Source organism: Streptomyces sp. CB01881 (assembly GCF_002953255.1).
Lineage (GTDB): Bacteria > Actinomycetota > Actinomycetes > Streptomycetales > Streptomycetaceae > Kitasatospora.
On sequence record NZ_CP026498.1, the window covers coordinates 9,901,025 to 10,016,367 of the forward strand.

The 115,343-nt window shown below is 73.7% G+C and carries 94 protein-coding genes, 2 pseudogenes and 1 riboswitch; of the genes and pseudogenes, 42 read left to right on the plus strand and 54 right to left on the minus strand.

Translation table 11 applies throughout. From position 1 onward, the window contains the following. On the plus strand, positions 1-1,091 hold a 1,091-nt coding region (gene fxsT, locus C2142_RS32635; RefSeq protein WP_194235827.1), incomplete at its 5' end, for an FxSxx-COOH system tetratricopeptide repeat protein. A gap of 67 nt (positions 1,092-1,158) precedes the next feature. Here fxsT and C2142_RS32640 read toward each other — a convergent pair. Then, complete coding sequence (locus C2142_RS32640) at positions 1,159-1,992, minus strand: SAM-dependent methyltransferase (protein WP_148646686.1); 834 nt, start codon at positions 1,990-1,992, stop codon at positions 1,159-1,161. Positions 1,993-2,206: 214 nt separating this feature from the next. Between C2142_RS32640 and C2142_RS32645 the strand changes: the two genes are divergently transcribed. Next, positions 2,207-2,620, plus strand: a complete 414-nt coding sequence (locus tag C2142_RS32645) for a PaaI family thioesterase (RefSeq protein ID WP_148646412.1) — start codon at positions 2,207-2,209, stop codon at positions 2,618-2,620. A gap of 119 nt (positions 2,621-2,739) precedes the next feature. Here the strand turns inward: C2142_RS32645 and C2142_RS32650 are convergent, their stop codons facing one another. Both C2142_RS32650 and C2142_RS32655 read right to left on the minus strand, forming a co-directional pair. After that, complete coding sequence (locus C2142_RS32650; protein ID WP_148646413.1) at positions 2,740-3,204, minus strand: CBS domain-containing protein; 465 nt, start codon at positions 3,202-3,204, stop codon at positions 2,740-2,742. A gap of 138 nt (positions 3,205-3,342) precedes the next feature. Further along, complete coding sequence (locus C2142_RS32655; protein ID WP_148646414.1) at positions 3,343-4,293, minus strand: slipin family protein; 951 nt, start codon at positions 4,291-4,293, stop codon at positions 3,343-3,345. 174 nt (positions 4,294-4,467) lie between these two features. Between C2142_RS32655 and C2142_RS32660 the strand changes: the two are divergent. After that, positions 4,468-5,247, plus strand: a pseudogene (locus tag C2142_RS32660) (uracil-DNA glycosylase); the annotation flags it as partial. Positions 5,248-5,466: 219 nt separating this feature from the next. On the opposite strand, the gene C2142_RS32665 reads toward C2142_RS32660, so the two are convergent. After that, positions 5,467-6,396 carry a CHAD domain-containing protein gene (locus tag C2142_RS32665; protein ID WP_162002608.1) on the minus strand — a complete coding sequence of 310 codons (930 nt, stop codon included), beginning with the start codon at positions 6,394-6,396 and terminating at the stop codon, positions 5,467-5,469. A gap of 316 nt (positions 6,397-6,712) precedes the next feature. Here C2142_RS32665 and C2142_RS32670 point away from each other — a divergent pair, with 316 nt between their 5' ends. Beyond that, a complete protein-coding gene (locus C2142_RS32670; protein WP_148646416.1) occupies positions 6,713-7,465 on the plus strand; it encodes a hypothetical protein in 753 nt (250 codons plus the stop codon). On the opposite strand, the gene C2142_RS32675 is transcribed toward C2142_RS32670, so the two are convergent. Both C2142_RS32675 and C2142_RS32680 read right to left on the minus strand, forming a co-directional pair. Then, a complete protein-coding gene (locus C2142_RS32675) occupies positions 7,429-7,815 on the minus strand; it encodes a hypothetical protein (protein ID WP_148646417.1) in 387 nt (128 codons plus the stop codon). The genes C2142_RS32670 and C2142_RS32675 overlap by 37 nt on opposite strands. After that, positions 7,812-8,144 (minus strand): hypothetical protein, encoded by a 333-nt coding sequence (locus tag C2142_RS32680; protein WP_148646418.1) that lies wholly within the window; start codon positions 8,142-8,144, stop codon positions 7,812-7,814. The genes C2142_RS32675 and C2142_RS32680 overlap by 4 nt, the downstream gene beginning before the upstream one ends. 539 nt (positions 8,145-8,683) lie before the next feature. Here C2142_RS32680 and C2142_RS32685 point away from each other — a divergent pair. The 3 genes from C2142_RS32685 (at position 8,684) to C2142_RS32695 (ending at position 11,118) form a co-directional block, all read left to right on the plus strand. Next, positions 8,684-9,361, plus strand: coding sequence for a hypothetical protein (locus C2142_RS32685; protein ID WP_148646419.1), 678 nt, complete (start codon positions 8,684-8,686; stop codon positions 9,359-9,361). A 190-nt stretch (positions 9,362-9,551) separates the two neighbouring features. Further along, on the plus strand, positions 9,552-10,385 hold the full coding sequence (locus C2142_RS32690; protein ID WP_148646420.1) for a thioredoxin domain-containing protein: 834 nt from the start codon (positions 9,552-9,554) through the stop codon (positions 10,383-10,385). A 64-nt stretch (positions 10,386-10,449) separates the two neighbouring features. Then, positions 10,450-11,118 (plus strand): vitamin K epoxide reductase family protein, encoded by a 669-nt coding sequence (locus C2142_RS32695; RefSeq protein ID WP_241002911.1) that lies wholly within the window; start codon positions 10,450-10,452, stop codon positions 11,116-11,118. A gap of 60 nt (positions 11,119-11,178) precedes the next feature. Here the strand turns inward: C2142_RS32695 and C2142_RS32700 are convergent, their stop codons facing one another. The 4 genes from C2142_RS32700 to C2142_RS32715 all read right to left on the minus strand — a co-directional run bounded on the left by C2142_RS32700 (position 11,179) and on the right by C2142_RS32715 (position 14,334). Beyond that, complete coding sequence (locus tag C2142_RS32700; RefSeq protein WP_148646421.1) at positions 11,179-12,051, minus strand: YncE family protein; 873 nt, start codon at positions 12,049-12,051, stop codon at positions 11,179-11,181. Positions 12,052-12,185: 134 nt separating this feature from the next. Continuing rightward, entirely contained in the window at positions 12,186-13,286 is a 1,101-nt protein-coding gene (locus C2142_RS32705) for a serine hydrolase domain-containing protein (RefSeq protein ID WP_148646422.1), read from the minus strand. A 67-nt stretch (positions 13,287-13,353) separates the two neighbouring features. Next, the gene (locus C2142_RS32710; RefSeq protein WP_148646423.1) at positions 13,354-13,893 is read right to left on the minus strand and encodes a GNAT family N-acetyltransferase; all 540 of its coding nucleotides are present in this window, start codon (positions 13,891-13,893) and stop codon (positions 13,354-13,356) included. 24 nt (positions 13,894-13,917) lie between these two features. Continuing rightward, positions 13,918-14,334 (minus strand): ankyrin repeat domain-containing protein, encoded by a 417-nt coding sequence (locus tag C2142_RS32715; protein WP_148646424.1) that lies wholly within the window; start codon positions 14,332-14,334, stop codon positions 13,918-13,920. A gap of 490 nt (positions 14,335-14,824) precedes the next feature. Here C2142_RS32715 and C2142_RS32720 point away from each other — a divergent pair, with 490 nt between their 5' ends. From C2142_RS32720 to C2142_RS32730, 3 genes are all read left to right on the plus strand, one after another. After that, the gene (locus tag C2142_RS32720) at positions 14,825-15,019 is read left to right on the plus strand and encodes a hypothetical protein (protein ID WP_148646425.1); all 195 of its coding nucleotides are present in this window, start codon (positions 14,825-14,827) and stop codon (positions 15,017-15,019) included. A gap of 132 nt (positions 15,020-15,151) precedes the next feature. After that, positions 15,152-16,771, plus strand: a complete 1,620-nt coding sequence (locus C2142_RS32725; protein ID WP_148646426.1) for a hypothetical protein — start codon at positions 15,152-15,154, stop codon at positions 16,769-16,771. 368 nt (positions 16,772-17,139) lie between these two features. Continuing rightward, positions 17,140-17,514, plus strand: a complete 375-nt coding sequence (locus C2142_RS32730; protein ID WP_030396357.1) for an RNA polymerase-binding protein RbpA — start codon at positions 17,140-17,142, stop codon at positions 17,512-17,514. Positions 17,515-17,757: 243 nt separating this feature from the next. On the opposite strand, the gene fxsA is transcribed toward C2142_RS32730, so the two are convergent. The 5 genes from fxsA to C2142_RS32755 form a co-directional block, all read right to left on the minus strand. Further along, a complete protein-coding gene (gene fxsA / locus C2142_RS32735; RefSeq protein ID WP_241002912.1) occupies positions 17,758-18,327 on the minus strand; it encodes an FxsA family membrane protein in 570 nt (189 codons plus the stop codon). Positions 18,328-18,496: 169 nt separating this feature from the next. Continuing rightward, positions 18,497-20,116: an apolipoprotein N-acyltransferase gene (gene lnt, locus C2142_RS32740; protein ID WP_148646427.1), complete on the minus strand. Its 1,620-nt coding sequence runs from the start codon at positions 20,114-20,116 to the stop codon at positions 18,497-18,499. 236 nt (positions 20,117-20,352) lie between these two features. After that, on the minus strand, positions 20,353-20,802 hold the full coding sequence (locus tag C2142_RS32745; RefSeq protein ID WP_148646428.1) for an N-acetyltransferase: 450 nt from the start codon (positions 20,800-20,802) through the stop codon (positions 20,353-20,355). A gap of 107 nt (positions 20,803-20,909) precedes the next feature. Next, positions 20,910-22,550 (minus strand): amidohydrolase family protein, encoded by a 1,641-nt coding sequence (locus tag C2142_RS32750; RefSeq protein ID WP_148646429.1) that lies wholly within the window; start codon positions 22,548-22,550, stop codon positions 20,910-20,912. Positions 22,551-22,580: 30 nt separating this feature from the next. Beyond that, positions 22,581-23,021, minus strand: a complete 441-nt coding sequence (locus C2142_RS32755) for an Lrp/AsnC family transcriptional regulator (protein ID WP_030243361.1) — start codon at positions 23,019-23,021, stop codon at positions 22,581-22,583. 230 nt (positions 23,022-23,251) lie between these two features. Between C2142_RS32755 and C2142_RS32760 the strand changes: the two genes are divergently transcribed. Then, the gene (locus C2142_RS32760; protein ID WP_194235829.1) at positions 23,252-23,707 is read left to right on the plus strand and encodes a hypothetical protein; all 456 of its coding nucleotides are present in this window, start codon (positions 23,252-23,254) and stop codon (positions 23,705-23,707) included. 183 nt (positions 23,708-23,890) lie between these two features. On the opposite strand, the gene C2142_RS32765 is transcribed toward C2142_RS32760, so the two are convergent. Next, entirely contained in the window at positions 23,891-25,054 is a 1,164-nt protein-coding gene (locus tag C2142_RS32765) for an acyl-CoA dehydrogenase family protein (RefSeq protein WP_148646430.1), read from the minus strand. A 314-nt stretch (positions 25,055-25,368) separates the two neighbouring features. Here C2142_RS32765 and C2142_RS32770 point away from each other — a divergent pair, with 314 nt between their 5' ends. After that, a complete protein-coding gene (locus tag C2142_RS32770) occupies positions 25,369-25,926 on the plus strand; it encodes a hypothetical protein (RefSeq protein ID WP_148646689.1) in 558 nt (185 codons plus the stop codon). Positions 25,927-26,359: 433 nt separating this feature from the next. Further along, a complete protein-coding gene (locus C2142_RS32775; protein WP_241002913.1) occupies positions 26,360-28,507 on the plus strand; it encodes an AAA family ATPase in 2,148 nt (715 codons plus the stop codon). 116 nt (positions 28,508-28,623) lie between these two features. On the opposite strand, the gene C2142_RS32780 is transcribed toward C2142_RS32775, so the two are convergent. From C2142_RS32780 to C2142_RS41775, 13 genes are all read right to left on the minus strand, one after another. Continuing rightward, a complete protein-coding gene (locus C2142_RS32780; RefSeq protein ID WP_148646431.1) occupies positions 28,624-29,607 on the minus strand; it encodes an NAD-dependent epimerase/dehydratase family protein in 984 nt (327 codons plus the stop codon). 88 nt (positions 29,608-29,695) lie between these two features. Continuing rightward, positions 29,696-30,742 (minus strand): hemolysin family protein, encoded by a 1,047-nt coding sequence (locus C2142_RS32785; RefSeq protein ID WP_148646432.1) that lies wholly within the window; start codon positions 30,740-30,742, stop codon positions 29,696-29,698. Further along, positions 30,739-32,082, minus strand: coding sequence for a hemolysin family protein (locus C2142_RS32790; RefSeq protein ID WP_148646433.1), 1,344 nt, complete (start codon positions 32,080-32,082; stop codon positions 30,739-30,741). The genes C2142_RS32785 and C2142_RS32790 overlap by 4 nt, the downstream gene beginning before the upstream one ends. A gap of 297 nt (positions 32,083-32,379) precedes the next feature. Continuing rightward, positions 32,380-32,814 (minus strand): PH domain-containing protein, encoded by a 435-nt coding sequence (locus C2142_RS32795; RefSeq protein ID WP_241002914.1) that lies wholly within the window; start codon positions 32,812-32,814, stop codon positions 32,380-32,382. A gap of 133 nt (positions 32,815-32,947) precedes the next feature. After that, entirely contained in the window at positions 32,948-33,796 is an 849-nt protein-coding gene (gene hisG / locus C2142_RS32800; protein ID WP_148646435.1) for an ATP phosphoribosyltransferase, read from the minus strand. A gap of 79 nt (positions 33,797-33,875) precedes the next feature. Continuing rightward, on the minus strand, positions 33,876-34,148 hold the full coding sequence (locus C2142_RS32805; protein ID WP_030306151.1) for a phosphoribosyl-ATP diphosphatase: 273 nt from the start codon (positions 34,146-34,148) through the stop codon (positions 33,876-33,878). Between the two features lie 124 nt (positions 34,149-34,272). Next, a complete protein-coding gene (gene ribH, locus C2142_RS32810; protein WP_148646436.1) occupies positions 34,273-34,743 on the minus strand; it encodes a 6,7-dimethyl-8-ribityllumazine synthase in 471 nt (156 codons plus the stop codon). A 161-nt stretch (positions 34,744-34,904) separates the two neighbouring features. Then, entirely contained in the window at positions 34,905-36,161 is a 1,257-nt protein-coding gene (locus C2142_RS32815) for a bifunctional 3,4-dihydroxy-2-butanone-4-phosphate synthase/GTP cyclohydrolase II (protein ID WP_148646437.1), read from the minus strand. After that, a complete protein-coding gene (locus tag C2142_RS32820) occupies positions 36,158-36,745 on the minus strand; it encodes a nicotinamide mononucleotide transporter family protein (protein ID WP_148646691.1) in 588 nt (195 codons plus the stop codon). The genes C2142_RS32815 and C2142_RS32820 overlap by 4 nt, the downstream gene beginning before the upstream one ends. Positions 36,746-36,801: 56 nt before the next feature. Beyond that, positions 36,802-37,476 carry a riboflavin synthase gene (locus tag C2142_RS32825; protein WP_148646438.1) on the minus strand — a complete coding sequence of 225 codons (675 nt, stop codon included), beginning with the start codon at positions 37,474-37,476 and terminating at the stop codon, positions 36,802-36,804. A gap of 188 nt (positions 37,477-37,664) precedes the next feature. Further along, positions 37,665-37,792: riboswitch (FMN riboswitch) on the minus strand. A 240-nt stretch (positions 37,793-38,032) separates the two neighbouring features. After that, complete coding sequence (locus C2142_RS32830; protein ID WP_148646439.1) at positions 38,033-38,458, minus strand: hypothetical protein; 426 nt, start codon at positions 38,456-38,458, stop codon at positions 38,033-38,035. Positions 38,459-38,474: 16 nt separating this feature from the next. Further along, a complete protein-coding gene (locus tag C2142_RS32835; RefSeq protein WP_148646440.1) occupies positions 38,475-38,879 on the minus strand; it encodes a cupin domain-containing protein in 405 nt (134 codons plus the stop codon). Between the two features lie 119 nt (positions 38,880-38,998). Then, positions 38,999-42,322 carry an AAA family ATPase gene (locus tag C2142_RS41775; protein ID WP_148646441.1) on the minus strand — a complete coding sequence of 1,108 codons (3,324 nt, stop codon included), beginning with the start codon at positions 42,320-42,322 and terminating at the stop codon, positions 38,999-39,001. Between the two features lie 233 nt (positions 42,323-42,555). On the opposite strand from C2142_RS41775, the gene C2142_RS32845 reads away from it, so the two are divergent. Then, complete coding sequence (locus C2142_RS32845; protein WP_148646442.1) at positions 42,556-42,804, plus strand: SCO4226 family nickel-binding protein; 249 nt, start codon at positions 42,556-42,558, stop codon at positions 42,802-42,804. A 110-nt stretch (positions 42,805-42,914) separates the two neighbouring features. Here C2142_RS32845 and C2142_RS32850 read toward each other — a convergent pair whose 3' ends face one another. From C2142_RS32850 to C2142_RS32860, 3 genes are all read right to left on the minus strand, one after another. After that, positions 42,915-43,229: an antibiotic biosynthesis monooxygenase family protein gene (locus C2142_RS32850; protein WP_148646443.1), complete on the minus strand. Its 315-nt coding sequence runs from the start codon at positions 43,227-43,229 to the stop codon at positions 42,915-42,917. A gap of 230 nt (positions 43,230-43,459) precedes the next feature. After that, the gene (locus C2142_RS32855; RefSeq protein ID WP_148646444.1) at positions 43,460-49,165 is read right to left on the minus strand and encodes a DUF4011 domain-containing protein; all 5,706 of its coding nucleotides are present in this window, start codon (positions 49,163-49,165) and stop codon (positions 43,460-43,462) included. 566 nt (positions 49,166-49,731) lie between these two features. Next, a complete protein-coding gene (locus C2142_RS32860; protein ID WP_148646445.1) occupies positions 49,732-50,535 on the minus strand; it encodes a helix-turn-helix transcriptional regulator in 804 nt (267 codons plus the stop codon). 241 nt (positions 50,536-50,776) lie between these two features. Here C2142_RS32860 and C2142_RS32865 point away from each other — a divergent pair, with 241 nt between their 5' ends. Continuing rightward, entirely contained in the window at positions 50,777-51,937 is a 1,161-nt protein-coding gene (locus C2142_RS32865; protein ID WP_148646446.1) for an MFS transporter, read from the plus strand. Here C2142_RS32865 and C2142_RS32870 read toward each other — a convergent pair. Continuing rightward, the gene (locus C2142_RS32870) at positions 51,903-52,688 is read right to left on the minus strand and encodes a class I SAM-dependent methyltransferase (RefSeq protein ID WP_148646447.1); all 786 of its coding nucleotides are present in this window, start codon (positions 52,686-52,688) and stop codon (positions 51,903-51,905) included. The genes C2142_RS32865 and C2142_RS32870 overlap by 35 nt on opposite strands. A 55-nt stretch (positions 52,689-52,743) precedes the next feature. Here C2142_RS32870 and C2142_RS32875 point away from each other — a divergent pair, with 55 nt between their 5' ends. Next, the gene (locus C2142_RS32875; protein ID WP_162002609.1) at positions 52,744-53,715 is read left to right on the plus strand and encodes a winged helix-turn-helix domain-containing protein; all 972 of its coding nucleotides are present in this window, start codon (positions 52,744-52,746) and stop codon (positions 53,713-53,715) included. Between the two features lie 236 nt (positions 53,716-53,951). Then, the gene (locus C2142_RS32880) at positions 53,952-54,368 is read left to right on the plus strand and encodes an HIT family protein (protein WP_148646449.1); all 417 of its coding nucleotides are present in this window, start codon (positions 53,952-53,954) and stop codon (positions 54,366-54,368) included. 100 nt (positions 54,369-54,468) lie between these two features. Here C2142_RS32880 and C2142_RS42060 read toward each other — a convergent pair whose 3' ends face one another. The 3 genes from C2142_RS42060 to C2142_RS32890 all read right to left on the minus strand — a co-directional run bounded on the left by C2142_RS42060 (position 54,469) and on the right by C2142_RS32890 (position 57,117). After that, on the minus strand, positions 54,469-55,326 hold the full coding sequence (locus tag C2142_RS42060; protein ID WP_346766403.1) for a hypothetical protein: 858 nt from the start codon (positions 55,324-55,326) through the stop codon (positions 54,469-54,471). Further along, a complete protein-coding gene (locus C2142_RS42065; protein WP_346766404.1) occupies positions 55,266-56,000 on the minus strand; it encodes an alkaline phosphatase family protein in 735 nt (244 codons plus the stop codon). Before C2142_RS42065 ends, C2142_RS42060 begins: the two co-directional genes overlap by 61 nt. A 340-nt stretch (positions 56,001-56,340) precedes the next feature. Further along, a complete protein-coding gene (locus C2142_RS32890) occupies positions 56,341-57,117 on the minus strand; it encodes a GntR family transcriptional regulator (RefSeq protein ID WP_148646450.1) in 777 nt (258 codons plus the stop codon). Between the two features lie 295 nt (positions 57,118-57,412). On the opposite strand from C2142_RS32890, the gene C2142_RS40730 reads away from it, so the two are divergent. The 4 genes from C2142_RS40730 (at position 57,413) to C2142_RS32910 (ending at position 62,080) form a co-directional block, all read left to right on the plus strand. After that, complete coding sequence (locus C2142_RS40730) at positions 57,413-57,946, plus strand: hypothetical protein (RefSeq protein WP_241002916.1); 534 nt, start codon at positions 57,413-57,415, stop codon at positions 57,944-57,946. A gap of 347 nt (positions 57,947-58,293) precedes the next feature. Next, positions 58,294-59,397, plus strand: coding sequence for a glycoside hydrolase family 19 protein (locus C2142_RS32900; RefSeq protein WP_241002917.1), 1,104 nt, complete (start codon positions 58,294-58,296; stop codon positions 59,395-59,397). 189 nt (positions 59,398-59,586) lie between these two features. Beyond that, positions 59,587-60,711 (plus strand): serine hydrolase domain-containing protein, encoded by a 1,125-nt coding sequence (locus tag C2142_RS32905; protein WP_148646451.1) that lies wholly within the window; start codon positions 59,587-59,589, stop codon positions 60,709-60,711. A gap of 184 nt (positions 60,712-60,895) precedes the next feature. After that, entirely contained in the window at positions 60,896-62,080 is a 1,185-nt protein-coding gene (locus tag C2142_RS32910) for a thiolase family protein (protein ID WP_148646452.1), read from the plus strand. 79 nt (positions 62,081-62,159) lie between these two features. Here C2142_RS32910 and C2142_RS32915 read toward each other — a convergent pair whose 3' ends face one another. Continuing rightward, complete coding sequence (locus C2142_RS32915) at positions 62,160-62,708, minus strand: helix-turn-helix domain-containing protein (RefSeq protein ID WP_148646453.1); 549 nt, start codon at positions 62,706-62,708, stop codon at positions 62,160-62,162. Positions 62,709-62,942: 234 nt separating this feature from the next. On the opposite strand from C2142_RS32915, the gene C2142_RS32920 reads away from it, so the two are divergent. The 3 genes from C2142_RS32920 (at position 62,943) to C2142_RS32930 (ending at position 68,981) form a co-directional block, all read left to right on the plus strand. Continuing rightward, entirely contained in the window at positions 62,943-64,376 is a 1,434-nt protein-coding gene (locus tag C2142_RS32920) for an MFS transporter (protein ID WP_241002918.1), read from the plus strand. A 443-nt stretch (positions 64,377-64,819) separates the two neighbouring features. Beyond that, positions 64,820-68,446 carry a SpoIIE family protein phosphatase gene (locus C2142_RS32925; RefSeq protein WP_162002610.1) on the plus strand — a complete coding sequence of 1,209 codons (3,627 nt, stop codon included), beginning with the start codon at positions 64,820-64,822 and terminating at the stop codon, positions 68,444-68,446. A gap of 118 nt (positions 68,447-68,564) precedes the next feature. Beyond that, positions 68,565-68,981, plus strand: coding sequence for a nuclear transport factor 2 family protein (locus tag C2142_RS32930; protein WP_241002919.1), 417 nt, complete (start codon positions 68,565-68,567; stop codon positions 68,979-68,981). Between the two features lie 223 nt (positions 68,982-69,204). On the opposite strand, the gene C2142_RS32935 is transcribed toward C2142_RS32930, so the two are convergent. The 3 genes from C2142_RS32935 to C2142_RS32945 all read right to left on the minus strand — a co-directional run bounded on the left by C2142_RS32935 (position 69,205) and on the right by C2142_RS32945 (position 72,170). Continuing rightward, on the minus strand, positions 69,205-70,272 hold the full coding sequence (locus C2142_RS32935) for an S-adenosylmethionine:tRNA ribosyltransferase-isomerase (protein ID WP_148646456.1): 1,068 nt from the start codon (positions 70,270-70,272) through the stop codon (positions 69,205-69,207). Beyond that, positions 70,269-71,042, minus strand: coding sequence for an SDR family NAD(P)-dependent oxidoreductase (locus C2142_RS32940; RefSeq protein WP_148646457.1), 774 nt, complete (start codon positions 71,040-71,042; stop codon positions 70,269-70,271). Before C2142_RS32940 ends, C2142_RS32935 begins: the two co-directional genes overlap by 4 nt. A gap of 195 nt (positions 71,043-71,237) precedes the next feature. Then, positions 71,238-72,170, minus strand: coding sequence for a pseudouridine synthase (locus tag C2142_RS32945; RefSeq protein ID WP_148646459.1), 933 nt, complete (start codon positions 72,168-72,170; stop codon positions 71,238-71,240). A 175-nt stretch (positions 72,171-72,345) separates the two neighbouring features. Here C2142_RS32945 and C2142_RS32950 point away from each other — a divergent pair, with 175 nt between their 5' ends. The 3 genes from C2142_RS32950 (at position 72,346) to C2142_RS32960 (ending at position 74,973) form a co-directional block, all read left to right on the plus strand. After that, on the plus strand, positions 72,346-73,437 hold the full coding sequence (locus C2142_RS32950; RefSeq protein ID WP_148646460.1) for a PP2C family protein-serine/threonine phosphatase: 1,092 nt from the start codon (positions 72,346-72,348) through the stop codon (positions 73,435-73,437). 206 nt (positions 73,438-73,643) lie between these two features. Beyond that, positions 73,644-74,036, plus strand: coding sequence for a DUF3224 domain-containing protein (locus C2142_RS32955; RefSeq protein WP_148646461.1), 393 nt, complete (start codon positions 73,644-73,646; stop codon positions 74,034-74,036). Between the two features lie 94 nt (positions 74,037-74,130). After that, complete coding sequence (locus tag C2142_RS32960; RefSeq protein WP_346766405.1) at positions 74,131-74,973, plus strand: DUF5995 family protein; 843 nt, start codon at positions 74,131-74,133, stop codon at positions 74,971-74,973. Positions 74,974-74,979: 6 nt separating this feature from the next. Here C2142_RS32960 and C2142_RS32965 read toward each other — a convergent pair whose 3' ends face one another. Then, positions 74,980-76,419, minus strand: coding sequence for a GuaB1 family IMP dehydrogenase-related protein (locus C2142_RS32965; RefSeq protein WP_148646462.1), 1,440 nt, complete (start codon positions 76,417-76,419; stop codon positions 74,980-74,982). Positions 76,420-76,713: 294 nt separating this feature from the next. Here C2142_RS32965 and C2142_RS32970 point away from each other — a divergent pair, with 294 nt between their 5' ends. Beyond that, a complete protein-coding gene (locus tag C2142_RS32970) occupies positions 76,714-78,210 on the plus strand; it encodes an SDR family NAD(P)-dependent oxidoreductase (protein WP_241002920.1) in 1,497 nt (498 codons plus the stop codon). 21 nt (positions 78,211-78,231) lie between these two features. Next, entirely contained in the window at positions 78,232-78,705 is a 474-nt protein-coding gene (locus C2142_RS32975; protein ID WP_148646464.1) for an NUDIX domain-containing protein, read from the plus strand. 97 nt (positions 78,706-78,802) lie between these two features. Here the strand turns inward: C2142_RS32975 and C2142_RS32980 are convergent, their stop codons facing one another. The 3 genes from C2142_RS32980 to C2142_RS32990 are packed head-to-tail and all read right to left on the minus strand — an operon-like array spanning position 78,803 to position 82,259. After that, a complete protein-coding gene (locus C2142_RS32980; RefSeq protein WP_148646465.1) occupies positions 78,803-81,031 on the minus strand; it encodes an FtsX-like permease family protein in 2,229 nt (742 codons plus the stop codon). Further along, positions 81,028-81,738 (minus strand): ABC transporter ATP-binding protein, encoded by a 711-nt coding sequence (locus tag C2142_RS32985; RefSeq protein ID WP_148646466.1) that lies wholly within the window; start codon positions 81,736-81,738, stop codon positions 81,028-81,030. The genes C2142_RS32980 and C2142_RS32985 overlap by 4 nt, the downstream gene beginning before the upstream one ends. After that, complete coding sequence (locus tag C2142_RS32990) at positions 81,735-82,259, minus strand: PadR family transcriptional regulator (RefSeq protein ID WP_148646467.1); 525 nt, start codon at positions 82,257-82,259, stop codon at positions 81,735-81,737. Before C2142_RS32990 ends, C2142_RS32985 begins: the two co-directional genes overlap by 4 nt. Before the next feature lie 524 nt (positions 82,260-82,783). On the opposite strand from C2142_RS32990, the gene C2142_RS32995 reads away from it, so the two are divergent. Further along, positions 82,784-83,464, plus strand: coding sequence for a hypothetical protein (locus tag C2142_RS32995; protein WP_148646468.1), 681 nt, complete (start codon positions 82,784-82,786; stop codon positions 83,462-83,464). Between the two features lie 11 nt (positions 83,465-83,475). Continuing rightward, positions 83,476-84,180, plus strand: a complete 705-nt coding sequence (locus C2142_RS33000) for a GNAT family N-acetyltransferase (RefSeq protein WP_148646469.1) — start codon at positions 83,476-83,478, stop codon at positions 84,178-84,180. A 56-nt stretch (positions 84,181-84,236) separates the two neighbouring features. Here C2142_RS33000 and C2142_RS33005 read toward each other — a convergent pair whose 3' ends face one another. Both C2142_RS33005 and asnB read right to left on the minus strand, forming a co-directional pair. Further along, positions 84,237-84,902 (minus strand): YoaK family protein, encoded by a 666-nt coding sequence (locus C2142_RS33005; RefSeq protein WP_148646695.1) that lies wholly within the window; start codon positions 84,900-84,902, stop codon positions 84,237-84,239. A 544-nt stretch (positions 84,903-85,446) separates the two neighbouring features. Continuing rightward, positions 85,447-87,279 carry an asparagine synthase (glutamine-hydrolyzing) gene (gene asnB / locus C2142_RS33010; protein WP_148646470.1) on the minus strand — a complete coding sequence of 611 codons (1,833 nt, stop codon included), beginning with the start codon at positions 87,277-87,279 and terminating at the stop codon, positions 85,447-85,449. Positions 87,280-87,648: 369 nt separating this feature from the next. Between asnB and C2142_RS33015 the strand changes: the two genes are divergently transcribed. The 3 genes from C2142_RS33015 (at position 87,649) to C2142_RS33025 (ending at position 91,463) form a co-directional block, all read left to right on the plus strand. Further along, on the plus strand, positions 87,649-89,166 hold the full coding sequence (locus C2142_RS33015; RefSeq protein WP_148646471.1) for an FAD-dependent monooxygenase: 1,518 nt from the start codon (positions 87,649-87,651) through the stop codon (positions 89,164-89,166). A 474-nt stretch (positions 89,167-89,640) separates the two neighbouring features. Then, positions 89,641-90,180, plus strand: coding sequence for a transcriptional regulator (locus C2142_RS33020; protein ID WP_148646472.1), 540 nt, complete (start codon positions 89,641-89,643; stop codon positions 90,178-90,180). Continuing rightward, positions 90,177-91,463, plus strand: a complete 1,287-nt coding sequence (locus tag C2142_RS33025) for an MFS transporter (protein WP_148646473.1) — start codon at positions 90,177-90,179, stop codon at positions 91,461-91,463. The genes C2142_RS33020 and C2142_RS33025 overlap by 4 nt, the downstream gene beginning before the upstream one ends. Positions 91,464-91,777: 314 nt before the next feature. Here the strand turns inward: C2142_RS33025 and C2142_RS33030 are convergent, their stop codons facing one another. After that, entirely contained in the window at positions 91,778-92,596 is an 819-nt protein-coding gene (locus C2142_RS33030; protein WP_148646474.1) for a hypothetical protein, read from the minus strand. A 228-nt stretch (positions 92,597-92,824) separates the two neighbouring features. Between C2142_RS33030 and C2142_RS33035 the strand changes: the two genes are divergently transcribed. Further along, positions 92,825-93,769, plus strand: coding sequence for a TIGR01777 family oxidoreductase (locus tag C2142_RS33035; RefSeq protein ID WP_148646475.1), 945 nt, complete (start codon positions 92,825-92,827; stop codon positions 93,767-93,769). 258 nt (positions 93,770-94,027) lie between these two features. On the opposite strand, the gene C2142_RS33040 is transcribed toward C2142_RS33035, so the two are convergent. Beyond that, on the minus strand, positions 94,028-94,501 hold the full coding sequence (locus tag C2142_RS33040) for a MarR family transcriptional regulator (RefSeq protein ID WP_148646476.1): 474 nt from the start codon (positions 94,499-94,501) through the stop codon (positions 94,028-94,030). A gap of 293 nt (positions 94,502-94,794) precedes the next feature. Here C2142_RS33040 and C2142_RS33045 point away from each other — a divergent pair, with 293 nt between their 5' ends. Both C2142_RS33045 and C2142_RS33050 read left to right on the plus strand, forming a co-directional pair. Continuing rightward, positions 94,795-96,003: an MFS transporter gene (locus C2142_RS33045; protein ID WP_148646477.1), complete on the plus strand. Its 1,209-nt coding sequence runs from the start codon at positions 94,795-94,797 to the stop codon at positions 96,001-96,003. 43 nt (positions 96,004-96,046) lie between these two features. Continuing rightward, the gene (locus C2142_RS33050) at positions 96,047-96,469 is read left to right on the plus strand and encodes a heme-binding protein (protein ID WP_148646478.1); all 423 of its coding nucleotides are present in this window, start codon (positions 96,047-96,049) and stop codon (positions 96,467-96,469) included. Positions 96,470-97,135: 666 nt separating this feature from the next. Here the strand turns inward: C2142_RS33050 and C2142_RS33055 are convergent. Both C2142_RS33055 and C2142_RS33060 read right to left on the minus strand, forming a co-directional pair. Beyond that, positions 97,136-99,298 (minus strand): protein kinase, encoded by a 2,163-nt coding sequence (locus C2142_RS33055; protein WP_148646479.1) that lies wholly within the window; start codon positions 99,296-99,298, stop codon positions 97,136-97,138. A gap of 214 nt (positions 99,299-99,512) precedes the next feature. Next, positions 99,513-99,704: a hypothetical protein gene (locus C2142_RS33060; protein ID WP_148646480.1), complete on the minus strand. Its 192-nt coding sequence runs from the start codon at positions 99,702-99,704 to the stop codon at positions 99,513-99,515. Between the two features lie 95 nt (positions 99,705-99,799). On the opposite strand from C2142_RS33060, the pseudogene C2142_RS33065 reads away from it, so the two are divergent. Next, positions 99,800-100,803, plus strand: a pseudogene (locus C2142_RS33065) (IS5 family transposase). Positions 100,804-101,242: 439 nt separating this feature from the next. On the opposite strand, the gene C2142_RS33070 reads toward C2142_RS33065, so the two are convergent. Together C2142_RS33070 and C2142_RS33075 are read right to left on the minus strand one after the other, a co-directional pair. After that, complete coding sequence (locus C2142_RS33070) at positions 101,243-102,343, minus strand: NADH:flavin oxidoreductase/NADH oxidase (protein WP_148646481.1); 1,101 nt, start codon at positions 102,341-102,343, stop codon at positions 101,243-101,245. Positions 102,344-102,643: 300 nt separating this feature from the next. Continuing rightward, a complete protein-coding gene (locus C2142_RS33075; RefSeq protein WP_148646482.1) occupies positions 102,644-103,714 on the minus strand; it encodes a C40 family peptidase in 1,071 nt (356 codons plus the stop codon). Positions 103,715-104,083: 369 nt separating this feature from the next. Between C2142_RS33075 and C2142_RS33080 the strand changes: the two genes are divergently transcribed. From C2142_RS33080 to meaB, 3 genes are read left to right on the plus strand one after another with little or no spacing between them, the layout of a single operon-like run. Further along, entirely contained in the window at positions 104,084-105,988 is a 1,905-nt protein-coding gene (locus C2142_RS33080; RefSeq protein WP_148646483.1) for a methylmalonyl-CoA mutase family protein, read from the plus strand. Further along, positions 105,988-108,192: a methylmalonyl-CoA mutase gene (gene scpA / locus C2142_RS33085; RefSeq protein ID WP_241002921.1), complete on the plus strand. Its 2,205-nt coding sequence runs from the start codon at positions 105,988-105,990 to the stop codon at positions 108,190-108,192. The genes C2142_RS33080 and scpA overlap by 1 nt, the downstream gene beginning before the upstream one ends. Before the next feature lie 17 nt (positions 108,193-108,209). Further along, the gene (gene meaB, locus C2142_RS33090) at positions 108,210-109,202 is read left to right on the plus strand and encodes a methylmalonyl Co-A mutase-associated GTPase MeaB (RefSeq protein WP_148646485.1); all 993 of its coding nucleotides are present in this window, start codon (positions 108,210-108,212) and stop codon (positions 109,200-109,202) included. Positions 109,203-109,346: 144 nt separating this feature from the next. Here the strand turns inward: meaB and C2142_RS33095 are convergent, their stop codons facing one another. Then, a complete protein-coding gene (locus C2142_RS33095) occupies positions 109,347-109,949 on the minus strand; it encodes a superoxide dismutase (protein WP_148646486.1) in 603 nt (200 codons plus the stop codon). Between the two features lie 584 nt (positions 109,950-110,533). Between C2142_RS33095 and C2142_RS33100 the strand changes: the two genes are divergently transcribed. Continuing rightward, positions 110,534-112,864, plus strand: a complete 2,331-nt coding sequence (locus tag C2142_RS33100) for a M9 family metallopeptidase (RefSeq protein ID WP_148646487.1) — start codon at positions 110,534-110,536, stop codon at positions 112,862-112,864. Between the two features lie 184 nt (positions 112,865-113,048). Here C2142_RS33100 and C2142_RS33105 read toward each other — a convergent pair whose 3' ends face one another. Next, complete coding sequence (locus C2142_RS33105) at positions 113,049-115,118, minus strand: ABC transporter ATP-binding protein (RefSeq protein ID WP_241002922.1); 2,070 nt, start codon at positions 115,116-115,118, stop codon at positions 113,049-113,051. Positions 115,119-115,343: the final 225 nt, after the last annotated feature.

A 115,343-nucleotide genomic window follows, 5' to 3' on the forward strand; every position in this document is an offset into this window, starting at 1 on the left:
GGCCCTGTGAGCACCACCCGTACACCCTGATGACGGCCGGCTCGCTCGGCGCCGACCGGCGGGCCCTCGGCCGGTTCCAGGCCGCGCTCGACCTCGACCGCGAAATCCTCGACCAGTTCCGCGGGTTGTTCGGCGACGACAACCCGCGCACGCTCTCCATGGCCAACAACCTGGCGATCGACCACCGGCTGGCCGGCGACAGTGAGGCCGCCCTCGAACTCGACCGGGAGACGCTGGACCTGCGCACCGCCGTCCTCGGGCCGCGCCACCCGTACACCCTCTCCAGCAAGACCTGCCTCGCCCGCGACCTGCACGAACTCGGCGACTCCGAAAGCGCGATCACACTCCTGCGGGAGGTCATGGCCGACCTCGAAGGCGTCCTGGAGCCCGACCTCCCCGAGCACCTGCGCAACGCCACCCTGCTGGGCGCCGCGCTGCGCCGGACCGGGCGGCTCGTGGAGGCCCGCCGGATCACCGACGCGGCGTTCGACCGCTACCAGGAGCGGTACGGCTTCGACGCACCCGACAGCCTGGTGTGCTCGCTCGGCCGGGCCGCCGACCACAGCGCCGCCGGCGACCACGCGGCCGCCCACGGCCTCACCGCGCGCGTCCACGCCACCTACCGGAGGATGTTCGGCGACGAGCACCCGTTCACCCTGGCCTGTGCCAACAACCTCGCCGTCCACCGGCGCCGCGCCGGGGACAGCGGCGCGGCCGCCCGGGAGGGGCGCGCCACGGTGGACGCCCTCACCCGGGCGGTCGGGCCGGACCACCCGTTCACCCTGTGCGCGACCGCCAACCTCGCCAACGCCCTGGCCGACGAGGGCCGTTACGGCGAAGCCGGCCGGCTCCACCGCCAGGCCGTCGACGGGCTGGCCGGCCGCCTCGGGCCGGACCACCCCGACACCCTCGCCTGCGCGGCCGACCTGGCGCTCACCCACCTCAGGAGCGGCGGCGCCCCGGCCGCCGCCGAGCTGCACCGGCGCGCCACCGCGGGCCTCGCGCGCCGCCTCGGCGGGGACCATCCCGAGGCCCTCACGGCCCGTGCGCCGCGGCCCCTCGACCGCGTCCTGGAGACCCAGCCGATCTGAGGGACGGGGGGTCGGCGCAGCGCTCGGCACGCCCCGGCGGTCGGCACATCCCGGTGGTCGGCACGCCTCAGCGTTTGACCGCCACGCCCCCGTGCATCGCGATGTCCTGGTCGCGGACCGGGTCAGCGTCCGCGTCGGGCCGCCAGCGGTGGACCAGCGTGACCCCCGGGTCGAGGAGCTCGTAGCCGTCGAAGAAGGCGAGCGTCTCCTTCCGGTCGCGGATCTGCAGCGGGATGCCCCGCGCGTTGTACTCGCGGCCGACACCGCCGACGCCCACCGGGTCGGTGTCACCGGTGAAGACGGTCAGGGCCAGGAAGCTGCCCGGGGCCAGCTCGTCCATGAAGCGGCGCACGATGCCCTGCGGGTCGTCCTCGTCGAGGACGAAGTGGACGATCGCGATCAGCGAGAGCGCCACCGGCTGCGAGAGGTCCAGCACCTCGCGCAGCTCCGGCGCGCCGAGGATGGCGTCGGGGTCACGCAGGTCGGCGTCGACGTAGCAGGTCCGGCCCTCCTCCGTGCTCGACATCAGGGCTCGCGCATGGGTCAGCACGATCGGGTCGTTGTCGACGTAGGCGACTCTCGCCTCGGGGGCGATGCCCTGCGCGATCTCGTGCACGTTGGGGGAGGTCGGGATGCCGGTGCCGATGTCCAGGAACTGGCGTACCCCGTGCTCCTCCACCAGGTTGCGGACCACCCGCTGCATGAAGGTCCGGGTGGTGCGCATCGAGACCGGCAGGGCCGGCCACGCCTGCACGGAGGCGTGGGCCGCCGTCCGGTCCGGCTCGAAGTTGGTCTTGCCGCCGATGAGGTAGTCGTAGACCCTGGCCGAGTGCGGCACGTCCATCCGCAGATCCACCGCAGGCCAGCGTTCCTCCCGCGTGTTCCGTGACACCCAGCCCATGTTCGGCATGCGTCGCCCCCCAGGTCGCCCGTCGCGCCGGCACCGGCCGCCCCGGTGGCAGGCCTGGTGCGTCATCGTGCGCATGGTAACGGTGACTGCTGAACAGGGCTTGCCAGTTCCCGCGTTGAGGGAATCGCCGCGCGGCCGGCCGACGGCGACACGCGCGCCGCACGAACCGCTGACACCGGGCTCCCCCGACCGCCAGAATGACGGCATGACGCTGACCACCGCCGAGGCGGACAAGATCCTCGCCGACAACTTCGCCCCCTGGGTCCAGGCGCTCGGCCTCTCGGTGACCGAGACCGGCCCGCGGCACGCCGTGCTGCGGCTTCCGTGGTCCGGAGAACTCGCCCGCGAGGGAGGCGGGTTGTCCGGCCAGGCGATGATGGCCGCCGCCGACACCGCGAGTGTCGTGGCGGTGTCGGCGGCGCTGGGCGGCTTCGGGCCGATGACCACCGTCCAGCAGTCGACCAGCTTCCAGCGTGTCGTCACCGGCCGGGACGTCCTGGTGCACGCCCGGGTCACCAAGCTGGGGCGGCGGATCGCCTTCCTCGACATCACCCTGACCGCCGAGGGCGAGGACGAGCCCGCCGCCCATGCCACCACCGTGTACGCGCTGGCCGGTTGAGCCGGGACGCCGGTCCCGTGCCGTGCCGGTTGAACCCCGGTGCCGGCGCCACGTGCACCCCGGCGCCGGTCGAGCCGCGGTGCCGCTTGAACCCGGCGCCGGCCGAGCCGCGGTGCCGGTCAGACGCCCTGCGGCTGCTGCACCTCCGTCGACCTCGGCTCCTCCTCCGCGCAGACCGCCGAGACGAACTCCGCCAGCCGGGCCTGCGGAAGCCCGCGGGCGATGTCGGCCTCGCTGATCATCCCGACGAGCTCGTGCTCCGGGTGGTTGATCACCGGCAGCCGGCGCACCCGGTACTGCTCCATCACCCGCAGCACCTGCTCGGCGTCCTCGTCCGCCTCCACGGTCATCGGCCGCCCCTCGGCCAGTTCGCCGGCGGTGACCGCCGCCGGGTCGCGGCCCTCGGCGACGCACTTCAGCACGATGTCCCGGTCGGTGACGATGCCCAGCAGCTTCTGCCGCTCACCGCAGATGGGCAGCGCCCCGACGCCTCGTTCCTTCATGATCCGGGCTGCCGTGGCGAGCGTCTCGTGCTCGCGGATGCACTCCGCGCCCGGGTGCATGATGTCGCTGGCTCTGGTCATGATCGGCCTCCTGACGTGCCTGCCCCTGCCACTCCTGCCGGCTTCGGCCACCGCTTGCCGGATCCCGCTTACTCCATCCTGGTCCGACCCCCCTGGCCCCGCCACCGGGCCTCGGGGCCGGTGGCGGGGCCGGTCCTCCTAGGACGGCTCCGGACGGCCCCCGTTCGGCGGCGGGTCCGGCGGCGGGTCCAGCGGCGAGTGCTCCAGCAGTTCCTCCAGCGGCGGCAGTTCGAGCTGCTCGACGGCCGGCAGCTGCGGCTCCTCCGCAGCCGGGCCGACCGCTCCGGCGTCGTCGCCCTCCCCCTTCCGCACCGACTGCCGGTGCACCTCGCCCGCGCTGTCCAGGAACCGCAGCAGCTCGACCGGGAAGGGCAGCACCAGCGTCGAGTTCTTCTCCGCCGCCACCTCCACCACGGTCTGCAGCAGCCGCAGTTGGAGCGCCGCCGGGGTCTCGCTCATGACCGCCGCCGCCTCCGACAGCCGGGCCGACGCCTGGTACTCGCCGTCCGCCGTGATGATCCGCGCCCGGCGCTCCCGCTCGGCCTCCGCCTGCCGGGACATCGACCGCTTCATCGACTCCGGCAGGGCGACGTCCTTGATCTCCACCCGGTCGATCTCGATGCCCCAGCCGAGCGCCGGGCTGTCGATCATCAACTCCAGGCCCTGGTTGATCGGTTCGCGGTTGGCCAGCAGGTCGTCCAGCTCGCTCTTGCCGATGATCGACCGCAGGGAGGTCTGCGCGACCTGCGAGATCGCGAAGTTGTAGTCCTGCACGTTGACGGTGGCCTTCACCGGGTCCTCGACCCGGAAGTACACCACCGCGTCCACCCGCACGGTCACGTTGTCGCGGGTGATGCCCTCCTGCGCGGGGATCGGCATGGTCACGATCTGCACGTTCACCTTGCGCAGCCGGTCGGCCACCGGCATGAGCATCACCAGGCCCGGGTCCCGTACCTCCTCGCGCACCCGGCCGAAGCGGAACACCACCCCGCGTTGGAACTGCTGCACGACCCGGAGGCTCAGCCCGGCCACGACGGCCGCCAGCACCATGACCCCGACAATGATCCCCACAACCACATCGACGACCATCACGGCCTCCTCGCGCGCACCAGCGAGTTCCGGTCGTCGCCGGCCCGGCCGGGCCGGGGGCCGCCGGAGCAGCTGATTCCACGCTACGCCTGCGCGGGCGCCGCCGGAACGCGCGGACTCCGCAACCGCGGCCGGTCCCCCCGGCGGCCCCCGGAGCGGTCCTAGGATCGACCCATGCCGCAGCCCGCCGCCGCCCACGGCCCCGCCACGGACCCCGACGACCCGTGCCACCCCGCCGCGGCCGCCGCCCGGGCCAACGGGCTCGCCGTCCTCGACCGGGTGGTCACCGGCTGCCGGGCCTGCCCGCGGCTGGTCGAGTGGCGTGAGGAGACCGCCCGCACGAAGCGCCGCGCCTACCTCGGCTGGGACTACTGGGCGCGCCCGATCCCCGGCTTCGGCCCGCCCGACGCCCCGCTCGTCCTGGTCGGCCTCGCCCCCGCCGCCCACGGCGCCAACCGCACCGGCCGGATCTTCACCGGCGACCCCTCCGGCGACCTGCTCTACGCCGCGCTGTACCGGCTCGGGCTGGCCAACCGCCCGGAGTCCGTCCGGTACGGCGACGGGCTGGTCCTGGACGGCGTCCGGATCACCGACCCCGTCCGCTGCGCGCCGCCCGACAACAAGCCCACCACCGCCGAACGCGACACCTGCCGCCCGTGGATCGTCCGCGAGCTGGAGCTGATGCGGCCCACCGTCCGGACCGTGGTCGCGCTCGGCGGCTTCGCCTGGCAGGCGCTGCTGCCCGCGGTCGAGGCCGCCGGCTGGCTGCTCCCACGGCCCCGGCCCGCCTTCGGCCACGGCGCCCACGTCACCCTGCCGGCCCGCGACGGGGGCCCGCCGCTGGAGCTGTACGGGTGCTACCACGTGAGCCCGCGCAACACGAACACCGGCCGGCTCACCACTCCGATGCTGCGCGACCTGCTCCGCACCGCCGCCCGTTCGGCGGGGCTCGCACCGAGCGGTGAAGCCGGCGGTGAGCCGGTCGGTGAGCCGAGCAGGGAACCGGACGGGAAACCGGGCGGGGAACCGGGCGGGGAACCGGGCGGGGAACCGGGCGGGGAACCGGCCGGGGAACCGGCCGGGGAACCGGGCGGGGAACCGGCCGGGGAACCGGACGGGAAACCGGCCGGGAAACCGGCCGGGCAGGAGTAGCCCGCCCCGGCCGGAACCTCCTCAGCCGAAGCGCGCCAGCTTCCGCCCCGCCGCGCGCTCCCAGACCGGCCGAAGCCCCCGCCGCGCCGCCGCGCCCGCCGCCAGCTCGCGCTCGTACAGCACGCCGTACCCGAACGCCTCGCCGGACCCGTCCGCGTTCTCCCGCAGCGCGGCTGCCGCGACGACCGCGTCCTGGTGCTCGCCGAGGACGTCCTGCACGGCCTTCATCCGCTCGACGTACCGCTCCGCCGCCGCCCCCGCCACCGGCACCGCCGTCTCCCCGGCGTACCGGGCCCGCTTCGCCGCCTTCCGCGCCTCGTGGAACGCCTCGTCCCGACCGCCGCTGACCCGCCCACCGCCGCCCCGCCCACCGCTGTCCTGGCCGCCGCCGCCCCGCTCAGCGGCCAGCGCGTGCCGCACCCGCTTCGCCGTCCGCCGCTGCTCCCGTGCGGCGATCCTGGCCAGCTCCGGCCCGGCCCGCCGTGCCGCCCGCCCGCGCAGGGGCGGGTCGGCGAGCAACACGGACAGCCCGTCCGCCAGGGCGCGCCGCCGCGGGCTGTCGAGCGCGGCCGCGATCTCCGGCCAGACCCGCAGGTACTCCGCCCGCGCCCAGAGCTCCAGCGCCCCCGCCACCCGCTCCGGGCCGCACGCCGCCGGCAGCTCCCGCGCCCGCCCCACCAGCCGCTCGCCGAGCACCTCCCGGTCCCGCGCCCGCCCGAGTGCGGCCGCCAGCCAGCGCAGTTCGGCCACCAGTTCCTCGGTGACCCCGACCTCGAACAGCCTCCGGTAGGTGCGCAGCGCGCTCCGCAGCCGCCGGCAGGCCACCCGCATCCGGTGCACCGCGTCGGGTTCGTCCGCCCGCACCGCGTCGTCCAGCCCGGCCAGGACGGCGGCCTGCGCGCCGATCCGGTCCAGCACCACAGCGCCGACCGTGCTCTCATCTGCACCCATCCGCGCGCACACCCCCTCATCGGGGTCCGAGGGTCGTGCCATCGGCGTCCCGCCGTCCGGGCGGCGCGTCCGGGCCCGCCCGGGGAACGCCTTCCAGGCTAGCCCGCCTCGCCGTCCCGGGCCCTGAGCACCGGGCGTTCGGCGGGCCCCGCCCGTCGTCGTCGGCGAGCACGACATCGGAACAGCGGCGTACAACCACAGGCGTACGACCCCGGTCGCATCCGCCGACCGGGCCTCGGCCCATGGCCGGACGCGCATCGCGGCGGACGGTGGACAAGGTGGACAAGCAGCTCAATTGTCAAGGCAGGAGGGCTTCATGACGATCAGTCACCACCGTGCACGGCCCGCCGGCGAGGTCGCGTTCCCGGATGGGCGGCTCGAAGTCCGCAACACCCCCGCCGTCCACGCCATGACCGACGCCGACATCATCGCCTACCGCACCGCCGACACCCGCCTCGTCCTCGACCGCCTCACCGACCTCGCGGCCGGCGTCGACCCCGACGCCGACGGGCGCCCGCTGCCGGGCGGCCTGGGCGCGGCCCTGGACCTCACCGCCGTCGGCATGTTCGGCCACTCCATGGGCGGTGCCACCACCGTCCAGACCCTCCACGACGACCCGCGCGTCCGCGCTGGGGCCACCCTCGACGGCCCGGTCTTCGGCACCGCGACCGACGGCATCGACCGCCCTCTGCTGCTCAGGGGCGCCGACGACGTGCACCCGGAGCGCGACGCCATGTGGGACGCCCTCTGGCCCCGGCTCGGCTCGTGGCGCCGACAGGTTGCGCTCGCCCACTTCGGCCATCTCACCTTCAGCGACTTCGCCCTCCTGCTGCCGCAGGCCCAGCCGGTGGTGGCCTGGCCCGCCGACCGCCTGGAACACTTCCTCGGCACCGGCGACGGCGGGCGTACAGCGGGCGTACCTGACCGCCTTTTTCGACCTCCGGCTCCGCCACCGCCCGACCGCCCTCTTCGACGGCCCGGCGGCCCGCTTCCCCGAAGTCCTCTTCCGCCGCTGAGCCGGGCCCGCCCGCGCTACGGCCGCAGCTGGACCGCCAGGGACATCGTGTAACCGACCAGCGCGGCGAAGAAGCAGACCGCCGTCACGTAGCGCGGGGTGAAGGGCAGGCCTGCCAGGGCGGGGTACAGCAGGACGGCCAGGCCGGCGGCGAGGTCGGCCGCGTAGAGGGCCCTGGGCGGGACGAGGCCGGTGGTGTGGGAGGCCCAGCCGGTGGCGATCAGGAAGCTGGTGAGCAGGATGAAGCCGGAGAGCAGGCCGGAGCCGATGCTGGAGAGGGTGGCGTGCGGTTCGGGCGGGATCTCGCCCTCGGGTACCGCGGGGCGCAGGCGGTGGGCGATGGCGAGGCCGGTGACGGCGACCGCGATCGCTCCGACGGCGCTGAGCAGGGGAACGGGGTTCATCGGCGGCTCCGGTGGGTGGGGTGGTGGCCGAGTGCCGCGGTGAGGGCGGCCGGGACGAGGGCGGTGAGGAGCAGGACGGCCGTCCAGGTGGCCGGGTCGAGGGCGGGCACGGACGGACCGGCTGCGGGTGGCGGCGGCGCGGCGACGAGGGTGACGGCCGCGGTGGGTGCCGGGCCGGGAGCCGGGGCCGCCCACGGCACGGCCGGGGGTTCGGACCGGGCCTCGGGCGGGCCTCCGGGTGCTTCGGCGGGCTTCGCCGTCCGGGGCGTCGGCGCGGGTGCGGCCGTGGTCCGCGGCGGCACCGGCCGGGCCGGTGACGGGACGGCCACCGGCGGTGCGTCAACCGTCCGGGGCACGGCCGCCGGCGAGGGCGGGACCGTGGTCGCAGGCGGCACCGGTGCCGGGGCCGGAGCCGGGGACGTGACCGGAGCCGACGGCGTGGCCGTCGGGCAGTGCGGCACGTGCGGCACGTGCGGCGGCACCGGCAGCACCGGCGGCGGGTGCAGCGTCGGCGGCGCGGGCGGCCGGACGGTTGGCGGAGCCGGTGCCCCCGGCAGCAGCAGAGTCGGAGTCGGTGCCGCCGGCAGCAGCGGCGGAATCGGAATCGGTGTCACCAGGCCCGTGGCAAGCACGGTGGCCGTGGCCGTGGCATGGTCCATCGCCCGATTGTCGGACCGCTCCCGCCGCCGACGGCAGCCCCTGACGGCCCCTCGGCCCCCCGCGCCGCCGCAAACCCATCCCGCCGGTGAACTCCGCGCCCCTCCGCCGCGAACGAACGGCCGCCGCCGGGTCATCTGTTCCCCCGCCGCCGGCCCGGCCCCGGACGCACCCTCGTGCCGGATGTAAACGCCGTGACATACTCCGGGACGTGACGACTTCCACCCCTGCGACGAGGGCCCTGCGGGCCGCGGTGTTCACCGCGCTCGCCGTGCCGTTGTCCGCCCTGGGCCAGGTCGTCATCACCGGTCGCCCGCTGCCGCTGAACCTGGTGGCCGCCGCGACCGTCGTCGTCTTCCTGGTGGCGGCCGCGGTGGCCGGCGGGGAGCGGCGGCTGCTGCACATCTCGGCCGTGATGGTTCCGGTCGAGCTGCTGCTCAACACGACCTTCAACCTGGGCCAGGCCGGCTGTGGTCCGGTGCTCGGCGCGGGCCACAGCCCCACCCGCGGCATGAACCTGCTGGTGTGCGGCGGCGGCTCGGTGGACGGGTCGTTGTTCTCCGGGCCGCTGGGACACGCCGGGCCGGTCGCGCCGGCGGCGACCCAGCTGCTGGTGCTGCTGGTCCACCTGCTGATGGCGCTGGCCGCCGCCGCCTGGCTGCGGTTGGGCGACGCCGCCCTGTCGGGTCTGGCCCGGGCACTGCGGGCGCTGCGCCAGTCGGTGGCGGCCCCGCTGCGCGCGCTGGTCCTGCTGCTGGCCCCGGCGCCGGTCCGCCCGGTGCTGCGGGTACCGCTGCCGGCCTCGGACCGTCCGCGGCCGCGCCGCGAGGACGTGGTGCTCAGCCCGGCGCCCCGGCGCGGTCCGCCGGTTCCCGCGCCTGCCTGCTGACGACCGGCTTCCGTCCCCCCGCCGACCGACGGCGTCCGACGGCCCGTCCTCGCAAGCAGTGCGCACAACTCCCGCGTTCACCGACAGAGCCCCCTCGTACCCGCGCACGCGCCGGCGCCCAGCGCCGCCGCCGCGCCGAGGCGGGCACCCCCGCGCGCAGCTGCGCGCCGCGTACAGGAGTTGACCCACCGTGGCCCAGTCCCACAACACCAAGCCCACCCGCAAGCAGTCCGAGCGGATCAGCGCCCGCGAGCGGATCCAGGAGGCACAGCGCCTGGAGCAGCTGGCCGCCAAGCGCCGGCAGCGGATCGTGATCGCCGTCTCGGTCGTCGCCGTGCTCGCCCTGGCGGGCGGAACGACGCTGGCGATCACCTCGGCGGACGACGACAAGTCGACCTCCGCGTCCTCCGAAGCGGCCGAGCCGACCGCGCTGGTCGTGCCGGCCAACGCCGGCGGCCCGAACGGCACGGTGATCACCTACGGCAAGGCGGACGCCGCGCACACCCTCCAGGTCTTCGAGGACTTCCGCTGCCCGGTCTGCAAGAACTTCGAGGCGGCCAACGGCGACGCCGTCAGGAAGCTGGCGGACGACGGCACGGTCAAGGTGGAGTACCACCTGGCCGCGTTCCTGGACAAGAACCTCGGCGGCCGGGGCTCGCGCACCGCGCTGGCCGCCGTCGGGGCCGCGCTCAACGAGGGCGTGGACAAGTTCAAGCAGTACCACGACGTGCTGTACGCCAACCAGCCGGACGAGCGCGAGGACGGCTTCGGCAACGTCAACCACCTGCTGGACCTGGCCGACAAGGTCCCGGGCCTGAAGACGGACGCCTTCGTCAAGGCGGTCAACGAGCGCACCTACGCGCCGTGGGCGGCGAAGGTCGCGGACGCGTTCAACGACAGCGGGGTGACGGGCACGCCGACGGTGAAGCTGGACGGCAAGCCGATCACCCTGTTCAGCGGGAACCGCGCGGTGACGCCGGAGCAGTTCACCGCCCAGGTGAAGCAGGCCGCGGGCCTGCAGTGAGCACCACCGGCCCGGCCGAAGACCCGGCCGGGCCGGCCCTTCCCACCCACCGGAGTGCTCTGCCGTGACCGCCCCGACCGCCGTGAACCCCGTGAACCCCTCCCGTCCCGCCGCCCCCGACGCCGCCCCGCCGGGCGGTGCCCCGATCGGCGCGGGCCGGGTGTTCTCCCTGTTCGTCCTCCTCGCCGCGCTGGTCGGGCTGGCCGCCTCGGCCGTCCTGACCTTCGACAAGCTCCGCATCCTGGAAGACCCGTCGTACATCCCCAGTTGCAACCTCAACCCGGTGATCAGCTGCGGTTCGGTGATGCGCACCGAGCAGGCGGAGGTCCTCGGCTTCCCGAACCCGCTGGTCGGGCTGGCCGCGTTCGGCGCGCTGGCCGCGATCGGCGCCGGGCTGCTGGCCGGCGCCGCGTACCGGCGCTGGTTCTGGCTGGGCGTGCAGGCGGGGACCGTGGTCGGCGTCGTCTTCGTGCACTGGCTGATCGACCAGGCGCTGTACGAGATCGGCGCGCTCTGCCCGTACTGCATCGTGGTCTGGACGACGGTGGTGCTGCTGTTCTGGTACACGACGCTGCACAACCTGCGGACCGGCGTGATCCCGGCCGGGCCGCGGTTGCAGGTGGTCGTGCGTGAGGCCGCCCGTTACCACTGGGCGCTGCCCGTGCTGTGGGCGGCGGTGATCGCGCTGCTGGTCCTCAACCGGTTCTGGTACTACTGGTCCACCCTGCTCTGACCGCTCGCCACTTCCCGTGCCGGGCACCGCCATGCCCGGCAGGGAGTCACCGCAGGAGTCCTAGAGCACGATCACCGACACGGAGGCCGAGAAGAAGTTGGTGACGTAGAGGTTCTTCCCGTCGATGCCCACCGCCACCCCGCGCGGGCCGTCGGGGACGGGAATGGTGCCGACCACCGCCCGGGCCACCGTGTCGATCACCGAGACCGTGTCGAAGGGGAAGTGCGCCGCGTACAGCCGGCCGCCGTCCGGGCTCAGCGCCACACCGTACGGCCCGCGGCCGGTCGGGATCGTGCCGACGATCGCCGCGGTGGCGACGTCGATCACCGACACCTTGTCCGCGAAGTAGTTCGCCGCGTAGAGGACGGACGCGTCGGGCGCGACCGCCACCCCGGTGGGGAAGTCGATGCCGCGGAACTCGGCGAAGACCGGCTTGGCGAACTGGTCGGTCACCAGCACCGAGCCCTCCAGTGCCAGGGTGAGGTGGACGTGGGCGCCGCCGGGGCCGAGCGCGACACCGTAGGGCGCGTGGCCGAAACCGCTGTGCAGGCCGAAGCCGCTGGTGAGGTCGAGCCGCACCAGCGCCTGCGCGTCGGGCAGGGCCACGTGCAGGGCCTCCCCGTCGGGGTTGGCCGCCACGCCGTAGGGTCCCTCGCCCACGGCGAGCGTCCTGATCACGGTCTCGCCGGCGAGGTCGATCACCGAGACGGTGCCGGGCTGGAAGTTGGTCACGTAGAGGCGCGTCCCGTCGGCGCCGGCCGCCACGCTGTGCGGGCTCTGGCCGGCCGGGATCCGCCGGGCGACAGTGGCCACGGTGGCGGTGTCGGGCCCGGGCGTCGCGTGCGTGGGGTCGCGGCCGACCTCCAGGCCCTTCTCCCGCGCCTTTGTGATCAGACGGTCGAGCGGGACGTCGATGATGTCCGAGGTGACCATGGGATGTCCTCCTGCCGTGGTGACGGACCGTGACGAGGTGTCCGGTCCCCCTACCTCGATCGTGGTCCCGCGGCAACCCATGCGCATCTCCGTCGCGGGACCGGGCCGGCGGCCGGCCACCGCCCGGGCGGGGCTCAGCCGAAGACGGCCCGGCGGAAGGCGTTGCGCAGGTCGGTGAGCGGCTGGAAGTCGCGGTCGTAGTGGACCTTGTTGGTGAGCAGCAGCGCCCAGCGGCCGAGCCGGCGGGAGACCCAGATCCCGGTTCCGGTGAAGCCGTAGTGGACGAAGGTGCCCTCGGCCGGGTCGGTGCCGGCGGCGCAGAGCCAGGAGAGGCCGCGGGCGGGCACCAGCCCGCCGGTCTGTTCGCGCAGCGATTCGGCGATCCAGCCGCCGCCCCAGGGCAGTTCGGCCGGCGGGTCGAGCAGCGCGGCGAGGAACCGTTCGAGGTCGCGGGCGGTGGAGAAGGCGCCGGCGTTGCCGGAGACGCCGCCGAGGAGCCGGGCCGAGGGGTCGTGGACGACGCCCCGCAGCGCGGCGCCGGCCGTCTCCTCGTACTCGGTGGGCGCGGTGCGGGCCGTCGCGGCGGGGCCGAGGGGGCCGTACCGGGTGTCGGTCATGCCGAGCGGCCGCCAGACCTGCCGCTCGGCGAGGGCGTCGAGCGGGGCGCCGGCCAGCGACTCGACCAGGTGGCCGAGGAGCACGGCAGCCCGGTCGGTGTACTCGACGGCGGTGCCGGGCGGCCGGTGCAGCGGGGCGGCGAGCACGCCGGCCAGGATCGTCGCACGGTCACTCCCGTAGAGTTCGGCGAACCGGGTGCGCAGCGGCATCCCCGCGGTGTGGGTGAGTAGTTGACGTGCCGTCACCAGGCTGGCTGGGTGTCCGGCGGCCGCCGGCCAGTAGTCGCCGAGAGGCCGGTCGAGCGGGAGGCGGCCGGCCTGCCGGAGCGCGCCGGCGCAGGGCCAGAGCGCGACGATCTTGGTGATGCTGGCCAGGTCGAAGACGGTGTCGGCCCCCATCTCCAGCCGCGCGTACGGGCCTTGGCCCAGGACGCCGGTGGCGCCGCCGCCGATCCGGCCGCCGGCGTCGCCGACCGACCAGACCGCGCCGGAACCGACCGCGCGCAGGCCCTCCGCGACCAGCCGCTCCAACTCCCCGCCCGGGGCGGCCAGCGCGGGGAGCGGGGCGGGCACCGGGAGGGGGTACGGTGGTGTGGTCGCCGGTGCCGTCTCGTCCATGGCCTGCTCCCGCCCCCGCGGCCGCCCCTCGGCCGGTCCGCGGGGAGCCTACCCAGCGGGCGCCCGGTCAGACGGCGGGCGCGCCGCCGAACTCCTTGCCGAGGCAGATGCTCTGCGGGTGGTCGCGGTAGATGCCGAACTTCCGGATCGGCAGGTACCCCTCGGAGCCGTAGAGGGCGACCGCCTCGGGCTGCTCGGTGCCGGTCTCCAGGATGAACCTGGTCCGCCCGGCCTCGGCGGCGGTCTGCTCCAGCCGGCGCAGCACCGCGCGGGCGAGGCCCCGGCCGCGGGCGGCCGGGACGACGAACATCCGCTTCAGTTCGGCGTCGCCGTCCCGCACGTCGTCCGGCCCGGCCTGCTTGGCCCGCCAGCCGCCGCAGGCGACCGGCTCGTCGGCGAGGTAGGCGATCAGGAAGAGGCCGGCCGGCGGCTCGAAGTCGTCCGGGTGCAGCACGGTGAGGTCGCCGTCGCCGTAGCGGCGGACGTATTCCTCCTGCACCTCGGCGGACAGGCGTTGCGCGTCCGGGTGGGCGTAGCCGGTGACGCGGATCTCTATGGTGTCGCCCTTGCCGTCCTGCAGGACGGCCGTCGCGGTGCTGCTCTCCATGGTCGAAGAGCCTACGGCCTGCGGTCAGCGGGCCTCGAACCGGGCGACCAGCTCGTCCTTGCCGAACATCCGGGCGGTGTCGACGGCGGACGGGGTCCCGGCGACGGGGTCGGCGCCGCCGTCCAGCAGCACGGTGAGCACGTCCTCGGCGCCCTTGAAGACGGCGCCGGCCAGCGGGGTCTGGCCCCGGTCGTTGGCCCGGTTCGGGTCGGCGCCGCGCTCCAGCAGGACGGTGACGGTGGCAGCGTGCCCGTGGTAGGCGGCGAGCATCAGCAGGGTGTCGCCGCGGTCGTTGGTGAGGTCGGCGGGCGCGCCGGCGTCGACGTAGGCGGCGAGGGTGTCGGAGTCCCCGGCGCGGGCGGCGTCGAAGAGCTTCGCGGCGAGTGCGATCACCTCAGCGTCGGGGGCGTCGGCGTTCTGCTGGCTGGCGGCGTTGGTCATGGCGGGCCTCTCTGGGTGTTTCCGGGTGCCCTTCGGGGGTGCCCGGAGGTCGGGTGGACCCGCGGTCGGGTGACCCGCGGGGTGGTCGCGCCCGTCGCACCGTAACGGCCGGAACGGGCGTGATCCAGCCGGTGTCCGGATTCCGGATGACCGGCGGGCCCGTTTCGCGCGGGCGCCGGGCCCGTTGCGCGCGACCGGCGGGCCCGGCATTCCGCCGCACGGGACGCGCGCGGGAAGGTTGCGCATCCGTTCGGGCGAACTTCCCGGTACCCCCGGAAGCCCCCCGCCCCCGTACCGGGAATGCCTCGCCGCGCAGGAAGGAAGCGGCGGACCGGCCCGCCCTGGGCTGTTCGCATACCTCCACCCGGCATCCGGGCGGTAATGCCCGGGGAAACCACCCATTTGCACCGTTCCATCATCTATTACTTTTTGTCACGATTGGGGCACTTTCCGTGACACCGTCCCTGTCCCCCTCCCCGAGGAGCAGAACGTGATCCTCTCGATTTCCGGCATCGTCCTGTTCGGCACCATCGCCTTTCTCTTCTTCCGCCGGGACGGACTAAAGGTCTCCCACGCGATCGTCTGCGCCCTCCTCGGCTTCTACATCGCCGGTTCCTCGATCGCCCCCAGCATCACCGCGGGCGGCGCGAGCCTGGCGAGCCTCCTCGGCGGCATCAAGTTCTAGCGCCCGCCGTCCCCCCTGACGGCAGGCCCCGGGCCCGGGCGCGGATCCCACCGCCCCCGGGCCCCGTCGTACCGCCCACCGGTCCCCAACCCTCCGCAACCCGACCGTCCCACTCGCCCGGGGAGTCAAGGAATGCCGCTCAACCGCCACCTCAGCAAGGGCCGCGACCTGGCCCGCACGGCCGGCGACCACGCCTCCGACATGTTCGCGCCCCTCACCGTCATCGGGCGCGGACTGCGCCACCACGCCGGCTGGGCGAAGGACCGCTGGCAGGCCACCCCGAAGGAACGGCGCGGGCCGACGGTCTTCCTGGTCGCCGCGATGCTGCTCGGCATCTACCTGCTGCCGCACGGCCTGCTCTTCGCCCTGGTGGCACTCATGGCCAGCTCCGCCTGGGCCGGCCGGGCCCCCAAGGCGGCGTCGGCCCCTCCCGAGCCGGACGTCGCCGACATCAAGCTCTCCGCCCTCTACGCGGCACTCACCCCGTACCTGGCGGGACCGGACGACCTCAACCCGCTCTACCACCACGAGCGCGGCTACAAGGACGCCTTCCGCGCCTGGGAGTTCGACGGCGAGGGCCGGCTCTCCCGGCTGGAGCTGGCCTACCCGGCGTACTTCACCGACACCGAGCCCGCCGCCCGGGCCCGGATCGAGCAGGTCGTCCAGGGCAAGGCGGGCCGGGCCCGGGAGTACCGCTTCGACTGGGACGAGGAGTCCAACAAGCTGCGGATCGTCACGCTGGCCCCGCTGCCGACGGACATCGCGGCGCAGCGCTTCGTCGCCGCGCCCGGCGAGATCGTGCTCGGCTTCACCGACGAGGACGGCAGCGCCCGCACCATCCCGGTCGGCCAGGGCGGGGCGATCGTCCAGCAGCCGCCCGTGGTCTGGCGCACCGGCCCGCGTTCCGCCGAGCCGCACCTGCTGGCGCTCGGCGTGACCGGCTACGGCACGTCCAGCCTGATCCGCTCGATCGCGCTCCAGGCGCTCCCCTTCGGCGATCTGGTGGTGATCGACGGGGCGGGCACCGGCGAGCACGCCTGCCTGGTCAACCGGCCCGGTGTGCACACGGTGGAGACCAGCCTGCACGGCGCGCTGGCCGCGCTGGAGTGGGCCGCCCAGGAGACCGAGCGCCGGCTGACGGCGCTCAACGCCGCCCGGCACGCCGGATCGGCGCCGCCCGAGGACATCACCCGGCCGCTCTGGCTGCTGCTCGACCACCCGACCGAGCTGAGCGAGCTGGCCCACGCCGAGAGCCGCCCGGACCCGCAGGACCTCCTGGAGCTGCCGCTGCGGCACGGCCGCGCGGCCAGGGTCACCGTGGTGATCGCCGACGACGTGGAGGCCCGCGACCGGATCACCCCGACCGTCCGGGCGACCACCCGGGCCCGGGTGCTGCTCGGCCCGGCCGGCCCCGAGGAGGGCTGCGCCGCCCTCGGCGCGCCGCTGGACATCGTGCCCGCCGCGCACGCCCCCGCCGGGCGCGGCTACGCCCGGATCGGCAACGGCGCCCCCGTCCGGCTCCAGGTGCCGGCCACCGTCGACCCGCTGGACGAGGAGGCGCCCGCCCAGCTGCGGGACGCGGTGATCTCCCTGCTGCCGCACCGGGACACCCGGACGGAGGCGGCCGCGCCGGTGGACCTGCCGCCCCGCCCGGAGGGCCCGCCCCCGGCGCTGCCGGCCGATCCCGGCCCCCGGGCGGCCGTCGACCCGGGCAAGGAGCACGCCCCCCTCCGCTTCCGCCCGCTCGCCTGATCGGGCGGCCCGGCGCGGGGGCGGCGCGGGGGCGGCGCGGGGGCGGCGCGGGGGCGGCGCGGGGGCGGCGCGGGGGCGGCGCGGGGGCGGCGCGGGGGCGGCGCGGGGGCGGCGCCCCGCGAGGAAGGCCGTCCCGGTACGCTCGTCCTGGAAAGGCCGACCGATCACCAGATGTGAAATAGGTGACACCTGGGGTGATATCAGCGGCCAGATGTGACAAATCGGGCGCCGATGGGTACAAACAGGGGCGGCACGACAGACGACGCATGTCCCGGGACGGGAATCTTCGTCGGAAGCCGAGCGTTGACCGAACGACGAAGAACAGCGACCACTAGTCCTGTGGGCCATAAGCCCGGGAGGCACGATTCATGAGCGAGCGAGCTCTCCGCGGCACGCGACTCGGGGCCACTAGCTACGAGACCGACCGTGGTATCGATCTGGCTCCCCGCCAGACCGTCGAGTACGCATGTCAGAACGGACACCGATTCGAGGTTCCTTTCTCGGTCGAGGCGGAGATCCCGTCCGCCTGGGAATGCCGCTTCTGCGGCCAGGAAGCCGTACTTCTCGACGGTGACGAGCCGGAGGAGAAGAAGACCAAGCCCACGCGCACCCATTGGGACATGCTGATGGAGCGCCGGACGCGCGAGGAGCTGGAGGAGGTGCTGGCCGAGCGGCTGGCCGTGCTCCGCTCCGGAGGGATGAACCTCGCGGTACACCCGCGGGACACCCGCAAGAGCGCCTGACCCGGCCCCCGTCACCCGGCGGGAGCACGCGAAAAGGGACCCTGGCCACCAGGGTCCCTTTCGCGTTGTCCAGACCTTTTCGCGTTGTCCGGACCGGTTCGCCCGGACCGGTTCGCGTTGCCCGGACCACCTGCTCAGACCGTCCGGCTGACCGGCTGACCCGGGCCACCGCTCGCTCCCGGTCACTGCACCGGCTCCGGGGCCGGGTCCGAAGCGTGCGAACCCGGCCCCGGAGCCCCGCGGTCAACCGTTGATCGGCGGACGGTAGGTGGTGTCGGGCCCCTGCGGGCCGGCGCCGGGCTCGACCACCTCGCCCTGGATCACCTTGCCGTCCGGGCGGTGGATCCGCAGCTGCTCCTGCAGCCGCATCGCGTCCGCGAACGGGTCGGCACCGACGGCGGAGGTGCTGCGCAGCGCCTTCCGGGCGAAGCCGCGCCCGGCCGCCCGCCAGAGCGCCCGGGTGGGCGGGAGGAGCAGGGTGAGCGCCAGGGCGTCCGAGAGGAAGCCCGGCACGATCAGCAGCAGACCGGCCAGCACGGTGAGGCTGGTGCCGGTCTGCGGCTGCTGCGGCTTGAGGTCCCGGCTCTGGTCGATCGCCGCCGACAAGGCCTTCAGCCCGGCCCGCTTGATCAGCGAGCCGCCGATCAGCACGCCGGCCAGGAGCAGCAGCACCACGGTCAGGCCGCCCAGCCACGAGCCCACCTGGACCAGCAGCCAGATCTCCAGCACCAGCCAGGCGGTGATCAGCAGCGGCACGACCCGCCGGAGCTTTCCGCGCGGGGCCGGACGGGCGGGGGCGTCTTGCTGGGTCACGGTACGAATCCACTCCCTGCGGTGCTCTGCGCGCCGCACGGGAGGTCCGGGCCGGCTACGGCACCACCTGGTCCAACGATCCGCCGGCTGCGCGTGTTCCGGCGGCGGGCCCGGCCTGGCCCGCCCCGGGCCGGGGCGGGGCGGGGCGGGGCGGGCCGGGCCGGAGGGATCAGGAGGACTCGGGGCCGGTCGGGCCTGCCACCCGCCGACGGCGGCCGGCCAGCAGCGCCGCGCCGCAGGCCAGCAGACCGCCGACGGCCAGCGTCCACTCGGGCACGGCGCCCACGCGGTCGGCCACCGTGGTGCCGTCGCGCAGCGGGACCACGGCGGACAGCTGGGCCGCGGTCAGCTCCTCGGTCTGCTGCTGCACCGTGCCGTCGGGGGCGATGACGGCGCTGATGCCGCTGGTGGCGGCGATCAGTACGGCCCGGCCGTGCTCCACGGCGCGCAGCCGGGACATCGCGAGCTGCTGCTCGGGCTGGCCGGTCTTCGCGTAGGTGGCGTTGTTGGTCTGGACGACCAGCACCCGGGCGCCCTGGTCCACGGTGTCGCGGACGATCTCGTCGTACGCCACCTCGAAGCAGATGACGTCGCCGATCCTGGCCGGGCCGAGCTGCATGACGCCGTTGTGGTCGCCGGGGTAGAAGTCGCGGGCCACCCGCTGGAGCCGGGTGATCACCTTCATCAGCTGGTCGCGGAACGGCACGTACTCGCCGAACGGCACCGGGTGCTGCTTGGTGTAGGAGGCGCCCGGGCCGCTCTTCGGGTCCCAGACGATGCCCTCGTTCTGGACGTGCTGCTCGTCCGGACCGTCGACCAGGGTGCCGACCAGGGTGGGCACGCCGACCGAGCGGACGGCCTCGTCGATGCGCTGGTAGGCGAGCGGGTCGCTGAACGGGTCGAGGTCGGAGGAGTTCTCCGGCCAGATCACGATGTCCGGCTTCTCGGCCTTACCGGCCTTGATGTCGGCGGCGAGCTTCTCGGTGGCGGCGGCGTGGTTGTTGAGGACCATCATCGGACGGCCGAGGAAGTCCATGCCGGGGTTGGGCACGTTGCCCTGGATCAGGGCGACCTTGACGGTGCCGGCCGCGGCGGTGGGCACCGGGACCAGGTAGCCGGCCAGCAGGGCGGCGACGGCGCCGAGCGCCGCCAGCGCGGCGGTCTTCGGTGCCCGGCGGGGGCCGCGCAGCCGCAGCGCCGCCCAGCCGAGCAGGGCGCCGGAGAGGGCGACGGCGAAGGTCACCAGCGGAGCGCCGCCGAGCGCGGCGAGCGGGGTGAACGGAGTCGCGGTGTTGGCGAAGGCGAGCCGGCCCCAGGGGAAGCCGCCGAGCGGCAGCCGGTCGCGGGCCCACTCCTGGGTGACCCAGAGGCAGGCCGCCCAGAGCGGCCAGCCGGGCAGCCGGGAGGTGAGCGCGAGGCCGGACCCGAGGAGGGCCAGGAAGAGTGCCTCGACGACCGAGAGGCCGATCGTGGCGTCCCAGCCGACCACCCGCAGCCAGCTCAGCAGCAGCAGGAAGAACGGCAGGCCGAAGGCGAAGCCCGTCCAGGCGGCCTGCCGGGCGGTGCGGCCCCGGGTGAGCAGCGAGAACGCGGCGACGCCCACCAGTGAGAGCGGCCAGAGGTCGAACGGCGGGAAGGCGAGGGCGAGCAGGAGTCCCGCGAGCACGGCCAGCCCGGTGCGGGGCAGCCCGGCCCGGATCCTGGCGAGCACCCGCGCCCGCCGCCCGGGCGAGGACGCCTCGTCGGGTGTCTCGGGTGCGGTCCCGGACCGCTCCTGGGTGACGGGCATGGCCACCGGCGCACCATCTCTCTCGGTGCCGCCTCGCGGAGGTACGGGGACGGCTGTTCGGACGCTGTCCGAAGAAGGTACCCCGGAATGTCACCCGACCGTGAGGTCGGGTTGGCCCGGGCCGCCCCCGGTGCGCGAACGGGCCGAACCCGGCGCGCGGGAGGGCCCGGGCCGGTGCGCGCCAGGACCGAGCCCGGCGCGCGGGAGGACCCGGGCCGGTGAGGCGCCGGGGCGGCTCAGCGCGCGGCGTAGCGGACCTCCCCGAGCGGCCAGTCCTCGGCGAGCCAGGCGGAGACGGTCCGGTGGAGCACGGCGTCCAGCTCGGCCCGGTCGGCGCGGACCCAGGAGCTGACCTTCGCGACGGCGGGGTCCTCCCGGTCCGGGTGGATGTAGACACAGCCGACGACGGCGTCCCCGGGGGTCTCCAGGACGGTGTAGGTGAAACCGGAGCGCCGCTCGAAGTCGGCGGCGTGCCGGCGCAGGTCGGCGAGGTTCTGCTCCGGCGTCATGCCCTCGGCGGGCGGCCAGCTGCCGGTCCAGCCCGGGGTGGCGTGGATGTGGTCGATGCTCGACGACCAGGCCGCGAGATCGGAGGCGTTGTGCTGCCCGCCGAGGGGCTCCAGGCGGAACCCCTCGGCGGTGAGCGTGCGGGGGACGGCGAAGTCGGCGGGTACGAGGTCGGTCATGGGGATCAATCTAGGGTCCGTCTTCAAACGCCCGTCGTCCGCCCGCCAGGCAGGCGGGAGTTTGAAGACGGCCCCTGGGGGGCGTGGCGCCGCCGCCTCACCCGGTTTCAGCCGGCCGGCCGGTCGTCCGCGGCGAGGTACACCGTCCGGCCGCGGACCACCGTGCGCAGGCAGACGGGGAGGGGGCGGCCCGGGGTGAGGTCGGGCAGGCCGGGGGTGCCGGAGCGCGGGTCGGTGGACCATCCGGCCACGCGGGAGTCGGGGGCCTGGACGACCAGGTCGTCGGCGGCCCAGACCGCGTAGCTGGCAATCGCGCCGGGGACGAGGACGCCGTCCTGGTCCCGGCCGAGCGCGCGCCAGCCGCCGCGGGTGTGGGCGGTGAAGGCCGCCCGGACGGAGATCCGGTGGTCCGGCGTCCGGTGGAAGGCGGCGGCCCGGACGGTGCCCCAGGGGTCGAGCGGGGTGACCGGGGCGTCCGAGCCGAAGGCGAGCGGGACGCCGGCCCGCAGCAGCGCGGCGAAGGGGTTGAGGGCGGCGGCCCGCTCGGCGCCCAGGCGCTGGACGTACATGCCGTCCGGGCCGCCCCAGGCGGCGTCGAACGCGGGCTGGACGGAGGCGGTGAGGCCCAGCTCGGTGAAGGCGGCGATCGACTTGTCGTCCAGCGCCTCGGCGTGCTCCACCCGGTGGCGCAGCGCCCGGACCCGGTCGGCGCCGACCCGCTCCCCCGCCGCCCGGACGCCGTCCAGCACCGCGGCGATCGCGGCGTCGCCGATGGCGTGGAAGCCGGCCTGGAGCCCGGCCTCGGTGCAGGCGGACACGTGGTCGGCGACCTGTCCGGCGCTCAGGTAGGAGGTGCCGGTGTGGTCGGCGTCGGCGTAGGAGGCGTGCAGGCAGGCGGTGTGCGAGCCGAGCGCGCCGTCGACGAAGAGGTCTCCGCCGGCGCCCGCCGCGCCCAGCCGCCGGGCGGTCTCGACTCCGCCCAACTCGCCCCAGTAACCGAAGACTTCGGGGCCCTCGCCCTCGGCGGCGAGGGCGAGCAGGGCGGTCAGGTCGGCCTCGGAGGAGATCTCCGGGCCGGCGCACTCGTGCAGCGAGCCGATGCCGAGTTCGGCGGCCCGGGCCAGGGTGGCGCGCTGGGCGCGGCGGCGCTGCCCGGGGGTGAGGTGAGCCAGCGCGGTCTGCCGGACGGCGTGGTGGGCGTCGCGGGTGAGCGGGCCGTCGGCGTCGTGGCCGGGCTGCCCGGCGAGGCCGGGGGTGAGGGCGCGCAGCGCGGTGGTGGCGAGCGCGGAGTGCACGTCGGTGCGGGACAGGTAGACGGCGGCGCCCCCGGCCGCCGCGTCCAGCTCGGCGAGGGTCGGCGGGCGGCCCTCGGGCCAGCCGGTCTCGTCCCAGCCGTGGCCGAGGAGCACGCCGCCGGGCTCGTCCGGGTCCGCCGCGGCGGAGGCGACGAAGGCCGCGACGGCGGCCAGGGCGGCGGCGAGCGAGGGGCTGCCGGTGAGGTCGAGTCCGGTGAGCGCCAGCCCGGTGGAGGTGGCGTGCACGTGCGCGTCGACGAAGGCGGGGGTGACCAGCGCGCCGTCCAGCTCGACGATCTCGTCGGCGATGTCGGCGTACGCCCCGGCGGCGCCGTCGCTGCCCACCCAGGCGACGTGTTCGCCCTCGACGAGCATCGCGGTGGCGAAGGGGTCGGCGGGGCTGTAGACGGCGCCGCCGCGCAGCAGGACGGTCCGGGAGGTGCGTTCGGTCATGGGCCTTAGTCTGCACCCCTCCGGGCCTGCTCAGAGCTTCGGGGGCCGCGCCTCGTACGGGGTGGAGAGCACGACGGTGGTGCGGGTGGAGACGCCGGCCGCGCTGCGGATCCGGGCCAGCAGGTCCTCCAGGTCGCCGGGGGCTCCGACGCGGACCTTGAGGATGTAGTTCTCGTCCCCGGCGACACTGTGGCAGGCCTCGATCTCGGGCAGCCCGGCGAGCCGCTCGGGGGTGTCGTCCGGGGCGCTCGGGTCGAAGGGCTTGACCGAGATGAACGCGGTCAGCGCCAGGTCGACGGAGTCCGGGTCGATGATCGCGGTGTAGCCGCGGATCACCCCGCGCTGCTCCAGGCGCCGCACCCGCTGGTGCACCGCCGAGGTGGACAGGCCGGTCGCCTTGCCCAGGTCCGTGTAGCTCATCCGGCCGTCCTCCAGGAGCAGCTGAACGATGCGTTGGTCGAGATCCTCCACAAGGCGCAAACCTACCCCTTCGGGGGCGCGGGCAGGTGCCACGGCGGGAGTGCGGGGTGGCACGGGCGGTGGTGCGGGGTGCCGGGCGGGCACATGCCGGGCGAATGTGGCGAAGGACACACCCGGTGCATCACAGTGCGCCGAGCCGCAGGGTTATGAGTCCGCGTCGCAGGGAAGTGCTGGTTGTGGCCCCGGGCGACCCCGCCGGGCCCGATCCGAGGGGGATCACCATGCGTGCAACCGACCCGCGTTCGCCGAGCGCCGACGACACCCACGATATGACCGACCGCGACGGTCTCGCGGTCCCGAACGGCCTCGCGCCGGGGGTGGACCCGGGAGAGGCCGACACCTGGGAGATCTTCCGGGTGCACTGCCCCGAGTGCCGCCGCCCGATCGCCCTCGTGGGCGACGAGGAGCGGCTGCCGCAGCACGCGGTGCTGCCGACCGCGTGGCACCCCTTCTCCCCCGCGCTCTGCCCGGGTTCGGGCGCACCGACGGACGACCTGGCCGAGGTGGAGCCCTCCGAGGACGCCGAGGCGGACGGCCTGGAGGCGCTGCTGGCACTGCCGGCCGAACTCGACTGGCGCACCCAGCCGTTCTCGCACGCGGTGGCGCACCACCCGGTCCGGGTGACGGCCGTCGCCCCGCTGATCCCGCAGCAGCGCCGCCGGCTCGCCCGGCACTGACGGCGCGCGGCTCCCTCAGCCCGCAGGGTTCCCACCACTCCCGCAAACCGCAGGGCCCGCCGGGTGCCTGACCGCCCGTCAGGCGGCGGCCGATCCCGGCGGGACATGCCTCCGGGCGTCACTCCGCACCCTGGAGTGACGCCCGGAGGCGGTTCGGGGGGCCGCCGGGGAGCAGCCCGGGGGTCAGCCCTGGGTCAGGTGGCGGCCGATCACCAGGCGCTGGATCTGGTTGGTGCCCTCGACGATCTGCAGCACCTTGGCCTCGCGCATGTAGCGCTCGGCCGGGAAGTCCTGGGTGTAGCCGTAGCCGCCGAGCACCTGGACCGCGTCGGTGGTCACCCGCATCACCGTGTCGGTGCAGAACAGCTTGGCCATCGCCGCCTCCTTGGAGAACGGCAGGCCGGCGTCGCGAAGCCGCGCGGCGGACAGGTAGAGCGCGCGCCCGGCCTCGATCTGGGTGGCCATGTCGGCGAGCATGAAGGACAGGCCCTGGAACTCGGCGATCGGCCGGCCGAACTGGCGGCGGGTGCGCGCGTAGTCGACCGCGAGGTCGAGCGCGGCCTGGGCGACGCCGACGGCGCAGGCGGCGATGCCGAGGCGGCCGGAGTCCAGCGCGGCGAGCGCGATCTGGAAGCCCTGGCCCTCGGTGCCGATCAGCCGCTCACGGGCCACCCGCGCGCCGTCGAAGTGCAGCTGGGCCGTCGGCGAGGACTTCATGCCCATCTTCTGCTCCGGCGGGGCGGCCGAGAGACCGGGCACGGTCCCGGGGACCAGCAGGCAGCTGATGCCGCGCGGGCCCGGCTCGCCGGTGCGCACCAGGGCGCTGTAGAAGTCGGCCTGCCCACCGTGGGTGATCCACGCCTTGGTGCCGCTGACCACGTAGTCCTCGCCGTCCAGGTCGGCGCGGGTGCGCAGCGCGGCGGCGTCGGAGCCGGACTGCGGCTCCGAGAGGCAGTAGGCGCCGAGCTGCTCGCCGGAGAGCATTCCGGGCAGCCAGGCGGCGCGCTGCTCCTCCGTGCCGAAGGTGGCCAGGGCGTGGCAGGAGAGCGTGTGCACGCTGACGCCGAGGCCGACGGCCAGCCAGCCGGACGCCAGCTCCTCCAGGACCTGGAGGTACACCTCGTAGGGCTGGTCACCGCCGCCGTACTTCTCCTCGTACGGGAGGGAGAGCAGGCCGGCCTCGCCGAGGGTGCGGAACACGTCACGCGGGAAGTGCCCGGCGGCCTCGTCCTCCGCCGCGCGCGGCTGGAGCTCGCGCTGGACCAGGTCCCGGGTGAGGCTCAGCAGCTCGCGGGCCTCCTCGGTGGGCAGCTGGCGGTCCACGGCTTTCGCAGGGGAGGGGGTCATGGCGGCTGGTCGCCTCCTCGTTCGGGCGACGGGCCCTGCTGTGGCGGGCCCGACGCGGGTGTGGCAGGTCGGCCCGACCGGTACCGGATTACGGTGAACGGCCGTTCACAAGCGTGGCGAAGTGAGTATGCCCGATCCCGGCGCCGCCGTCACGACCAGCGGAACATCACTGTCCGTATCGGCGCACGGGCCACCGTAGGGTGGCCGATGTGGCTGCTTCCGAATCCTTCGAAACCCGTCCCGGCACCCGGCCGGGCACGCCCGCGGCGGACCCGAACGCCCCGGCGGCGGACCTCGGCGCGCTCGCGGCCGAGCTGCGCGGGCTGGCGCCGTCCTGCGGGCCGGTGCGGCTGGTCGCGGTGGACGGGCACGCGGGCTCCGGCAAGACCACCTTCGCGGGCCGGCTCGCCGCCGCACTCGGGGGCGCGCCGGTGGTGCACCTGGACGACCTCGCCACCCACGCCGAGCCGTTCGGCTGGGCGGGCCGGCTGCGCACGCAGGTGCTGGAGCCGCTGGCGGCCGGGCGGGACGCCGCGTACGAGGTGTACGACTGGACGTTGCGCCGGTTCGCCTCGACGGCGGCGGTTCCGCTCGCGCCGGTGGTCCTGGTGGAGGGGGTCGGCGCCGGGCGGCGTGCGGTGCGGCCGTGGCTGGCCCGGCTGGTGTGGATGGAGCTGTCGGCCGAGGACGCCCGGCGGCGCGGCGAGGAGCGGGACGGGCCGGCACTGGCGGAGTTCTGGGAGGGCTGGGCGCAGGCCGAATCGGCACATTTCGCCGGCGACCCGAGCCGCCCGCACGCCGGGACGACGGTCGACGGGGTGACCGGGCGGATCTCGCCGGGCACCGTCGGTGAACCTTCAACAAGCCCTTGACCTGCGGTATCGCCAGAACATAGGTTCTCCTCAGTTGCCGCGGTGACCGAGCGTGCAACTCCCAGACGCGGCATCCCCGACTTGTTCCCCCGTGAGCCGGGGGTGCCGCCCCCTTCCGGTACGGGCCCCGGTCCGAGCGCCACCCCGGCCTCCGGGCCGGCACCGTCCCGGGCGCCGGCCCGACACCACGCCGACCTCCGGCCCGAACACCGTCCCGGCTGCCGGTTCGAGCCCGTCCGACCCGTGCGGGCGCCCAACGGCCGCGCCCCCGGTCGCATTTGACTGCGCGCGGCACCCTTCCGGATCAGCGCCACGCCGGTACGATTCCAGGCAGGCGCATATGCGCCCCGGGGCATCGACCACCGGCCGGCACTCCGCACACGACCCGCCGGCCGAGCCCCGAGGCACACCGCGGGGGGCGTGAGTGACGACGGTGGACAGTTCCGACGGCAACAACGCGGGCGGCCCGGCTCCGAACCGGCTCGCCGACCGTGCCTGGCTGCGCGCCATGGACGCCTACACGGCGGGCGCGTACGCCCGCGCAGAGGAGGAGTTCCGTGCGGCCGTCCGGCTCGATCCGGGGATGGCCGACGCCTGGCTCGGCCTGCACGCCCTGCGCAGCGACACCTCCGGGGCGCTGCTCGCGATGTACCGCCACCAGAAACGGTTCGGCGAGCAGCGCCGGCTCCACCGCCGCCCGCTCAGCTCCTGGTACTGGCTGGGCTGGTGGGTCCAGCCCGTGCTGGAGGACGCCCGGGACCTGGCCCTGGCCCACGCCTCGCACTGGCTGGACGGCCGCCATCTCGCCGAGCTGGACCAGGCGTTGGCGCAGTGCCCGGCCCCCGCCGACGACCCGTCCGCGCGGTTCCTGCACGCCTGCCGCTCCTACCTGCTCAAGGACTGGGAGCAGCTGATCCGGGACACCGACCGGCTGCTGGACGACCCGCTGCTCGGCATCGAGGCCGGCCTCTTCGCCGGCATGGCGCGGGTCCGGCTGGACATGTGCGCGCAGGCCCAGGCGCCGCTGGCCGCCTCGCTCGCCCGCTGCCGCTCCGAGCAGCCGCAGCGCAAGGAGCTGCGGTACTGGCTGGCCCGGGCGTACGAGGGGGCCGGGCGCAGCGCCGCCGCGCTGCCGCTCTACCGCGCGGTGCACCGGGCCGACCCGGCGTTCATGGACACCGCGGCGCGGCTGGCGGCGATCGCGGCCGAGGACGGGCTGGTCGACGGGCTGCTGGACGCCGTCGGCGGGGCCGGCAGCCACGGCCCGGGAGCGGCCGTGCTCGGTGAAGACGACTTCGACGCGGCGGAGTTGGAATCGGCGGAGTTCGCGTCGGCGGAGCTGGAATCGGCTGGGCTGGAGTCGGCGGAGCTGGACGAGCCCGGGGCGGAGACGGCGGGGCCGGGCGTGCCAGGGGCGGGCACGGCGGGGTTCGGCACCCCCGGGTACGGCCCGGGGACGTTCGAGGCGGAGGCCTTCCCCGGGGAGGCCTTCCCCGCCGAGGAGCTCCCGGGCGAGGCCGTGCCCCCGGCCGGCCCCTCCCCGGCCGACGCGCCGGCCGGGGCCGCGGGGGCCGGAGCCCCGCCGTTGGCCGCCGGCGAGCGCACCGGCTCGGCCGTCCCGCCCGTCGCCCCCGCCCCGACCGCCGGGGCCGGTCCGGCGCCCGCCCTGGGCGCGGCGCTCCCCCGGCTCGCGAGCCCCTCGGCGCCCGCCGAACCGGTGGGCAGTGAACGGGAGTTGGACGAGGCTCTGGCCGAACTCGCCCGGATGGTCGGCCTGGAGCCGGTGAAGCGGCAGGTCCGGGCGCTCTCCGCGCAGTTGCGGATGTCCCGGCTGCGGGCGGCGCAGGGCCTGCCGGTCCAGCCGCCCAAACGGCACTTCGTCTTCTCCGGCCCCTCCGGCACCGGCAAGACCACCGTGGCGCGCATCCTCGGCCGGGTCTTCCACGCCCTCGGCCTGCTCTCCGGCGACCACCTGGTCGAGGCCCAGAGAGCCGACCTGGTGGGCGAGTTCCTCGGCCAGACGGCGGTCAAGGCGAACGAGCTGATCGACTCCGCGCTGGACGGCGTGCTCTTCATCGACGAGGCGTACAGCCTCTCCAACTCCGGCTACAGCAAGGGCGACGCGTACGGGGACGAGGCGCTCCAGGTGCTGCTGAAGCGGGCCGAGGACAACCGGGACCGGCTGGTGGTGATCCTGGCCGGCTACCCGGAGGGGATGAACCGGCTGCTCGCCACCAACCCCGGCCTCAACTCCCGCTTCACCACCCGGGTCGACTTCCCCAGCTACCGCCCCGACGAGCTGACCGCGATCGGCGCGGCACTCGCCGACCGGGACGGCGACGGCTGGGACGAGGACGCCGCCGAGGAACTGGCCAGCATCTGCACCCACGTGGTGCGCGAGGGCTGGATCGACGACCTCGGCAACGGCCGGTTCATCCGCACCCTGTACGAGAAGTCCTGCGCCTACCGGGACCTACGGCTCTCGCTGCTGCGCGAGCCGCCGGGCCGCGAGGACCTGGCGACGCTGCGGCTGCCGGACCTCGTGCAGGCCTACGGCGAGCTGATCGACGGCCGGGGCTGACCCGGGGGTCGGGAACGGCCCGAAGGGGCCTGCCCGAAGGGGCCTGCCCCCGGCCGCCGGTCCGGCCGTACAGCCGGTCCGGCCCCGGTCAGCCGGTCCGGCCCCGGTCAGCCCGTTCAGCCCCGGAGGAACTTGTCCTCCCGTTCCCGGTCCAGGCCGACCACCGGACGGTCCGGGCGCTGCGGGGCCGCGCCGCCGATGGACTGCAACCAGGCCCAGGTGTCCGCCACCGTCTCCGCCACCGGCCGGCAGCGCAGCCCGGCCGCCACCGCCTTGGACACGTCGGAGCCGTGCATGGTGTCGTGCAGCTCGCCCGGCGGGATCCAGACCGGCAGGTCGCTCCACGGTTCGATGCCGGCCGCCAGGATCGGGCCCGCCTCGGTCCAGCGCAGCTCGGCGTCCGAGCCGGTGGCCCGGACGCAGGCCTCCAGCAGCCCGCCCATGGTGGCGTGCCCGGACGGGCTGACCAGGTCGTACGCGCCGCCGAGCCCGGCCGCCAGGGCGTCGAGCGTCCAGACCGCGAGATCGCGGCCGTCGATGTACTGCAGCGCGAGGTCGCGCGGGCCGGGGGCGAGCACCGGGCCGCCGCGGGCGATCCGGCCCAGCCACCAGGGCAGCCGGCCGATGTTCTCGTACGGGCCGAGGATCAGCCCGGCGCGGACGAGCAGGGCCCGGTCGCCGAGGGCGTCCAGCAGGGCCAGCTCGGCGCCGCGCTTGGCCTGCGCGTACGGCACCTCTCCGTCGTCCGGCGAGCCCTCGACGACGGCCGCGCCCTCGTCCGCCCCGGCCGGGGTCGGGTACGCGTACACCGACCGGCTGGACACGTACGCGTAGCGGCCGGTCCGGCCGGCCAGCAGGCGGGCGCTGTCGCGCACCGCCGAGGGCGCGCCGGACCACGTGTCCACGACCGCGTCCCACTCCCCCTCGGCCAGCGCGGCCAGGCCGCCCTCGGCCCTGCGGTCCCCGTGCAGGGCACGCACACCCTCCGGCGGCGCGTGCGTCCCCCGGTGGAAGACCGTCACCTCCCAGCCCCGGGCCAGCGCCTCCTCGGCGACGGCGCGGCCGACGAACTCCGTTCCACCCAGCAGTAGAAGCCTCATGCCGACCACCCTGCACGAAGGTGGCCGGCATGGGAACGGACGCACGCCCAGAGCGGAATCGCCCGTAGCGCAACGGAATCGGGAACCGTCAGGCGGCGGAGCGGTGGTCCGGGTCGTGCACCTCGCCGACCAGCTCCTCCACCACGTCCTCCAGCGTCACCACGCCGAGCGTGCGCCCGTCCTGGTCGATCACGGCGGCCAGGTGGCAGGTGGCCCGGCGCATCGCGCCGAGCGCGTCGTCCAGCGGGAGCGTGCCGCGCAGCACCGTGATCGGCCGCCAGAGGCGGGCCGGGACCGGCGCCGACTGGTCGTCGACGTCCAGGATGTCCTTGAGGTGCAGGTAGCCGAGGTAGCCGTGGCCGGCCGGGTCGCCGTCGGTGACCGGGAAGCGCGAGAAGCCGGTGCGCAGCGCCAGCTCCTCGACCTGCGCGGCGGTCACCTTGGTGTCCACGGTGACCAGCTGTTCGGGCTTGAGCAGGACGTCGGTGACCGGCCGGCGGCCCATCTCCAGGGCGTCCTCCAGGCGCTCCTGACGGCCCTCGTCGATCAGGCCCGCGTCCCGGGAGTCGACCAGCAGGTACATCAGCTGCTCGGTCGTGAAGACCGACTCCACCTCGTCCCTGGCCTCGACCTTGAACAGCTTCAGCACACCGTTGGCGAAGGCGTTCAGGAAGCGGATCACCGGCGCGAGCCAGCGCGCGAGCCGGTCCAGCGGCGGGCCCAGCCAGAGCGCGGCCTTCTCCGGGCCGGCCAGCGCCATGTTCTTCGGCACCATCTCGCCCATCACCATGTGCAGGAAGACCACGACGGCCAGCGAGATGCCGTAGGACAGCGGGTGCATCAGGCCGGACGGGATGCCCATCGCGTGGAACGGGCCCTCCAGCAGGTGGGCGATGGTCGGCTCGGCGAGGGCGCCGAGGCCCAGCGAGCAGACCGTGATGCCGAGCTGGGCGGCGGCGAGCATCGCGGAGACGTTGGAGAGCGCGTGCAGCACGGTGCGGGCGCGCCGGTTGCCGGCCTCGGCCAGCGGTTCGATCTGGCTGCGGCGGACCGAGATGACGGCGAACTCGGCGCCGACGAAGAACGCGTTGCCGAGCAGCAGCAGGAGGGCGACGGCCAGTTGGAGCGCGGTCATCGGGTCCCGTCCTCGTCGTCACCGAAGCGGTGGTCGCCTGCGGTGCGTTCGACCCGCACCCGGCTCGTGCGGTGGCGGTCCACGGCCTCGACGGTGAACCGCCAGCCGGGCAGCTCGGCCTGCTCGCCCGGGGCGGGCAGCCGGCCGAGCAGGCCGGAGACCAGGCCGGCCAGCGTCTCGTACGGGCCGTCCGGCGCGTGCAGGCCGATGGCCTCCAGCTGGTCGGTCCGGGCCCGGCCGTCGGCGGCCCAGACGGGGCGCCCGTCGACCGGCGGCAGCGGGACCAGCTCGGGGGTGTCGGCCGGGTCGTGCTCGTCCTGCACCTCGCCGACGATCTCCTCGACGATGTCCTCGACGGTGACCACGCCGGCGGTGCCGCCGTACTCGTCCACCACGATGGCCATCGGCTGGAGCCGGCGCAGCTGGTCGAGCAGCCGCTCGGCCGGGAGCGTCTCGGGCACCAGCAGTGGCGGCACGGCCAGCTCGCCGACCCGCACCAGGCCGCGCCTGGCGGGCGGGACGGCGAGGGCGTCCTTGAGCGTGACGGTGCCGGTGACCTCGTCCAGGCTGCCGGTGTAGACCGGGAAGCGGGAGAGGCCGGTGGCCCGGGTGAGGTTGAGCACGTCGGCGGCGCTGGCGTCGCGCTGGAGGGCCGCGACGTCCACCCGGGGGGTCATCACGGACTCGGCGGTCAACTCGCCCAGGCCGAGGGTGCGCACGAAGAGGGTCGCCGACTCCTCGTCTATCGCGCCGGCCTTGGCCGAGTGCCGGGCCAGTGAGACCAGCTCGGCCGGGGTGCGGGCGTGGCCCAGCTCCTCCTGCGGCTCGATCCCGAAGGCGCGGACGGTGCGGTCCGCGGAGCCGTTCAGGAAGCTGATCAGCGGGCGGCAGGCCCGGGAGAACGCCATGTGCGGGGCGGCCACGGCGCGGGCCACCTGGAGCGGCCGGGAGATCGCCCAGTTCTTCGGGACCAGCTCGCCGATCACCATCTGCACCACGGTGGCCAGCCCCATGCCGATCACCACGGCGACGGCGCGGGCCGCCCCGTCGGACAGGCCGATGCCGGTGAACACGGGTTTCAGCAGGACGGAGAGCGCCGGCTCGGCGAGCATGCCGACCACCAGCGAGGTGACGGTGATGCCCAGCTGGGCGCCGGAGAGCTGGAAGGAGAGGTGGCGCTGGGCCTTGGCGATCCGGCCGGCCTGCGCGTCGCCGGCCTCGGCGGCGCGCTCGACGGCCCCGCGCTCGACGGTCACGAAGGCGAACTCGGCGGCCACGAAGAGGCCGTTGGCGAGGATGAGCAGGAGTGCCGCGAACAGCAGCAGCCAGGCGGTGATCACAGTGCCGCCTGCCTTCCGGTGGTCGGAAGTGGGGCGGCGCAGGTACTACCGGACGGATCGTCCATGGACGGGGGGAGTCACTCCTCTGGTCGTTGCGAGCAGGGCCAGGGGACCGTCGACGGTGCGCTTTGCCCTGCTTTTACCAGCGTAGACGATACCCGTACGGCTGCCGGATCCGTGTTCGAGGCGGCCGCCCGGGCCCCCGGACCCCTGTGACTCCGGCGACTCCGGTGCCCCCTGCGACTCCGGTGTCCCGGGTCCGTGGCGGGACCCCTCGGGGCCGGTGCCCCTCGCCGGTCAGCGGCCGTGGTGCTCGACCAGGTCGCGCAGCGCGCGGGCGTCCGCGATCGCCTGCGCCTTGCCCACGCCGGACTGGATGCCGACCGCCGCGAGCGAGGTGCCGTCGGCGAGGTCGAGCGTCGCCCAGGGGTCGCCCTGGCGGAAGTTGACCCGGACGATCTCGGCCCAGGCCAGCCTGCGGCGGCGGACGAAGTTCACCACGGTGATGCCCTCGGCGTCGGCGCTCACCCGGGGGCGGGCCAGCATCAGGCCCGCGCCGGCGAAGAAGACGCCGCTGAGCACCATCATGATCCGGTCGTTGAGCTGCCAGTTCGCCGGGAGCGCGACCGCGATCACGGCGAACAGGACGACCAGCAGCGTGCAGACCGGCAGCAGCACGGCGCGGGTGCGGCGCGGCGCCCAGGTGACGGGGAACTCGGCGGGGGTGGACACGTGGGGTCTCCGGGGGGGCGTTCTGGGGAAGTCCAGCGGACGGGGCGGGGACGCCGGCCGGCGTCCCCGCCCCATTGAACCGGTGCTTAACTCCGCGCCGGCGACCGCCTCCGGGGCCGGAGGCGGCGGACGGTCAGAGGCGGCAGGCGTGGATGTTGGTGACCAGGATGGCGCGGGCGCCGATGCCCCACAGGTCGTCCATGATCCGCTGGGCCTCCTTGCGGAGCACCATCGAACGGACCGCCACCCAGCCCTCGGTGTGCAGCGGCGAGACGGTCGGCGACTCCAGGCCCGGGGTCAGCGCGACGGCCGCGCCGACGTTCTCGGCGCGGATGTCGTAGTCCATCAGCACGTAGCGGCGGGCGACCAGCACGCCCTGCAGGCGGCGCAGGAACTGGTCGACGGCCGGGTCCTCGCCCGCGCCCTTGGGGCGGATCACCACGGCGTCGGAGACCAGGATCGGCTCGCCGAACACCTCCAGGCCGGCGTTGCGCAGGCTGGTGCCGGTCTCCACCACGTCGGCGATCACGTCGGCGACGCCCAGCTGCACCGCGGTCTCCACCGCGCCGTCCAGCTTGGTCACGGTGGCCTTCACCCCGTGGTCGGCGAGGTGCTGCTCGACCAGGCCGGTGTAGGAGGTGGCGATCCGCAGACCCTCCAGGCCCTGCACGTCCTTGACGTCCACGCCCTCCGGGCGGGCGAAACGGAAGGTGGAGCCGCCGAAGCCGAGCGCCAGCACCTCCTCCGCGTTGGAGTGCGAGTCCAGCAGCAGGTCGCGGCCGGTGATGCCGACGTCCAGGCGGCCGGAGCCGACGTACACCGCGATGTCGCGCGGACGCAGGAAGAAGAACTCGACCTGGTTGTCCGGGTCGACGAGGACGAGCTCCTTGGGGTCCTTGCGCTGGCGGTAGCCGGCCTCATGGAGCATCTCCGCCGCGGGACCCGAGAGCGAACCCTTGTTGGGGAGGGCGATGCGCAGCATGGAGGTCGGTTCCTTACCTGTTTTGGTGGGGTGGTGCGGTTCTCCGGACCGGTGACCGGAGGTACTTGCGGACGTCTGACTAGAGGTACTTGTAGACGTCGTCGAGCGTCAGCCCGCGGGCGACCATCATCACCTGAAGGTGGTAGAGGAGCTGGGAGATCTCCTCCGCGGTCTGCTCGTCCGACTGGAACTCGGCGGCCATCCAGACCTCGGCGGCCTCCTCGACGACCTTCTTGCCGATCGCATGGACGCCCTGCTGGACGAGCTGCGCGGTACGGGAGGACGAGGGGTCGCCGGTGGCGGCCTTCTGCTGGAGCTCGGTGAAGAGCTCCTCGAATGTCTTCGAAGCCATGATGGACTCACCTTACGGCGTGCGGGCTTACGGGCGGTAAACGATCCCGGACCGTGGACAGTCCGGTGGACGTCCACGGTCCGGGAGCCGCACGCGGGTTCGGCGGCGGAGCGTACGGGCCGGGTCAGAGGGCACGCAGGGCGGCGGCGGTGGCCACCGCCGCGGTGACGGCCTCGTGCCCCTTGTCCTCCGCCGAGCCCGGCAGACCCGCGCGGTCCAGCGCCTGCTGCTCGTTGTCGCAGGTCAGGACGCCGAAGCCGACCGGCACCCCGGTGTCCACGCTGACCTGGGTGAGGCCGGCGGTGGCGGCCTGGCAGACGTAGTCGAAGTGCGGGGTGCCACCGCGGATGACCACGCCGAGGGCGACCACGGCGTCGTAGCCGCGCTCGGCGAGCCGCTTGGCGGCGACCGGCAGCTCGAAGGTGCCGGGGACGCGCAGCACCGTCGGCTCGGCGATGCCGAGCTCCTTGAGCGCGCGGTGCGCGCCGTCCAGGAGGCCGTTCATCACCTGGTCGTGCCACTGGGCGGCGATCACGGCGACCTTGAGGTCGGCGGCGTTGTCGATGGTCAGCTCGGGGGCGCCGTGGCCGCTCATGTGCTGGTCCTCTTTCGGGGTCTGCGGATCCACGGGGATCCGCGGGGGTCTGCCGGGGTCGGTCGGGGCCTGTCGGGGCCTGTCGGGGCCGGTCGGGAGGTGGTGCGGGTGGTGCGGGTGGTGCGGGTGGTGCGGGTGGTGCGGGTGGTGCGGGATCCGGTTCAGGAACCGAGGCCGGGCAGGTCGTGGCCCATCCGGTCGCGCTTGGTGCGCAGGTAGCGCAGGTTGTGCTCGCCCGCCGGGGTCTCGACCGGCTCGCGGCCCTTGACCTTGAGGCCGTGCTCGGTGAGCGCGGCCAGCTTCTCCGGGTTGTTGGTGAGCAGGGTGAGCGAGCGCACCCCGAGGTCGCAGAGCATCTGCGCGCCGATGCTGTAGTCGCGGGCGTCGGCGGGCAGGCCGAGGTCCAGGTTGGCGTCGACGGTGTCGCGGCCCTGCTCCTGGAGCTCGTAGGCGCGCAGCTTGTGGGCCAGGCCGATGCCCCGGCCCTCGTGGCCGCGCAGGTAGAGGACGACGCCGCGGCCCGCCTCGGCGACCTTCTGCAGCGACGCCTGGAGCTGCGGGCCGCAGTCGCAGCGCAGCGAGCCGAACACGTCGCCGGTCAGGCACTCGGAGTGGACGCGCACCAGCACGTCCTCGCCGTCCGGCAGCCGGCCGTCGGCGTCCAGGCCGCCCGCGACGAGCGCGAGGTGCTCGACGCCGTCGATCGTGCCCTGGTAGCCGACCGCGGTGAACTCCCCGTACGCGGTGGGCAGCGCGGTGACGGCGGCCCGGTCCACGTGCAGCTCGGTGCGGCGGCGGTAGGCGATCAGGTCCTCGATCGAGATGATCGCCAGGCCGTGCTCACGGGCGAAGGCGACCAGCTCGGGCAGCCGGGCCATGGTGCCGTCGTCGTTGACCACCTCGGCGATCGCGCCGGCCGGCGGCAGCCCGGCCAGGCGGGCCAGGTCGACGGCGGCCTCGGTGTGGCCGGGGCGGACCAGCACGCCGCCCTCGACGGCCCGCAGCGGGAAGACGTGCCCGGGGCGGGTGAGGTCGGCCGGCTCGGTGCCGGAAGAGGAGAGCAGCCTGACCGTGCGGGCGCGGTCGGCGGCCGAGATGCCGGTGTCCACCCCGTCGCGGGCGTCGACCGAGACGGCGTAGGCGGTGCCCTTGCGGTCCTCGTTGACCTGGGTCATCGGGGGCAGCTTGAGCCGGTCCAGCTCGTCGCCGGTCATCGGCGCGCAGATCACGCCGGAGCTGTAGCGGATGGTGAACGCCATCAGTTCGGGGGTGGCCGCGGAGGCGGCGAACACGATGTCGCCCTCGTTCTCGCGGTCCTCGTCGTCGACCACGATCACGGCGCGGCCGAGCGCGATGTCGGCGACCGCCCGCTCGACGGGGTCGAGCACGAGGTCGTCGGTGCCGGGGTCGGTGCTCATGCGGAGGCTCCCTGAAGGACGGTGGCGGAGGTGGGGCGGGGCGCACGGGTGCTCAGCCACCAGGAACGCAGGCCGAGCAGCACCAGGACGAAGTAGATCGAGTAGGTCAGGCCGGAGAACGAGTAGCCGCTGTTGAAGGCGAGCGGGACGCCGACGATGTCGACGGCGATCCAGGCGAACCAGAACTCCACCCAGCCGCGAGCCTGGGCGACCATCGCCGCCAGCGTGCCCACGAAGATGTAGGCGTCCGACCAGGGACTCCAGGAGAGGCTGGGGTTGGCCAGGAAGAGCCAGGCCAGTGCCCCCGTGCCGAGTGCGGTTCCGGCCACCAGCGCGGCCCGCTCCGGCCAGGTCGCGAACCGGACGGCGATCTCACCGGTGCCGCGGCGGCCGCGCTGCCACTGCGTCCAGCCCCAGGCGGCCGTGGCGACGACGATCAGCTGCTTGCCGATCAGGCCGGGCACATGGCCGTTCAGGTACGCCGTGATCAGCACGACGCCGGAGAGCAGCTGGACCGGCCAGCTCCACACCGAGCGGCGCCAGCCCAGCGCGAGGGCGGACAGTCCGAGCAGGTTGCCGAACATGTCGGCCCACTTCACGTGCTCACCGAAGGCGGTGAACGCTTCTCCGCTCAGCCAGTTCACTTGGACTCTCCGGTCGTCTCTGCCGCGGTCGTCGGGGGGAGGGCGCGGGATTCGAGCAGGCGCTCCACGTACTTGGCGAGGACGTCGACCTCCAGGTTGACGCTCTCGCCGACGGTCTTCGCGCCGAGCGTGGTCAGCGCGAGGGTGGCGGGGATGAGGCTCACGGTGAAGCTGTCCCGGGCCGCCTCGACCACGGTCAGGCTGACGCCGTCCACGGTGATCGATCCCTTCTCCACCAGGTAGCGGGAGATGGTGCCGGGCAGCGAGAAGCGCAGCACCTCCCAGCGGAGGTTGCCGTCCGCGTCGCGCTCGCCGGGCTCGCGGCCCAACAGGGCGCCGGTGGCGTCGACATGCCCCTGCACGAGGTGCCCGCCCAGCCGGGCGCCGAGCGCCATCGCCCGCTCCAGGTTGACCCGGGACCCGGGCTTCAACTCGCCCAGGCTGGAACGGTGCAGCGTCTCGGCCATCACGTCGGCACTGAACTCGCCCGTGTCGGCGGCCAGTTGCTCGGGGGTGTCGACGACGGTCAGGCAGACGCCGTTGACCGCGATGGAGTCGCCGTGATGCGCGCCCTGACAGACCACCGGGCCGCGCAGGCGGATTCGCGAGGAGTCGCCGATCTCCTCGATCGACACGACCTCGCCGAGCTCTTCGATGATGCCGGTGAACACCCGGGTTCTCCTCGCGCTTGGGGCGCGGACTCCGGGGCGGCATGGGAGAGGACACGGACGGGCACGGGTGCACGGACCCCGGGGCACGACCCGTCGCCGGGGTACCGCAGAACCGCCGGGAGAGAGCTCTCCCGTCGTACACCTACCCAAGGTCCACCGGGGGACCACGGGCACTGCTCTTCATCCGTCGCGCACGCCTCCCATCCGGACTTTAACCGTCGGTCCAGGAATTTCACCTGGTCAACCGGCCGCTGGCTGCGGACGGGTCGCGGACTGTAACCGCCGGTTCGGATTTTCACCGACCCCGGAGTGCGCTGAACGTCACTGCTACTACTGACGTCATTGTGCCATGATCCCCGCGAAGCGAGGGAGAGGCCTCCGCTGTGTCCTGTTTCACGTGCGGGGCGGGAATGCGCCGGGGTGCGCGGATCACGTGATCCGGCCTCCCGGCGCGGGGCTTCACGGGCCGGCGGGCTCCGTCCACGGGTGCCAACGCTCCATGGGTGTCACGCTCAACCGGTGTCAACGCTCCACGGGTGTCAACGCGCCATCGGCGTCAACGCTCCAGCAGTGTCACCTCCGCCCGATGGCGGCGCTGCTGTTCGGCGTCCCAGTCCCCCGTGCAGTAGACGGAGAGCCGGCCGATCGCGCCGTCCCGGACATCGGCGCGCAGCAACTCGCGGCAGTACCAGCGCTCGCCGTCCTGCTCCCAGCTCTCCTCGACCTCCAGCACGAACCCGGCGGCGGTCCGGTCGAGACGGTGGCGCGGGACGGTGCCGGGCGCCGGATGGCCGCCCCTGCGCAGAGCAACCAGGCCGTCGACGCCGCGCGACTGGAGCCGCCAGCACGGGACGGTGAGGTCGCAGAACACCTCGGGGTGGAAGAGGCCCGCGGGCGGGGTGCCGGTCTCCAGGAAGGTGACCAGGAGGGCGGAGAGGCGGTCGGTGACGGCGGGTGCGGGCGTCGTCGCCGTGATGGTCATGGTGCCGCCCTCCCGGTCAGGCGCCGACGGGGGCGCCGTCGGCCTCGGCCGCCTTGACGGCTTCCAGGTTGCGGCCCACCACGGCCATCGTGCGCTCCAGCGCCTCGGTCGGGCTGAACTCGATCAGCTCCGTCCCGGCGAAGATCAGCGGCAGGTGGCCGGGCGCACCGTAGTAGGCGTCGCCGGCCTGGTAGACCTCGTCGTGGTCGGCGTAACGGAAGACCACCTTCCCGGTCAGCACGACGCCCCAGTGCGGGCTCTGGCAGCGGTCCTGCGGGAGGCCGGCGAAGAGCGGGCCCGGGTCCATGTCGGCTTTGTGGGTCTCGAACCCCACGGTGTAGCCGCCGAGTTCGGCGTAGCGGCCCTCGATGACCGGCTCGTCCAGTGCGAGCGCGGCCTCGGCCTTGGAGATGCGGGGCATGACGTCCTCCTCGGGTGCGTTCCCGGCTGTCTGCCGTGTCCGGTGAGAAGGGCGTGAGGAACGGCCGCACGATGTGAGGCGGGCCGGGGCACGGGGCGCCGGGGCACGGTCGCGGATCGCTAGGGCCGGCCGTCGAGCCGCCAGTGGACGGGCCGCTCCGGCTCGTACACGCAGAGTGTGCCGGTGCGCACGGCGTTGGCGAGGTGCCGGCCGAGGGCGGGGTGGGCGTGCGAGATGCGGTCGATGGCCGTGCGGATCCGGGCGGTGACGGCGGTCCGGGCCCGTTCGGCGGCCGAGCCCGTACGACGCACCCGCCCGCCCAGGCCGTAGGCGGCGGAGAGCTGGCCGACCAGCGCGTCCCGTTCGACGGCGATCCGGGCGGAGCGTTCGGCGTCACCGGCGGCGTCGGCCTCGGCGGACTCCTCGTCCAGCTCGACCAGCCGGCGGCGGTAGGCGGCGCGGGCGGTGGAATCGATCAACTCGCCGGTGTCGGCTGGCTGGTGGAGGCCTTGTGGATCGGACGGCCGCGCCGCGCCGCCGGCCGGAGCCGAGGTCGCCAGGTCGAGGGCGGGGACGGGCCTGCCTGGTCGGGCCAGCAGTGCGGCCAGGTCGCGCAGGCCCTTGCTGTCGGGGAGCCGGACCTCCTCCCCCGCATACCTGAGCTGCCAGAACTCCCCCTGAAAGATGAACAGTTGGCCGCCCTCGGCGGGCCGACCGGTACTGCCGGCCTCCCGGGCGATCCGGTCGGCCAGGCGGGGTGCACCGAGCGCCCGGGCGGTGGTGAGCGCCCGGGCGAAGTGCTCACGGGCGACGGCGGACTCGCCGAGAACGGTGGCGAGCAGACCGAGATGGCGGTGCACCGGGCCGCGGACGGCGGCCGCGATCCCCTCGACCACGAGCAGCTCGCGGTAGGGGTACAGGGAGTCGTAGAGCCCGCGGGCGAGGAGTCGCAGTTCCGCGTCGGCGGCCGTCACGCCGACGAGCGCGAGCGCCTCCGCGGCCTGGGCCATCATCGGCAGCCACTCGCTGTCCACCGGCGCGGAAACCAACAGCGGTGCCACGGAGGCGAGTCGACGCCTCGCGTCGGTGCGGTCGCCGAGCTGCGCGGCGATCAGCGCCCGGGTGACCCGGGGCCAGACGCCCGGCAGGCTGTCCAGCGGGGGCGGTCCGGCGAGCAGCCGGTTCAACTCGTCGGTCTCGCCCGACTCCGCGCAGAGGCACCAGCGTTGGGTGGCGGCGAGGAGGGCGGCATTGGCACTTCCGGCCCGCTCGCCGAGCTCCGCCACCTCCGCGAGGGCGGCGCGGCAGTCCGCGTGCCGGCCCTCCAGCAGGGCCCGCATGCCCCGCCACAGCGGCACGTACCAGGCGTAGAGCGGTCGGCGCAGCGCCCGGGCCCCCGCCTCGTACGCCTGGATCTCGGCGTACGCCCGGGCCGACTCGCCGCGCTCCAGCAGCGCGACCAGGCGAAGCCGCCGGCCGAGCAGTTCCAACTCCCGGTCCGGCTCCGGCAACCCCCGCGCGAGCACCACGATCTCCCCCGCCCAGGCACGCCGCTCGCCGCAGTACGCGGGGCCGGAGCGTGCGTCGCACAGCGCGGACAGCGCGTACGCCAGCACGGCGTCGTCCCCGCTCCCCCGCGCCGTCCGGACCGCCTCCTCGGCCAGGGCGAGGCGGTCCGTTTCCGGCTCGACCAGCGCCCCGGCGACGGAGAGCCGCGCGGTCACGGCGGCGAGGAGGGCGGGGTGCGGGGCCGGGGGTGGGGACGCGGTCGGGGGTGAGGCGCCGGGCCGGGTGGGCGGCGCGGCCAGGAGGCGGGTGCGGGCCTCGGCGAGCAGGTCGATCTGTGGACGGTCGAGGAGGTCCACCTCGAAGCCCGCCGGACCGGAGCCGAGGCCGAGGGCTGCGCGGGCCAGGAGGTCGGGACGGCCGGCGCGGCGGGCGGGAGCGGCGGCGGCGAGGAAGGCCTCCCGGCTCTCCTCCCGGCGGCCCGCGCCGAGGCGCGCGGTGCCCAGGCCGAGCAGGAGGGCGGAACGCCGGGCGTCGTCCGCGACGGCTGCCGTGCCGAGGGCCGTCAGCGCCCGTTCGTACCACTGCGCCGCGTCCTCGAACGCCAGCAGACCGGCCGCCCGGTCCGCCGCCCGACCCGCGAACTCGGCTGCGGCGGAAGCCTGTTCCGGCCCGGCCAGGATGAGGTGGCGCGCCGCCTCGGCCGGCCCGGTGTCCCGGCCACGGTCGGCGAGCGCGGCCAGTACCGAGCCCGCGCGGCCGTGCAGGGCGGCGCGTTCGGCCGGGTCGAGGGCGTCGAGCACGGCCTCGCGCATCAGCTCGTGCCGGAACTCGCCCGCGCCCGGTTCGACCAGCGCCAGCAGCCCCTCCCCGCTCGCGGCGGCGAGCACCGAGCGGAGCGAGTCCAGTGGTACGGCGGCGAGTTCGGCCAGCACGTCCAGGCCGAAGCGGGTGCCGAGCACCGAGGCCGCGCCGAGCACCCGGGCGCACTCCCCCGGCAGCCCGTCCAGCCGCGCCGCGACCGCCGCGCGGACCGTGGCGGGCAGCGGCCCCGGCCGGCCGGACCCGTCGTGGCGCAGCAGTTCGGTGACGAAGAAGGCGTCGCCGCCGGTCCGCTCCAGCAGCGCGCGGACGGCCGCCGGGTCGCGGCGCCCGCCGGCCGCGACGGCGAGCAGCGCCCGGAGGTCCGGCTCGGTGAGCGGACCGACCGGCAGCGTCCGGCCCGCCCTCAGCAGCGCGGCCAGGGCGGCGGTGCGCCCGTGCCAGGCGGCGCCGTCGTCCCGGGCGGTGGCGAGCAGCAGGGCGGGCGTGGTGCGCAGGGCGGCGGCGAGTTCGGTCAGCAGGCGGAGGGTGGAGGCGTCGGCCTCGTGCACGTCGTCCAGGACGAGCAGCAGCGGGCGGCGCGCGGCGCCGGTGCGGAGCAGTTCGGCGAGGTCGCCGCCGAGCCGCTGCCGGGCCGCCGCCGGGTCGGTGGTGCGCGCCGGGTCGGTGGTGCGCGGTGGATTGGCGGTGCGCGGTTCACCGGCGGCCGGCGCACCCGTGGCGGCCGGGGCGGGCGTCCCGGCGGGGATTCCGGCGGAGATTCCGGCGGGCGCAGCGGCGGGGGCGGGTTCGCCGGCGACCAGAGCACGCAGCCCGGGCGAGGCGGCGGCCAGCCGACCGCAGGCGGTCTCGGCGGCGGCGAGTTCGCGGACGGCCTGCGACCAGGGTCCGAGCGCGCCGGAGCCCGCGCGTACGCCGGCCCCGGGCGGGCACCAGAGCCAGAGCACCCGGCACCCCTCGGCCCGGCGCACGGCCTCCTCGGCCGCCCGGGTCTTGCCCGCGCCGGCGGCGCCGGTGAGCACGGTCAGGCCGCCCCGCCCGGCGCGCGCCTCGGCGACCGCCGCCGCCAGCTCGGCCAGCAGGTCGGCGCGACCGACGAAGGGAAGCACGGGCATCGGGCCGTCCTCTCACCCGGAGCCGGGGCCGGGGCCGGGGCCGGGGCCGGGCCGCGCGCCCGGGCGGCACTCGGTCGGTCTCAGCCTCGGCTGCTCCCGGCCCGGGCGGTTCTCATCCGAGCGTAGGACGCCGGGCCGCGCGGGTGCCCGGTGGCGGCCCGAGGTGCGGCGGGCGCACGCTGGTGGTAGGCGGCCGGCACCAATCGGCCGGGACTCCTGGAGGTGCGACAGCGATGGCCAAGTTCATGGACGTCCACCACGGCATGGCGGGCATCACCGAGGAACAGCTGCGGATGGCCCACCGGGCCGACCTCGCGATCGAGGGCGACGAGGGCGTCCACTTCGAGCAGGCGTGGGCCGACCCGGAGTCGGGCACCGTCTACTGCCTCTCCGAGGCGCCGTCCAAGGAGGCCGTGCAGCGCATCCACGAGCGCTCCGGGCACCCGGCGGACGAGATCCATCCGGTGCCGTTGATGATCTGAACCCCGGATGATCTGAACCCCGGCGGACGTCCGGACCCCGCGCGGTCGGCGTCCGGTGGTCGGCCCGCACGGGCCGGGCGCCGCCGGGGAGGTTGGACCCCGGCCGCGGGTCAAGCCGGCCGCACGGCCTGGATCGGCGTGAAGTGGGTGACCTCGGGCGGGTGCGCCAGGTAGCGCAGCTCGCCCTCCGACCAGACCGGCCGGATCCGCCACATCGGCCCCGCGTACCCGCGCAGGGCCTCCTCGTCGCGCCACCGGCTCACCACCAGCACCCGGTGGCCCTCCTCGGCCACCGACTGCAACAGCTCGCCGCCCAGGCAGCCGTCCGTCTGCCCGAGCTGCGGGATCACCTGTGACGTCAGCAGGGCGCAGAACTCTTCGACGTGCCCGGCCATGACCTGCCCGGCCCAGATCCTGACGATCACGGCCACCACCTCCCTGAGCCGCTCCGCACCAGGCTGCGGGCCGATGGAACACCCACAATTATCCGCCGCGGCACCGTTCCGTCACCCGCCCTGTAACGTCACCTGTCCTGTCCTGCCACCCGCCCTGTTCCAACACCCGGCCGGCCCCACCACCCGCCCCGTTCCGACACCCGGCCGGCCCCCGCCGCTCCGCGGAGGGACCGGGACCGGACGGCCCGCGCCACTCCCGGTCAGTCCCGGACACCGCGGACCAGGCAGCTGCGCCGCCGCCCCGTGCCGTCCGTGTACTCCACCCGTTCGCCCTCCCGACGCCAGAGCAGGGCCGCGCCCAGTTCGCTGAACGGGCTGATCTCCGGCCGGCCCGGGTGGTCGGACGTCTGCGAGGTGATCTCGTACTCCTCGACCTCCTGCTCCCCTTCCAGCACCAGGGCGACCAGCCGGCCGGGCGCGACGACCGGCGGGACGACGGCATCGGCCCGGGGCCTGACGGCGTCGGCGAAGTCGAGCAGGAAGTCCCGGCGCTGCTCCAGGAGTTCGTTGCGCCGGTCCCGTCCGCGCCGGTTGTCCGACCGGGCGCGGTGGTCGGCGGACGGATCCGCGGACGGGGGCAGGCCGAGCTCGTAGTGGATTCCGGCGAGTTCCAGCCGGATCCGCTGCCACGCGGCCGGCGGGAGGTCCGCCACCGGGTAGGCGGTGGGCATCGGTTCGGCGGGAGCCGCGGTTGCCGGCTTCGCGGCGGCGGACTTCCCGGTTGCGGTGGCCGTGGACGGACGCGGCGCGCGACCGGGTGCGGCTGTGCCGGACACCGGACTGCCGGATGCCAAGCCGACAGACGCCGGATCGACGGACGCCGGGCCGTCGGCCGGCCGCGGCGGCGCAACGGTCCCCACCGGGTCGGCCGCGGAGGCCTGAGCCGGGCGCGGCCGCGGAACGCGGGGCAGCGGTGTCTCGACCGCGCGCCGGACGGCCGCGCGCAGCCGGGCCTCGGCGCCGGAGCGGTCGCGGTACCAGTCGGTGCCCCAGATCCGGTGCAGTTCCCAGCCGAGCCCGCGCAGCACGCCGTCGCGGAGCCGGTCCCGGTCGCGGGCGGCGCGGGAGGAGTGGTACATCGCCCCGTCGCACTCCACGCCGAGCGCGTACCGCCCCGGCGCGTGCGGGTGGCGGATGCCCAGGTCGATCCGGTAGCCGGCGACCCCGACCTGCGGCTGAACGTCGTAGCCCCAGTCGCGCAGCACGCCGAGCACGGACTCCTCGAACGGGCTCTCGGTCACCGCGTCCTCGTCCACTCGTCCGGCGGCGAGGGCCGCCGGGCCGTTCTGCGCGTACTCCAGGTACCGCTTGAGGTGGCGCAGGCTCTTGCTCCCGGTGTCGCGCATCTGGCCCGGGTCGAACGAGGCGACCACCTCGACCCGGTAACGGGCGCGGGTGACGGCCACGTTGAGGCGCTTCCAGCCGTCGGCGCGGTTCATCGGCCCGAAGTTCATGCTCAGCCTGCCGGTCGTCGGGTCGGGCCCGTAGCCGACGGACATGATCATCACGTCGCGCTCGTCGCCCTGCACCGTCTCCAGGTTCTTGACGAAGAAGCCGTCGAGCCGGTCGTCGGAGAAACAGGCGTCGAGGTCGGGGCGGGTCCGCCGGGCCTTGTGCACGGCCTCCTGGATCGCCAGCGCCTGGGGCTGCGAGAGGGCGACGACGCCGAGCGACCTCCCGGGGCGGGTGGTGAAGTGGTGGATCACCCGGCGGGCGACCTCCTCCGCCTCGCCCGGGTTGTTGCGCGCCGCCGAGCCCGGCCGGTAGACACCCCGCTCCGCCAGGAAGTACGCGACCCCGACGTCGTCCCCCTCTGCGTGCGCACCGGGGAACGTGGTCATCGAATCCTCGTAGAACTCCCGGTTGCTGAAGGCGATCAGGCTCTCGTGCCGACTGCGGTAGTGCCAGCGCAGGGAGAGGCTGGGCAGGAACCCGCTGGCCTTGCACAGGTCGAGGACGGAGGCGAACCGCTCGGGCTCCTCCTCGTCGAACTCGTCGTCCTCGTCCTCGCTCCCGGCGGAGAAGAAGGCGGTGGGCGGGAGCTGCTTCTGGTCTCCCGCGACGATCAGCGAGCGGCCCCGGTAGATGCAGTTCACCGCGTCCTGCGGCAGGACCTGGGACGCCTCGTCGAAGATCACCACGTCGAAATCGAAGTCGGGCGGCAGGAAGCGGCTGACGGTCAGCGGGCTCATCATGAAGCACGGCTTGATCTGCCGGACCGTCTCGCGCGCGTCGTCGAGCAGCTGCCGGACCGGCTTGTGCCGGGTCTTCTTCTCGCCCTCGCGCTTGAGGAGCATCGCCCCCGGGGACGTCGCCGTGCGCGGGCGGCGCGACTCACAGGCCTGCACCACCCGGGAGCGGGCGTGCCCGGCCAGCGCCGCGTCCAGCTCGCGGAACCGGGTCACCTGGTCGTCGCGGTCCACCGACCGGGTGAGGCCCAGCCGGGAGTCGCCCGCCAACTGCTGGTCCACCCAGGACTGCAGGGCCGCGCGCTCGACCACGTCCGGGAACTCCTCCGGCCGGACCTCCCGGCGCACGGCGCGGTCGACCAGGTCGCCGAGCCCGAGCCGGTCCAGCTCCTGCCGGCCCTCGTCGTAGGCCCACCACTCGTCGGGGCCGCCACGGTCCGCGTCGAGCACGTCCAGTGCGGCGACGGCCGCGTCGAAGCCGGAGGTGAACGCCGCACCCAGCAGCCCCGCACGCTCGGCGCGGAAGCGGTCGGTGAGGCCCTGCGCCGCCGTCGCCCAGCCCGTGACGGCGGCCGCCAGCTCGGCGTCCGGGCCGGCCTCCATGACCGGGCCGACGGCGGCCTCGGGAAGGCGGTCCCGCCGGCCGAGGCCGCAGGCCGAACGGAGGTCCGCCGCCCAGTCCAGGGCCGTCTGGAGGTCCTCCCGACGAGTCCCGCGGCCCTGGTAGAGCCCGCCGAGCGCCGTCCGGTCGGCGGCGGCGGACTCCTCGAAGGCCCGGGCCGCGGCCCGGGCCGCGACCACCGCCCGGATCGCCTCGCGCGCCGCGGCGAGCGTCATCCCGGGCCGGGCGCCCGGGGCGGGCCGACCGGCTTCCGTGACAGGGTGACCGGCGCCCCGGGCGAGCACCTGCTCGACCGCCGTGATGAGGTCGGCCGCGGCCCGGAGCGGCGCCGACTGGGCGCGGCTCCACTGCTCGGCGTCCGCGAGCGGCCCCGCCTCCAGCTCGATCGACGGGCCGACCTCGGGCGGCAGGACCAGCGCGTCGCACCACGCGGCGAGCCGCTGCGCCGCGCCCTCGGCCGCCGTCCGGGCCTGCTGCCGCGGGGAGCCTCCGGCGGCGAGCTCTCGGGTGAAGGCCGCCCGGTCGTGCACGTCGGGAGCGGCTTCCAGCACGGTCCCGGCGTGGGCGAGCAGTTCCGCGAGCGCGGCGAAGTCGGTCTGCTCCCCATTCCAATGCCCGCCCAGGACGGCGGAGCGGGCCCGTGCCTCGTCCGCGAACGCCCGGTCGGCCGCCTGCCAGGCGACGGCGGCCGGCAACGCCTGGATCACCGCCTTGGTGACCTTGGCGCCTTCTGGCAGCAGCGTCCGCAGCTGCTTCCGGTCGGCCCGGCAGGCCGAGGAGAACCGCCCCGTGAACGAGTTGTGCACCGCCGCGAATCGTCCGGCCAGGTCGGCCAGGGCCTCGAAGCCGAGGACGGCGTCGGTGAACCAGGACGTCGCGCCCCGCCGGGCTGCGACGAGCGCGGCCACCCGGGCGGAGAGCCCTGCCACGGCCTCCCGGGCGGCGGTGAGGCCGGCCGGGGTCAGCCAGCCCGCCGGGGGCTTCCGTTCGTCCGGGGTTCCGGCGCAACGGGCGAGGACCGCGAGCCGGGCCGCCTCCGCGCGTCCGGAGGGTGCGGGGACGCCGTAGACCGCCGCCACCGTCGTCATGGACCGGCGGACGTCGTCGAGGAGTTCGGCGTCCCGCTCCAGCCGGTCGGCGAGCGCCCGCGCGCCCGCCGCGTCCAGAGCGGCGGGGTCGATCCCGGCCGGGTCCAGGCCGGCCACGCCCGCCAGCAGGGCGTCGAGCTCCGCCTCACGCTCCGTCTGCGGGGGCAGCTCCTCCCAACGGCTGCCCAGCGCCGCCAGGGCGGGGGCCTCGGTGGCATCGAGCTCGTCGAGCCGCCGGCGGAAGGCCGCGACGGCCTCCTGGGGCACGTCCGGGCCGGTGGTGAGCCAGTGGGCCGGGACGCCGGGGCGCCGGCCCGCGGTCCGCAGGAGCTCCGTCAGCCGGCCGGCGTCCCGGAGGCCCTCCCAGCCCAGCGCGCCGAGCAGCGGCTCGTGCGGGCGGACCGCCCGGGCCAGCCGGGTCAGCGCCTCGTCCGCGAGGTCGAGCGTGCGCAGCGGATCGGCCCCCGGGGTGAGGCCGTACCAGGAGAACGCCTCGCCCTCGGTCGCCGGCCGCCAGGACCGGGCCACCCGGCCGGCCGCGTCCAGCACCCGGCCGTAGGCCTCGGCCGTGAACGCGGCCCCGCCGAACCCCCGGGCGACGGGCAGCGACGGCACCGACTCCAGCTGGGCGAGCCGACCGAGCGTGTCGTGCAGCGAGGAGCCGAGACCGGGGTGCTGCTCGTTCATCGCGGCGGCGTACCCGGAGAGTTCCTCGCGGAGCCGGCGCGCCCGGTCCAGCTCGGCCCGGTCGGCTCCCGGGACGGTCCGGCGCGCGGCTCCGAGGGCGCCGCCGAGCTCCTGGGCGACCTGCTTGCGGCCCGCCGAATTGCTGTGCAGGGACAGCACGTAGTGGTGCAGGCCGACGTCCTGGAGACGGTTGCGGACGACGTCGAGGGCCGCCGCCTTCTCACTGACGAAGAGCACGGTGCGGCCCTCCTCCAGCAGGCCGGCGATCATGTTGGTGATGGTCTGGCTCTTGCCGGTGCCGGGCGGGCCGTCCATGACGAAGCTGCGGCCGTCGACCGCCGCCGCCACGCACTGGCGCTGCGAGGAGTCCGCGTCGAGGACCAGCGGGGCCTGCTCGGGCGGCTGGACCACGTCGATCCGGTCGGTGTCGACGGGGTCGAAGTCGAATGCCCCCGCCGGGACCGAACCGGTGACCCCGCCGAGGGCGCGGACCAGGGGGCTGCCGAGGATGCGGGCCTGGTTGTCCAGCAGGTCCCGGTACATCACCTCCTTGCTGGAGTTGAAGGTGTCCAGCACGACCCGGCCGGTGAACCTCCAGCCGTGGATGTCGCCGACGGCGTCCCGGACGCGGGTGAGCAGCTCCGGCACGTCGCCGAGCTCGATCTGCTCGGGCCGCGGCCAGTCCACCTCCAGTTCGGCCATCTTGATGCCGAGCGCCGGGTTGAGGACGGGTTCCTCGTCCGGGTTGAGGCGCAGCAGGTACGTGTCGGCCCGGTGGCGTTCCAGCACGACCGGCACCATGACCAGCGGTGAGCTCATGGCCTTGACCGCGGTCGGGCCGGGCCGCCAGTCGAGGAAGCCGACACCGAGGTGGAGCACCCAGAGGCCGTAGTCGTTGTACTTCTCGCGGGCCACCGTCGCCAGTCGGCGCAGGTGGTTGTCCTGCTGGGTCTGGGTGGTCTTGGACGTGACGAGTTCCAGCCGCTCTCGTGCGCCGCCCGCGCCCGACCGGGAGGCCGGCGTGTCGATCGGGCGGGCGCCGTCCAACCGCTTCGCCAGCGACGGCGGGGCGGTGCGGACGCCGGGCCCCCTGTCGTCGGCGTCCTCCTCCGGCTCGGGCACCCGCTTGAACCGGAAGCCGCCCTTCAGCCCGTCCAGCACGCCGAGCAGTCCGGGTTCGACCAGGTCCATGCCCGAGGAGGTCTCCCGGCGCTGGTAGCTCAGCAGCCGGTTGCGGAAGCTCAGATCGATGAGGGAGTCCCGCCACTCCTTCAGCTGCTTCTCCAGCCGGACCACGTCCGCCGGTCGTCTGACGGTCATCGGTCGCGGCTCCGTTCGCGGGGCAACCCGGCAGGACTCCCGCTCAAGGGTCCGCCCATGAGGGTTCCCGCCCGCACGGTCGAAGTCCGCAGCGGTCTCTGCGCGCGGCGCGACGGGTGACAGAGAGTCCCAAGTCACCCACCCCCCTGGGCCGATGGCCAGGTACCCGCACGATTCTGGTGATTAGCAGCAACACCGTCAACTCGTTCCACCCTGCGGAAGAAGGCCCGGCTCACGGGCCCCGTACGGCTGCTGCGAAGGCCGTTCGCGGCGGGCGTCCGCGGGCTTTGGCGGGTGTTGGCGGGTGTTGGCGGGCTTTGGCCGGGGGGCGTTGGGGTCATTGGGGGCGCGCAGGGGGCGCGTTGGGGGCGTTGGGGCGCGCAGGTAGCGCGAGGAGCTGGGGACCGACCTGGTGAATTGACGATCAGCCACTTTCCGGCGCTCCGTGTCCTGTTCGGGCGTCACCACCGCCTGTCGGGCAGGCCTGCCGGTCGCCGCCCGGTCTCCGCCTGCTCGCCGCCTGGCTGTTGCTGGTCACGACGGACTGACGGCGGCCTGTCGGCGACTCAGTCCTGCACACGTCGGCCAGGCTCGTCGGGGCCACGGTGGAACGCGCTCGGAGCCTGGCCCACGGCCCGGCGGAACATGGCCGTGAAGGCACTCGGGGTTGCGTAGCCGAGCTGTGCGGCGATGCTCGTGACCGGCGTGTCGTGCGCGAGGAGGGTCAGGGCGTGGATGAGCCTCGCCTGGCGCACCCAGTGGGCAAGGGTCATTCCCGTGGCAGCGGAGAACCTGCGGTGCAGACTCCGGACACTCAGGTGGGCACGGTTCGCCGCCGACCCGGCCGTCCAACGGGCGCCCGGATCCTCGCGGATGGCGGCGCACAGGCCGACCAGTGTCGGATCGGTCGGGGCGGGGAGGTGCAGAGCCGCGACAGGGTCCGGTTCGAGCTCCAGCAGGAGCAGGTCCATCAGCCTGCCGTCCCGTCCGTCGGTCGCGTAGGCGACCGGCAGGCGCGTCGCCTCCTCGATGAGCTCACGGAGCAACGGCGACACGGAGACGACCAGCGGGCCGGCGAGCAGGCTCGGCGCGGCCGCGGGCTCGACGTAGAGGGTGCGCATCCGGACCGCGCCCGTGCAGGTCATCGCATGGGTCACGCCGGCCGGGACCCAGACCGCACGCGTCGCCGGCACCACCCAGGTCCCCCGCTCGGTGATGACGGTGACGGCCCCGCTGGTGCCGTAGATCAGCTGGGCGCGCTGGTGGTGGTGCGGGGGAATGTGGTGCCCGTCCGGAAGGTCGCGAGCCATGGCCGCCACCGGCCTGGGGACGAGCTGGTAGTCGTCGCGGTCCTCGCTCTTGCCGTGCATTGGCACACTCTCGACAGTAGGCGGCACATCGGCGACAGCATGCCATGCGCCGGTTTCCCTACCGTTTCCTCCCGTGATCGACTTCGACGACCGACGCCCCGACGGCCAACACCCTCCGGGGGAAAGCCCCGACGACCGATGCCTCTCGGGGCGTCGCTCCGACGACCGGCACCCTGACGACCGGCGCTCCGACGACCGGCACCCCTCGGGAGAACGCCCCGCTCACCGTGGGCCGACCGCATTGCTGGCCACGACCAGCGCGGTGACCGGGGCGAACGTCTACCTCTGCCAGCCGCTGCTGGGGGATGCGGCCAGGTCGCTGCACGTCTCCGTCGGGGCGCTCGGTGTGCTGCCCACGGCCACCCAGGCCGGGTTCGCCGTCGGCATCGCGCTGCTGGTGCCGGCCGGTGACGGGGTGGACCGGCGCCGGCTGATCCTCGGCCTGTGCACGGCCTCCTCCCTCGTGCTCGCCGCGTGCGCCGTGGCCCCGACGGTGTTCTGGCTGGTCGCCTGCGGACTGGTGCTCGGGATCCTCTCCCCCGTCCCGCAGCTGGTGGCACCGCTGGCCGTCGCGCTGGCCGGCGGGCACCGGATCGGCCGGACGCTCGGGATCGTCCAGGGCGGACTGCTGGTCGGGGTGCTGGCGTCCCGCGCCTACGCGGGAGTCCTCGCCTCGGTGGCCGGGTGGCGTGCCGTCTTCTGGTGCTCCTGCCTGGCCACGGCGCTGCTGGTGCTCGTCCTCAGGCGGTCCCTGCTCGCCGTTCCGCCCGCCGAGCCGGTGGAGTACCGGACCGCCCTGCTGTCCGTCCCGAAGGTCTTCGCCGCGGACCCGCGCGTCCGCCGGGTCACACTCTCCGGAGCCCTGGTCGGGATCTCCTTCGGTGCGTTCTGGACCCCGCTGACCCTCCTCCTGGAGGAGCGCTACCACTACGGGCCTGCCACCGTGGGCCTGTTCGGGCTCGTGGCCGCCGCGAGCGCCCTCGTGTCACCGCTCGCCGGCCGCCTGGCCGACCGGCTGGGCCCACGCCGGGCCCAGACCGTCATGATCGGTACCGTCCTGGCCGGCTGGGCCCTCCTCCTTCCCGGTGGGAGCGGCCTCGGCTGGCTGATCGCCGGTGTGACGGTGCTGGACATCGGCACGTGGAGCAACCAGGTCGGCTGCCAGCGCGTCCTGTTCGCCCTGCGGCCCACCATGCAGAGCCGCCTGAACGCCTGCTACTTCACCCTCCGCTTCCTCGGCATCGCCACCGGCTCCCTGGCCGGCACCCTGGCGTGGAGGTACGACGGCTGGCGGGCGGTCGCCTGCGTCGGCGCCGCCGCCTGCGCAGCCGCCCTGCTGGTGGCCGCCCTCCCGCACCGGGCACGGGTCACGAGGCGCCGGACTCGCCGTCCCCCGCGATGAGCAGGCGGTAGCCGTAGTCCACGGACTCCTGGTCCAGCAGGTCCGCGTGGCGTCGCCGCCAGGCCCCCGAGGCCAGGTCCGCACGCAGTCGCGCGATCGCCGGTTCGACCACGGACGGCGGGAGCTGGGCGAACGTCGAGCTCGCCTGCCGGATGACGGGGTCGAGGTAGGACTCCGGGCGCCGCCAGTACGCGATCTGGAAGCCGTCGGTGAAGTCGTGCGGGATGGCGAAGGGCACCACAGTGTGCGCGCCCAGCGCCTCCACCACGGTGGACAGGGGCGTGAAGCGGGCGTGTTCGAGCTGCCGGATCTCGGGCAGGTACTCCTCGACCAGCCACAGCCCGGGCAGGTGCCCGGGATCCCAGGTGAACACGACCTGCCGACGCGAGACGCGCCGGAGTTCGCCGAGGCCACGGTGGAGGCCGGGCCAGTGGTGCACGGTCATCACCGCCATGGCGGCATCGAACGCGCCGTCCTCGAAGGGCAGTTCCTCCGCGCCGGCCAGGACCTTCCGTCGGCCGGGGTGCTGCTCCAGCATCACCCGTGAAGGGTCCACCGCGGTCACCTCCGCGCCGGCCGGCTCGTAGGACCCGGTGCCCGCACCGACGTTGACGACCGTGCGCACTCCGGCCAGGGCCTGATGGATCAGCGCGGCCAGGCGGGGGTCGGGGCGCCGGACGTGCCGGTAGCCGATGCCGATGCGGTCGTACGTCGCCGTCGCCGGGGTCCCTCCGGGAGCAGAAGCATTCATGCGCCGGATTCCACCAGGCCGTTCACCGGCGGGCGAGAGATTTAGCATGGGCCGAATGTTGCTGCTCCGGCTCGATGTGGACGCCCTGGCTTCGGTCCGGTTCGCGTGCTCACCCCTCCAGGAAACCGTCCAGAGCCTGCGGGCGTGGCGCAGTCCCACCCGCTACGCCGTGCACCAGCCGTTCCTGCGGCAATCCGCCCCGCTGCTCCGTCACCTCGACTGGCCGTTGTTGCAGGCACTGGTCGGCCCGACCCGGCTGGTCGCCGACTTCCTCACGCCGCACCCGCCGACGCCGAGCACGGACATCGACGACGAGTTCGCCGCCCTGCGGTCGACGCCGGCCCGGCGCGTGGCACAGGGACTGCTCCAGGCGTCTGACGGCCGCCCCCTGCACCCGCTCCTGCAGGAGGCCCGCACCGACCCGCTCGGCCTGCTGGGGCGTGTCGCCGACGCCCTGCACACCTACTGGCTCCTGGTGGTCGCGCCGCACTGGCCGCGCATGCACGCCGTGCTGCGCGCCGACGTCCTGTACCGCGCCCGCCGCCTCGCCGACGGCGGAGCGGCCTCCCTGTTCGCCGACATCGACCCGGGCCTGGCCTGGCGGTCCGGTTCCGGGACCCTGGCCGTCGACGCCTTCCCCGCCGAACACCACGACCTGCCCGCCGACGGACACGGCGTGACGTTCACGCCCTCCCTGTTCTGCGACCACGCCGTCACCGTCGTCGACCTCGCTCTGCCGCCCCGGATCTGGTACCCGGCCCGCGGCCTCGCCACGGTCTGGCACACCGGCTCGACCGCCCCGCCAAGGGCCCTGGCCGACCTCCTCGGCCGCACCCGCGCCCGCATCCTCGACGGGCTCGCGGAACCGGCGAGTACCACCGGGCTGGCCCACCGGCTGGGCGTCAGCCCCGGCACGGTGAGCCAGCACCTCGGTGTCCTGCACCGCGCCGGGCTGGTCACCCGGGCCCGTCACGGGCACCTCGTCCTGTACCTGCGCAGCCCGCTCGGCGACCAACTGCTGACGTGAGGCCGACGGTGATGCGCGAATGCCCCACCGCCACGAGCAGCCGGCCGGCGCCCGGATCCCGCGGAGGGCGGTCCCGGGGAGGCCGGTCCCGGGTGCTCCACCGGGGACCGGCCTGCCCGCGTCCGCGCCCGTCGGCCCGTCGCACGCGGCCGGCGGCCGGCGGCCGGACGGGTGAAGCCGGGCCGGGGAGGGTTGGCGGGCGTGCCGGAGTGGCGGACGGTCGCTTGAATGGACGGATGGACTGCGTCTTCTGTGCGGTGGTGGCGGGCGAGGAGCCCGCGCACCGGGTGCTGGACGACGAGGCGGCGGTGGCGTTCCTGGACCGGCGGCCGCTCTTCCCCGGCCACGTCCTGGTCGTGCCCCGCGCCCACCACCGCACGCTGGCGGACCTGCCGACGACGGAGGTGGGCCCGTTCTTCCTCCGGGTGCAGCGGGTCGCGGCCGCCGTGGAGCGCGGGCTCGGGGCGGCGGGCAGCTTCGTCGCGGCGAACAACCGGATCAGCCAGTCGGTGCCGCACCTGCACGTCCACGTGGTGCCGCGCAATCCGAAGGACGGGCTGCGCGGCTTCTTCTGGCCGCGCGGGAAGTACCCGGACGAGGCGGGCGCGGCCGAGGTCGCCGAGCGGCTGCGGGCGGCGCTCACCCCGCCCTGAGGGCCGCCGGAGCCCGAGGCCGGCCCGGGCCGGCCTCGGGCTCCGGCGGTCGGGCTCAGGCCGGCCTTGGGCTCAGGCGGTCGGGCTCGGGCCGCCCGGCTCAGCCGACCCTGACGTTGTCGAGCACCCAGTACCAGTTGTTGCTGCCGGTGTACCGGAACCGCAGCCACAGCCGGCTCGCACCGGCCGGCACGGCGAGCGCCGGCGTCTGCCGGCCGTTGGTCTCGGCGCCGTAGCTCTTGACGACGACCGGCGCGCCGCCGTCCCAGACCGCCAGCACCTGGGCGGTCCGGCCGCCCTCCTGCTGGTAGTAGGTGGTGAACGAGACCGGGACGGTGCTCAGCCCGGCCACCGGGTACTCGGGGCTGACCAGGGTGGAGTCGTAACCACCCGTGAAGCTCTTGTCCGCCCACTCGTCGGAGTCGGCGACGGCGAAGACGCTGCGGGAGCGGACGTTGAGCTCGCGGTACTGGTCGCGCTGGGTCTTGGTCCAGAACTCGTCGGTGGTGAAGGCCCAGCCGCGCCACTCGGTGACACCGCCCGTGCCCATCGCCGAGTTGTCGACCGACCAGCCGCTCGGCGGGGTGTGGGTGAAGCCGAGGGTGCCGGCGGCGATGCCGGTCTCGTCCACCGGCCCGGTGAGCTGCGGGCGCAGCGCGTCGAACGCGTCCGGGACGAGGCTGCCGATCGGGCTCCCGTCGAGGTTCCAGGCCGGGTCGATCGCGAGGCCCAGGTGCACGATGGCGGTGGGCGCAAGGTCGACCATGCGGACGTCGTGGCGGACCGAACCCGCGGGGAGCCCACCGCCGTTGGCGATCACGAAGGTCTGCCGCTCGCTCCAGGTGGAGCCGCCGTGGCCGCCCGCGTCGGTGTGGCCGTGGTCGGCGGTGACCATGATCAGCCAGTCCTCCTGCCCGTACGTGGCGCGGCCCCGGACGGCGGCGACGATCTGGCCCACCGGGCGTCCACCCCGCGGATCGCGTCCAGGTACGCCTGGCTGGCGGCGCCACTGGCGTGGCCGGCGTGGTCCACGTTGTCGAGCTGGACGAAGACGGCGTCCGGGTTGCCGTCGCGGAGCTTCGCGACCGCGCGGGAGGTGGCGCCCGTGTCGTACTCGGCGGACGGGGTGGCGACGCGGGTGTCGACCTTGCCGGAGTAGACGGTGCCGGCGATCAGCGCCCAGGAGGCGACCACGTAGGTGGAGAGCGCTGGGGCGGCGGTCTCGATCCGGGTGAGGAAGTCGGGATAGGCGGCGAACGCGGGGGCGGTGAAGTTGTTGTCCTTGACGTTGTGCTTGTCGGGCCAGACACCGGTGGCGATGGTGGACCAGCCCGGACCGGAGGCGGTGGCCGCCATCGGGTTGGCGTAGAGGCCGCTGGCGGCCGTGAGACCGCCGGCCATCAGGGCGTTGAGGTTGGCGGCCCCGGCGCCCTTGATGCGGTTGAGCATGGCACCGTCCAGGCCAATGACCAGGACCTTCGGGGTGCGGGCGGCGGCTGCGGCTCCGGCGGTGGCGGTGGCGGCTGCGGCTGCGGCTGCGGCTGCGGCCACGGTCGTGCGGGCGAGCGGGCCGGCCGCGAGGGCGCCGGCGGCGCCGAGGAGCAGGCTGCGGCGGAGGATTCCGCTGGTCACGTCGCCTCCTGATGCTGCGTCACGAACGCGGAAGGGGCGGCGGGGAGCAGTGGGGAACTGAAGGGAGCGGTGACAACGGTCGGAGCGGCGGGTGGACGGCGGTCGCCGGGGTTTCATCCCGGGCGTGAACAGTGCCCGAATTCGGTCCAGACCCGTTACTGTTTCGTGACCATGGACCGCCCGCCGATCCCGTTCGGGAGGGTGATGGCCGGCAGTGCAGCACCCGGGGGCGATGCCGGGAGGGCCGGGGATCCCGGGATCTGGGGGGCGAGGGGGCGGTGCCGCGGGATCCGGGGGGGCGGCGCCTGGGGGCGCCCGGGGCGGTGTCCGGACGGGCGGGTCAGTCCGCTTCGAGACGGGTGGTGAAGCCGAACCGGTCGCCGCGGTACAGCGAGCGCACCCGCTCCAGCGGCACACCGGCCGCATCCCTGGTGAGCCGGTGCAGCAGCAGCATCGGCAGGGCGGGCGGCGTTCCGATCAGCAGCGCCTCGCGTGGGGAGGCGAGCACCGTCTCGATGCGCTCGTCGGCCCCGCCGAGCTCGACGCCCGCCTTCTCCGTCAGGAAGGCGTAGAACGACGAGCCGGGGTCGAACTCCCGGTCCAGCTCCGGCACCCGGGCCACCGCCAGGTAGGTGCTCTCCAGGCCGACCCGTTCGCCGTCCGCGAGCAGCACCCGTTCCAGGTGCCAGACCTGCTCCCCCACCCCGATGGCCAACTGCCCGGCCAGCAGCGGGTCGGCGGCGGACCTCTCCAGCCCGATCAGATTGCGCCCCGGGACACGCCCCTGACGGCGGACACCCTCGGTGTAGCTGGCCAGCGACAGCGGCTGCTCCAGCTTGGGCCCGGCCACCACCGTGCTGCGGCCGCGCCGCCGGACCCGCCCCTGGATCAGCAGGTCGCGCAGCGCCTGCCGGAGGGTCTCCCGGGCCACCTCGAAGCGGGCCGCGAGGTCGCGCTCGGTCGGCAGCACGCCGCCCTCGCCGAGCTCGTCGAGCAGCGCCTCCAACTGGCCCTTGACGGCGTAGTACTTGGGCACCCTGCCATGCTCGGGGATGCCTGCGCGGATGGGCGCACCGAGGCCGGGCAGGGGAGTCGCGGGCCCGGGGGTTTCGTCCATCCGGCCATCCTCGCAGACTCCGGCGGGCACCCGGTCCAGGGCGGCCGCGCCCGCGCCCGCACCCCGTCGGACTGGCCCTGCTGCCACAGTCACCCCACCCCGCAATGGAGTTGAGTCGACAGATGGACATGTCCCCCCGAGAAGTCCGCATGCCCCTGAGCGAGGTCGTTGCGGTCCTGCAGGACCTGAACGAGTTCGTGGTCTCCCTGGATCGCCTCGGATCCGTCAGGCTTGCGGAACCGCCGACGATGACACCGTCGGCAAGTTCATCGCCGACCGGGACGTTGCTCGACGCTTGGCCCACGCCCGGCACGTCATCGGTGTCGCACTCGACGCGCAACTGACCGAGGAAGAGAACGCCGAGATCGATTCGCTCTGCGAGCAGGGGCGATTCTTCGGCACGACGACCGCCGACAGCTCGCCTGCGGACCAGCCCACCTCAGACGTCATCGGCGCGACTCCGGACGGACAGCCGTGGCAGCCTGCGAGCATGCCAGACCTGCGAGAACATGCGGGCCGCCACTACGCCATCCGGTTCCACTACGCCTTGCCCGACGACGCCTGGGCCGTGGAACCGAGCGAAGCCGTACCCGCGCCGGCCGCGTCGACCGGGGCCCAGAACCCCGGAGCCCACCTCCCCGGGGCTGCCTTCCTGGTGGGCTTCGTCCCCGACGAGGATCCGGCACTGGAGCCGACCGTCCACATCCACAGCCATGACGAGCACGTCATCCCCTACGCGATCATGCGCTGGTTCATGGAGCAGGTCACCGAGCAGGTGGAAAGCTGCCGGGCCGCCTACGCGCAGGAGAATCCCGAAGCAGTGGAATGAGCTCGGCGTGGCCGGCGTGGTTGTGCCAGACGTGCCACTTGTCCGTGCAGTGCAGGGCATTCGGGGCACCGGCGTCCACCCTGAGATGACGCAGCGCCACCGGCACACGGAGCCGATCGGCTTCACGAAATCCGTGCCTGAACCGCCAAAACGGGGCTGTTTCCGGCCCAATCCGTGGCCATCCCCTTGACAGGTATAGACCATTCCGCTTGAGTCTCGGTCAGCCCCGCACCGGCCCGCACCCCGGTCGGCCCGTCCCCCACGACGCGCCCGCGCGGGGCGGAGCCCCCTGGCACCACAGTCCTGTCCCACCGATGTGCGGCCCCCACCGCACAAGGGGTGATCACGTGTCAACGAAACGCCTGCTCGCACTGCTCTCCGCCATGGTCACGGCGCTCGCGCTCGCGCTGCTGCTGCCCGCCGCCAGTGCCAGCGCCGCCGCCTGCTCCGCGCCCTGGAACGCGGCCACCGCCTACACCGGCGGCGCCTCCGCCTCCTACAACGGCCACAACTGGTCCGCCAAGTGGTGGACCCAGAACGAGGCCCCCAGCACCGCCGGCACCGGCGTCTGGGCCGACCAGGGTGCCTGCGGCGGCGGCTCGACCGACCCGTCGCCCACCCAGGCCCCGGGCGGCTGCGTCTACCCGGACTGGACCGCCGGGCGCACCTACACCACCGGGATCATCGTCCGCTACACCAACGGCGGGCTCTACCGGGCCACTCACGACAACCCGGGGTACGACCCGGTGATCAGCACCTGGTACTGGGAGCCGTACAGCTGCGGCCCGACGCCGACGCCGACCGGCACCCCGACCACGACCCCGAACCCCGGCGGGTTCCCGGTCAGCCAGGCGCAGTTCAACCAGATGTTCCCGAACCGGAACTCCTTCTACACCTACCAGGGCCTGCTCGACGCGCTCGGCGCCTACCCCGGCTTCGCCAACACCGGCAGCGACACCGTCCGCCGGCAGGAGGCCGCCGCCTTCCTTGCCAACGTCAACCACGAGACCGGCGGCCTGGTCTACGTGGTCGAGCAGAACACCGCCAACTACCCGCACTACTGCGACACCTCGCAGCCGTACGGATGCCCGGCCGGGCAGAGCGCGTACTACGGGCGCGGTCCGATCCAGCTGAGCTGGAACTTCAACTACAAGGCGGCCGGCGACGCGCTCGGCATCGACCTGCTGCACAACCCCAACCTGGTGCAGACCGACCCGGCCGTGGCCTGGAAGACCGCCCTCTGGTACTGGAACACCCAGACCGGCCCGGGCACCATGACCCCGCACAACGCCATGGTCAACGGGTACGGCTTCGGCGAGACGATCCGCAGCATCAACGGCTCCCTGGAGTGCAACGGCGGCAACCCCGCGCAGGTGCAGAGCCGGATCAACGCCTACCAGAGCTTCACCCAGATCCTCGGCACCGCCCCGGGCGCGAACCTGAGCTGCTGACGGTCCGGCAAATCCCGCCCCTGCCCGGTACGGCCCCCGCCGCCCCCACCGCTCCCCCGCTACTTCCCGCCGCTTCCCGGTACTTCACGGGGAGTAGCGGGAGCGTACCTCGGCCGGAGGAGCGGCGGGGGTGCAGAATCATCGTCACGGCGGACGACCGGGCAGGGGGCGGGGCCTAGGCTCGCAACCATGAACGACCTTGGCAGCCTTGTCCAGCAGACCGCCGACCGGCTCGCCGGCCAGCAGGTCGGCGCCGTGGTCGCCGGCCTGGCCGGCGGCGCGGTGGAGATCCGCGGTGCCGGGAGCACCTCCACAGGACCGGGCGGCGGCGTGCCCGGAGCACACACCCTGTTCGAAATCGGCTCGGCCACCAAGGTGTTCACCTCGCTCGCCCTGGCCCGTCTGGTTCTCGCCGGCTCGACCGCACTCGACGAACCACTGGCCGAGGTACTGAAGGACGCACTGCCGCCCGGCGTCACCGTCCCCACCCGGGGCGGCACGCCGATCACCCTGCAACACCTGGCGACCCACACCTCCGGGCTGCCACGACTCCCCGCCGGGATGCTGCTGCCCGCCCTGCTCTCCCCGAACACGCCGGACCCGTACCGCAACTGCACCTCCGCCGCCCTGCTGTCCGGTCTCGCCCGCACCCGACTGCGCGCGGTGCCCGGCCGCAGCTTCCGCTACTCCAACCTCGGCGCCGGCCTGCTCGGCCTGGCCCTCGCCCACCAGGCCGGCACCGGCTACGAGGAGCTGGTCACGCGGGAGGTCTGCGAGCCGCTCGGGCTCGCGGACACGGTCATCACCGTCGACGGCGAGCGTTCCGGCCGGCTCGCCCACGGCCACACGCCGGGCCGTCGCCCCGTCCCCGGCTGGCACCTCGCCGACCTCGCGGGCGCCGGCGGGCTCCGCTCGACCGCCGCCGACCTGGCGATACTCCTCCAGGCCCAGCTGGCCTGCGCCAAGGCCTCGGCCACGACGCCCGCCGAGGCGTCGGCAACGACCACGGCGCCGGGCGGGTCGCCACTGGCGCCTGCGATAGCCCTCACCCGGGAGGTCAACCACCGCGTCAACCCCTTCGCCTGGATGCACCTCGGCTGGCTCGCCCACCGCCTCCACCCCCAGCAGGGCGGCCACCTTCAGATCTGGCACAACGGCGGGACGGGCGGGTTCCGCTCCTTCGTCGCCTTCGACCCCGAGAAGCAGGTCGGCGTCATAGCCCTGGCCAACACCCGCCGGTCGGTCGACCCTGCGGGGGTCGCGCTGCTGCGCACCCTGCAGAACGGCGGAGCAGCGGGCAAGGGCGGCGCATAGGGCGGGGCGGCGCTTCGGAAGGGGTGACATACGAGCGGGGTGGCGTAGCAAGGGGATGGCGTAGCGAGCGGGGCAGCCGCATGGAAAGCGGCCTGGACCACAACCTCAGAACGTTGGAATTTCAAACTCACCAGATCTATAGTGGGTTCGGCATTCCAACCACCATCAGAGGAAGGCGGCCTCCATGCGTGACGCCGTGATCGTCGAAGCCGTCCGCACCCCCATCGGCAAGGGCAAGCCCGGAGGCGCGCTCTCGGGCGTCCACCCCGTGGAGCTGCTCGCGCACACCCTCCAGGCCCTGATCGGCCGCAGCGGCGTCGACCCGGAGCTGGTCGACGACGTGATCGGCGGCTGCGTCGACCAGGTCGGCGAGCAGGCCATGAACACCACCCGGTACGCCTGGCTGGCGGCCGGCCTGCCGGAGTCCGTCCCGGCGACGACGGTCGACCGGCAGTGCGGCTCCTCCCAGCAGGCCGTCCACTTCGCCGCGCAGGGCGTGATCGCGGGCGCGTACGACGTGGTGGTGGCGTGCGGGATCGAGTCGATGAGCCGGGTTCCGATGTGGTCCAACGTGCCGCCCGGCGCGGACCCGTTCAGCGCCGCGATCGCCGCGCGCTACCCCGGCGGGCTGATCCCACAGGGCGTCAGCGCCGAGCTGATCGCCGCCAAGTGGTCGGTCTCGCGCGAGGCGATGGACGCGTTCGCCAGCGGCTCGCACGCCAAGGCCGCACAGGCGCGCTCCGCCGGCCTGTTCGAGGCGGAGCTCGTGCCGGTCACCACGCCGGCCGGGCTCGTCGCCCTGGACGAGTCGGTACGCCCGAACACCACGCCGGAAATCCTGGCCGGCCTCCGCCCGTCCTTCGCCGACCCCGGCTTCGCCGGGCGGTACCCGCAGATCGACTGGTCGGTGACGGCCGGCAACAGCAGCCCGATCAACGACGGCGCCTCCGCCGTCCTGATCACCAGCAGCGAGACGGCGGCGCGCTTGGGCCTGCGCCCGCTGGCCCGGCTGCACTCCTTCGCGGTGACCGGCTCGGACCCGCTGCTGATGCTGACCGGCGTCGTACCCGCCACCGAGAAGGTGCTCCGGCGGGCCGGGCTGTCACTGCCGGACATCGACCTGTTCGAGGTGAACGAGGCGTTCGCCAGCGTCGTCCTGGCGTGGCTTCAGGAGACCGGCGCCGACCCCGCGAAGGTCAACGTCAACGGCGGCGCGATCGCGCTCGGCCACCCGCTCGGCGCGAGCGGCACGCGGCTGATGACGACCCTCGTGCACGCGATGCGCGAGCGCGGGGCGCGGTTCGCGCTGCAGACCATGTGCGAGGCGGGCGGCCTGGCCAACGCCACCATCCTGGAGGCCCTGGACTGAGCCCGGGAGGCCTGGCGTCCCGACACCCGCCCCGACCGCGTCGGCACGACCGTGCCGCCCCGACCGCGTCGGCCCGCCCCTACTGCGGCTGCGCCTCCGCGGCCGTTCCGACCGGCGCGAGCAGACGGTGGGGGCGGGCCAGCGCGCGGGAGACCGGATCCGGGCGGACGTCGGGCGACGCCCCCGGCCCCGGGCGCATCGTCACCTCGCCCGGCGGCACGGCCGGGCCCCCGCAGTGCGGGCAGGAGCCGGCCAGGTCGAGGTCGGTGCCGCAGGTCGCGTGCGAGAAGACGCGCCTGGGTCCGCCGGCCGAGGCATGGCGGCCGCCCCAGCGGGCCAGTGTGTAGACCGGCATCCAGAGTTCGAGGCCCACGTCGGTGAGCAGGTAGCCGTGGCGCAGCGGTGCCTGCTGGTAGGGCTCCTTGCGCAACACCCCGGCCGCCACCAGGGCGTGCAGCCGCGAGGTGAGGACGGCGCGCGGGATGCCGAGGTGGACGAGGAAGTCGTTGAAGCGCTGGACCCCGTAGAAGGCGTCGCGGACGATCAGCAGGCTCCATCGTTCGCCGACCACCTCCAGGGCACGGGCCAGTGAGCAGTCCTGCTGTTCGTAGTCGGTTCCGAGCGCCATGCGGCTCAGCGTAGTCCAGGCGGATTATGGGTTCAATGAACAGACTTACAGTGGTAGCGTGCTGCGCGACTTGAAGGTTCATTCACCAGACTCATGGCGCACCCGCCTCATGGTCTGTGACTCGGAGGGAACGCCATGTCCCGCGCACCATCGGGCTCCGCGCCGTCGGGCTCAGCGCCATCGGGCTGTGCGGCGCCGGACTCTGGGCCGTCGGGCTCAGCGCCATCGACCGCCGTGCCGGCCGACTCCGTACCGGCCACCCCCCGGCGGGCCGCCGGCGCCCGTGCCGCGGTCCCGGTCCGCACCCGTGCCACCCTGCTCACCGCCTGCCTGGCGACCGCGCTGGTCACCATCGCCTACACCGCCCCCACCTCCTCGCTCGCCGCCACCGCCGACGTCCTCCACCTCGGCGCCGGCGGGCGGACGTGGATCCTCACCAGCACCCTGATCGGCCTCGCCGCCCTGCTGCTCACCGCCGGGAGCGCCGCCGACGACCACGGCCGCAAGCGGGTCTTCACCTCCGGTGTGCTGCTCCTCTCCGTCGCCGCAGCGCTCGGCGCACTCGCACCCGGTGGCGGCGTGTACCTCGCCTCCCGGGTCCTCCTGGGCGCCGCCTCCGCGGCGATCCTGGCACCCGCGCTCGGGCTGGTCAGCCATGCCCACCCACCAGGCCCCGGCCGGATCCGGGCCCTCGGCACCTGGGGCGCGGCGGTCGGCCTCGGCATCGCACTCGGGCCGGTCTACGGGGCGCTGGTCCAGCAGACGGCCGGCTGGCGCGCGGTGAACGGTGGGATCGCGGTGGCCGCCGCCGCAGTGGCCGTCGCGGCAACCGCCGTCCTGACCGAGTCGCGCGCCGGGCACCCGCGCGCTCTCGACCCGTACGGCGTACTGACCCTGGCTGCCGGGACGTCCTTCCTGATCGCCGGCCTCGCGCAGGGACGGACGGGCTGGGGCCGGACGCCGGTGCTGGTGCTGCTCGCCCTCGGGGCACTGTTGCTCGCGCTGTTCCTCGTGGCGGAGTCACTGGTCGCGGAGCCGATGCTGGACCTCGCACTGTTCCGCAACCCCGGTTTCGTGGCCGCCACCGGCGGAGCGCTGTTCACGGGGCTCGCGGTGGTCGGGTTCATGAGCTACCTGCCGTCCCTCCTCGGGAGCGTGCTCGGCCTCTCCGGCCTCGCGGCCGCCGAGGTGCTGGCACTCTGGTCCGGCCTGTCCGTGGTCGCCGCCCTCCAGGCCCGCCGACTCGCCGACCGGATGTCCGCCACCACCCAGGTCGCGACCGGCCTCCTGCTCTCCGGTCTCGGCCAGGCCGGGCTGTACGGGCTCACCCCGGGCACACCATGGGAACGGCTCGCGCCGGGCCTGGTCGTCGCAGGCATCGGCAGCGGCATCCTCAACGCCGCGCTGGCCCGCCTCGCGGTCAGCAGCGTCCCGCCCCACCGTGCGGCCATGGGCTCCGGCGCCAACAACACCGCCCGCTACCTCGGCTCCGCCCTGGGCGTCGCCATCACCGTGGCCGTCGCGTCCTCCACCTCCTCGCCCCCCGCAGGCGCCGACCGCGCCACCCTCGTGGCCTCCTTCCTCTGCCTCCTCGGCGCCGCCCTCACCCTCACCACCCGCACCCGCACCCGCACCCGCACCCGGCGGCCGGTCGCCCCCGTTGCGTAGGAAGTCGACCCGGCCGACTTCCCGTGCAAGTCGCACGCGCGCGAGACGGGCGGATTCCACCAGCCAGACGGAGTAGAAGGTCGGCCCGGCCGACTTCCTGTGCAGGGCGCACGCGCGGGAGCGAACCTGGGCCGGAGGAGCCGGGGAGGGCTCCCGTTGCGGGGCGAGGTGGCGGAGCAGGAAGTCGGATCCGTCGACTTCCCGTGCGGGCGATGAGGCCCGCCGACCGGGCCCGCGGCAGGGTGTGGTCGGGTCCGCCGGCGTCGGGGCCGGTGGGCGGGTGGGGGCCGTTTCGGGTGGGGTGGGTGGAACGAGCGGGGCTGCGGGGCCGCGTGGGAAGATGGCAGAGCTGGTGGAAACGATCTCCGGGCGGTTCTCTGGCTATGGTGAACGAGCAGCGTGATGCCGGTGAGCCCAGGCGGCCGCGTCAGGACGCCCTGCTGATGGTGCCGATCGCGACCGCGCTGATCGAGGCCGACGGGCGCATCCTGCACTGGAGCAACGACGCCGAGGCACTGCTCGGTTACACGGCCGAGGAGGCGATCGGCGCGCGGGCCGCGCAGTTGCTGGCCTCGGACGAGCAGCGGCCGGAGGTGCTGGAGCTGTTCCAGGAGATCCTGGACGGCCGTGGCTGGTCGGGCGTGTTCCCGGTCCGGCACCGGGACGGGCACCACGTCAACCTGGAGTTCCGCACCCACCCGATCTCGGGGCCGGGCGGCAGCCCGCTGGTGCTCGCGGTGGCGTCCGACGTGACGACGCTGCGCCGGATCCAGGCGGATCTCGCCGTCCTCGACGGGTTCTTCACGCAGTCCCCGGTCGGGATGGGCGTGTTCGACACCCGGCTCGCCTTCGTCCGGCTGAACGACGCGCTGGCCAGGGTGAACGGCCTGCCGGCCGACGCGCACCTGGGACACCGTCTCACCGAACTGCTGCCCGGGATCAACGGGGCGGAGAGCGAGGCGGTGATGCGGCAGGTGCTGGAGAGCGGCGAACCCGTGCTGGACTCACGCTCGCACGGCCGCACCCCGGGCGATCCCGAGCACGACCACGCCTGGTCGGCCTCCTACTTCCGGCTGGAGGACCCGGCCGGGGAGATCCTCGGGGTGAGTTCGACCGTCATCGACATCACCGAGCGGTCCCGCGCGGACGCCCGGGCGGCCCGGGCGCAGGAGCGGCTGGCGCTGCTGGTCGACGCCACCGCCTCGATCGGCACCACGCTGGACCTGCGGCAGACCGCCCGCGAACTGGCCGACGCCATGGTGCCCAGGGTCGCGGACATCAGCGGCGTGTTCGCGTTGGAGGCGCTGGTCGCCGGGCGCAACGTGGAGCCGCTGGACCCCACCGCCCCGCAGCTGGTGCGCCGGCTGGCGCTCGCCACCACCGACCCGCTCTACCCGGCCGAGGCCCTGCCGGTGGACACGGTGTACGAGGTGGCCCCGGACTCCCCGTACGCGCGGGCGCTGGCCACCGGCCGCACGGTGGTGGTGCCGTCCTGGGAGCTGCCGATGCTGAGCCGGGGGCTCTCCGAGAGCCGTCGCCAGGCGTATCTCGGCGACCGGCCGCGTTCGGTGCGGATCACTCCGCTGGTGGCGCGCGGCACCACGCTGGGCATGGTGGTGTACTCGCGGCGCGGCGAGCGGGAGTCCTTCGCCGAGGCGGACATCACGCTCGGTGACGAGCTTGCGTCGCGGGCCGCCGTGGCGATCGACAACGCCCGGCTCTACCTGCGCCAGCACCAGACCGTGCTCGCCCGGCAGCAGGCGCTGCGCGAGGCGAAGGCCGCGCAGGAACGGCTGGCGCTGGTCAACTCGGCATCGGCGCGGATCGGCACCACGCTCGATCTCGCCCAGACCGCCAAGGAGTTGGCCGAGGTGGCGACGCCCAGGCTGGCCGACACCGTGGTGGTGGAGGTGCTGGACGACCTGGTGCGCGGCGAGCGCGAGGCCCGCGCGCTGGCGGACGGCTCGGCGGTGCTGCGCCGGATGGCGTTCCACTCGGCGCACGGTTCGACGCTGGAGCCGATCGACCGCACCGGAGGGGTGCAGCGGTTCCGGCCGAGTTCGCCGTACGCGTGGAGCCTGGCGAACCGCAAGCCGGTGCTGGTGCCGCGGATGGACGCGGCGGGCATGGCCTGGTTCGCCGACGACCCGGTCCGCAGAGCCGCGGTCCGCACGCAGAACGTCCGGTCGTTCATGGTGGTGCCGCTGATCGCCCGGGGTTCGCCGGTCGGCGTGGCCGGCTTCTACCGGACCGTGGTGGAGCGCCCGTACGAGGACGACGACCTGGCGCTGGCCGGGGAGTTGGCGGTGCGGGCCGCGGTGTCGATCGACAACGCGCTGCTGTTCACCCGCGAGCGCGACGCGGCGGCGGCCCGCCAGCGCGCCCTGGACGAGGCCTGGGCGGCGCAGCAGCGGCTGTCACTGCTCAACGAGGCCAGCACCCGGATCGGCACCACGCTGGATCTGCACCGCACCGCCGAGGAGTTGGTGGAGGTGGTGATCCCGCGCTTCGCCGACTTCGTCACCGTCGACCTGCGCGAGGCGGTCCTGAGCGGCGACGAGCCGAGCCCCGTCCCGGACGACGGCACGGTGCTGCTGCGGGCGGTCGCCGTCGGCGAGGCCAACGCGAACGGGGTGCTGGCGGGGGCCGCCGACCAGGTGGGCTCGAACTCGCAGTCCGCGAAGGTGTACGCGGAGAGCCTGCGGACGGGGCGCTCGATCCTGGTGTCGGAAGTCGACGAGGCGGCGCTGCGGCGGATCGTCGCGTCGCCGGACCGGGTCCAGCCGGGTCTCGACGCCGGGATCCACTCCTACCTGATGGTGCCGCTGCTGGCGCGCGGACTGGTGCTGGGCGGCGCCGAGTTCATCCGGATCCGCAACCCGGTGCCGTTCGGCCAGGCGGACCGGGCGCTGGCCGAGGAGCTGGCCGCGCGGACGGCCCTGGCGATGGACAACGGCCGGCTCTACCGCCGCGAGCGGGACACCGCGCTCACGCTGCAGCGCAGCCTGCTGCCGCAGGAGATCCACCGCACGCTGGGGCTGGAGATCGCCTACCGGTACCTGCCGAGCAGCGTGGTCAGCGAGGTCGGCGGCGACTGGTTCGATGTCGTGCCGCTCTCGTCGGGGCGGGTCGCGCTGGTGGTCGGCGACGTGATGGGCCACGGCATCCGGGCCGCCGCCACGATGGGGCAACTCCGTACGGTGGCCCGCACGTTGATCACGCTGGAGCTGGATCCCGCACGGGTACTGCACCGGCTGGACGAGGCCACCACGGCACTCGGCGAGGGCCAGTTCGCGACCTGCGTCTGCGTGGTGTACGACCCGGTGGAACGCCTCTGCACCGCCGCCTGCGCGGGCCACCTGCCGCCGGTGGTGGCCGACAACGAGGGCGGGGCACGGCTGGTCGACCTGCCGCCCGGCGCACCGCTCGGGGTCGGCGGAGTCCCGTTCGAGAGCGTCGAGTTCACGCTCCCGGAGGAGGGCATCCTGGCGATGTACACGGACGGCCTGGTCGAGCGCCGGGGCCGCGACCTGGACGAGGGCCTGGACCAGCTCTGCCGGACCATCGCCGCCCGGCACCGCTCGCTGGAGCAGACCTGCGACGCCGTCCTGGCCGAACTCACCGGCCGCACCAGCGAGGACGACATCGCGATCATCCTGGCGCAGGTCCGGCCCGCCGGCGCCGACCGGATCGCCACCCTGCCGCTCACCGACGACCACGCGATGGTCGCGCACTCGCGCCGGTTCACCCGCGACACGCTCATCGGCTGGGGTCTCGCCCCGCTCGCCGACTGGGCGGAGCTGCTCACCAGCGAGTTGATCACCAACGCCCTCGTGCACGCCGGATCCCCCACCCAGCTCAGGCTGTTCTACAACCGACTGCTCACCGTGGAGGTCGCCGACCGGGACGCCGGGTCGCCCCGGATGCGGCGCGCACGCGAGGAGGACGAGGGCGGACGCGGCATGCACCTGGTCAACGAGCTCGCCCACCGCTGGGGCAGCCGGCGCACCCGGGACGGCAAGGTGGTCTGGTTCGAGCTGGAGCTGCCCCCGGGCACGTCGGCCCGCTGACCACCCACGACAACCGTCGTTTGTCGCCGTTCCCGTGCGGTTGTTCGCCCGCGTGGCCCCGGGGGGCTTGGCTTGGCCCCGGCAGAAGGAACCGGCCCGAAACACCGAGGAGCACATCGTGGACCAGCTCGACCCCCGTACCGTCGTGGAGCGTTACGTCACCGCCATCGCCACCGGCGACCTCCCCACCGCGGTGGCCTCGTTCGCCGAGAACGCCACCTGGTCCTACCCCGGGGACCTGCCGCTGTCGCGGGTCTGGGACGGCCGGGACGCCATCGTCGAGGACTTCCTCGGCTCGGTGGGCACCCTGTTCGCCCCCGGCGGTTCCCCGCAGGTGACGCTCACCGGCCTGCTGGCGGACGGCCCGCAGGTGGTCGCCGAGTGGACCGCCCGCGGCACGGCGGCCAACGGCTCCGCCTACCACAACCAGTGCCTCGGCATCTTCACCGTCGAGAACGGCCTGATCACCGCGGTGCGCGAGTACCTGGACACTCACCACGCGGCGCGCACGCTGTTCGCGGACCAGGTCTCCTGACCGGCGGCCGACGGTGGACTGACGGTGGGCCACCGGTGGCCCACCGGTCGTCCGGCAGGCGGCCCACCGCCGGCCGGAGTCCGTCGGCACCGCCGCCGCGCGTTCACGGCGCCTGCCCCCGGCGGCGCACGAGCGATGACGCACAGGCGTGAGGGCGCAGGCATGAGGGCACAGGCATGAGGGCGCAGGCGTGAGGGCGCAGGCGGGCGAGCCCGTGCAGGACCTAATCGGGGAGCAGCAGATTGACGTCGCCGAACTCGTGCCACAGGTAGCGGTGGTGGACCGCTTCCGCGTAGCAGCGTGCCAGGAGTGGGCGGCCGGCGACGGCGGCGAGCATCAGCAGGTGGGAGGCGCGGGGCTCGTGCCAGCCGGTGAGGAGGCCGTCCACGGCCTGGACGCCGCGTTCGGGGGTGATCACCAACTCGGTCCAGCCGCCCGCCTCATGGACGGTTCCGTCCGGGGCGGCCGCCGATTCCAGGGCGCGGACGACGGTCGTACCGACCGCGATCACCCGGCCGCCACCGGCCCGGACGTGGCCCACCAGACGGGCGGTGGCGGCCGGGACCTGGAACCGCTCGGCGTACGGGACCTCGTGCGCCTCCGGGGAGGCGACGCCGGTGTGCAGGGTGATCGGCGCGACCAGCACCCCCCGCCCGGCCAGCCGGGCCACCACCTCTGCGCTGAACGGGCGGCCTGCGCTGGGCATTTCGCTGCTGCCGGGGACGGTCGCGAAGACCGTCTGGTAGGCCTCGATCGGCCAGTCGCCGTCCACGTAGCCGTACCGGATGGCCCTACCGTGACGGGGCAGGTAGTCCAACAGCGGAGCGGGCAGGTCGAGTCGGGCGTACCAGAGGCGGGCCGTGAACGGCTCGACGAGCTCGGCCGAGGCGCCGCCCGGCAACTCCACCCGCAGCCCGGGGCGGGCCGGGGACTCCGCCGGCGGGTAGTAGGCGGGGGCCCCGCCGGGCACCGTACGGCGCAACTCCACCAGGAAGGAGCCGCGTTGGTCGGGCTGCGCGGAGGACAGGTGCAGCCCGACGGCGGTGCCGTCCGGCAGCCGTCCGGCCAGGGCGGCGGGCAGGGTGGCCGAGTTGTTGACCACCAGCAGGTCCCCGGGGCGCAGCACCTCCGGCAGGTCGGTGAAGCGACGGTGCTCGACGGTTCCCGCGTCGCGGCGGCCGACCAGCATCCGCACGCCGTCGCGGGCCGTGCCACGGGCCTCCGCCGGTGCGCGGGCCGAGAGTTCGGGCGGGACGGTGACGTCGATCCCGGGATCGGTGAGTGCGGTCATCGCTCGCCCTGGGCGGCGGTGGCGGCGAGCAGGTCGGCGGCCCGGTAGCGGCCGGAGGCGGGACGGTCGCGGAGCAGGCCGAGGAGGGCGGGGACGACGGCCTCGGGGAGCGGCTCGGCGGAGATGTCCTCACCCGCGTACGCCTCCTGCAGCATCCTGGTCCGCATGCTGCCCGGGTCGACCGCCCAGACCTTCAACTCCGGTTCCTCCAGGGCCAGCACGGCGGAGGCGTGGTCCAGCGCGGCCTTGCCGGCGCCGTAGCCGCCCCAGCCCTGGTAGGCCTCGACGGCCGCGTCGGAGCTGATGTTGAGCAGGACGCCGGAGTGCGCGCGCAGCTGCGGCAGCAGGAGCTGGGTCAGGGCGATCGGCGCGAGGGCGTTGACCTCGAACATCTCCAGCAGATCGGGCAACGGGACGTCGGCGAGCCGGGGCAGCGGCTCGCCGCCCGCGTCCGAACCGTTCAGCGTGCCGGCGTTGTTGACCAGGAGCGTCGCACCGCCGAGCCCGGCGGCGGCCTCGGCCAGGCGGGCGCGGTGGTCGTCGTCGACGACCGAGCCGGCCAGGGCGGTGACCTTGGTGACGGCGGCCAGCCCGGCCTCGGCGGCGGAGAGTTCGGCCTGGTTGCGGGCGGTGATCACGAGCTGCCAGCCGTCGGCGGCAAGTGCCCGGGCGAGGGCCAGGCCGAGGCCGCGCGAGGCGCCGGTGACCAGGGCGACGGGCGGGGTGGCCGGCTGGGCGGACTGGACGGTGTGCTGCGGTGCGCTGTTCATGGCACCACGATCGTCCCGGCCCCGCCCCGCACGGATCGGCCGCCGGGACCGGGACCGGGTCGTACCTTGGACCTAGACCAGGAGGCCGATGCGGTCCCCCACCGCTCCGCCGCCCCACCCGGCCCCGCCTCACCCGGGCCCCGGCCCGCCCCACCGGGACCGCGCGGACCGCGCGGACAGCTGCGAGGCCCGGAGCTACCAGGAGGCGGGATCCGACCAGGCGGTGAGCGTGCGGCGGCTCTCGAAGCGGCGCGGGCGGCCGGTCAGCGGATCGGTGAACTCGACGCAGGAGGCGAGTAGTTGCAGTGGACGGCGGAAGTCGTCCGGCGCGGGGTCCGGCAGCAGCACCGGGTACACCGGGTCGCCGAGGATCGGCAGGCCCAGGCCGCTCATGTGCAACCGCAGCTGGTGGGTGCGCCCGCTGAACGGCAGCAGCCGGTAGTGGCCGAGGCCGTCGCGGTGCTCGACCAGCTCGATCCGGCTCTCGCTGTTCGGCGGGGCGTCCAGCTCCTGGGCGGCGATCACCCCGCGTTCCTTCACGATGTGGCTGCGTACCGTGCGGGGCAGGGCGAGCGCCGGGTCGTACGGCGCGATCGCCCGGTACTCCTTGCGGACCAGCCGGTCGCGGAAGAGCGTCTGGTAGGCGCCGCGCTCCTCGGGGCGGACCACGAACATCGCCAGCCCGGCCGTCAGCCGGTCCAGCCGGTGCGCCGGGCTGAGGGCGGGGAGGTCCAGCGAGTGCCGCAGCCGGGAGAGCGCCGTCTCGACGACGTGGCGGCCGCGCGGGGTGGTGGCCAGGAAGTGCGGCTTGTCGACCACGACCAGGTGCTCGTCGCGGTACAGCACGTCCAGCTCGAACGGGACCGGGACCTCGTCCGGCAGCTCACGGTAGAGCCAGAGGTGCGCGCCGGGGCGGAACGGCTCGTCCGGACCGATCGGACCGCCCTCGCCGACGATCTCCCGGCCGTGCAGCAGCGCGTCGATCCGCTCCGGCGCCACGGTGGGCAGGCGGTCGGCCAGGTACGCGCGCACCGTCGGCCACGGCCCCTCGACGGGCAGCCGCAGGTGCACCGGGTCCACCCCGAGTCGCTGCGGGAGGGGGGCGGGCGGCTTGCTCTTGCGTCTCATCTCGCCGCCAGCCTAGCCGGGACCGGTTCCCCGGCCCCGGCCACCCGGCTCCCCGCCTGGGCGCCCGCCCGGGACGCCCGCACCGGCCGAGACTCCCGTCCGACATGCCGGTGCCCCGGGCTGCGGTGGAGAGTGGACAGTGAGGCCCCCGCCCACGCCCACTGGAGGCGCCCGCGTGACCACCGCCGGACCGCAGGACGCGGTGCCGCCGCTGCATCTGCCGCGGCGGACCAGGCTGCTGCTGGCCTGCGCCTACCTCCTGCTGGTCGTCGCCGTGGTGGCCGACCTGGTGTCCGGGCCTGGGACGACCCTGTCCCCCGTGCTCGCGGTGGCGCCGGTGCTGGCCGGGGCGACCACCCGGCGCGCCCGGGTGGTGCTGATCACGGGAGCCGTCGCCACCCTCGCGGCCGGTCTGCTGGAGCTCAGCAACCGCGGACTGCCCGGCTCGGTCCACGTCAGCGCGCTGGTCACCGTGCTCGCCGCGACGCTGGCCAGTGCCGGGAACGTCGTCCTGGTGTCGGCCCGGGAGCACGAGCTGTTCCAGGTCCGGACGGTGGCCGAGGCGGCGCAGCGGGCGCTGCTGCGGCCGCCGCCGGAGCGGCTCGGGCCGTTGCGGGTGGCGGTGCGTTACGTCGCGGCGGCGGCCGAGGCCCGGATCGGCGGGGACCTGTACGAGGTGGCGGAGGGTCCGCACGGGATCCGGATCCTGCTGGGGGACGTGCAGGGGCACGGGTTGCCGGCGGTGGAGACGGCGGCGGACGTGCTGGGGGTGTTCCGGGAGGCGGCCCGCACCGAACCGGAGCTGGCCCGGGTGGCGGAGCGGCTGGACTCGGCGCTGGCGGGCCGCCCGGTGAACGAGCGGTTCGTGACGGCGGTACTGCTGGGCGTGGACGGGACCGGCGGCGCGGCCCGGCTGGTCAACTGCGGCCATCCGCACCCGCTGCTGCGCCGGGCCGACCGGGTGGGTGAGCTGGAGCCGCCGCAGCACGCCCCGCCGCTGGGGCTGCTCGGGCTGTTGGGCGGGCAGTACCGGGCGGGCGGCTTCGAACCGCGCGCCGGCGACCTGCTGCTGCTCTACACCGACGGCGTGTCCGAGGCCCGGAACGCGGCGGGCCGGTTCTTCCCGTTGGAGGAGCGGCTGGCCGGGCTCTCCGCCGGGAACCCGGAGGACGTGCTGGACGAGCTGCTGGCGGAGGTCCGGACCTGGGTGGGTGATGACGGTCTGGCCGACGACGCGGCCCTGCTGGCGCTTCGCTGGGATCGCTGAGCGCCGCACCCGCTGAGCCCTCGCCCGAACCCCCATCCGCCGTCCGTCATCCGCCGAGCCCTGCCCGAGCACCGCATCCGCCAGTCAGTGGCAGAGCCACGACCACCGGGGACCCGGTTAGCACCATCAGTGTCGGTGGCGTGTGCAAGGGTGTGAGCGCGGTCGGCGGGGTGCCGTCCGCAGGGGTCGTCGAGGGGAACGGTGGCATGGGGATCAAGACGAGCGGGGCGTTCGAGGTGACCGCCTTCGAGCCGGAGGAGACCGACGAGCAGCCCGGAGCGACGCTCGGCCGGGTGCGGCTGGCCAAGGAGTTCACGGGCGGCCTGACGGGCAGCAGCGTGGTCCGGATGCTCTCCGTGCTGGACGGCGCGGGCGGCCCGGCGGCGTACGTCGCGGTGGAGCGCTTCACCGGGGAGCTGGACGGGCGGAAGGGCTCGTTCGTGCTCCAGCACTCGGCGCCGGGCAGCCAGGGCGAGCGGCTGGCCATCCGGGTGGTGGCGGGCACCGGCACGGGTGAGCTGGCGGGGATCACCGGCACGTTCGAGCTGACCGTGGACGACGGCGGTCACACCTACGTCCTGGAGTACGAGCTGGGCTGAGCCGGCCGGACCGTCCGCGCGGCGTCGGCACCGCGTCGGCCCCGCACTGTCACGATGATGCGATCAGCGCACGATCGATCGCGGAGGGTGATGGATGGCTCGGGGCACGGCACGTGCGGTGGACGAGGTGATCCGCCGACTGCGGGAGATCGACGCCGGTCTCCCGGACGGCGACGGCGTCGCGGTGTTCAACCGCATGTACCTCACGGTGACGGCGGCGGTGCACCGCCGCCTGGCGGGCCCTTACTTCGCCGACCCGGCCGCGATGGCCGAGTTGGACGCGGTGTTCGCCGGGCGGTACCTGCTGGCCGTGGACGCCGTCGCGGCGGGGCGCCGGCCGCCGGCCTGCTGGCGGCCGCTGTTCGAGCTGCGCGGGCACTCCGGGGTACATCCGTTGCAGTTCGCGCTGGCCGGGATGAACGCCCACATCCAGCACGACCTGCCGCTCGCCGTGATCGACACCTGCCGCCGGCTCGGCCGGTCCCCCGAGGACCTCTGCGCCGACTACCACCGGATCAACGGACTGCTCGCCGCCGTGGAGACGGCCGTCCGGGAGCAGCTGATGCCCGGGCCGGACGTGCTGGAGCGGGCCGAGCCGCTGACGCACCGGGTGGGCGCCTGGTCGGTGGACTCGGCCCGTGACGCGGCATGGGCGAGCGTCGCCGCACTCTGGGAGCTGCGCGAGGTTCCGCACGCGGCGGCGGCGCTCGCCGCCGCGCTGGACGTCGCGGTCGGCCTGCTCGGCCGTGCCCTGCTCACCCCGCTCGGCTTCCACGGCGCCGACGGCACCCATGACACCCGCGAGGGCCACGACGCCCACCACGGCCACCAGGCCCGCCAGACCCACGAGGCCCACGACACCCGCAGCACCCTTGACGCCCACGGCGGAACGGCCGGCCGGCTCCCCGGGGCGAGGAACCGGCTGGCCGTCCGCTGAGCGGGATCAGGCCCAGCTGGAGTGCAGCGGCTTGCCCTCGGCGTAGCCGGCCGCGCTCTGGATGCCGACCACGGCCTTCTCGTGGAACTCCTCCAGGCTGGACGCGCCCGCGTAGGTGCAGGAGCTGCGCACGCCGGCGACGATCGAGTCGATCAGGTCCTCGACGCCGGGGCGGGCCGGGTCGACGAACATCCGGGAGTGCGAGATGCCCTCCTCGAACAGCGCCTTGCGGGCCCGGTCGTACGAGGAGTCCTGGGACGTGCGGTTGCTCACCGCGCGGGCCGAGGCCATGCCGAAGCTCTCCTTGTACTGGCGGCCGTCGGCGGTGGTCTGGAGGTCGCCGGGCGACTCGTAGGTGCCGGCGAACCAGGAGCCGATCATCACGTTGGACGCACCGGCGGCCAGCGCCATCGCGACGTCGCGCGGGTGGCGGACACCGCCGTCGGCCCAGACGTGCTTGCCGAGCCTGCGCGCCTCGGCGGCGCACTCCAGGACGGCGGAGAACTGCGGGCGGCCGACGCCGGTCATCATCCGGGTGGTGCACATGGCGCCGGGGCCGACACCGACCTTGAGGATGTCGGCGCCCGCCTCGACCAGGTCGCGGACACCGGCGGCGGAGACCACGTTGCCGGCCACGATCGGGATCTGCGGGTCCAGTCCGCGCACCGCGCGCAGCGCGCTGATCATCGACTCCTGGTGGCCGTGCGCGGTGTCGACCACCAGCACGTCGGCGCCGGCCTCGATCAGGGCCTTGGCCTTGCCGGCCACGTCGCCGTTGATGCCGACGGTGGCGGCGATCCGCAGCTGGTTCCGCGCGTCCACGGCCGGGGTGTAGAGGGTGGCGCGCAGCGCGTTCTTGCGGGTCAGCAGGCCGACCAGCCTGCCCTCGGCGTCCACGACCGGGGCGAGCTTGCGGTGCGCCTCGGTCAGCTTGTCGAAGGCCGCGCGCGGGTCGATGCCCTCGTCGAGCAGCAGCAGGTCGCGCGACATGACGTCGGCGAGGCTGGTGAAGCGGTCGACGCCCTGGCAGTCGGAGTCGGTGACAACGCCGACCGGCTTGCCGTCCTCGACCACGACGAGCGCGCCGTGCGCCCGCTTGGGCAGCAGCGAGAGCGCCTCGGCGACGGTGGCGCCGGGGTCGAGGGTGATGGCGGTGTCGTGCACCAGGTGGCGCTGCTTCACCCACCCGATGACGTCGGCGATCACCTCGGTGGGGATGTCCTGCGGGATGGCGACCAGGCCGCCGCGGCGGGCGACGGTCTCGGCCATCCGGCGGCCGGCGATCGCGGTCATGTTGGCGACGACCAGCGGGATGGTGGTGCCGGTGCCGTCGTTCGAGGACAGGTCGACGCCCTGCCGGGAGCCCACGGCGGAGCGGCTGGGGACCATGAAGACGTCGTCGTACGTGAGGTCGTACGAGGGCTTGAGGTCGTTCAGGAAGCGCATGAAAAAGGGCTCTCTGGCTGGGAGAAGTTACACCTCGGGTGCGGTTGCGACGAAGCCGCGGGGCGCACTCGGGCGCCCCGCACCCAACATTCGATTCTCCGGCACCGTGGGGGCAAAAGCCAGTTCGAGGACGTTTGCTGGGGCACCGCACAAACCATGATCGCCGCACGGCTCCAAGGCTTGGAGCTTCCTCCAAGCGTCCGGCTTTTCGCCCCGGCCAGGGCCGCTCCCGTAGCATTCACGCGGTAACGGCGAGGCAATCCAGGAAAGCGGCAGCGGGCGATGACGGCGGGCGTGGACATCCAGCAGGGCAACGGCACCGAGGGGATCGAGGAGGAGATCGACTACGGTCCCGGCCTCGACCCGGAGCGGCTGCGGCTCTGCCTCGACGTGCTCGCCGAGCTGGACGGGCTGCACGTCGACCACCCGGACGCGATCACCGTCCGCCAGGCGGTCGGCGGCATATTCCGCACGCTCAAGCAGCGTCGCCGCCAGGAGACCCGGGCCCGGAAGACCGCCAACGACCGTGCCGTCACCGCCCGTACCGCCACCGGTGCGCCGACCCGGATCGACGACGAGACGGCCGGCGCCTTCGGCCTGACCACGGTCACGACCACCGAGATCGCCGGCATCCTGGAGCGCCCCCGCTCCTGCTACACGTGCAAGCAGCGGTACGTCGAGGTGGACGCGTTCTACCACAACCTCTGCCAGTCCTGCGCCGTGAAGAACCGCGCCCGCCGCGACGCCCGCGCCGACCTCACCGGCAAGCGCGCGCTGCTCACCGGCGGCCGGGCCAAGATCGGCATGTACATCGCGCTGATGCTGCTGCGCGACGGCGCCCACACCACCATCACCACCCGCTTCCCGAACGACGCGATCCGCCGCTTCACCGCGATGCCGGACAGCGCCGACTGGATCCACCGCCTCAAGATCATCGGGATCGACCTGCGCGACCCGGCCCAGGTGATGGCGCTGGCCGACGAGGTCGCCGCGGACGGCCCGCTGGACATCCTGATCAACAACGCCGCGCAGACCGTGCGCCGCCCGCCGGAGTCCTACCGCGAGCTGGTCAACGCCGAGAACGCGCCGCTGCCCGCCGGCGAGCTGCCGCAGTCCACCACCATCGGCCGCTTCGGCAGCGGCAGCGTCGACCTGCCGGCCCTGCCCGCGCAGGCCGGCGGCGGCGAGGAGCGGCTGTCCGCCGAGGACGTCACCTCGCTCGCCCTGGTCACCGGCTCGGCGACGCCCGCCCGGATCGAGGCCGGCACCGCGATCGACGCCGGTGGCCTGGTGCCCGACCTCGCGCCCACCAACAGCTGGGTGCAGACCGTCAACGAGGTCGGCCCGGTGGAGCTGCTGGAGGTCCAGCTCTGCAACTCCACCGCGCCGTTCATCCTGATCAGCCAGCTCCGCCCGGCGATGGCCGCCTCGGCGTCCCGCCGCAAGTACGTGGTCAACGTCTCCGCGATGGAGGGCGTGTTCCAGCGCGGCTACAAGGGCGCCGGCCACCCGCACACCAACATGGCCAAGGCCGCGCTGAACATGCTCACCCGCACCAGCGCGCAGGAGATGTTCGAGTCCGACGGCATCCTGATGACCGCCGTCGACACCGGCTGGATCACCGATGAGCGCCCGCACCCGGACAAGATGCGCCTCGCCGACGAGGGCTTCCACGCCCCGCTCGACCTGGTCGACGGCGCGGCCCGGGTGTACGACCCGATTGTCCGCGGCGAGCAGGGCGAGGACCTCTACGGCTGCTTCCTCAAGGACTTCGACCGCTCCGCCTGGTAACCCGCGCAAGGAGAAACCGAGTTGACCACCGCACCGCTGCTCGGCGCCGGCGTCATCGTCCCCACCGGGGACGGCCGGGTGCTGCTCGGCCGCCGGATCACCGCCGGCGAGGCACCGACCTGGAGCCTGCCGGGCGGCAAGGTGGACGACCCGGGCGAGTCCTTCGAACAGGCCGCCGCCCGGGAGCTGGCCGAGGAGACCGGCATCGTGCTGCCGGCCGAGCGGATGCGCGTCCTGGCCGTGCTGCTCGACCACGAGCTGGGCCGCCCCCGGCTGACCGCGGCCGTGCTCACCCCGCCGAGCCTGGCCGCGGCCGAGGTCACCGAGCCGCACGCGTGCGCCGGCTGGGAGCGGTTCCCGCTCGACGCACTGCCCGGGCCGATGTTCTACCCGTCCGCGCTGGTGCTGGGCAGCTGGCTGCCGAACGCCCCCTCGGTGCTCCGGCCCGGAACGCACGCCTACCCCGTCACCGGCAGGAGCCGGGTGACGGGGTAGGGCACGGAGCGGTTCCGCCGTGGCGGGCCGCCTCCGGAGAAGGCCGACCGTCGCGGGCGGGTCAGCCGTCGCGGGCGGGTCAGCCGTTGCGGGCGGGTCAGCCGTTGCGGGCCGCCTCCGGGCCGGTGATCCGCTTCAGCAACGGGAGCGTGGAGGCGATGATCCCGAGCGAGGCCGCCAGGCCGAGCGCCACCAGGACGAAGTACACCGCGCCCGGCGACACCAGGTCGTAGTGCATCTGCGACTTGAGGAACATCGCGGAGGCCGCGAAGCCCGTCCCGGTCGCGATCGCCGCCACCGCCAGCAGCGGCAGCGCGCTCTCCAGCCCGATCACCCGCTGCAGCAGGCGCAGCGGCGCACCGGTGAGCCGCAGCATCGCGAACGGCCGCTTGCGGTCGGTCAGGCCCGCCACCACGCTCACCGCGAGGCTGCAGCCGGCGATCGGCAGGGTGGTCAGCAGGACCACGTTGGCCAGCTGGCGCCAGCCCGCGAGCTGCCTCTGCTGGGCGGAACCCCAGTCGCCCACGGTCCGGGACGCGTACGCCGGGTTGGCCTTGGTGAGCAGCGTCCGGGTCTGCTCCATGGCGGCGGTGGAGCCGTCGGTGGTCACGTAGATGCTGCGCACCGGCAGCCTGGCCGCCTCTTCCGCGGAGACCGGCGCGGCCGGCCACTCGGCCTTGGCGTTGGAGCGCAGGTCCAGGAAGGCCCACGGCGGGACGCCGGCGACGCTCGCGCCGGCCGGGCAGCGGCCCACCACCGGGACCTGGGCGAGGTCGGAGCAGAGCACCAGGCTCGGCGAGAACCAGGGGCGCTCACCCGGCAGTCTGCCGAGCCCCTGCGGGTTGTCGTGGCCCAGGGAGAGGCCGCGGAAGCCGGGCACCGCCCGGAGGTCCGCCAGCAGCTTCTCCGACACGGCGTCCGTCATCGGCGGATCCTCCATCCGGCCGCTCTGCCCGACCGCGACCCGGGTCTGCGGGTCGCCGCTGAGCGTGCCCCGGCTGTCGTTGATGGTGCCGATGATGCAGACGGTCGCGGTGGTGACGAACAGGGCGAGGACCAGGCCCGCGACCGAGCGGAAACCCGCCTTCGGGTCGTCCGCGAGCCGCCGGACGGCGATCAGCGTGGCCGGGCGGCTGGTGCGCAGCGCGACGGCACGGGCGGCCACCATGGTGATCCAGGGTCCGGCGATCACCAGGCCGAGCATGATCACCAGAAAGCCGGTCAGATAGGCCGCGGTCTGCCCGTTGGTGGTGTCCGGGCGCCGGTTGACGAAGTAACCGAGCTCGGCCAGGCCGGCCAGCAGCGGGACCACCCGCCAGTGACCGGGCGGCTTCGGGGTGACCCGGCGGGTGACGCCCAGCGGGGAGATGGTGACCCGCCGCAGCGCCAGCCGGGCCGCGACCGCCGCCGCCACGGGGACGCCCAGCGCCGTGGCCGCCATCTGGAGCGGAGTGAGCGTCAGGTCCTCGGCGAAGAACCGGTTCCCGGTGAACGGGATGGTCGCCACCAGCGGGCGCAGCAGCAGGAAGAGACCGAAGCCGACGACCGTGCCGGCGACCGCGGCCACGGTGGACTCCACCGCCGAGATCACCGAAACCTGCCGCGGGGTGGCGCCGACCAGCCGCATCGCGGCGTAGCGCTGCTCACGGGTGGCGGCGGAGAGCCGGGTCGCGGTACCGATGAAGATGACCACCGGGAAGATCAGCGCGCCGGCCACGACGGAGAGGATCAGCGTCATGGCGTCGCCGCGCGTGCCCAGCCCCGGGCAGTCGTTGTCACAGGAGGGCGGGAGAGCGGTGGCGATGGTGGTGACCTTGCTCGCCCCGGGCATGTGCTCGATCTCCCCCGGGGTGCGGCCCTCGACCAGGAAGAGCGAGTCCGGGGAGGGCAGCGCCTCGGCGCCGAGGACTCCGGCCATCCGGCCGGGAAAGCGGTCGCCCAGTTCGACGGCCGCGGTCTTGCGCAGCAGTTCGGCGAGCGCGGGCGAGGCGTAGTACTCACCGGGTGCGGGCAGCTTGGTGAGGCCCGGCGGGACGGGCGCGGTCGGCCCGGTGGCGGCGACGTCGAGCCGGAAGATCTCCTTGCCGTCGAAGAAGTCGCTGTGGTCCCACCACCAGAGCGGGTCCACCGGCGCCGTCTCGGTACGGCTCGCCGCACCGGAGTTGGTCCACAGGACCCGTTCGTTGGCCTTGCCGACGGCGTTGATGCTCGCCAGCGTGGAGAGCAGCAGGCCGACGCCGATCGCCACGGCGGCGGCGATGATGACCAGCCGGGCAACGGCCTCCCGGCCGCCGCTGACGGCCAGTCGGAGCGAGAAGGCGATCACGAGGCGATCCGTTCCGCCGCGCGGCCCGCCGCCGGGCCCGCCGGGAGCGAGGTGGCCCTGCCGTCCCGGACGATCGCCTCGCGGTCGGCGTAGGCGGCGACCCGCGGCTCGTGGGTGACCAGGATGACGGTGGTGCCCTGCTCGCGCGCGGCACCCACCATCAGCTCCATCACCTGCTCGCCGGTGAGCGAGTCCAGCGCGCCCGTCGGCTCGTCGGCGAACAGCACCTGCGGCCGGGCCACCAGGCCGCGGGCCAGCGCGACGCGCTGCGCCTGACCGCCCGAGAGCTCGCCGGAGCGGCGCCGCTCCATGCCGTCCAGGCCGAGCCGGGCGAACCAGGGCCTGGCCTCGGCCAGGGCGGCGGCCCGCCTGGTGCCGCTCAGCAGCAGCGGCAGGGCGACGTTCTCCTCGGCCGTCAACTCCGGGACGAGCTGCCCGAACTGGAAGACGAAGCCGAACTTGTCGCGGCGCAGGGCGCTGCGCTGGGCCTCGCCCATGGTGTCGATCCGCCGGCCGTTGAAGTGGACCTCGCCCGAGTCGGGGGTGAGGATGCCGGCCAGGCAGTGCAGCAGGGTGGACTTGCCGGAGCCGCTGGGGCCCATGATGGCGAGCACCTCGCCGGCGTTCACGGACAGGCTCGCGCCGCGCAGCGCGGGGGTCTCACCGAAGGCGAGGGTGATGTCCTGGGCCTCGATCAGCAGGGTCATGGCCGCACCGCCTCGGCGAGCGCGTCCAGGCGGGCGGTGGTCAGGTCGATCCAGCGCAAGTCGGCCTCCAGGTGGAAGAGCCCGTGGTCGGCGAGCAGGGCGTCGACCAGCGCGCCCTTGCGGCGCAGGTCGGTCAGCTCGCGCATCCGGTGCATGTGGGCGGCGCGCTGGGTGTTGAGGTAGACCTCGGCGTCGCGGCCGAGCATCAGGGCCAGCACGACCTTGGTGAAGAGCACCGTCTGCAGGTTGGGTTCGGGCGAGACGGGCTCGGTGAGCCAGTGCTCGAACTCCGTCACGCCGGCCTCGGTGATCACGTAGCGCTTGCGCTCGGGCCCGTCGCCGGGCTCGGCCTCGCCCGCCACGACCTTGCCGTCCCGCGCCAGCCGGCCGAGCGTGGCGTAGACCTGGCCGTACGGCAGGGGCTTGCCCCGCCCGAAGAAGGCGTCGTAGTCGCGCTTGAGGTCGTAGCCATGGCTCGGCTCTCGCTCCAGCAGCCCGAGAAGGGTCAAAGGAACACTCATGAGATGACCATACATCAGGCGTATACTCCGAGTGTATAGCTGGCGAGAATACGTCCCTGACCTGCGGATCTGGTGGGCGACACAGTCGCAACTGCGCCCGGGCGACGCGGGAAGGGCGCCGGGAAGGCCTGCGGGAGAGAACCGGGAACGGCGTGCGGAGAGGCGCCCGGGAGGGGCGTTCGAAGGAGACGTCCGGGCAGGCGTGAGCGGGAGGCGGCCCCACGCCGCCCCCCGCTCCACACCACGGCCCGGCAAGCCCCCACAGCAGGCCGAACCTGCCGCGTCCCGGCCCATGGAGGACGCGGCTCCTCCAGCCTGCCTCGCCGGGGCCTCCCCCGCCGAGGGCCGAACGTCCCGGTTCGCCCGAAACTCCCCGATGGTGCGGGCGCGCACGGCTCTTGTGCACGGACGGGGGACGGAGTGAGATGGGAACCCGGCAGTACGGGCGCTGCGGCGGGAGACCCCGGCCGGGCGCCACCGCACCGTCGCCCCGCGAACCCGGCGAACCCCGAGGAGCCCGCATCGTGTCCAGCACACCCCGCCGGCCCCGGCCCGCGTCGCTGCCGCGGCGGGCCGGCCGAAAGCTGCGGCGGGTCTTCGGCGCGCGCGGCGACGCGTCGGTGCGGACACTCGTCCGCCCGCTGGACCGGTCCCGCAGCCGCGCCCGGACCGCCACGCTGCTGGGCGTTCTCCTCACCCTCGCGGCCGCCGTCACCGCTGCGCTGCTCGGCTACCGGGCCACCGCGCGCGACGCCGCCGCCGACCGCGCGCGCCTCCACCCGGTCGTCGCGGTCATACGGAGCGTCGACCACCCCTCCGCCACCACCAGCGGCCGGCGCACCGGCGGTTACCGGAACCAGCTGCCCGCCGAGGCCGCCTGGACCGCCCCCGACGGACAGCCGCGCACCGGCACGATCGAGGTCCGCCACACCGCCGTCGCCGGCTCCGCCATCACCCTCTGGGTCGACCGGGCCGGCACCCCCGCCACTCCCCCCACGACCAGGAGCAGCCTCGTCATCGACGCGGTCTGCGCCGGCCTCGCCGGGTTCCTGACCGTCACGACGGTGCTGGTCGGCGCCCTCGCGCTGCGCCTGCGCGTCCTCAACCGGCGGGCCGACCTGGCCTGGGAGGAGTCCTGGGCCCGGCACGAGCCCCGGTGGAGCGGCCGCACCACCAGCAGCCCCGGCGGACCTCAGGACGACTGACGGAGACCACTGTGCACATCGCCTTCACCACCGACAGGCTCACCGCCCGGCTCTGGGAGCCTCGCGACGAGCAGCGCGCCTACGACATCTACTCCCGCTGGGAGGTGGCGCGCTGGCTCGGCGCCAAGCCGAGGGCGCTGGCCTCGCCCGACGAGGCCCCGGCCCTGATCGAGCGGTTCCGGCAGCGCTCCGCCGACCCCCGGTACGGCATCTGGGCGCTCGAACGGCGGGACACCGGAACCGTCGTCGGCTCCGTCCTGCTGGTACCGCTGCCCGACGGCGACGGCGAGATCGAGGTCGGCTGGCACCTGCACCCCGACTCCTGGGGCCAGGGCTTCGCCACCGAGGCGGCCCGCGCCGCCCTCGCCAAGGGGTTCGCCGACGGCCTCACCCGCGTCCACGCCGTCGTCCGCCCCGGCAACGCCCCCTCGGCGGCGGTCTGCCGGCGCCTCGGCATGGCGCAGCTCGGGCGGACGACCCGGTGGTACGGGATGGAGGCGGACGCCTTCCTCGCCGTCCCGGAGGCCGCCGGGGCGGCGGAGACGCGCCGCCTCGCGCTCCAACTGCCCGCCGAACTCGTCGACTGGGTGCGCGCGTTCGCGGAGATCTCGCACCGGACGGTCGAGGACGTGGTCGGCCCGCTGATCGCGGCCGAGCGGGCGCGGGTCGACGCCGGCTGGACGACTCCGTCGAAGCGGACCACCGACGCGCCCTGAAGCCCGCGGCGGCCGCGCGCGTACCGCCCCTCCCCCGGCCGCACGGTGACCTTCGGTCAGGGCCCGCCCTCCGGAGCCGTCCAGGCGGGGGCGGGCCCTCCGTGGCGGCCCCGGCGGGGGCGGGAGGCGCGGTCGGTGAGGACGGCGACGGCGGCGAGGAGAGTGAGGGCGAGGCCCAGCGCGGCCGGGACGTCGGTGTGGAGGACGAGCACGGCCCCGAGCAGGGCCCCGCCGAACATCCAGACGGCAGAGGCCAGTCGGCGGGCGCCGGAGCGGTCGGCGGCGAGGGCGGTGATGGTCATGGTGAGGACGGTGGTGGTGAGGTCCGGCACCCTGAGGTGGCGGACGACGGCGTTCTGCAGTCCCATCGCGAAGCCCAGCAGGCCGATCAACGGGTAGCGGACCGGGTCGGCGGTGTAGCCGGCCAGCGCGGCGAGGGCGGTGCCGCCGGCCAGCAGCGCGGCCTGCACGACCGTGGAGACGACCAGCAGCCGCCCCCGGTGGCCCGGCAGGAGTTCGCTGAGCCGGCCGCCGGCGAGCGCGCCGAGGAGGAAGGCCGCCAGCGCGGCGAGCGAGGCCGTCGCGGAGAGACCGGGCGCGCCCGCGAGCGCGAAGCCGAGGAAGACGACGTTCCCGGTCATGTTGGCGACGAAGACGTGACCGAGCGCGAGGTAGCTGACCGCGTCGACCAGCCCGGTGACGACGGTGAGCACCAGCAGCATCGTGACCAGCGGGCCATGGCGCGGGTCGGTCTTCAAGCCTGTCTCCTCCGGTCGTGCGGCGTCCGGTCCGGTGGTGCTCGGTGGGGTCCGGTGGGGTCCGGTGATCGCTCCGTCCGTTCTACGCCCGCCCGGGCGCCCGGTCACGCCGAATCCCCGGTTGGTGCGGAACCCCGGCCGCCGCGCCTCCGGAAACGACGGCGCCCCCGTCCCGGAGCGTGTCCGGGACGGGGGCGGGGCGAGGAGGGAAGGAGTGAGGAGGGAAGGGGGCTGGGCGGAGTCCAACGCTTTGCAAAGTGCACTTTGCAAAGCGTTGGACCGGAAGAGGACGGGGCGGGTCATGGGCAGCACCAGGGTGCCGGCGCACCTCAGGCTTTGCAAAGTGCACTTTGCAAAGCCTTGCGGCGGCTCGGCAGGTCGGCGGCTCGGCGCTTCGGCGGCGAGATGGCGTCGGGACGGCGGACGACAGTGGCGCAGCACGACACTGCACGACACGACACGGCAGCCGGTACGGCGCCCCACCCCGCGGCGGGCCGCAGGCGAACCGTCAGATCGCGAGTGCCGGGTGGTGGTGGTCGAGCCAGAGCGCGAGGTCGACGACCCGCTCCAGACGGAGCCGGTGGCCCCACTCCAGCTCGCCGGCCGGGGTGCCGAGGCCCGCCTTGACGACCGTCTCGTCGACGATGTCACGGACGTGCGGCACGTCGAGCGCCTCAAGGGCGAGCCGCTGGAGGCCGCTGTTGTAGTCGGCGTGGTGGGTGGTCGGGTAGTGGTTCTTCGGCCGCCAGAGCACCGAGTCGGGCGCGATGCCCTGGCCTGTGGAGCGGAGCAGGCTCTTCTCCCGCCCGTCGTGGCTCTTCATCGCCCAGGGGGTGTTGAAGGCGTACTCGACCAGCCGGTGGTCGCAGTAGGGGACGCGGACCTCCAGGCCCTGGGCCATCGAGAGGCGGTCCTTGCGGTGCAGCAGCTGGCGCAGCCAGCGGGTGATCGAGAGGTGCTGCATTTCGCGCTGCCGGTGCTCGGCGGGGCTCTCGTCGTCCAGGTGCGGGACAGCGGCGAGCGCGCCGCGGTAGGTGTCGTCGCGGAACTCGCCGATGCGCAGGTGGGCGGCGAGGTCCGGGTTGATCGGCATGGCCGCCTCGTCGCCGGTGACGAGCAGCCAGGGGAACGTCCGTGCGGCGAGCGCCCCGGGCTTGTGGAACCACGGGTAGCCGCCGAACACCTCGTCCGCGGCCTCGCCGGAGAGGGCGACCGTGGAGTGCCGGCGGATCTCGCCGAACAGCAGGTAGAGCGAGGTGTCCATGTCCCCGACGCCGATCGGCGAGTCACGGGAGACGACGACGGCCCGGCGGTGGTCCAGGTCGAGCAGGGCCTTCGGGTCGAGGACGACGGTGGAGTGGTCGCTGCCGATGAAGGCGCCGGCCTCCGCGGCGTACGGGGTGTCGTGGCCGGTGCGCAGCACGTCGCCGGTGAACTGCTCGGCCTGGTCGCTGTAGTCGACGGCGTACGAGCGCAGCCTGGCCTGCGGGCCCTCGGTCAGCCGGAGTTCGTCGGCGACCAGTGCGGTGACGACGGTGGAGTCCAGGCCGCCGGAGAGCAGGCTGCAGAGCGGGACGTCGGCCTCCAGCTGGGCGCGGGCGGCGCGGTTGACCAGCGAGCGGACCCGTTCGGTGGTGGTGGCGAGGTCGTCGGTGTGCGGGCGGGCCTCCAGCTCCCAGTAGCGGCGCTCGCGGACGCCGTCCCGGTCGAGGACGAGCAGACCCCCGGGGTGGACCTCCCGGACGCCGGCCCAGACGGTGGGGCCGGTGTTGAAGAGCAGGCTGTAGGCCTCGCGCAGGCCGTCGGCGTCGACGGTCGGGGTGATCTCCGGGTGGGCGAAGAGTGCCTTGGGCTCGGAGCCGAAGGCGAGGCCGCCGTCGACGGCGGCCCAGAACAGCGGCTTGACGCCGAGCCGGTCGCGGACCAGCAGCAGCCGCTCGGCCCGCTCGTCCCAGATGGCGAAGGCGTACATGCCCTCCAGCCGGTCGACGAGGGCGTCGCCCCACTGCAGGTAGGCACGGAGCACCACCTCGGTGTCGCTGCGGGTCTCGAACCGGTGCCCCCGGGCCTGGAGTTCGGCGCGCAGCTGGTGGTGGTTGTAGACCTCGCCGCTGTAGGTCAGCACGACGCCCGGGCGGTCGCGGCGGTCGGCCATCGGCTGCGCGCCGCCCTCGATGTCGATCACGGCGAGGCGGCGGTGGCCGAGCGCGGCGTGGGTGCCGAGCCAGACCCCGCCCGCGTCGGGCCCGCGCAGGGCCATGGTGGCGGTCATCGCCTCGATGACGGGGGCGCTGTGGCGGACGTCCTGGTGGAAGGACGCCCAGCCGGTGATTCCGCACATGCGCGTGCACTCCTTGGGGCGGGCAGACTCGGACCGGGCGGGCGGGGCGGTCCGCCCGGGCTTCCGGCCCGGCACGGCCGCCCGTCGGCGCCCGGTCCACCAGTCGTGCGGCGCGGGCCCGGGGTTCCCCTCGATCCGGACACGTTTCCGGCCACGCGGTGGCGCAGCCGGACGGCGCCCCGGGGCCCGCGCCGTGAAACAGGGGCATCGGAGCGGCGGAGCCGCTACGGCCGACGGTGTGCCGGGGTTGCCGGTCCGGTGTCAGCGGCCTGTCGGTGATGTGCCGGTCCGATGCAGGTGGGCTCTGGGACCTTCGAGAGGTCCTGCCGGGTGCCGATCCGGCCGTGGGTTCAGGGAAGGGGATCTCTTGTGCATGACGTAGTGATCGTGGGCGCCGGCCCGGTGGGGCTGTTCCTCGCCTGCGAGCTCGGCCTCGCGGGCTGCTCGGTCCTGGTGCTCGAGCGGGAGCCGGGGCCCCTCTCGCCGTTCAAGGCGCTGCCGCTCGGCATCCGGGGCCTGTCCTCCACCTCGGTCCAGGCGTTCTACCGCCGCGGGATGCTGCACCAGTTGCTGAAGGCATCGGGCGTCCACGATGAGCCCGGCGCGCACCCGGGACCGGACGAGCCGTCAGTCCCTCGTCGTGGTGGCCACTTCGCCGGCATCATGATCGATCCGGCCAAGATCGACTCCGCGGCCCCGCCGTACCGGCTACCCGGCCCGGCACCGGAGGGCATGCCGACTCACGTCGAAGCCATCGAGGCGGTGCTGGCCGAGCGAGCGTCCGAGCTGGGCGTGGAAGTCAGGCGCGGCGTCACGGCTTCGTCCATCGCGCACAACGACGAGAGCGTGATCGTGCAGGCGGGCGAACACGCGTACACGGCGCGCTGGCTGGTCGGCTGCGACGGCGGGCGCAGTACCGTACGCGGGCTCGCGGGCTTCGACTTCGTCGGGACCGAGCCGCTGTTCACCGGCTACACCATGTTCGCCACCGTCGCCGACCCCGAGAAGCTGAGCCCTGGGTTCAATCTGACGCCGACGGGCATGTACCTCCAGCCCGCGGCAGGGTACATCGGCATGATGGACTTCGACGGCGGCGCGTTCGATCGCTCGCAGCAGCCGACGCGCGACCATCTCCAGACGGTTCTGCGCCGGGTGTCCGGCACCGACGTGACGCTGAGCGAGGTCCGTCTCGCGTCGAGCTTCACCGATCGGGCGATGCAGACGACGACTTACCGGCGGGGACGCGTCCTGCTCGCGGGCGACGCCGCTCACATCCACTCGCCCCTGGGCGGGCAGGGTCTCAACGCCGGTATCGGCGATGCCCTGAACCTGGGCTGGAAGCTGGCGGCGGCCGTGCACGGACACGCGCCGGACGGACTTCTGGACACCTACAGCCGCGAGCGCCATCCGGTGGGGTCAGCGGTGCTCGACTGGTCGCGCGCACAGGTGGCGGCCATGCGGCCGGACCCGCACGGCCGGGCCGTCCAGGGGTTGATTCGCGAACTGATCGACACCCGTGACGGAGCGACCTACGTGTTCGAGAGGATGTCGGGATCGTCCGTCCGTTACGACCTCGGCAGCGAGCACCCGCTGGTCGGCCGCGGCGCCCCGGACCTTCGCCTGGAGGACGGCACCCGTCTCGGCGACCTGATGCGGGACGGACGGGGCGTCACGCTCGACTTCAGCGCCGACCGGTGCCTGCACGGTTCGGCGAGGGGCTGGGAGAGCCGGATGCGCTACGTGGCCGGTCCGGCGAAGGACGACCTCGGACTGGGTGCCGTGCTGGTCCGGCCTGACGGCGTGGTCGCCTGGGCAGGCGATCGCGCACCTGATCGTGAAGCGTTCGAGCGGGCCGCAGGCCGCTGGTTCGGCGATCCCGAAAGCTGAAGCGGGCGTCGGCCGGCGCCCCGGGAACGTCCGCTTCCCCGGGCCCGGACGTCGGGCCGTGCTCGCGCGGTCACCCCTCCGGCCCTGCGGTGGGCCGCAGGGGTGACGGCGTCCGCGCGGCGAGGCCGTCGAGCTCGATGCCATGGCCGAGGCCACCGGCAACCGGCAACCGGCGCGACGACCACCAGCGCGACGCCGTAGCCCACTTCGCCCTGGAGACCGCGGCCTTCGCCCATCGCACCGACGACCCCGAACCCGCCCCGAACGCCGCCTCGGGATGTGGTGGCAAAGGGTGCCCGGGGAGACGCCGAGCAGCCCGGCGATCGAAGCGAACGATGTGATCGAGGCGTTCGAGGTAATCAAGGCGGCCGAGGCGAGCGAGAGGCCCTGGTCGGGCAGCAGGTCGCGGGCAGGTCCGGAAGCCCGAACAGAACCCCCTTGACTAATGGTCAAGAAGTGTTGACCATTAGGGGCATGCCTACCGACGATCTTCCCGAGACGTTCCACGTCACCACCGACGAGCAGCTACGCGCCGTCTCCAATCTCACGCGCCACCGGATCATGGCCGTGCTCCGCTTCGAGCCCGCGACGATCACGCAGATCGCCGAGCGAGTGGGCCTTGCGAAGGGGAGTTCCAGCTACCACGTACGGCTGCTCGAACGGGCCGGCCTGGTGAAGGTGGTGCGGACGCGGAAGGTCCGCGGGGTCACCGAGCGGTACTACGCCATGGCCGCGCGGTCGATCGAGCTGCCGGATCCGGGCGAGGGAGGCCCGGACGTGCTGATGCGGCATGCGGTGGCGGACCTCGAGGCGGCGCCGGCGGATGGCGAGCGGCACGTGCGGATGGCGCATCTGCGGCTCACCGATGAGCAGTTCGCGGAGCTGGGGGCGCGGCTGCAGACACTGGCGGACGAGTACCGGGAGCTGTCCGATCCGTCGCTGCCGGACGCGTCACTCGTCTTCGCACTGTTCCACCCGGCATCGCGCGTGCAGGCCGGAGGGGACGCCAAGTGACCTCGGACGTTCGGAAGTTGCCGGCCGGGTTCGGGCGGCTGTGGACTGCGCAGACGGTGTCCTCGCTCGGTGACGGGGTGTCGCATGCCGCGCTGCCGCTGGTCGCGTTGACGTTGACGCGGGATCCGATGGCGCTCGCCGTCGTCACGGCCGCCGGGACGCTGCCGTGGCTGCTCTTCGGGGTGCTCGGCGGTGCGCTGGTGGACCGCTGGGACCGCCGGCGCACGATGTGGATCACGGACGCGGCGCGTGCGGCGCTGCTCGCGATACCGGCGGCAGCGGCCGCGCTCGACGTGCTGAGCATTCCACTGCTCGCGGCCGTCGCCTTCCTGCTCGGCCTCGGCGGACTCTTCTTCGACACGGCCGCGACGGCCTATCTGCCGGATCTGCTCGGCCGCGACCCCGCACTCCTGGAGCGCGCCAACTCCCGCCTGCGCGGCACCCAGACCGCCGCGTCCGGCTTCGCGGGGCCGCCTGCGGGCAGTGCCCTGCTCGCGCTCGGGCGGGCGGTTCCGCTGCTCGCCGACGCGGTGTCGTTCGCGCTCTCCGCACTGCTCGTACGGTCGCTGCCTGCCACACCCCGGCCCGTACCGCAGGCCCGTGAGTCGCTGCTGCGGCAGGCGCGGGCCGGCGCCGCGTACGTCTTCCGGGATCCGTTGCTGCTCGGGCTCGCGCTGCGTCCGGCGGTCGGGAACATCGCCTTCCTCGCCGTGGAGACCGTACTCGCCCTCTTCGCGCACGACCGCCTCGACATCGGCACCTTCGGCTTCGGCCTGCTCCTCACGGCGGAGGCCACCGGCGGTCTGCTCGGCGCGGGCATCGCCTCCTTCCTCGGCCGACGCCTCGGCACCGGCGCCGCGCTCACCTGCACGGCCGCAGTCGAGGGCCTCGCCATCCTGAGCCTTGCCGCCGCCCCGAACCCGTACGTCGCCGGCCTCTCCCTCGCCGTCTGCGGAGCGGGCATGGGCGCCACGATGGTGCTCGGCCCCTCCCTCCGACAGACGATCGTCCCCGCCCACCTGATGGGCCGGGTCGCCTCCACCTCCCGCATGCTCGCCATGTGCGGCGCCCCGTTCGGCGCCTTCCTCGGCGGCTGGCTTGCCACCACCTTCGACGTGCGCACCCCGCTCTACACCGCCGCCGGCCTCCTCCTCACCATGACCGCGGTCACGTCGACCATGACCACCAACCGCCGGGTCGAGGCGGCGCTGCGTGCCGCCGCCCCCGCCGGTGGTCCGGATCAGTCGGAATCCCGGGATCTCGTTCAGCAGGGTGCCGTTTAGGGCTCCGCGAGGTCGTTGAGCCGGTGCCGAGCCCGGCTCGGCGTTCCTCGCCCCGGCCCCGGAGCGTCGGCCAGGTCGGAGACTCCGGCTCGCCCACCGCGCCGAGGTCCCCGGCCGGGCTTCCGGAGCTGGGGGGCCGCGCGGAACGCGGCACGCGGAGAACGGCGGGCGGAGAACGGCGGGCGGAGAACGGAACGGCGGGCGGCGGGCGCATCCCGCGCCTGCCACCCGCCGTTGCCCGGCCGCTGCCGTCACCCGGCCACTGCCAGCCGGCTGCCGTCAGTCAGCCCCCGTCAGTCAGCCGTTGCCGGGGCTCAGCAGTCCTTGAGGGTGTCGCAGAGCGCCGCGTCCATCGCCTTCGTCACGTCGGCGTCGGCCGGGCCGGCCCACGCGACCTTGGGCTGGGCGCCGGTCTTGGCGGCCGTCCAGAGCGACAGCTCGTTGACCGTGCCGTCCGGGGCGGTCAGGTACTCGTGCAGGGTGACGGTGGTGCCGCCGGCCTGCGGGACGGTCACCGTGGCGGCGAAGTACATCGCGTCCCCGGGGCTGGTCACCTTGACGGTGGCGCCGGGGACGGTCTTGGCGCAGTTCTTGACCTCGTCCTCAAGGTCGCCGAGGACCAGGTAGGCGGTCTGCGCGATGCCGCTGCTCGGGCGCGGGTCGCCCTGGTAGAGCAGGGTCTGCTGGGCCTGCCACTGGTCGGCCCCGCCGGCACCGATCACGGACTGCGCGGCGGCCCGGCCGGCGCCGAGGCTCTCGTGGTCCTGGGAGAGCTTGGAGTGGCACAGCTCCTGGAGCTTGAAGGTCGGCTTGCCGCTCACGCCCTTGGCACCGGCCGCCGGGGCCGGCCACTTGTAGGTGGCGTCGAGCGGGATGGCGCGCGGGTTGATCCAGGCGCCGGCCGGGATGTCCTTGGAGACGGCGGGGCCGGCCGAGGACGGCTTGGCGGCGGCGGTCGACGGCTGTGCCGCCCCGCCCGATGCGGCGGTTCCGGCGGCGGTGGCGGCGGTGCTCGGAGCGGCGTTCTGCGCCCCGCTGTTGTCCGGCCCGCAGGCGTTCAGCACGCCGAGGCCGAGGAGTGCCGCGGCGGTGACCGCCGTCCTGGCGGCCACGCTGGGTCCGTTGGTGCGCAACTGACTTTTCCTTCCCCCGATGTGATGGTGCGGTCGACGCGGCCGGGCCGCCGGTCACATGACCGGTGGTCAGCTCCCCTGCGGCCACCCGCGCCGACGGCGTCGAAACCTAGTGCGAACCTGCCGCGGCATGCAAAACGGCCACCGTCCCGCAGGCGGATCACCAGGGCTTTTGAACGCGTTCATTTTTGTATTAAGCTAAGAACAACACTACGGAGGGGGACTCCCATGAGAATCGTCATACCGGGGGGAACCGGGCAGATCGGCCGCGTCCTGGACCGCGCCCTGACCGCCGAGGGCCACGACGTGCTGGTCCTCACCCGGCGGCCGCGGCGCGACCGCGAGCTCTCCTGGGACGGCCGCACCCTCGGCCGCTGGGCCGAGGCCGTCGATGGCAGCGACGCCGTGATCAACCTCGCCGGGCGCAGTGTCAACTGCCGCTACACGCCTGCCAACCAGCACGAGATGCTGGCCTCCCGGGTGGACTCCACCCGGGTCGTCGGCGAGGCCGTCGCCGCCGCCGCGCGCCCGCCGCGGGTCTGGCTCCAGATGAGCACCGCCACCATCTACGCGCACCACTACGGCACCCCGCACGACGAGGCGACCGGTGTCCTCGGCGGAGGCGAGCCCGACGTCCCCCGGTACTGGGACCGCAGCACCGACATCGCGAAGGCCTGGGAGCGCACCCAGCAGGACGCCCCCACCCCGGACACCCGGCGGGTCGCGCTGCGCACCGCCATGGTGATGAGCCCCGACCGCGGCGGCGCCTTCGACCTGATGCTGCGGCTGGCGCGGTGCGGGCTCGGCGGTCCGATCGACGGCGGCGCCCAGTACATGTCCTGGATCCACGACCGGGACCTCGTGCGCGCCGTCCGCTTCCTGCTCGACCGTGACGACCTGGCCGGCCCGGTCAATCTCGCCGCCCCGCACCCTGTGCCGCAGCGCGCGTTCATGCAGGCGATCCGGAGGGCCTGGGGCATCCCGGTCGGCCTGCCCGCCACCCGCCGGATGGCCGAGCTCGGCGCGTTCGCCCTCCGCTCCGACACCGAACTGCTGCTCAAGAGCCGCTCGGTGACACCCGGCCGACTCCGGGACGCGGGGTTCGGCTTCGAACACCCCCACTGGCCGGCGGCGGCCGTCGACCTCGCCCGGCGGCTTCGGCAGCGGGCCTGACCCCGTCGGGGGTCCCGGTTCCGTGACGCGTATCGCTCAGGCGATCACTTCCGTCGGGTGCACCTCACCTGAGACCGGCGCCTTCCACCTCTTCGAACCCGGCGTAGGCCGGGAAGTGCAACGTCAACTCACCGTTTCTGTACGTCACCTCGGTCGCCGCTCCCAGGTCCTCGCTCCAGCCGTTGTCCATCGGAAACCGGCCCGAGAACCCTTCGCCGACACCGCAGACACGACTACGGAGCGGAGCCGCCGAACCGCTCAGGGCCGCCGGAGCGCCGCCGGCGGGTTCATCGCCTCGACCGCCGTGACGAGGGGGGCCAGTTCGGGGTTGCGCGCGGCCTCGTCGAGCGCCTCGCGGAGGGCGGTGTCGTTGGTCGGCCGGGCTTCGCCGAGGAGCTTCAGCCCGTCCTCGGTGACGTTGGTGTAGATGCCGCGACGGTCGGTGGGGCACAGGTAGCGGGAGAGCAGGCCGCGGTCCTCCAGGCGGGTGACCAGGCGGGTGGTGGCACTCTGGCTGAGGACGACCGCGTCGGCGACCTGCTTCATCTGCAGGTGGCCGCCCTCGCCGTCGTGCTGGCGGCCGAGCACGTCGAGCAGCGAGTACTCGCGCACGCTCAGGTCGTGCCCGGACTGCAGGGCGCGTTCGACGTGCGCCTCGATCCTGCCGTACAGGACGTAGAGGGCAGCCCAACCGTTGGCGAGGGCGGTGAGCGCGGGGTCGGTGGCGGTCATGGGATCCGGTCTCCTTCCGGGTGGGACAGGGTCCAGGATAAGCCACGCGATGAAATATCAGCCTGAGCACATATAAGGCTTGTGCAAGCGTTTCCCCTGGCGAGACCGGGCGCCGACGGGCGACACCGCGGGCCCCGGGGATGCCGAGACGCCGAGACGCCGGGACGCCAAGACGCGGAGGCACGGAGGCACGGAGGCACGTAAAACGATTGCCCGCATTTGCACTTATGCCGCGCTTGCAATTATTGTCGGAGCACGTAAGGCGCACTAGCAATCGTACGGAGGGTAGGCTCATGCCTCTCGCGCTCCTCGCCCTGGCCATCGGGGCCTTCGGGATCGGCACCACCGAGTTCGTGGTCATGGGCCTGCTGCCCGAGATCGCCGGCGACTACGGCGTGTCCATCCCCACCGCAGGGCTGCTCGTCACCGGCTACGCGGTCGGCGTCGTCATCGGCGCGCCGCTGATGACGATGCTCGGCACCAGGATCAGTCGCAAGACGATGCTGATGCTGCTGATGGGCCTGTTCACCGTCGGCAACCTGCTCTCCGCCCTCGCGCCGAGCTTCGGCGCGATGCTCGCGGGGCGCATCGTGGCCTCGCTCGCCCACGGCGCGTTCTTCGGCATCGGCTCGGTGGTCGCCGCCGAACTGGTCGCCCCGGACAGGAAGGCCGGCGCCATCGCCACCATGTTCACCGGGCTGACCGTCGCCAACATCGTCGGCGTCCCGCTGGGCACGTTCATCGGCCAGGCCGTCGGCTGGCGCACCACCTTCGGGGCCATCGCCGCGCTCGGCGTGGTCGGCCTGCTCGGCATCGCCAGGCTGGTACCCGCCATGCCGCGCACGGAGGGCGCCCACCTGCGCCGGGAGCTGACCGCGTTCCGCAACCCGCAGGTGCTGCTCGCGATGGCCATGACCGTGCTCGGCTTCGGCGGTGTCTTCGCCGCGATCACCTACATCGCCCCGATGATGACCCACGTGGCCGGCTACTCGGACGGCGCGGTCACCTGGCTGCTGGTGCTGTTCGGTACCGGCATGTTCCTCGGCAACCTGCTCGGCGGCCGCTACGCCGACCGCAAGCTGATGCCGCTGCTCTACGCCACCCTCGGCGGACTCGCCGTCGTCCTGGCGCTGTTCACCCTGACGGCGCACAACAAGATCCTCGCCGCCGTCACCATCATGCTCGTCGGGGCGCTCGGCTTCGCCACCGTCCCGCCGCTGCAGAAGCGGGTGCTGGACCAGGCGCACGGCGCGCCCACCCTGGCCTCGGCCGTCAACATCGGCGCGTTCAACCTCGGCAACGCACTCGCGGCCTGGCTCGGCGGCATGGTCATCTCCGCCGGCCTCGGCTACACCGCCCCGAACTGGGTCGGCGCGGCACTCGCCGCCGCGGCCCTCGTCCTCGCCCTCTGGTCCGCCACTCTGGAGCGCCGCGGCCCCGCACGGGAGGCCGTGGCCGGCGCCGCCGCTACCTCCCCTGCCCCCGCCCCCGCCCTCCGCTGACCCCTCGCCCCCCTCATCACCCCTCCCCAGGAGAAGCACCACCATGCGCACCACCGCAGTCACTCCGCTGACCACCGCCGACGCCGAGACCCTCGTCGCGGCCGCCCACGGCGCCGCCGGGACGGCCGGGGTCCCGGTCAGCGCCACCGTCCTCGACGCCGGCGGCCACCTGCTCGCCTTCCGCCGGGACGACCGGGCCGTGCTGATCTCCGGCGAGACCAGCACCCGCAAGGCCTACACGGCCCTGCAGCTCAACTCCCCCACCGCCGACCTGGTCGACCTCGTCAAGCCCGACGGGCCCTTCCACTCCCTGCCCACCGCGCTCGACCGGCCGCTCCTGTTCATCGCCGGCGGCATCCCGGTCCACCGCGACGGCCACCTGATCGGCGCGATCGGCGTCGGCGGCGGCGCCCCGGAGCAGGACCACGGCTTCGCCGCCGCGGCCCTCGAACAACTCGCCCGATGACCCGTACCGGCGCGAGGTCCTCGCCGACCAGCGGAGACGTCCGGTCGCAGGCACGGACCGCCCGATCGCAGGCACGGCCCGACCCGCCTCGGGGCGGCCACGCTGGAGACGGCCGACGCGACGGTGTTCCTCCCGGCCACCACTGAAGCCACCAGGCCCGCACCTGAGCCCGCAGCGGCGCCGACGAGCAACCAGCTGGTCGGCCCCGACCACACGGGAGAACGCCCCGGCTCGCAGTCCTGGAGCCGGGGCGTCCCTGTGAGAAGCGCAGGCCAGCCGTCCTGCCGTCGGTGGAACAACGCCGCTCGCGGTCTGCTCGTTGAGCCAGCCACGAGCGGCGCTCAAACACCAAACTCAGCGCCCGCAATAGCTGTTGAGCGTCGTCCCTGCGCCGCTGCCGGACTTCACGTACTCGTTCTCCGACACCGGCTCCGCCAGCTCAACCCGCATGACACCAGGAACAGGACCAGAGCTCCTCTCCCCACGCTGCCGGCGCCACATCGCCTGTCCACACATATCGCACTTCACGAGCGGATCCTCACACGCGGATCTGCATGGCCTCCAACCCCGCCGACCCGAGAGATATCAAACGCCTCGGCCAGGACAAAATGCTCTTTCAGGGAAATCGGTGCGACCGCTTATGCAGTCGGCAAGCTCGCTATCGCCTTAAGTCCACTGCGGGCCACGCGGGTCCAGCGCGTAAAGGATAGACCCGGAGGTGACGTACACGACGCCTCTTTCCGCAGTCATGCTGCCGATGGCACCCATGCCTTCGAACGACCATAGATTGCTGCCGTTTTCCGTACTCACAGCATGGATCTTTCGGTCGCTAGAGGCGAAAAATATGAGGCCGCTGTTCTCGTCGCCGAATATGATGGACGATATGATCAAGCCGCCGGCGCGAAACTTCCAGCGCCGAGCACCGCTCCTGCGGTCAACAGCATAGACAGCTGCACCGTACCGGAAGAGGACGGCGCCGTTCATAATGAGGGGGGCGCCATGGTCGACCTCAACGTCGTCTCCGTCCGCCGTAAATGACCACTCGATCTTGGGGAGGGCCGAGGCAGGGTCCGTCGTGGCCGCCACTCCCGTGAGCGTATGGGCATAGCAGGTGTCGTCGACCCGCCCGATGAGTCCGCCCGCTCCGACAGGTACGCGCAGAATACCTTGTTCGCCACCGTCCTTGGCGTTGATGACGCGGTAGCTGCCGGAGAGGGACCCGAGTGTGATGCTGGAGCCGTCACTGCTCAGCGAGTAAGGTTTCCTTTCGAAATCCTTGGCCATAGTGGTCTCGCCGGTCTTCAGGTCAAGGACTTCAACGCGCCTCGGAAAGGGATACCCAAAGCTAATGACGACCCTTTCGTAGTCCAGTCGCTGTGGAGCCAGGACGGCCTCCCCGGCACGTGCCGTCGTCCACTTCAATTCGCCGGTATCGTCATCTAGCGCACCGATCCTCCCTGCCTTGTCGCGGACGATCAGGGTGCTTGATTTCCAATCGCGCAGGACCTGGGAAACAGCTTCCTCACCCAGCCGAGTCCGCCATTTCAACTTTGGGGAACCTGAGGAGGAGCCCACGGAGGCAACGAAGCCCGCACTGTCCCCGAAATAGACGGAGACGCCATCGAGCTCCATGTTCGAAGTGATCGCATCCTTATGCTTGTAGGCCCAGGAAGGATGCTTGAGGTCGGGGGTGGGATCGTTGGCCTCCCTGACCTTTCGCTGCGCCCAGTAGATGCTGCCCATGCCCGTACCCCACGAGAGAGCGATCAGTACCTTGCGGCGGGTCGGCCTAGCGGCCTCCGTCACCTCCGCTGTGGCGGGCCGCTCCGCCGATCCTGGCCCCGCCTCCGTATGCACCGCGGTGTCCGACCCGGAGGAAGCTGGTCCAGGTTGCGAGATGGGCTCGTCGATCTGTGTCGCAGGATGGCCCTGCATGTCACGGTCACCCAGGTCGAAGGCCAGTAGGTCGGCGGCGCGCCGGGCGATCTCCCATGCAATCGCTCCAGGAAGCCAGTCCTGGCTATCGCCTTGGTGGCGACGAGTCTGCTGCACCAGGTCCAGCGCGTGCGGCCGCTCGGCAGGGTTCTTCGCCATCATGGCGGTCACACTCTGCCGGAGAACTGGTGGAAGACCTCGTAGATCGGGGTGACGGTGCACGACACGGTAGATCAGTTCAGCTCCGGACCCATCGCCAAAGGGCCCGCGCCCGGTCGCCGCGTACGCGATGACCGCGCCAAGGGAGAAGACGTCGCTCTCCGGCCCTACTGGTCGGCCCTCTGCCTGCTCCGGTGACATGAAGCCCGCCGACCCGATCACAACCCCGGCCGTCGTCAGCGCGGTACCGTCCACGGCGCGGGCGATCCCGAAGTCGATGAGCCGGGGGCCATCCAGGGTGAGCAGCACATTCGTCGGCTTGAGGTCCCGATGGATCAAGCCGCTTTCGTGCACGTGAGCAAGCGCCTCAGCCAGCCCGCCCAGCAGCCGCCACAGTGAGGCTTCCGGTAAGACCGCCGCCTCCGCCACCGCCGCGTCCAATGACAGGGACGGCAGATAGGCGGTGGCAAGCCACGGAATAGGCCCGCCGGTATCGGAGTCGATCACTGGGACCGTTCCCGTGCCACTGACCCTTCGAGCGGCACGAACCTCCCGCGCGAATCGCTCAAGGAAGCCGGGGACGCCGGCCAGGTCGCGGCGGATCGTCTTGATGGCCACGGCTCGACCACCGGGGGTGCGACCCAGATACACCACGCCCATCCCACCCTCGCCCAGTCGGCCGAGCAGCGTGTAAGGCCCCAAACCTTGTGGGTCATGCGCGAGAAGCTGTTCCATTCGTCCCCCTCGTCAAACGCCGGCGCTGCGCCTCCGTCTCTTTGAATCCTCCCAAGAACAAAGGCAGTTGTAACAGAGGATCGCTTTCAGGCGCTCTGCCCGCCCGACTATCCGCCGGAAGCAACCCCCATGTCGAGGTCCGCGGGGGCGATCCGACAACGGAGGGCCGAGCAGGCCCAGAACCGGGAGGCGTGGCCGCACGTCGAGGCGGTCCTCACGCGCGCGCCCCTGCCTTGCCGGACTTGCCTTCGGTCGGCCCGGCCTCTTCCACAGCCTCAGCGACCTCAGGGATCTCGACGCCGTCCGTCTCGGGGATGCCGACGTGCCCCGTCCGGTGCGAGTGCTGTCGAAGCTCACCGAGATCGTTGCTCTCGTAGGAGCAGGACCGGCATTGATAGTCGGCCACCACTCAACTCTCGCGCTCCTAGGGCGAGTATCGGGTCGTGATCAATCTGCGGGATTCGCCCTCACAGCGAGGCCTAATCCGGTAGATCATGTCGCGTGACGCGAGTGCAACTGACGGATGCAGAGTGGGAGTTCATCGGGCCGTACCTGCCGATCGGCGAGTACGGCCCGTACCCCGAGCGGCTGCGGCAGCAGTTCGAGGGCGTGATCTGGCGCTTCAAGACGGGCGGGCAGTGGCGGGAGATGCCGGCGGAGTTCGGTGCCTGGTCGACCGTCTCCAACCGTTTCCGGCAGTGGAGGGATGCCGGTGTCTTCGAAGCCCTGCTGGAGGGCGCGATCGCGGAGGCCGCGAAGCGGGGCGAGGTGGACTTGTCGCTGGTCAGCGTGGATTCCACCACCGTTCGGGCCCACCACGACGCCGCCGGGATGCACCTGGCCCCCGAGGCCGTGACGGCCCTGGAAAAGGCCGCCGACGAGGCGGAGAAGGCCCGACAAAAAGGGGCGGCCCGGAGGAACAAGACGGACAGGACACTGCAGTCGATCCGGAACGCGAAGAACGACGACGCGCCCGGCGGCGGCGCAAGCTGCGACTGAAGGCCGCCCTGCTCGGACGCTCCAGGGGCGGGCAGACGAGCAAGATCCATGTCGCCGGCGACCGGAAGTGCCGTCCGCTGGTGTTCGTGCTGACCGAGGGGCAGGCTGCCGACAGCCCGCAGTTCATCCCCGTGCTCAAGAAGTTACGGGTCCGCGGGCCGGTCGGCCGTCCCCGCACCCGACCCGACGCGGTCGCCGGGGACAAGGCCTACTCGTCCCGCGGCAACCGCGCCCACCTGCGCGGTCGCCGCATCAAGGCGGTCATCCCGGAGAAGAAGGACCAGGCCGCCAACCGGAAGAAGAAGGGCAGCCGGGGCGGCCGACCCGTCAGCCACGACGCCGACCTGTACAAGGAGCGGAACACCGTCGAGCGCCTGATCAACAAGCTGAAGGCCTGGCGAGGCATCGCGACCCGGTACGACAAGACCCCCGCCAGCTACCTCGCCGGCCTCCGCCTTCGGGGCGCGATGATCTGGATCAAAGACCTCACCATGGTCACCCCTTGATCACGACCGAATACGCGCCCTAGGGCGCATTCACGAGGTTGACGAAGTGACAGGGTTGTCATGGGGTTTGCCATAACGCCGTTGCGCCGCAGGCCTCGGGGCTCGGGCCTAACGCAACGGTGTCGCTGTTGACGCCAAGTCAGAAGGACTGCCTCACCGACCCCTCCGAGATCCCGGAGTGTGGCCCGTCAACGCGTTCGCGTCCCGTCTCCCCGGTGGTGTCGCCGGGGAGACGGGGCGGGTTGTGCGGGGACCGTCTCGCACCGATTCTCCGGCCGATGCCGGATCGCGCATCCTCTCGACGGCCCCGACCTGCCTCCGTGCTCGCGCAGGTCCGTGGCGGTTCCTTGGTGGCACTGCGGCCACCACGCCGCTCGCCCGCGAACCAGCCTGGGTCAGGCCCGGGGCCAGCCCGGCTCAGGCCCAGCTCATGCCCAGCTCAGGCCCGGTGGTACTGGACCGGGGAGGCGACCTCGCCGCCGAGTTCACGGGCGGCCCGGCGCGCCCAGTAGGGGTCGCGCAGCAGCTCGCGGGCCAGCAGGGCGGCGTCGGCCTGCCCGGCGGCGAGAATGCCCTGCGCCTGGACGGGTTCGGTGATCATGCCGACCGCCGCCGTGGGCATGCCCGTCTCCCGGCGGACCCGTTCGGCGAAGGGCACCTGGTAGCCGGGGCCCGCCACGACCTTCGCGTCGGGCACGTTGCCGCCGGTGGAGACGTCCAGCAGGTCCACGCCGTGCGCCTGGAGCTCCTTCGCGAGCCGGACGGTGTCGTCGGCGGTCCAGCCCGCGCGGTCGTCCTCGGGGTTCTCCTCCAGCCAGTCGGTCGCGGAGACGCGGAACAGGACCGGCAGGTCGTCCGGCCATACGGCGCGGACCGCGTCGACGACCTCCAGGGCGAAGCGAATGCGCCCCTCGAAGGATCCACCGTACTCGTCGGTGCGGTGGTTGCTGAACGGGGAGAGGAACTGGTGGACGAGGTAGCCGTGGGCGCCGTGGATCTCGACGACCTCGAAGCCGGCGGCGAGCGCGCGGCGGGCGGCGTCGGCGAACTGCCGGACGACCTCGCCGATCTGCTCCCGGGTGAGTTCCACCGGCGTCGTCGACTTCTCGCTGAAGGCGACGGCGCTGGGGGCGACGGGAGTCCAGCCGTGGCCCTCGTCGGGGGCGATCGGCCGCCCGCGGTCCACCCAGGTGCGCTCGGTCGACGCCTTCCGTCCGGCGTGGGCCAGCTGGATGGCCGGGACGCTGCCCTGGGTCTTGAGGAAGGCGGTGATGCGCCGGAACGCGGCGGCCTGGGTGTCGTTCCAGATGCCGAGGTCGTAGGGGGAGATGCGCCCCTCGGGGCTGACGGCGGTGGCCTCGGTGATGATCAGCCCGGTCCCGCCGGCGGCGCGGGCCGCCAGGTGCGCGAAGTGCCAGTCCGTGGGCTCGCCGACCGCGTCCCCGTCCGGGGCCGCGCTGTACTGGCACATCGCCGCCATCCAGACGCGATTGGGGATGCTGAGCGACCTGAGGGCGAGGGGGGTGAAGAGAGAGGTCATGGCAACTCCTGGAAACGTGACACGAGAGGGCCCTGTGCGTGCTGCGACGGCGGTCCACGACAACTGTGCACCATCTGCAATAGTTGCACGCACTCTCTATCTACGCCAGCTTGCTAACCGCGAGCGGAAAAATAAAGCGGCCCCCGACGCCGGGGCCGCGCCGCGCCCCGCCCGTACGACGGGCGGGGCAGGAGCGGGCCACGGGCGGGGGCCTTTCGGCAGGGCCACGGCGGAGTCCGGCGGGTGGGCGCAGGCCATCCGGCGCAGGCCCCCGGGAGGCGGATCGCCCCCCGACTGCCGCTACGGCCGGACGGCGCCCATGTAGGGCATGACGCCGATCGGGAGGACCTCGATGTTCTTGCCGGTGCGGGGGGCGTGGATCATCTTGCCGTCGCCGATGTAGATGCCCACGTGGTGCAGGTCGTCGTAGAAGAAGACCAGGTCACCGGGCTGGAGGTCGCCACGGGCGATGCGGGCGCCGGCGTTCCACTGGTCCTGGGACATCCGGGGGAGCTTGACGCCGGCCGCGCGGTAGGCGGCGCCGGTGAGACCGGAGCAGTCGAAGCTGTTGGGGCCGGTCATGCTCCAGCCGTAGGGCTTGCCGAGCTGTGCGCTGGCGAACTGGATGATGGTGGCGGCGCGGCCACCGGTGGCCGGCGGCGGGGTGTTCATGTCGGGCCGTTCGGCGGAGCGGGAGGCGCGGTCGGCGGCGGCGGCCTGCTGGGCGGCGGCCTTGGCCTTGTCGGCGGACTCCTGGGCGTTGATCTTGGCACGGTCGGCGGCGCTGAGCTTGTTGAGCAGGGCCTGGGCCTGGGCGAGCTTGGCCTGGACCTGACTCTTCTGCGCCCCGAGCGAGGCACCGACGGCGTCGAGTTCGGCGAGGGTGGCGGCGGCCTCGGTGCGGTCCTGGTCGAGCTTGCGCTGTTCGTCCTGGGCCTGCTTGAGCAGGTTCGTCTGGGAGTCGGCGACCTGGTTCTGCACCGAGGCGCGCTCCAGGTAGGCGGCCGGGTCGGAGTCGAGCATGAGCTGGATGCCCGGGTCCATGCCGTTGCTGCGGTACTGGTCGGCGGCCACCACGCCGAGCCGGGTGCGCAGTTCGTTCATGGCCTCCTGGCCGCGGGCGACCTTCTCCTGGATCCGGCCGGCCTCGCCCTGGAGCTTCTGCTGCTTCGCCTGGAAGCCGTTGTAGCGCTCGACGGACTGCTCGGCCTCCTGGTTGAGCTGGTCCACCTGTTCCTTGACGGAGGCGAGGGTGGGGGTGGGCTCGGCGTGGGCCGTACCGGAGGCGAGCACCGCGCCGCCGGCCACGGCCGTGGTGAGGACCACCAGGCGGGCCCGGCTCGGGGGGCTGAGCTTGCGACGCTTTCCCATGGCGGTGGGCTCTCCTTCGGGAGGTACTGGAGGGACACTGGAAGAACGTTCTAGGGGGGTTCGCGGGTTCAGTTCGAGGCGCCGAAAAGTGCGAAGGGCACGGCGACGGCGAGCCGGGACGTACGCGGGACACCGTCCCCACCCGCCTTCTTCGAAGCGGCTCAGGAGATGAGGGGCGGGGTTCGGCCTTCCCCCTGTTCCGGGCCGCTCCGGGCGACCGACCGTGCTCCGTGACACCGGCCCTGACCTCGGGTGCCGCCGCCTGCGGCACTCCTCGCCGCCCGGAGTGCTGAGGCCTCGCCGAATCGAGGGCAAGGTCACACGCGTCTCCCCTCCTGCGCCCTCGCTAACGGGCGCTAACCTGCGGTCATGAAGGTCCCGCCCGAAGGGCTCCCCCTCGCTGCCGAGTTCCCGGCCGCGCACCGTGAGCAGTGGCAGCAGCTCGTCGAGGGCGTGCTGCGCAAGTCCGGTGCCCAGCCTGAGGACGGCGCCGCCGCCGAGCAGGCGCTCACCACAGGCCTCCAGGACGGGCTGCGCGCCCGCCCGCTGTACACCGCCGAGGACACCGCGGCCGAGCCCGGTTACCCCGGCTTCCCCCCGTTCGTCCGCGGCGGCCGGCCGCAGGGCTCCTCGGTCGCCGGCTGGGACGTCCGCCAGCGCCACGCCGACCCCGACCCGCGGCGCGCCAACGAGGCGGTCCTCGCCGACCTGGAGAACGGCGGCAGCTCGCTCTGGCTCGAACTGGGCGGCGACCGCCTGCCGGTCGCGGCACTGCCGCAGGCGCTGACCAGCGTCTACCTGGACCTGGCCGGCGTGGTGCTCGACGCGGGCGCCGAATTCGCCGAGGCCGCCGAGCAGTTGTTCAAGCTGTACCAGGAGCGCGAGGTCTCCCCCGGCGCCGCCGCCGGCAACCTGGGCGCCGACCCGCTGGGCCTGGCGGCCCGCACCGGCGACGCCGGGCGCACCGACGCGCTGCTCACCGACGCCACCGCGCTCGCCGCGCGCTGCGCCGTCGGCTACCCGGGCCTGCGCGCGCTGACGGTCGACGCCCTGCCGTACCACGAGGCCGGCGCCTCGCCCGCGCAGGAGCTGGGCTGCTCGCTCGCCACCGGCGTCGCCTACCTGCGTGCGCTGACCGGCGCCGGACTCTCCGTCGACGCCGCGCTCGGCCAGCTGGAGTTCCGGTACGCGGCCGACGCCGACCAGTTCCTGACGATCGCCAAGTTCCGGGCGGCGCGCCGCCTCTGGGCCCGGGTGGCCGAGGTGTCGGGGGCCGCCCCGGACGCGTCGGCGCAGCGTCAGCACGCCGTCACCTCGGCCGTGATGATGACCGCGCGCGATCCGTGGGTGAACATGCTGCGCACCACGGTGGCCTGCCTGGCCGCCGGGGTCGGCGGCGCGGACGCGGTGAGCGTCCAGCCGTTCGACAGCGCGCTGGGCCTGTCGGACGCGTTCGCCCGACGGATCGCCCGCAACACCCAGTCCGTCCTGCTGGAGGAGTCGCACCTGGCCCGGGTGGTCGACCCGGCGGGCGGTTCCTGGTACGTGGAGCAGCTGACGGACGAGCTGGCGCACGCCGCCTGGGCGTGGTTCCAGGAGATCGAGCGGGCCGGCGGCCAGGCGGCCGCGCTGGCCTCGGGCCTGGTCGGCGAGCGGATCGCCGCGACCTGGGCGGAGCGTTCGGTCAGGCTGGCCAAGCGCCGCGAACCGGTCACCGGTGTCAGCGAGTTCCCGAACCTGGACGAGCAGCCGCTGGTCCGCGAGCCGGGCCCGGCCGGGCCGGGCGGCGGGCTGCCGCGGGTGCGGCGCGCCGAGGCGTACGAGGCGCTGCGGGACCGTTCGGACGCCGTCCTCGAAGCCACCGGCGCCCGGCCGCGGCTCTTCCTGGCCTCGATCGGGTCCGCCGCCGCGCACACCGCGCGGACCACCTTCGCGGCCAACCTGTTCCAGGCCGGCGGCATCGCGACGACGGCCGTCGAGTCCACCGACCCGGCCGCGTTCGCCGAGGCGTTCGCCGCCTCCGGCGCGCGGGTGGCCTGCCTCTGCTCCAGTGACCCGCTGTACGGCGAGCACGCCGGGGCGGTGACCGCGGCGCTGAAGGCCGCGGGCGCCCGGCGGGTGCTGCTGGCCGGCCGGCCCGGCGAGCAGCAGGAGGCCTACGAAGCGGCCGGTGTGGACGAGTTCGTGTTCGCGGGCGGCGACGCCGTCGCGACCCTGGGCGGCCTGCTGGACGAGATCACGGGCGCAAGCCCCGACGAAAGCGGAGTGGCGTGATGATCCCCGACTTCACCGGAATCGGGCTGGACGGGGACGCCGCCGCGGACGTCACCGACGGGCAGTGGCGCACCGCCTGGCGGCAGGCCACCGGCAAGGACGTCGACGAGCTGCTCTGGGACACTCCCGAGGGCATCGGCGTCAAGCCGCTGTACACCGCGGACGACCTGGCGGGCCTGGACTTCCTGGGCACCTACCCGGGCATCGCCCCGTACCTGCGCGGCCCGTACCCGACGATGTACGTCAACCAGCCGTGGACGGTCCGCCAGTACGCCGGCTTCTCCACCGCCGAGGAGTCCAACGCCTTCTACCGCCGCAACCTGGCGGCCGGCCAGAAGGGCCTCTCGGTCGCCTTCGACCTGCCGACCCACCGCGGCTACGACAGCGACCACCCGCGGGTCACCGGCGACGTCGGCATGGCGGGCGTGGCGATCGACTCCATCTACGACATGCGCCAGCTCTTCGACGGCATCCCGCTGGACAGGATGTCGGTGTCGATGACCATGAACGGCGCGGTGCTGCCCGTGCTGGCGCTGTACATCGTGGCCGCCGAGGAGCAGGGGGTGCCGCCGGAGAAGCTGGCGGGGACCATCCAGAACGACATCCTCAAGGAGTTCATGGTCCGCAACACCTACATCTACCCGCCGCAGCCGTCGATGCGGATCATCTCGGACATCTTCGCGTACACCTCGCAGAAGATGCCGCGGTACAACTCGATCTCCATCTCCGGCTACCACATCCAGGAGGCCGGGGCCACCGCCGACCTGGAGCTGGCCTACACCCTGGCCGACGGCGTGGAGTACCTGCGGGCGGGCCTGGACGTCGGGCTGGACGTGGACGCCTTCGCGCCGCGGCTGTCGTTCTTCTGGGCGATCGGGATGAACTTCTTCATGGAGGTCGCCAAGCTGCGCGCGGCCCGTCTGCTCTGGGCCAAGCTGGTCAAGCAGTTCGACCCGAAGAACACCAAGTCGCTGTCGCTGCGCACCCATTCGCAGACCTCCGGCTGGTCGCTCACCGCGCAGGACGTGTTCAACAACGTCACCCGCACCTGTGTGGAGGCGATGGCGGCGACCCAGGGCCACACCCAGTCGCTGCACACCAACGCGCTCGACGAGGCGCTTGCCCTGCCGACCGACTTCTCGGCCCGGATCGCCCGCAACACCCAGCTGCTGCTCCAGCAGGAGTCCGGCACCTGCCGGGTCATCGACCCGTGGGGCGGTTCCGCGTACGTCGAGAAGCTGACCCACGACCTGGCCCGCCGCGCCTGGCAGCACATCCAGGAGGTGGAGGCGGCCGGCGGCATGGCCAAGGCGATCGACGCGGGCATCCCCAAGCTGCGCGTGGAGGAGGCCGCGGCCCGGACCCAGGCGCGGATCGACTCCGGCCGCCAGCCGGTGATCGGCGTCAACAAGTACCGGGTGGACAGCGACGAGCAGATCGACGTGCTCAAGGTCGACAACTCCTCGGTGCGGGCCCGGCAGATCGAGAAGCTGCGCCGGCTGCGCGACGAGCGCGACGAGGCCGCGACCCAGGACGCGCTGAACGCGCTGACCCGGGCCGCCGAGGCCGGTCCGCAGCGCGGCGGTTCGCTGGACGGCAACCTGCTGCACCTGGCCGTGAACGCGGCCCGGGCCAAGGCCACCGTCGGCGAGATCTCGGACGCCCTGGAGAAGGTGTACGGCCGGCACTCGGGCCAGATCCGTACGATCTCGGGTGTGTACCGAGACGAAGCCGGGGCGTCCGCGCCCCTCCAGCGCACCCGGGACCTGGTCGAGCGGTTCGAGCAGGCCGAGGGCCGGCGGCCGCGCATCCTGGTCGCCAAGATGGGCCAGGACGGCCACGACCGCGGGCAGAAGGTGATCGCGACCGCCTTCGCCGACCTCGGTTTCACGGTGGACGTGGGCCCGCTGTTCCAGACCCCGGCCGAGGTGGCCCGCCAGGCCGTCGAGGCGGACGTGCACATCGTCGGCGTCTCCTCGCTGGCCGCCGGGCACCTCACCCTGGTGCCGGCGCTCCGTGCCGAGCTGGCCGCGGCCGGCCGGGAGGACATCACCATCGTGGTCGGCGGGGTCATCCCGCCCGGCGACTTCGACGCGCTGTACGAGGCGGGCGCCGCGGCGGTCTTCCCGCCCGGCACGGTGATCCCGGACGCCGCGTACGACCTGCTGAAGTCGCTGGCGGCCGATCTCGGCCACGAGCTGTGAGCCGGAGCCTCTAGCCGATGCCACCGAGGACGATCGACCTCGACAGCTACGTGACGGGTGTCCTGGAGGGCTCGCGCGCCTGGATCGCGCGGGCCGTCACCCTCGTCGAGTCCACCCGGCCCGACCACCGCGCGCTGGCGCAGCAGCTGCTCCGGCGGCTGCTGCCGCACGCGGGCGGGGCGGTCCGGGTGGGTATCACCGGCGTGCCCGGTGTCGGCAAGTCGACCTTCATCGACTCCTTCGGCACCATGCTGACGGGACTGGGCCACCGGGTCGCGGTGCTCGCCGTCGACCCGACGTCCAGCCGCACCGGCGGCTCCATCCTGGGCGACAAGACCCGGATGGAGCGCCTGGCGGTCGACCCGGACGCCTTCGTCCGTCCCTCGCCGACGTCCGGAACCCTCGGCGGGGTCGCCAAGGCCACCCGCGAGTCGATGGTGGTGATGGAGGCGGCCGGTTACGACGTGGTGCTGATCGAGACGGTCGGCGTCGGGCAGTCGGAAACCACGGTGGCCGGCATGGTCGACTCCTTCCTGCTGCTCTCGCTGGCCCGCACCGGGGACCAGCTCCAGGGCATCAAGAAGGGCGTGCTGGAGCTGGCGGACGTCATCGCGGTGAACAAGGCGGACGGCCCGCACGAGACCGATGCGAAGGGCGCGGCCCGTGAACTCGCGGGCGCGCTGCGGCTGTTGCAGGCCCCGGACGCGCCGTGGACGCCGCCGGTGCTGACCTGCAGCGGCCGGGACGGCGCCGGGCTGGACGTGCTCTGGGAGCGTCTCCAGCAGCACCGCAAGGTCCTCGACGCCACCGGCGCGCTGGCGGCCAAGCGGCGGGAGCAGCAGGTGGAGTGGACGTGGGCGATGGTCCACGACCAGCTGTTCGCCAGGCTGCACGAACACCCGCAGGTGCAGCGGCTCGCCCCGGAGCTGGAGGCCCAGGTCCGGGCGGGCACCCTCCCGGCGGGCCTGGCCGCGCAGCAGATCCTCGACGGCTTCTTCGGCGCCCCGTAGGTCCGTGCAGCCGGGCGCCCCGCCTGGACCCCGCACCGCCTGACCTGACCCGCCCCGCCTGAACCCCGGCACGGCGGGGGCCGGCGCCCACGGGGAATGCCCCGGGCCGAATCGGTCCGGGGCATTCCTGTTGCCGCCCTCGCGTCAGGCGGACGTGGCGGCGGTGAAACGCTCCGTCACGTCCTGCCAGTTGACGACGTCCCACAGGCGGGTGACGTAGTCCGGGCGGACGTTGCGGTACTGGAGGTAGTAGGCGTGCTCCCAGGCGTCGAAGGCGAGCAGCGGGGTGGTGCCCTGGCCGACGTTGCCGTGGTGGTCGTAGACCTGCTCGACGATCAGGCGCTTGCCGAGCGGCTCCCAGGAGAGGATGCCCCAGCCGGAGCCCTGGACGCCGGTGGTGGCGGTGGTGAGCTGCTTCTTGAAGGCCTCGAAGCTGCCGAAGTGCTCGGTGATGGCGTCGGCCAGCCCGCCCTCGGGGCGGTCGCCGCCCTCCGGGGAGAGGTTCTGCCAGAACAGCGAGTGCAGCACGTGGCCGGACAGGTGGAAGGCGAAGGTCTTCTGAAGGCCGACCAGACCGCCGAACTGCTCCTTGTCGCGCGCCTCGGCGAGCTGCTCCAGGGTGTCGTTCGCGCCCTTGACGTAGGCGGCGTGGTGCTTGGAGTGGTGCAGCTCCAGGATCTCGGCCGACATCGCCCGCTCCAGCGCGGAGTAGTCGTACGGCAGGTCGGGAAGCGAGTAGGTGCCCATCAGGACACAGCCCCTTTCGGCGGGTTGAACGGTGGTGATCGTGCCGGGTCCACACTATTGCGTATCAGTTGCAACAGCTAAGCATGGGCTCCTGCTTATTCCTCACGCCCTGTCGGGCACAGTGGTCCCAACGGGATGTCGTGATCGACACGGGTGAGCGACCGTGACCGGATCGCCGATGGCGCCGGGGTCGAATGGTCGCCCGGATCCTGCGCCTGCCCGCGCCGGCGGACCTCTCGACCGATCCCTCCGCGCCGCCGGAGTACGCCGCGCCGACCCCGCCCGCGCGCCCACACGCGGGCGGTGGCGGCGTAGCCGACCCCGGGACGCCCGGGACGGCCCGGGGTCAACAGGCATTCCGGGATCTTACGGAGCTTCGGGAAACCTGGCTGGATTCGGTCCAATCCGGCCGACGGGCCCCGAAAGCCTCCACATCACCGGCCCCTGACAACGTTTCGGTTTCACTGCACACCAATCCGTTCCCAGGTCTTCCACCGCCGTACGCAATGTGCCATTTTACATGTCACACATCGAGTGGCCGCGCCCCAAACCGCGGCCCCGAACGGCCCCGGAGGCCCCCACAGATGCGTCCCTCCCGGATATCGAAGGTCAACGCGCGCACGCTCCCTGCGCTCGGCGCCGCCTTCCTCATCTCGCTCGGCCTTTTCGCTCCGGCGAGCCAGGCCGCCCCCGTCGGCGCCACGGCACCGGCCGGCACCAGCGCCACCCCCTCGACCCCGCGGTCGATCCCGGTCCCGAAGTCGCCCGACGCGAAGACCAACAGCCCCTTCAAGATCTCCGCACAGGACACCGCCGAGTCGGCCAAGGCGCCGGCCGCGCCGGCCACCGCGCCCGCCAGGGCGGCCAAGCAGTTCTCCGCCGCCGCCGGGGAGACCTGTCCGGACGTCTCCGGAGGGATCACCGCCACGGGCAGCGCGCTGATCCAGCAGCTCAAGGCACTGCCGAACGTCCCGTGTGTCTACCCGCTGTTCAACCTCACCGGCGACGCCGCCGCGAAGACCTTCACCGAGTCCCAGATGGTGACCGTCGCCAACGCGCTGCGCGACGCCTCCGCCACCTACCCGGGCGACAACAGCACCTCCGTCGGCCAGCTGGTGATGTTCCTGCGCGCCGGCTACTACGTCCACGACACGTACCCGAACGTCGTCGGCACCTACGGCACCGCGCTGGACACCGCCATCCACGGCGCGCTGGACGCCTTCTTCGCCAACCCGCACAGCAAGGACGTCACCAGCGCCAACGGCGACACCCTCAACGAGGTCGTCACCGTGATCGGCCAGGCGCGCTCGCTCGGCCGGTACGCCGGCGTCGTCAAGTGGCTGCTGGCCAACTACGGCGGCAGCTGGTCGGCGTCGATGACCCAGTCCGTCGAGCACCTGGAGTGGATCCTCAAGGAGGCCTTCGACGAGAAGGGCGGCGACCCCCAGGGGTTCAAGGCCGCGCTCAAGGCCGACCCGACCGTCCTCAACACCTGGTCGGACTTCATCACCCGCAACGGCCCGCTGCTGAACCGCTGGGACGTCGTCAGCAACATCGGCCGCTACCTCGGCTACGCGCTCCAGGTCCCCGAGCTCAAGACCCCGCTCCGGCCGCTGCTGAAGGACCTGATCAACCGCTACCCGAACGTCGGCCCGACCGCCCCGATCACCATGAACCTGGGCTGGGCGACCCGCCAGTTCGACAAGGGCAACTGCTCCGCCTACGGCATCTGCGACCTGGGCACCCGCCTGATCCCGGTGGTCCTGCCGACGCAGAAGGTCTGCAACGACGGCCTGAAGATCCGCGCCCAGGACATGTCCCCGGACCAGCTGGCCACCACGTGCACCAGCCTGATCAACGAGGACGCCTACTTCCACAAGATCATCGGCGACAAGGGCGCCCTCCCCGGCGACGTGAACACCAACCTGGAGGTCGTCGTCTTCGACGACTACGACCAGTACTCGCTGTACGCCTGGGCCTTCTACGACATCGACGTGGACAACGGCGGCATGTACGAGGAGGGCGACCCGAGCAAGCCGGGCAACCAGGCCCGCTTCATCGCCCACGAGGCGTCCTGGCTGCGGCCGTCGTTCTCGATCTGGAACCTGAACCACGAGTACACCCACTACCTCGACGGCCGCTACAACATGTACGGCGACTTCGAGGCCGGCATCACCACCCCGACCATCTGGTGGGTCGAGGGCATCGCGGAGAGCATCTCGTACGGCTACCGCAACGTGCGCAACGACGACGCGATCGCCGAGGCCGCCAAGAAGACCTACAAGCTCAGCGAGCTGTTCGACACCGTCTACGACCAGACCGCCGACGCCACCGTCAACTCCAACCGCGTCTACCGCTGGGGCTGGCTGGCCGTGCGCTACATGCTCCAGGAGCACCGCGCGGACATGGACGCCGTCCTCGCCAAGTACCGCACCGGCGACTGGAACGGTGCCCGCACCATCCTGAAGCAGACCATCGGCACCCGCTACGACGCCGGCTTCGACGCCTGGCTGACCGCCTGCGCCACCAACGACTGCGGCCCGCTGCCGGAGGCCCCGACCGGCCCGGTCACCCCGACCACCCCGGTCTGCACCATCGCCGACCCCCGCCAGTTCGACAAGGACTGCCACCGGGACAACCTGTCCGCCACCACCGGCAACTACGACTACCACTTCATGTACCTGCCGGCCGGCGTCAAGCAGCTGACCATCACCAGCAGCGGCGGCACCGGCAACGCGGACCTGTACTACGGCGGCAGCAGCTGGGCCACCACCAGCAACTTCCTGGCCAAGTCCACCAGCGCGGGCAACGGCGAGACCCTGACCATCACCAACCCGCCGTCCGGCTGGGTGTACTTCAGCCTCGCCGCCACCCAGTCCTTCAGCGGCGTCAGCGTCACCACGCAGTACCAGTAAGCCAGTGGTCACACCGTAACCAGTTTGGCCGATACCAGGAGCGCAGTACCGGGAGACCGGTCCTGAACGCCGCGCCCGCCCGGACCCCGTCCGGGCGGGCGCGCCGTCATACGGGGGTGCGCGCCCCCGCCGGTGCCGCCGGCTACGGCGCCGGCGAGCACGGTGACAGTGCCGGTGACGCCGGCTACGGCGCCGCGGTGCGCTGGCCGGGGATCGAACGGTCGCGCTGGAGGTCCAGCAGCTCCCGGAAGAGCCCCTCCTCCAGGGCGGCCAGCTCCTGCCAGGTGCCGGTCTGGACGATCCTGCCCGCGTCCATCACGATCACCCGGTCCGCCACCGCCGCGTTGGCGATGTTGTGGGTCACCAGGAGGGTGATCCGCCCGGGCGCGAGTGCGCGCAGCGCGTGCAGGATCCGGTGCTCGGCGCGCGGGTCGAGGTCGGAGGTCGGCTCGTCCAGGATCAGCAGCCCCGGGCTGCGGGTGGTCCGGTAGAGCGCCCGGGCGACGGCCGCGCGCTGCCAGCCGCCGCCGGACAACTCGGCCCCGCCCCACCAGCCCTGGGCCAGCAGGGTGCGCCAGCCGGAGCGCAGCCGCGCCACCACCTCGTCGAACCCGGTCTGCCGGGCGGCCCGTTCCACCTCGGCCATCAGGTCGTCGGTGAGGTGGCCCAGGTGGATGTTCTCGGCGGCGCCGAGCGGCCAGCGGGCGAACTCCTGGGGGACGCGCGCCACCCTGGTCCACATCCCCTCGGCGTCCAGCCGCTCGACCGGCACGCCGTCCCAGAGGATCTGCCCCCGCTGCGGCAGGTAGAGGCCGGCCAGCAGCTTGAGCAGGGTGGACTTTCCGCTGCCGTTCTGCCCGATCACCGCGACCACCTCGCCCCGGCGCAGCGTCATGCTGACGTCCCGCAGCGCCGGTTCCTGCTGTTCGCCCGGGTAGGCGTGGGAGAGCCCGAGGACCTCCACCACGGCGGGGGCGTCGGGGGTGTGGTCACCACGCCGGATGCGGTGACCGCCGGCCTCGTCCAGGAAGGTGAAGTAGTCGTCGAGGTAGAGGCCCATCCGGTAGAGCCGCGCACCGTTGCCGACCACGCCCTGCAGACCGGAGGCGGCGGTGCGCAGCGCGAAGGTGGCGGTGCCGGCCGCGGCCAGGTCGATCCGCCCGGTGGCGACCAGGAAGAGCAGGGTGCCCCAGATCAGCGCACTGCCGGCGCCGGTGCCGAGCGCGGCGAGCAGGGAGACCCGGGCCGCCTCCCGGGTGGCCCGGTCGGTGGCCGCCACGATCTTGGCCTCGGCGCGGCGGTACTTCGCCATCATGAAGGGGGTGACCTGGTCCGAACGGACCTGGTCGGCGCGGGCCTTGTCGACCAGGAACCAGCGGTAGACCCGCAGGGCCTGGCGGTCCTCGTCGGTGGTGACGGCCGCGAGGTAGTGGATCCGGGCGGTCCGGACGGCGGCCACCCCGGTCGGGACGGAGCCGAGCAGCAGGAAGGGCACCAGCCAGGGGTGCAGGGTGGCGAGCACCCCTGCCGCGGCGGCGAGCGAGACGGTGGAGGCGATCACGTCCTGGGCGTTGGAGAGCAGGTCGGGCGTGGTGGAGGCGCCCCGGTCGGCGGCCTCCCACTGCTCGTTGTAGGCGGGCTCGTCGTACGCCTTCAGCTCGGCCGCGCAGCCTGCGGCGACCAGGGCCAGTTCGGCCTCGCGGTTGATCCGCGGTGAGACCCGGCCGGAGAGGCCGACGACGGTGATGCCCAGTACGGCGCGCAGGCCCGTCGCGGTGGTGAGCAGGACGAGCGACGGCGCGGCGGCGTGCAGGTGGTCCGCGACCGGGCCGGGAACGAGCAGGGCGTCCAGGGTGCCGGTGGTGGCGTAGAGGGCGAGGGCGCCGAAGATGCCGGCCAGCAGCTGGCAGGCCAACAGCAGCACGGTGGAGGCGCGGTCGGCGGCCCAGGCGAGGGCGAGGGCGCGGCGGACCAGGTGGGGAAGGCGGCGCAGCATGGCGGCGGTGGACATCGAGGCGCCGGCCTTGGCCCGGTTGTCGCCGGGGAAGCGCAGGCGCAGCTCCTCGTCGCGTTCGTCCTGCTCGGGCCGTGCCGGGTTTTGCGGGTGGTCCTGGTTTTGCGGGCGTTCCGGGTGATCCGAGTGATCCGGGTGATCCGGGTGATCCGGGTGGTCCGGCTCCGGAGCCGGGCCCGGGCCGGGCTCCTTCGTGCCGGGCTCTTCGGTGTCGGGCTCTTGCGCGTTGGGCTCGGACACGTTGCTCCCTCGGTTCGGCGGCCGGTGGCCGGTGCTGGTACGGGGGTTGGCGCTGTGCACGGGCAGCCCGGACCGCCGGACGAGCCGGTGACGGGCGTGTCGGGATCGCAGCGGTGCGGGTGGGAGCACGCTGTTCCGGGGGCGGGGTGCCGGGTGCGGTCCCCGATCCTGGCAGCGCCCCGGCGGGCCGCTCGGCGTGTCCCGGCCGGTCTCACTCGATCAGGT

Excerpts from the sequence above, each read along its gene's own strand:
- C2142_RS32745 (WP_148646428.1), bottom strand. The coding sequence starts at position 20,802 with ATGACCGACCTCGTACCCGCCGACTTCGCCGTCCCCCGCACGCTCACC.
- C2142_RS32650 (WP_148646413.1), bottom strand. The coding sequence starts at position 3,204 with ATGACCAGAGCCAGCGACATCATGCACCCGGGCGCGGAGTGCATCCGC.
- C2142_RS32725 (WP_148646426.1), top strand. The coding sequence starts at position 15,152 with ATGCCGCTCAACCGCCACCTCAGCAAGGGCCGCGACCTGGCCCGCACG.
- C2142_RS32945 (WP_148646459.1), bottom strand. The coding sequence starts at position 72,170 with ATGAGACGCAAGAGCAAGCCGCCCGCCCCCCTCCCGCAGCGACTCGGG.
- hisG (WP_148646435.1), bottom strand. The coding sequence starts at position 33,796 with ATGCTGCGCATCGCCCTCCCCAACAAGGGTTCGCTCTCGGGTCCCGCG.
- C2142_RS32655 (WP_148646414.1), bottom strand. The coding sequence starts at position 4,293 with ATGGTCGTCGATGTGGTTGTGGGGATCATTGTCGGGGTCATGGTGCTG.
- C2142_RS32935 (WP_148646456.1), bottom strand. The coding sequence starts at position 70,272 with ATGACCGCACTCACCGATCCCGGGATCGACGTCACCGTCCCGCCCGAA.
- C2142_RS32665 (WP_162002608.1), bottom strand. The coding sequence starts at position 6,396 with ATGGGTGCAGATGAGAGCACGGTCGGCGCTGTGGTGCTGGACCGGATC.
- meaB (WP_148646485.1), top strand. The coding sequence starts at position 108,210 with ATGCCACCGAGGACGATCGACCTCGACAGCTACGTGACGGGTGTCCTG.
- C2142_RS32910 (WP_148646452.1), top strand. The coding sequence starts at position 60,896 with ATGCGTGACGCCGTGATCGTCGAAGCCGTCCGCACCCCCATCGGCAAG.
- C2142_RS32845 (WP_148646442.1), top strand. The coding sequence starts at position 42,556 with ATGGCCAAGTTCATGGACGTCCACCACGGCATGGCGGGCATCACCGAG.
- lnt (WP_148646427.1), bottom strand. The coding sequence starts at position 20,116 with ATGCCCGTCACCCAGGAGCGGTCCGGGACCGCACCCGAGACACCCGAC.
- C2142_RS32705 (WP_148646422.1), bottom strand. The coding sequence starts at position 13,286 with ATGGACGAGACGGCACCGGCGACCACACCACCGTACCCCCTCCCGGTG.
- C2142_RS32785 (WP_148646432.1), bottom strand. The coding sequence starts at position 30,742 with ATGACCGCGCTCCAACTGGCCGTCGCCCTCCTGCTGCTGCTCGGCAAC.
- C2142_RS32700 (WP_148646421.1), bottom strand. The coding sequence starts at position 12,051 with ATGGTCACCTCGGACATCATCGACGTCCCGCTCGACCGTCTGATCACA.
- C2142_RS32830 (WP_148646439.1), bottom strand. The coding sequence starts at position 38,458 with ATGACCATCACGGCGACGACGCCCGCACCCGCCGTCACCGACCGCCTC.
- C2142_RS32905 (WP_148646451.1), top strand. The coding sequence starts at position 59,587 with ATGAACGACCTTGGCAGCCTTGTCCAGCAGACCGCCGACCGGCTCGCC.
- ribH (WP_148646436.1), bottom strand. The coding sequence starts at position 34,743 with ATGAGCGGCCACGGCGCCCCCGAGCTGACCATCGACAACGCCGCCGAC.
- C2142_RS32985 (WP_148646466.1), bottom strand. The coding sequence starts at position 81,738 with ATGACCCTGCTGATCGAGGCCCAGGACATCACCCTCGCCTTCGGTGAG.
- C2142_RS32955 (WP_148646461.1), top strand. The coding sequence starts at position 73,644 with ATGGGGATCAAGACGAGCGGGGCGTTCGAGGTGACCGCCTTCGAGCCG.
- C2142_RS32915 (WP_148646453.1), bottom strand. The coding sequence starts at position 62,708 with ATGGCGCTCGGAACCGACTACGAACAGCAGGACTGCTCACTGGCCCGT.
- C2142_RS32890 (WP_148646450.1), bottom strand. The coding sequence starts at position 57,117 with ATGGACGAAACCCCCGGGCCCGCGACTCCCCTGCCCGGCCTCGGTGCG.
- C2142_RS33095 (WP_148646486.1), bottom strand. The coding sequence starts at position 109,949 with ATGGGCACCTACTCGCTTCCCGACCTGCCGTACGACTACTCCGCGCTG.
- C2142_RS32860 (WP_148646445.1), bottom strand. The coding sequence starts at position 50,535 with ATGCACGGCAAGAGCGAGGACCGCGACGACTACCAGCTCGTCCCCAGG.
- C2142_RS33100 (WP_148646487.1), top strand. The coding sequence starts at position 110,534 with ATGCGTCCCTCCCGGATATCGAAGGTCAACGCGCGCACGCTCCCTGCG.
- C2142_RS41775 (WP_148646441.1), bottom strand. The coding sequence starts at position 42,322 with ATGCCCGTGCTTCCCTTCGTCGGTCGCGCCGACCTGCTGGCCGAGCTG.
- C2142_RS32815 (WP_148646437.1), bottom strand. The coding sequence starts at position 36,161 with ATGAGCACCGACCCCGGCACCGACGACCTCGTGCTCGACCCCGTCGAG.
- C2142_RS33020 (WP_148646472.1), top strand. The coding sequence starts at position 89,641 with ATGCCTACCGACGATCTTCCCGAGACGTTCCACGTCACCACCGACGAG.
- C2142_RS33050 (WP_148646478.1), top strand. The coding sequence starts at position 96,047 with ATGCGCACCACCGCAGTCACTCCGCTGACCACCGCCGACGCCGAGACC.
- asnB (WP_148646470.1), bottom strand. The coding sequence starts at position 87,279 with ATGTGCGGAATCACCGGCTGGGCGTCCTTCCACCAGGACGTCCGCCAC.
- C2142_RS32880 (WP_148646449.1), top strand. The coding sequence starts at position 53,952 with ATGGACTGCGTCTTCTGTGCGGTGGTGGCGGGCGAGGAGCCCGCGCAC.
- C2142_RS33040 (WP_148646476.1), bottom strand. The coding sequence starts at position 94,501 with ATGACCGCCACCGACCCCGCGCTCACCGCCCTCGCCAACGGTTGGGCT.
- C2142_RS32990 (WP_148646467.1), bottom strand. The coding sequence starts at position 82,259 with ATGAGTGTTCCTTTGACCCTTCTCGGGCTGCTGGAGCGAGAGCCGAGC.
- C2142_RS32750 (WP_148646429.1), bottom strand. The coding sequence starts at position 22,550 with ATGACCGAACGCACCTCCCGGACCGTCCTGCTGCGCGGCGGCGCCGTC.
- scpA (WP_241002921.1), top strand. The coding sequence starts at position 105,988 with ATGATCCCCGACTTCACCGGAATCGGGCTGGACGGGGACGCCGCCGCG.
- C2142_RS32645 (WP_148646412.1), top strand. The coding sequence starts at position 2,207 with ATGACGCTGACCACCGCCGAGGCGGACAAGATCCTCGCCGACAACTTC.
- C2142_RS33070 (WP_148646481.1), bottom strand. The coding sequence starts at position 102,343 with ATGACCTCTCTCTTCACCCCCCTCGCCCTCAGGTCGCTCAGCATCCCC.
- C2142_RS32715 (WP_148646424.1), bottom strand. The coding sequence starts at position 14,334 with ATGACCAACGCCGCCAGCCAGCAGAACGCCGACGCCCCCGACGCTGAG.
- C2142_RS32640 (WP_148646686.1), bottom strand. The coding sequence starts at position 1,992 with ATGGGCTGGGTGTCACGGAACACGCGGGAGGAACGCTGGCCTGCGGTG.
- C2142_RS32730 (WP_030396357.1), top strand. The coding sequence starts at position 17,140 with ATGAGCGAGCGAGCTCTCCGCGGCACGCGACTCGGGGCCACTAGCTAC.
- C2142_RS32835 (WP_148646440.1), bottom strand. The coding sequence starts at position 38,879 with ATGCCCCGCATCTCCAAGGCCGAGGCCGCGCTCGCACTGGACGAGCCG.
- C2142_RS33045 (WP_148646477.1), top strand. The coding sequence starts at position 94,795 with ATGCCTCTCGCGCTCCTCGCCCTGGCCATCGGGGCCTTCGGGATCGGC.
- C2142_RS32710 (WP_148646423.1), bottom strand. The coding sequence starts at position 13,893 with ATGGAGAGCAGCACCGCGACGGCCGTCCTGCAGGACGGCAAGGGCGAC.
- C2142_RS32855 (WP_148646444.1), bottom strand. The coding sequence starts at position 49,165 with ATGACCGTCAGACGACCGGCGGACGTGGTCCGGCTGGAGAAGCAGCTG.
- C2142_RS32870 (WP_148646447.1), bottom strand. The coding sequence starts at position 52,688 with ATGAATGCTTCTGCTCCCGGAGGGACCCCGGCGACGGCGACGTACGAC.
- C2142_RS32820 (WP_148646691.1), bottom strand. The coding sequence starts at position 36,745 with ATGTTCGGCAACCTGCTCGGACTGTCCGCCCTCGCGCTGGGCTGGCGC.
- C2142_RS32780 (WP_148646431.1), bottom strand. The coding sequence starts at position 29,607 with ATGAGGCTTCTACTGCTGGGTGGAACGGAGTTCGTCGGCCGCGCCGTC.
- C2142_RS32765 (WP_148646430.1), bottom strand. The coding sequence starts at position 25,054 with ATGACCCCCTCCCCTGCGAAAGCCGTGGACCGCCAGCTGCCCACCGAG.
- C2142_RS32760 (WP_194235829.1), top strand. The coding sequence starts at position 23,252 with ATGCGTGCAACCGACCCGCGTTCGCCGAGCGCCGACGACACCCACGAT.
- C2142_RS32675 (WP_148646417.1), bottom strand. The coding sequence starts at position 7,815 with ATGAACCCCGTTCCCCTGCTCAGCGCCGTCGGAGCGATCGCGGTCGCC.
- C2142_RS33055 (WP_148646479.1), bottom strand. The coding sequence starts at position 99,298 with ATGGAACAGCTTCTCGCGCATGACCCACAAGGTTTGGGGCCTTACACG.
- C2142_RS32670 (WP_148646416.1), top strand. The coding sequence starts at position 6,713 with ATGACGATCAGTCACCACCGTGCACGGCCCGCCGGCGAGGTCGCGTTC.
- C2142_RS33005 (WP_148646695.1), bottom strand. The coding sequence starts at position 84,902 with ATGCTGCTGGTGCTCACCGTCGTCACCGGGCTGGTCGACGCGGTCAGC.
- C2142_RS33035 (WP_148646475.1), top strand. The coding sequence starts at position 92,825 with ATGAGAATCGTCATACCGGGGGGAACCGGGCAGATCGGCCGCGTCCTG.
- C2142_RS32805 (WP_030306151.1), bottom strand. The coding sequence starts at position 34,148 with ATGGCTTCGAAGACATTCGAGGAGCTCTTCACCGAGCTCCAGCAGAAG.
- C2142_RS32925 (WP_162002610.1), top strand. The coding sequence starts at position 64,820 with ATGGTGCCGATCGCGACCGCGCTGATCGAGGCCGACGGGCGCATCCTG.
- C2142_RS33075 (WP_148646482.1), bottom strand. The coding sequence starts at position 103,714 with ATGGGAAAGCGTCGCAAGCTCAGCCCCCCGAGCCGGGCCCGCCTGGTG.
- C2142_RS33080 (WP_148646483.1), top strand. The coding sequence starts at position 104,084 with ATGAAGGTCCCGCCCGAAGGGCTCCCCCTCGCTGCCGAGTTCCCGGCC.
- C2142_RS32960 (WP_346766405.1), top strand. The coding sequence starts at position 74,131 with ATGGCTCGGGGCACGGCACGTGCGGTGGACGAGGTGATCCGCCGACTG.
- C2142_RS32940 (WP_148646457.1), bottom strand. The coding sequence starts at position 71,042 with ATGAACAGCGCACCGCAGCACACCGTCCAGTCCGCCCAGCCGGCCACC.
- C2142_RS32875 (WP_162002609.1), top strand. The coding sequence starts at position 52,744 with ATGTTGCTGCTCCGGCTCGATGTGGACGCCCTGGCTTCGGTCCGGTTC.
- C2142_RS32965 (WP_148646462.1), bottom strand. The coding sequence starts at position 76,419 with ATGCGCTTCCTGAACGACCTCAAGCCCTCGTACGACCTCACGTACGAC.